This is a genomic window from Sphingomonas sp. DC5200-1 (genome assembly GCF_049897245.1).
GTDB classification, from domain to species: Bacteria; Pseudomonadota; Alphaproteobacteria; order Sphingomonadales; family Sphingomonadaceae; genus Sphingomonas; species Sphingomonas aquatilis.
Window position 1 is genome coordinate 1 of the sequence record NZ_JAFCVW010000006.1, and the last position, 110,766, is coordinate 110,766.

Genomic DNA, 110,766 nt, shown 5'->3' on the forward strand with positions numbered 1-110,766 from the left:
GCGGCGACCCGGACGCTGGTGTCACGCGCCGGCACCAGGCTGGGCATCGAACCCGAGAGCCTCGCGGCTGACAAAGCATATGGCAGCGGCCCGTTGCTCGGCTGGCTAATCGACCGGAAAATCACCCCGTACATCCCGGTCATCGACCGCAGCCGCCAACGCGACGCCTTCTTCACCCGTGATGCTTTTCGCTATGACCGCGAGGCCGATACCTATCACTGCCCGGCCGATAAGCCGCTCGGCTATTGCGGCACCAAACGCGCCAACCAAGTTCGCGTATACCGAAGCCATGTTGCCGATTGTGCTGGCTGCGAACTGAAGCCCCGATGCACCGTCAGCCGGAAACGCAGCATCACCCGCCTCGTCAGCGAGGATGCCCGCGATGCCGCGCGCGCCCTTGCCGGCACCGACGCCTATGTGCACGCGCGGCGTCGAAGAAAGCGGATCGAGCGCGTGTTCGGCCACCTGAAACGCAACTTGGGGCTACGAACGCTCAAGCTGAGAGGCCTCGCCGGAGCAGCTGAGGAGTTCTCCATGGCTGCCGCGGCATACAACCTCCAGCTGCTGGCCCGGCAGGCCGCGCCGGCCTGATACGCGGCGCATCCTCCGGTGCCCGGCGTCACCTGTCATCCACCACGCTGATCCCACGCGATCCTTTTTCAACAGTCTCGCTCAACTGCGACATCACGCTGGATACCACGTTCGGCTGATCGACTGCGCCGCCGGCGCCTGTCGCGAGGATGAACCGACGGTAGTTTTCGGTTCACGCAACTCCTTGCGCGCGCTGGCGGTTCTTTGCCCACATCATCCGAAAGGAGCCAAGACGATGCGTATTGCCCTTCTGACCGCCGCGCTGGCGGCGACTACGCTGAGCGCGATCCCCGCGCAGGCGCAGGACACGCGCCGCGAAGCGGATCGCGAATATCGCAACGAGGTGCGTGACGCGCGCCGCGATTATCGCAACGACCTGCGCGATGCCGATTCGCGTCGCGACGTGCGCGATGCCCGCCGCGAATATGCCGAGCAGGTGCGCGACGCCCGCCGCGATCGCCGCGAGGATCTGCGCGATATCCGCCAGGATCGCCGCGACGATTGGCGCCGCTATCGCAACTACGACTATAACCGCCTGCCGCCGGGCCAGCGCGCCTATTATGCGGAAAACTATTATCGCGATGGCCGCTATTACCAGCCGCGCCGGCTGACCCGGAACGACCGCATCTATCGCGGCGGCAACGGGCGCTATTACTGCCGTCGCAACGACGGGACGACCGGCCTGGTGGTCGGTGGTCTGGCCGGCGGTGCGCTGGGCAATGTGATCGCCGGCGGCGGATCGCGCCTGCTCGGCACGCTGATCGGCGCGGGCGGCGGTGCGCTGCTCGGCCAGTCGATCGATCGCGGTCAGGTGACCTGCCGCTGATCGTCCAGCGACGCTGACGATGCGGGCCCGGTCGAAAGACCGGGCCGGTTGTCGTTTAGAAGATGCCGCCGCCGAGGCTGAGGCGGATCGCGAAGATGATGATCAGCACGAGGTTGAGGTTGCGCCCGCTGGTCGAGGACGACAGCGCGCCCACCGCGGCGCCGACGATGCCGATCGGGATGACCAGCCAGTTCATCCAGCCGAGCAGCGGCACGAACGCGACCAGACCCAACACCAGGGTGACGAGGCCGATCGCAACGGAAAAGATGTTCAGCATGTCACGAACATGGCCCCTGCCCCATCGCGCGGCAAGATGCGGGGGCGATCGGCGAAGCGCGCGTTAACCAAGCCCGCGGATGGCGACTTAACGGCCGATGCGCCATGGTCGCCTGCGATGCACGCGAATCGCCTTCTTGCCGCCGCTGCGCTGTTGCTCGCCGGATGTGCCAAGCCGGCCGCGACGCAGCAGGACCTCGACAGCCTGGACAAGGAACTGACCGCGGGCGCGGCCGGGAACGAGCGCGACCCGGCGCTGACCGCGGCGCTGCGCGACCAGATCATGGTCGATCCCGCGTTGACCCGGACCGCTAATACCGACGCCGTGCGCCCCCCGAGCCGGCCGGACCCGCTGTCGATCCCCGCCGACCCCACCGCCGGCCGGCCGGATGGCGTCACCGCCGCCGACCTGAAGCCGACGCCGCCCGCCAAGGGGGACTGCCCGTCGTGCAAGGCGGCGGCGGGGGCGCTGACGCTGGCCGAGCTGGCGGCACGGCAGCGGCCGGCGGATGCGGGCTGTGCGCAGCGCGTCTCTTATTCGGCGACCTGGGCGGCGCGCCTGCCCGCCGCGGTGCCGCTCTACCCCGACGCGCGCGTGCAGGAGGCGGCGGGCAATGACGCGTGCGGGCTGCGCGTCGTCAGCTTCGCGAGCAGTGCGCCGGCTGCGCGCATTCTCGACTGGTACAATGCGCGGGTGACGCGGGCGGGCTATAGCGCGGAGCATCAGGCCGAGGGCGACGAGCATGTGCTGGGCGGCACCCGTGGCGATGCGGCTTATGTGGTGCACGTGACGCCGGGACCGGGCGGCGGCAGCCGGGTGGACCTGCTGGTCCGGTAGCGCACGTACCGGCCACGGGACCGATCGGCGCTTGCCTTCGGCTCGCCCACGCCCATATTGTGCGATGCAGCAAGACGGGTTCGCCGATGATCCCGCCCGGTCGGAGACCCCAACATGCCCCGCTTGTCGGACACGATCGGTCGCCTCGTCGGCCAGCGCATGGCCGATGCCATGACGACCGCCCATGGCGAAGACCGCTTGAGCGACTTGACCGATTTTGGTTCCAATCCGGGCAACCTGCGCGCGCGCGTTTACGTGCCCGCACAGCTGCAACCCCGGCCCGCGCTGGTGGTGGTGCTGCATGGCTGTACGCAGACCGCGGCGGGTTATGACAGCGGCGCGGGCTGGTCGCAGCTCGCCGACGAGGCGGGGTTCGTGCTGCTGTTCCCCGAGCAGCGGCGCGCCAACAATCCCAATCTGTGCTTCAACTGGTTCGCGCCCGAGGACATGGCCGGCGGCCATGGCGAGGTGGCGTCGATCCGCGCAATGATCGCGGCGATGGTCGCGGCGCATGGCATCGATCCGTCGCGCGTGTTCGTCACCGGTCTGTCGGCGGGCGGCGCGATGGCGGCGGCGATGCTGGCCAATTACCCCGAGGTGTTCGCGGGCGGCGCGATTATCGGCGGCCTGCCCTATGGCACCGCCCAGGGCGTCAGCCAGGCGCTGGAACGGATGCGCGGGCGCGACCTGCCCGATGCCGCAGCGCTGACCGCCGCCGTGCGGGGCGCCAGCCGCCACGACGGGCCGTGGCCGACACTGTCCGTCTGGCATGGCGGCACCGACGCCACCGTTCATCCCGCCAATGCCGAAGCGCTGCTGAGCCAATGGCGCGGGCTGTTCGGGATCGGTGAGACGCCCGCCGAGGAGGCGCTGGTCGGCGGCAATCCGCATCGCGTGTGGCGCGACCGGCATGGCCGCGCGGTGATCGAGGATCATCGTATCCTCGCCATGGGCCATGGGACGCCGATCGCGACGCAGGGTGCCGAGGCCGCCGGTCAGGCGGGGCCGTTCATGCTGGATGTCGGCCTGTCGTCGACCCGGCGGATCGCCGCCTTCTGGGGCATCGCGCGGGCGGTCGGCGCGGCACAGGCGCGCGCGGCCGATGCGGGCGGCGTGCGGGATGGCGGCGTGGCGGGGATCGTGAACGACGCGCTGAGGGCGGCGGGGTTGTTGCGGTAGAGCCCTTCGTCACCCCGGACTTGTTCCGGGGTCCACTCTGCGGCGAGGGGGATGGTTCGAGGCTCCAGCCATCCCCCTGCGGCCCGGTGGACCCCGGAACGAGTCCGGGGTGACGGGGTGGAGGGGGCAGCGTTAGCCACCCCCCTCACCCACGCATTTCCTCTTTGCGCGAACTTGCTCTAGGGCAGCGATCATGCCTCCTCTTCTTCTCGTCATGGCCGGCGGTGCGCTGGGTTCGGCGGCGCGGTATCTGACCGGCCGGATCGCCCTCACCGCGCTCGGCCCCCATTTTCCTTACGGTACGCTGGCCGTGAACCTGATCGGCGGGCTGCTGATGGGCCTGCTGGCGGGTGTGCTCGCGCGGATCGGGGGCAGCGAGAACTGGCGCCTGTTTCTGGGCATCGGCGTGCTGGGCGGGTTCACGACCTTTTCGTCGTTCAGCCTCGACGTCGTGACGCTGGTGGAACGTGGCGCGGTCGCCACGGCGGCGCTGTACGTCTTCGTGTCGGTCGCGGGCGCGATCGGCGCGCTGTTTGCCGGGCTGATGCTGGCCCGCGGCCTGTTCGGGAGTGCGGTGGCATGAGCGGCGACGAGGGCGGCATTCGCCAGTTCAACGTCGGCTATGACGACGACGGCATCCGGCTGGATCGCTGGTTCAAGCGGCATCTGCCCGACACGAGCTTCACCACCGTCGCGAAATGGGCGCGAACGGGCCAGCTGCGCGTCGACGGCGCGCGCGCGACGCCGGGCGACCGGATCAAGGCGGGCCAGACGCTGCGCGTGCCGCCGCCCGAACCCGAGGTGAAGGACGAGACCGGCGCCATCGTCGCCAAGCCGAAGCGTGAACGGCCGCCGCTGAGCGACGACCAGATCGCCTTCGCGCGCGAGATGGTGATCCACAAGGATCTGCAGGCGCTGGTCCTCAACAAGCCGCCGGGCCTCGCAACGCAGGGCGGCACCAAGACCGCCGAGCATGTCGACGGGCTGCTGGATGCACTGCAATATGATGCCGAGGGACGGCCGAAGCTGGTTCACCGGCTCGACAAGGACACGTCGGGCGCGCTGCTGATCGCACGCACCAGCCGTGCCGCCGCCTTCTTCGCCAAGGCGTTCTCGGGGCGGACCGCGCGAAAGGTCTATTGGGCGCTGGTCGTCGGCGTACCGTCGATCGAGGACGGCATGGTCGATCTGCCGATCGCCAAGCAGCCGGGCACCGGCGGCGAGAAGATGCACGTCGACGAGGAGAACGGCCAGGCCGCGCGCAGCCGCTATCGCGTGATCGAACGCGCGGGCAACCGCTGCGCCTGGGTGGAGCTGCAACCCTTTACGGGCCGCACGCACCAGCTGCGCGTTCACATGGCGGCGATCGGCCATCCAATCGTCGGCGACGGCAAGTACGGCGGCGCGGCGGCGTTCCTGACCGGCGGGATCAGCCGCAAGATGCACCTGCACGCCCGGCGCATCCGCGTCGACCATCCCGATGGCGGCAGCATCGACGAGACGGCGAGCCTGCCGACGCACTTCGCCGAAAGCCTGAAGAGCCTGGGCTTCGAAGAGGCGCAGGGCGATGCGCTGCCGCTGGAGGAGCCCAAGAAGGGCCCGCCGCCGAAGGACGTGCTGAAGCAGCGCGCCAAGGCGCATGCCAAGACGGTGCGCAAGGAAAACCGCGGCGAGCGGCGGCGGCGTGGCGCGGCCCCGACCGGCAAGGATGGCGGCAAAGGCAGCGGTCCGAAGGCGGGTAAGCCGAAGACGGGTGGCCCGAAAAGCAGTGGTCCGGGCGGCCGCCGGGACTGATGCACCCCAATCCGCTCTTCCGGCCGGAGGCGGCGGCATTGCTGGCGGAGGCCGAGCGGATTGGCTTCGCGCATATCTTCGCCGCGACCGCCGATGGCCCGATGGTGGTGCATGCACCGGTGACGCTGCATGACGACGGTTTGCGCTTTCACGTCTCGCGCGCGAATCGGATCGTCCGCCATCTGGAGGGCGCGGCGGTGGTAGCGAGCGTGGCGGGGCCGCACGGCTATGTCAGCGCGAACTGGTATGCGGTGCCGGGCGATCAGGTGCCGACGTGGAATTACCAGACGATCGAGATCGACGGCGTGGCGCATGAGGTGGATGCCGCGGGCCTGACCGAACAGCTGGACCGGCTGGCGGCGCTCCACGAGCCGCGCGACAATCCCTGGGATCGCGGCAAGGTGGCACCCGATGCCTTTGCGAAGCAACTGTCGGGGATTCGCGGGTTTACCATGACCGTCAGCGCGGTGCGCGGCACGACCAAGCTCAGCCAGAACAAGACCGCCGCCGACCGGGCGGGGGTGATCGCAGGCTTCGACCGGCAGGGCAAGGACGACATCGCTGCGCTGATGCGATGGGCGGCCGAGAAGGACTAAAGTCGGGGTTTGGTTAGGCGGAGCGTTTTCGGACGAAGCGGGACCCCGACTCAAGGCCAGGGTGACGGTGGTTACATGGGGGGCGAGCGATTTGCGCTTTGCGCGCCCGCCCTCGCCCGGTAGGCGTCGGGGGATGACCAAACTTGCCGTGTTCGACTGCGACGGCACGCTCGTCGATAGCCAAGCCAATATCTGCCAGGCGATGGAGGATGCGTTCCGGATCGCTGCTCTGCCTGCGCCGCCGCGCAGCGCGATCCGTCGGATCGTCGGCCTGAGCCTAGTCGAGGCGATCGCGACCTTGCTACCGCAAGCGGAGGACGCGCTGCACCGGCAGATGGCGGCGGATTACAAGGCCGCCTTTTTCCGCCTGCGGACGACCGGCGCGATGGCGGAGGAGCCGTTGTTCGACGGGATTGCCGCGGTCTTGCAAGGCCTCGCGGACGATGGCTGGCTGCTGGGCGTGGCGACGGGCAAGTCGGACCGCGGCCTTGCGCATATTCTGGCGCATCATGGCCTGACCGACCATTTCGTCACGCTGCAAACCGCGGACCGGCACCCATCGAAGCCCGACCCCGCGATGCTGATCGCCGCGATGGACGAAGCGGGCGCGACGGCGCAGGAGACGGCGATGATCGGCGACACGAGTTTCGACATGGCGATGGCCAAGGCCGCGGGCGCGCGGGCGGTGGGCGTCGCCTGGGGTTATCACGACGTCCGCGACCTGGCAGATGCGGGCGCGGACGTGGTGGCGGAGCGCGTGGCCGCGCTGCCCGGACTGCTCGCGTGAGCGGCGATGCCCTCGCACGGCGCCGCTGGCTGGCGATGGTCGGCAGCCGCATCGCCGGCAGCCTGGGCGCGGTGTTCGGCCTGATGCTGGCCGTGCGCGCGCCCGATATGGTCACCAAGGTGCTGGGTGTCGCGATCACGCTGTCGGCGCTGGTCGTCATCGCCACGGTGCCCGCCGCCCTCGCCCACCGCTGGCGGACGCCGCCGAAGGCATGAAGCGCTTCTGGACAGAGGTGGCGATCGACGCCGATCGGGTGGTGACGCTCGACGGGCGGCCGGTGCGCACGCCCGGCCGCGTGCCGCTGGCGCTGCCGACCAACGCGCTGGCAGAGGCGGTCGCGGGCGAATGGCGCGCGGTGCCCGAGGTGCTGGACCCGCGCGCGATGCCGCTGACCGGCCTGGCCAATGCGGCGATCGACCGGATCGCGGCCGACCCCGCGTCCTTCGCCGCCGGGCTGGCCGCCTATGGCGCGAGCGACCTGCTTTATTATCGGGCCGAGTCGCCCGACGATCTGATCGCGCTGCAGCAGGCGGCGTGGGATCCCTGGCTCGACTGGGCCCGGACTCGCTACGATGTCCATTTCGAGCCGACCGCGGGAATCATTCACCGCGCGCAACCACCCTCGACGCTCACGCGCCTTGGCGAGGCGGTGGCGACGCTCGACGCCTTCCACCTTGCGGGCCTGTCACCGGTGGTCACGATTACCGGGTCGCTGGTGCTGGCGCTCGCGTTGATCGAGCGGGCGGGCGATCCCGATACGCTATGGGCCGCCGCGCATGTCGACGAGGATTGGCAGGCGGAATTGTGGGGCAGCGATCTGCTGGCGGAACAGGCGCGGGCGAACAAGCGGCGCGACTATGACGCCGCCGTCGCGTTTCTGGCCGCGCTCGACTGACCGGCGTCAGGCGGTGACCGCCTTGGGCATCACCGCCGCCTCATAATCGCTCTCGGCCAGGCGGATCAGGTCCCGGTCATCGTGCTTCCACGGGTGGAAGCCGGGCAGGAAATAGGCCGCCCAGACGCCCGCCACCTTGCGCGCCATGCCGGGATTACCGAACGCATACCAGGCGAGCCGCGCCCAGACCCGCGGACCGGTGAGGCCGTCCTGCCGCAACAGCTCCAGCATGCCGCGCGTCCGACCGACGAAGAAGTGCTTGGTCGTCATCAGCATGACGAACGACTTGACCCACCAGCGGCGGAAGCGCGGCCAGTCGCGCGTCGCGTGCAGCCACGTGTCATAGGCGACGCCCTTGTGTTCGATCTCCTCGGCCGCGTGCCACAGCCACAGAGCGCGCGCCTGTTCCTCGCCGCCCGCAAGATGGCGGGGGTTGGCGATCAGCTCATGCGCCAGCATCGCGGTGAAATGTTCGAGCGCGGTGGTCGCAGCGAGGCTTGCGATCGGCGGGCGGCCCTTGGTCAATGCCAGCGCCGCGTCCACGTCGCGGTCGAGCAGTGTCACGTCATAGCCCTGGTCGGTGACATGGCGGTTGAACGCGACATGTTCGCGCGTGTGCAGCACCTCCTGCTTGATGAAGGCGTTGATCTCGCGCGTCAGGCGCGGCGACGTGCCCTCGCGAAAGCGGCGCACGCTGTCGACGAAGAAGCCCTCCCCCTTGGGGAAGGTGACGGACAAGGCGTTGTAGAAGGCGGTCGCGATCGGATCGTCGTTCAGCCACCAGCGGCCCATCCGGGCGCCACGACCGAAGCGGCGATCGCGCGCGGTGATGACGAGATTGTGCGGCGTGGTTGCTTTCGCCATGATTTCCTCCGTACTAGGACGATATCCGCATTTGCTTACATCAATGTAAATAGGCCATCGTCCTGAGCGCTTCAACCCCCGTCCCGACGCCTTTGCGCCGCCGCCTGTCCCCCACCGAAAGCCGGGAAGCGGCGCTGATCGCCGCCCAGCAATTGCTGGTCGAAAGCGGCCCGCAAGCGGTGACGCTGAAGGCGGTCGGCGCGCGGATCGGCCGCACGCATGCCAATCTGCTGCATCACTTCGGCTCGGCGGAAGGGCTGCAACAGGCGCTGATCGCGCGGATGGCCGCTCAGATCACGGCGGTGATTCGCGATGCGGTGCTGGGCAACCGCGGCGGGGAGCCCGATCCGCGGCGCATCGTCGACCTCGTCTTCGATGCCTTCGACAGCGGCGGCGCGGGTGCGCTGGCCAGCTGGATGATCCTGTCGGGCAATCGCGATGCGCTCGATCCGATCCTGTCCGCCGTCCACGATCTGGTCGACGAACTCGCCGATGGCGTGCAACCGCCCGAGCGGCCGATCCAGGAAGAAACGCTGCACCTGATGCTGATGGCGCTGGGCGACGCGCTGCTCGGCGCGGCAATGGCGCGCGCGCTCGACCTGCCGCGCAGCAAGGCGCGGGATCTGGCGGTTGGGATGCTGTTGCGCAACGAAGCACCCGGCGAGACGCCCGCGTGAGACGCGATCAATAGCGTCTGCAACACCGACAATGGCCAAGCCCCTGATGCGGCACGCTCTCTTTCCCTAAAGAGGCCGCATCGAGTGGATGACCTGACATGAAACGCGTTTTAGCTCCCATCTGTCTGGTCATCGGCCACAAGCGTTCGCGTCGTCGGGTCTGGTCGGACGGATCACGGTGGCGGTGTACGTGCAGCCGCTGCGGCACCGAATTGGTCAAATCCCACAGCGGTGGAACGTGGGGCGTACTCGATCGGTCCGAACGCGATCCCGCCTGATGGCGCCGATCGTGGGATGGATGCGCGTTGCTGCCGAACCGCTTGTCGCGGCCTAGGGAGTGACGATGCGGCCGGCCGGCATTGCGATGGGGGTCGCGATGCCGGTCGGTGGCAGGCCGCTCGCGTGCATCGCGTGATAGTCGCCCGGCGTCATGCCATAGGTTTCGCGAAACGCGCGCCCCAGATAGGCGGCGTCGCAAAAGCCCCATCGGTCGGCGAGCGTCGCGATCGTCTGGCGGTCGCCGCGTCGCTGCAAGGCCTCTGCCACCTTCGCCAGCCGGCGCGCCCGGATATAGGCCTGTACGCCGCCCTCATCCTGCAACAGCCGATACAGGGTCGAACGCGACACACCGAGCGTGCGGCTGAGGCGCGCCACGCTGAGCGAGGGCGAGCCGAGGTTGCGTTCGATTTCGTCGCGCAACTGGACGCGCAGCGCGCGGTCATGCTGTTCCTTGTCGCAGGGACGCTCGCCGAGGCTGGCATGGACCACCAGCGCGAGCAGGTCGACGACGGTCTGCGCGACCGCGGGGCCGCTGCTTGCAGGCAGGTGACGGGCGTGGTGCCGCAGCGCCGTGAGGTGGCTGGTCAGCAAGGCCGCCTGCTCCGCGGGCACGACATGGCCGTGCAGGCTGCGGACCGAGGGCAGGACACGTTCGGCGAGCGCGCGCGGCAGTACGAAGCTGGTCGAGACCGAGGCTTCGGACACATGCGTATTGCCCAGCGCCATGTCGGTCAGCACCACCGCGCCATCCCGCGCGCAGACGTCGCGATCACCCATCCGGCCCCAAGCGCCGCCGGCGTGTCGCACGTTGACGACGAGCCCGTCGGCCTGATCGCGCAAATGCGCCGCGCCGCGGTGCCAGTCCTGGGCAGAGATATGGACGTGATTGAGCAACATCGTGCCGAGATCGAGCCCTTCGACCCGCGCCTGGAACGGCTGGGTCGGCCGGGTTTCGAAATGCTGTGAAAGATTGCGGATGTCGGAATCGCGCCACGCGCTGAACCGGTCCTGCTGCGGCAGCGCCGCCGTGTCGAAATAGGGGATCCAGCCCAGCCGGGAGGATGAAGGCGCCGAAGGGAAGCGTTCGTTCTCAGGGACCTGCGACATGGTGCTGACGATAGAGTTTGGTCCGGAACCGGTCCATAGGCATGACGGCCTACATCGTGCCGCCGGAGCGCGTCAGAGCAGCGAATGGGCGGCGTGCATCGCGTGATAGTCGCCCGGCGTCATGCCATAGGTCTCGCGAAACGCGCGCCCCAGATAGGCGGCATCGCAAAAGCCCCAGCGTTCGGCCAGCGCCGAGATCGTCCCCCGCCCGCCTTCGCGGCGCAACGCCTCCGCGACCTTTTCCAGACGGCGCGTGCGGATATAGGCCTGCACGCCGCCTTCGTCCTGCAACAACCGGTACAAGGTGGAGCGCGAGACGCCGAGCGAACGGCTGAGGCGCGCCACGGTGAGCGAGGGGGAGCCGAGGTTGCGTTCGATCTCGTCGCGCAACTGCACGCGCAACGCGCGCTCATGCCGGTCGCGGTCCACCGGCCGCTCGGCGAAGCTCGCCGCGACCGATACCGACAGGAGATCGAGGATCGTCTGCGCCAGCATCGGCCCGCTGGCCGCTGGCATATGCTCCGCCTGTCCACGCAGCAGCGCCAAATGCGACACGAGCAGCGCGGCATGTTCCGGCGCGACGACGTGGCCGTGCAGCGCGGGTCGATGGGAACAGACGCTCCACATCCGCCCGCTTCAACGCCATGCCGGTGCTGATCGAGGCTTCCGAGAAATGGTGCTTCGGACGCGCCATGTCGGCGATGACGATCGATCCGGTCGGCGCGATGGCCTCCCGCCCGTCCATCTCGAAGATCGCGGCGCCGGCATGGCGCACGCTGATCACGAAATCGTCATTGTCGTCGCGTGCCGCTTTCTGGCGCGTGCGCTCCCACTGCTGCGACGTGAACACCGCGTGGCCGATCCCGAACGTGCCGAGATCGAGCCAGTCCATCGCCGCCGCAAAGGGTTCTTCCGGCGTCGTTTCGTAGCGGGTCGACAGATTGGCGACGTCGTCATCGCGCCAGACCTCATAGCGCTCGTTTGCCGGCAAGGCGGCGGTATCGAAAGCGCGCACCCACCCCAGCCGAGCGGGGGGTGGCAACGGGGCTTGGGGATCGGACGCCGACTTCACTGCGCCCCTCATAGCGCTACTCATTATGGCGGTACAACCTCGTCGCCATGCGGGGCGTGGGGATGCGCCGCCAGGGGTGGCCGTTCGCGCGCCTTTCGCTAAAGAGGCGGCATGCATTTCCTCGACCAAGCCAAGATCTTCGTCCGTTCGGGTACCGGCGGCCCCGGTGCCGTCAGCTTCCGGCGCGAAAAGTTCATCGAATATGGCGGCCCCGATGGCGGCAACGGCGGCAAGGGCGGCGACATCGTCTTCGAAGCGGTGGCCGGCCTGAATACGCTGATCGACTTCCGCTACACGCAGCACTTCCGCGCGCAACGCGGCCATGGCGGATCGGGCAGCAACCGCACCGGCGGCGGTGGCGACGATCTAGTCATCAAGGTGCCGGTCGGCACGCAGGTGCTGTCCGAAGACAAGGAAGAGGTGCTGCTGGATTTCACCAAGGTCGGCCAGCGCGAGGTGTTCCTGCGCGGCGGCGACGGCGGGCGCGGCAATGCGAGCTACAAAACCTCGACCAACCGCACGCCGCGCCAGCATGGCACAGGCTGGCCGTGCGAGGAGGCGTGGGTGTGGCTGCGCCTGAAGCTGCTTGCCGATGCCGGGCTGGTGGGCCTGCCCAATGCCGGCAAGTCCACCTTCATCAACGCCGTCACCAATGCGCAGGCCAAGGTCGGCGCCTATGCCTTCACCACGACCCGCCCGCAGCTGGGCGTTGTGCGCCACCGCAACCGCGAATTCGTCATCGCCGACATCCCCGGCCTGATCGAGGGCGCAGCGGACGGCGCCGGCATCGGCGACCGCTTCCTGGGGCATATCGAACGCTGCCGCGTGTTGCTGCATCTGGTCGATGCCAACGACGCCGACGTCGCCGAAAGCTATCGCATCGTCCGCGACGAGCTGGAGGCCTATGGCGGCGGTCTGATCGACAAGCCGCACGTCATTGCGCTCAACAAGATCGACATGCTGGACGACGAACTGATCGAGGCGCTGTCCGCCGAACTCGCCGAGGCGAGCGGCGCGGACGTCATCCCGCTGTCCGGCGCGGCCGGCACGGGTGTCGACTGGGTGCTCGACCGCCTGCTCGACAGCATCGGGCCCGGCCCCGAAGCCGTGCCCGACAGCGACGAGGGCGAAGACGAGATCAGCTGGTCGCCGCTCTGATCCCATGCAGGACGCGCTCTTCCCGCCGACCGCCTGCTCTCGCCTGATCGTCAAGGTCGGGTCGGCATTGCTCGTGGCGCCGGATGGGGCGGTGCGGCGTGCGTGGCTGGCAACGCTGGTGGCGGATATCGCCGGGCGTGTCGCGGCAGGGCAGCAGGTGGCGGTGGTATCGTCCGGAGCGATCGCGCTGGGTGCGCGGCGGCTGGGCCTTGCCAAGGGCGGGCGCGCCAGTCTGGAAGATGCGCAGGCGGCGGCGGCGACCGGGCAGATCGCGCTCAGCCAGACATGGGCGGAACTGCTCGGCGCGCACGGGCTGACGGCGGCGCAGATGCTGGTGACGCTGGACGACCTCGAGGATCGGCGGCGCTATCTGAATGCCGCGGCGACGCTCGGGCGGCTGCTGGGCCTGGGCGTCGTGCCGATCATCAACGAGAATGACAGCGTCGCGACCGAGGAAATCCGCTTCGGCGACAACGACCGGCTGGCGGCACGCGTCGCGCAGGCAGCGGGCGCGCAGGGCGTGGTGCTGCTGTCGGACGTCGATGGCCTGTACGACGCCAACCCGCATACAAACCCCGACGCGCGCCACGTCGCCCGGGTCGAGCGGATCGACGCGGTCGCGGGCATGGCGGACGGTGGATCGGCGTCGGGCATGGGATCGGGCGGCATGGTGTCGAAGATCGCCGCCGCGCGGATCGCGACCGGGGCGGGCGCGCACCTCGCCATCGCGAGCGGGCGGATGGAGCATCCGTTGGCCGGCGATCCCCGCCATACGCTGTTCGTGGCGGAGCGGGCGGCGTCGGCGCGCAAGGCGTGGCTGGCGGGCGGGCTGACGGCGCGCGGGCGCGTGCATGTCGACGCTGGGGCAGCGCGTGCTTTGGCCGCGGGTGGCAGTCTGCTGGCGGCGGGCGTGACGCAGATCGAAGGTGCGTTCGGGCGCGGTGACCTGGTGTCGATCGAGGGGCCGGACGGGACGGTCGCGCGGGGGCTGTCCGAATATGACGCCGCCGAGGCGGTGCGGCTGGTGGGCACGCGATCGGAGGAGCAGGCGGCGATCCTGGGTTATGCGCCGCGCGCGGCTCTGGTGCATCGCAACCATCTGGCGTTGGTGTGATGGTATCGTTTGACGCGCTCCGTCACCCCGGACTTGTTCCGGGGTCCACTGTGCGGCGAGGGGGATGGCTGGAGGCTCAGGCGCTTCCCGTGCGGACGAGTGGACCCCGGAACAAGTCCGGGGTGACGGAATGGGTGAGGCAGGCGTGACCACCCTCGCCATCACCGGGGCGACGGGCTTCGTCGGTGGGGCGCTCGTGGAGCGGGCCCTGTCCGCCGGGCATAGCGTGCGGGCGCTCACCCGCCGGCCGCAACGGGCGCGGGACGGCGTGACGTGGATCGAGGGGGCGCTCGATCGGCCCGACAGCCTGGCGGCATTGGTCGATGGGGCCGACGCGGTCGTGCATGTCGCGGGCGTCGTGAGCACGCCGACGAAAGCCGGCTTCGTCGCCGGCAATATCGACGGTACGCGAGCGATGATCGCTGCCGCGCAGGCCGCAGGCGTCCGGCGGTTCGTCCATGTCTCGTCGCTCTCGGCACGCGAGCCGGATCTGTCGATCTACGGCTGGTCGAAGGCCGAGGCCGAGGCGCTGGTCGAAGCGAGCGGGCTCGACTGGAGCATCGTGCGGCCGAGCGGCGTCTACGGCCCCGGCGACATGGAGATGCGCGACCTGTTCCGCGCCGCGCGGATGGGCCTTGCCCTGCTGCCGCCGCGGGGGCGCGTGTCGCTGATCGCAGTGGACGATCTGGCGCGGCTGCTGCTCGCGCTTGCTACGACACAGGTGTCGCCGGCGGTATACGAGGTCGATGACGGCCATGTGCTCACTCACGCCGCGATGGCGCAGGCGATCGCGCGCGCGGTGGGGCGGAAGCGGGTGCTGACACTGCATTTGCCCAAGGCGGCGCTGATGCTGGGCGCCAAGCTGGATCGCGCGGTCCGCCGCGAGGGTGCGAAGCTCACCCCCGATCGCGTCGGCTATCTTGCGCACCCGGACTGGACCGCCCGCCCCGCGATGCGACCGCCCGCCGACCTGTGGACGCCGGAGATCGCACCCGAGCATGGCCTCGCCGCAACGGCACGATGGTATCGCGCCCGCGGGCTGCTATAGCGCCGCAACACCGCCGCATTTGGCCGCCATTCGGATGACCATCATGACCGACCGCACCCAGATCCTCGATACGATCAAGAGCCAGATCGAACCGTTCAACAAGAAGGGCGTGACGCTCACCGAAGCGACGACCTTCCAGGGCGACCTCGAATGGGACAGCCTGACCGTGATGGACTTCGTCGCGGCGATCGAGGACGAATTCGACATCATCATCACGATGAACATGCAGGCGGAAATCGAGAATATCGGCCAGCTGACCGATGCGGTCGCCAAGCTGAAGGCCGAGGCATGACCGAGACCGGCCTGCAGCCCGAGGCGCTGGACCTCGACCCCGCCCCGGTCGCGCCGGAACGCGATCTGATGTCGAAGTTCGACGGCCTGATCGCCGAGCGGCAGGCGCTGATCGATACCGGCGTCACCGATCCGTTCGCGATCGTGATGGAGCAGGTGAAGAGCCCGACCGAGGCGGTGATCGCCGGTCGTGATACGATCCTGCTCGGCACCTACAATTACATGGGCATGACGTTCGACCCCGACGTCATCGCCGCCGGCCATGCCGCGCTCGACCAGTTCGGATCGGGCACCAACGGCAGCCGCATGCTCAACGGCACCTTCCGCGACCATATGGAAGCCGAGGCGGCGCTGCGTGACTTCTATGGCGTCAGCGGTGCCATCGTCTTTTCGACGGGCTACATGGCCAATCTGGGCATGATCTCGACGCTGGTCGGCAAGGGCGAATATGTCATCCTCGATGCCGACAGCCACGCCTCGATCTACGATGGCTGCAAGCAGGGCGTCGCCGAGATCGTCCGCTTCCGCCACAACAGCGTCGAGGATCTCGACAAGCGGCTCGGCCGCCTGCCCAAGGACGCCGGCAAGCTCGTCGTGCTGGAGGGCGTCTATTCGATGCTCGGCGACGTCGCGCCCCTGAAGGAGATGGTCGCGGTCGCCAAGAAGCATGGCGCGATGGTGCTGTCCGACGAGGCGCATTCGATGGGCTTCTACGGCCCCAACGGCCGCGGCGTGTACGAGGCGCAGGGGCTGGAGGGCGAGGTCGACTTCGTCGTCGGCACCTTCTCCAAATCGGTCGGCACGGTCGGCGGCTTCTGCATTTCGAACCACCCCAAGTTCGAGGCGATCCGCCTCGCCTGCCGCGCGTATATCTTCACGGCCAGCCTGCCGCCGAGCGTCGTCGCGACCGCGACCGCATCGATCCGCAAGCTGATGACCGCGACCGCCAAGCGCGAGCAATTGTGGTCGAACGCGCGCCAGTTGCATGGCGGGCTGAAGGCACTGGGCTTCCGCCTCGGCACCGAACAGCCGGACAGCGCGATCGTCGCGGTGATCCTGGATGACCAGACGCAGGCGGTCGCGATGTGGCAGGGGCTGCTGGAAGCGGGCGTCTACGTCAACATGGCGCGCCCGCCTGCCACGCCGGCCGGCACCTTCCTGCTGCGCTGTTCGCTCTGCGCGGAGCATACGGCGGCGCAGCTGGATACGGTGATCGAACGATTCCGGGCGGCGGGCCAGGCCGTGGGCGCGATCGGCTGAAGCCGGTCGCGCTCACCTTTCCTTGACCGGACAAACGCGTTAGCGTCGCTGCCGTGATGCGGGACGGCGCCGAGATGGCCCCGGGGGGGGATTCCGAACGCAATGCGGCGTGGCGGACCGTCACGCTAGTCGTAATGGGTCTGCTCGGCGCAGCGGTGCTCGTCGCACTGATCGTGACGCTGGGCGAGGCGAACCGCCAGCGCGACCGCGCGCTTGCGGCGCAGGCGCACAGCTATGACGTGATGATCCTGGCCCGCACTCTGTCGGGCACGATCGCCCGATCGGAGGCCTCGCTGGGCCGCTACGTCATCAGCGGCAAGGCGGAGCAGGAGCTGGGCCAGCTCTATTACGACCAGTGGCGGCTGGCGGGTACGCAGCTCAACAAGCTGGAAGGGCTGACGCGCGAGACCGGCGAGCAGAGCGCGCGCGTGGCGCGGCTGCGCGATGCGTACCAGCAGCGCGGCGAGGAGCTGTCGCTGACCGCGCTCAGCACCACTTATGGCAAGAACGCCCAGGCGCTCGCCCGCTATTACAAAGCGCGCCAATCGCCGACGCTGGCGGCGATCGACCGGACGCTCGACGAGATCATCGAGGGCGAGCGCGCATTGCTCGATGCGCGCACCGCCGACGCGATGCGCACCGTCGACCGATCGAGCCGGATCGCGGGCGTGCTCGCGGTGTTCGGCGGGCTGATCGTGATCGGCGCGGTCGTGCTCGGCTGGCTGACGGTGCGGGCGATCGGCGAGCGGGCGCTGGCGCGGGCCGACGCCGATGCCGCGCGCGAACGGGCCGAGGCGCTGGCGAATGCGGTGCGACAGGCGACCGACGAATTGCGCGTGCAGGAGGCCAAGCTGCGGCAGGCGCAGAAGATGGACGCGGTCGGGCAGCTGACCGGCGGCATCGCGCATGACTTCAACAATATGCTCGCGGTGGTTCTGGGCGGACTCGAGTTGGCGCGACGGTCGCTGGTGGGGGATCCCGACGCGGCGGCGCGACACCTCGACAATGCAGCCGACGGCGCCAATCGTGCGGCGGCGCTGACCCGGCGGCTACTCGCCTTCAGCCGTGAGGAATCGCTGAAGCCCGAACCCATCGCGGTGGCCCAATTGGTGTCGGGCATGTCGGAGCTGATCGACCGCACGCTGGGCGACGGCATCACCGTGACGACGCGCGACAGTGCCGGGGGATGGCAGGTACGCGCCGACCGCGTGCAGCTGGAAAATGCGATCCTGAACCTCGCGGTCAATGCGCGCGATGCGATGCATGGCCGAGGCGAGCTGGCCATTGCGACCGGCGCGGTGACGCTGGACGAGCATCAGGTCGATCATTGCGCGGCGGGCGATTACGTGACGATCGCGGTGACCGACACCGGCGAGGGCATGACGCCCGAGGTGGTCGAGCGGGTCTACGAACCCTTCTTCACCACCAAGGCCGCCGGCAAGGGCACGGGGCTGGGCCTCAGCCAGATCTTCGCGCTGGTGCAGCAGCTGGGCGGCGCGATCGCGATCGACACCGCGCCGGGCGAAGGCACCACCGTGACGCTGTACCTGCCGCGCGACCGGCAGCAGCCGCAGGCCGAGACGACCGTCGTGGCCGCGACCCCGCCGGCACCGGCCGTCGCGCCGGAGGGCCTCCACGTGCTGGTCGTCGAGGACGATCCGCGCGTGCTGATGGCGACGATGGGCGCGCTCGACGAGCTGGGCCACCATGCCATCGCCTGCGACGCGCCGACCAAGGCGGCGGGGCTGCTGGCGAGCCATGCGGGGATCGACCTCATCATCTCCGACGTGCTGATGCCGGGGCAGACGGGGCCCGAGCTGATCGCGGAGATCGGGCCTGCCTATCCGCATATCGCCGTGCTGTTCGTCACCGGCTTTGCGGGCGAGGCGAATGCGAGCGAGTTCGGCCACCATCAGGTGCTGCGCAAGCCGTTCACGCTGGGCGGTCTGGAGCGCGCGATCGCGACCGCCATGGCGCAGGGCGACCGCCCCGCCCCGCCGCACCAGATCGCCGCGGAGTGACGGGCGGCGACACAGGCTGTCGCCGGGGGCTGACGTGCCCCGCCATCCCGCTTATAGCCTTGGCTCCTTTCCCTGGCGCGAGCCTTCGTTCAGCATGACTTCCCTCGATCGTTACATGGCCCGGCTGATCGCGTTGCCGTTGTTTTCGACGCTGACGATCGCCGCCATGCTGCTGGTGCTCGACCGCATCCGCCGGCTGTTCGACTTCGTCGCGACCGAGGGCGGGCCGATCAGCGTCGTGTGGCGGATGCTCGCCAACCTGCTGCCCGAATATCTCGGCCTTGGCATTCCGATCGGGCTGTTGCTCGGCATCCTGCTCGCCTTCCGCCGGCTTGCCGCCAATTCGGAGCTGGATGTGCTGCGTGCGGTGGGGGTGAGCTATTCGCGGCTGCTGCGCGTGCCGTTCATGTATGCGCTGATCCTCGCCGCACTCAACATCGCGATCGTCGGCTTCGTCCAGCCCAAGGCGCGATACTATTATGAGCAGCTGCGCTTCGAGCTGCGCACGGGTGCGCTGGGGGCGTCGATCAAGGTCGGCGAATTCACCCATTTCGGCGACCGCATGACGCTGCGCATCGAGCAGAGCCATGACAGCGGGCGCAAGCTGGACGGCATCTTCGTGCGCTACAGCGACAAGGGCACGACCTATTCGGTGACGGCGCAGTCGGGCCAGTTCCTGGCGACCGACGATCCCAACACGATCATCTTCCGCCTGACCAATGGCACGTTGGTGCACAAGGCGCCCAATTTCGCCGTGCCGCGCGTGCTGACCTTCACCAGCCACGATCTGCCTATCCCCCTGCCCCGCTACGAGAATTTCCGCCAGCGCGGGGGACGCAACCTGGAGTTCACGCTGCCCGAACTGGCCAAGCTGGGCCATGCCTCGGCCAGCGAGCAGCAGCGCGACAGCAGCCGGTCGGAGTTCCATTTCCGCCTGGTCGAGGTGGCGACGATGTTCCTGTTGCCACTGCTCGCGGTGGCGCTGGGCGTGCCGCCGAAGCGATCAAGCTCGGGCGTCGGCGTGTTCCTGGCGATCGTGATGATCGTCGCGTACCACAAGGTGAACGAATATGCCGCGTCGATCGGCGAACTGGGGCGGATCGACCCGCTGATCGCGCTCTGGGTGCCGTTCGTGATCTTCGCCGGCCTGATCATCTGGATGTATTATCAGATCGCCTATGTGCCCGGCGGCCAGCCGATCGGCGCGATCGAGCGTGCCTTCGGCAAGATCGGGAAGGCGATCACCCGCTACCTGCCCGGCCGGGGTCGCAAGAAGGGAGTGGCGGCATGAGCAGCTTCTTCCCGTCGCGTACCGTCGCCATCTACATGGGGCGGATGTTCCTGGTGCGCACCTTCGGGCTGCTCGCCGCGCTGCTGCTGATCCTGCAGACGCTCGATCTGCTCAGCGAATCGGGTTCGATCCTGGCGCATCCCGGCAACACGCAAGCGCAGGTGTGGACCTATGTGACGCTGCGCGCGCCGCAGATCATCGCGTTCCTGCTGCCATTCTCCGTCCTGCTCGGCACGATCCTGACGCTGATCACGATGAACCAGAACAGCGAGGTCATCGCGCTGAAGGCCGCCGGCCTGTCGGCGCATCAGGTGCTGGCGCCGCTGCTGGTCGCGAGCCTGGGGGTCGCGGCGGTGAGCTTCGTGTTCAACGAGCGGATCGTGACGCGCGCGACCGCGACCCTCGACCAGTGGAAGGACGTCGATTACGGCGCGCTGCCGATCGACCGGGGCGAGCGCACCAATGTGTGGGTGCGGGATGGCGACGACCTGATCGCGGTGCAACAGGTGCGCGGGCGGGGCAATGCCACGCGCCTGGGCAACATTACCGTCTACGACCGGACCGCCGGGCGGCTGGAGGCGATCATCACCGCGCCGCACGGCCACCGGGTGGCCAACGGCTGGGACATCGAGCCGGCGACGCGCTTCGACGTGGCGAGCGGCAAGCTCCAGTCGCTGGGCCGGGTGACGATCGCCGGCGACGTGCGCCCCGACCAGTTCACGCTGGGCAACGTCAATCCCGACGGGCTGGACTTCACGCAGCTCAATGCCGCGATCGGCGACCTGCGCGATGCGGGGCGGCCGACCAAGTCGCTGGAGGGTACGCTGTGGCACAAATTCTCCGGGCCGCTCTCCGCAGTGCTGATGCCGTTGCTGGGCGCGGTGGCGGCGTTCGGCATCGCGCGATCGGGGCAGCTGTTCGTGCGCGCGGTGATCGGCATGGCGCTGGGCTTCGCCTATTTCGTCGCGGACAATTTCGCGCTGGCGATGGGCAATCTGGGCGCTTACCCGCCCTTCCTCGCTGCCTGGGCGCCGTTCCTGCTGTTCCTGCTGATCGGCGAGGCGGTGCTGATCCGCACCGAGGAATAGGGTCACGCGGAAAGTCACAAAAGTCTCACCCGCGCAGGTGTTTTCCGAATCCCGCGTCGGGGAGTGAAAGAGCGGTGGCGCATGACCGACACACGGGTGGCACATCCCGTTGCGTGTAGGACAGCGGCATATCTGCCGATCCTATGATGAGCTGGCGGCCCAAGGACTTAGAGCATGATATTCGGGTCTGTTCACGACCCGCGATCCAACAGCGCCCGGTCCTGACGCTTCGTTAACCATGGAGACCTATCCTCCTCCGGCGTCGTGCGCTGTGTCGCACGGCGGCAGGGGATATCGGGCGATGGCCAATCTGACCGGAACGGGTGCTGCGGCACTGATGCAGGCGCAACTGGCATCACGCTATGGCGTGACGGCCCGCACGTCGACCGCTGCCGTCACCGCGACCGGCACCGCGCCGGCGGCACAGCCGGCCAAGGCCGCGACGAGCGCGAGCAAGGGGGACGTGGCGACGATCTCCCCCGCCGCCAGGCGCGCGTCCGCCCAGATCGCCGACGCGAAGAAGGATTTCACCGCACTGTCCAAGGAGCTGTGCGCGACGCTGGACGCGCAGTATAAGAGCGCGGGCAAGACGGCGACGCCCAAGCTGGACGAGCTGTCGGGCCGGGCGCTGGCGGCGATCGCGCTCAACCAGGCCGGCGGCTTTTCGCGGACCGAGGTGAGCGCCGCCAAGGCAGCCCTGCAATCGCGCGAGCGGGAGAGTGCGACGGGCGCGATCAAGGGCGGCAGCTTTGCGGCCTACAGCCAGACGCTGGTGACACAATACGATGCGATGAGCAGCGAGGAGCGTCAGGCGCGGGGGTGGAGTGAGCGCACGCGCGATGCGGCCGCGACGCTGGCCGCGCAGACGAATGGAGCGATGCCGAGCCTGTTCGATCAGATGGGGTGATCCGCCGGTCAGGGGATCGACAACGCACCATCCAGAATGGCGGGCATGCGCACGACGAGCGCGTCGGCGAGCTTCGTGCCGAGCGCGTGCGGATCGTCGGCGGGCGTGCCTCCGACCTGCGTCGTCACCGCGGTGCCGGTCCATAGGGTGCGATCGCTGCGCACGTCGACAAGGGTCAGCGTCATCCGCGTCACGACCAGGGGCCGCAAATCCTGTTTGCGGGTCGGCAGACTGATCCGGACACCGCTCCCCCAATTGCCGACGCTGACGTCGGGGCCCGCCACGGGAGCGGGTGCCGTGACGAGGCCGCAGACATCGCGGTCGATCGTGACGCGGGCCTGGTAGCGGCTCGGCCCGGCCGGCGGGAGGACGAGGAAGTCGGCGGCGGAGAGCGACGATCCGACCGTTTCGGCAAAGGCCGCCGCCTGATCGTCGTCAGCGCGTATCGCGACCGTGACAGTGCCCTTGGGCAGCGGGTTTGGCGTTGCGGTGACCGCTTCGGCGAGCAGGGCCATGGCCAACACGATGCTCATGCGGCCATTCCCCCTCGACATGCCCCAATCGGGCGATCCTACGCCGGTTTAGCGAGCGACGAAAGTGCTCCGCACGATCTTGTTCACTAGGCCCGGCAGGCCGGCATAGCTCGCCTTGTGATAGGGCGAATCCTGCTCCAGCGCGGCGGTGATGCGGCGGTGCGCCTCGCCCAGCGAATGATAGGGAAGGCTGGGTAGCAGGTGGTGCAACGCGTGGTAGCGCAGGCCGACGGGCGCCCACAAAGCCGGCAACAGCGCGGGCGGGGGCACGTTGACCGAGTCGAGATATTGCGCGGTGACGCTCATCGGCTCGCCGTCATTTTCCCACAGATGCGCGACCAGCGTGCGCACCTGATTGACCACCGCGACGCCCGATCCGATTCCCAGCGCGATCAGCACGCCACGCAGCGAGAAGACGCCGGTCGCGGTCAGCACGACGATCGCGATCGCCCAGAGGCTGGCAGCGGTTTCGACGCGGTTCCACAGCAGCTTCGCCTCGCCTTCCGGCGCGCGGCGGCGGAAGGACGGGTTGATCGCCAGCGCCGAATAGCGTTCGACGATCGTCGTGCGCAGCTTGGGCGACAGAAGCGAGATCGGCGACAGGATCGCATAGCGGATCAGCAGACCGATCGGCGCCAGCGCGGAGATGACGACGAAGGCGGGCAGCGTCCACGGCTTCATCAGCGCGAGCGGCAGATATTCGGGATCCTCCGACGTGCCGTAGCGCGTCTTGGCATGGTGCAGGTTATGCACGCCTTCGTACATGAAGCTGGGGGTGAGCATCGGCACGCCGACCAGCGCGTTCCAGCCGCCACGGAAGCGCGGCAGCGCGCTGTGCTTCATATGACTGACTTCGTGGATGAAGCTGAGCGCGCGGTACAGCGCCAGCGCCGACACCACCGCGGCCAGCACGACCCATCCGGTTCCCTGCACCGTCACCGCGACCGCCAGCGCGCCATAGCCGATCACCGCCGAGGCGATCAGATCGGCCCAGTAGATGCCGGGGCGCGGCGCGATGAGGTCGCGCGTCAGTTCGGCAGCGGCGCGCAGCATCGCCTTGTCGTCGGCGATCCGCGGGCGCGGGGTCCGCGCGGCGGCTGCCGCCGGAGCGGGGCTGCGCGAGAGGGTCAGCGAGCTTTCCATGGCGTGGTCCATTGCCCGTAGATAGTGGCGACAGCGTGGCATTTACAGGCGTGCGTCGGTGCATCCTCTCGATCACAGATGACGGAATCGTCACTCGACCCCGTTGCCCGACGTGCTAGAGCCGACCGATGTTCGGCGCCGCAGCTTAGTCCTCCCCCGCCAGGGGGAGGTGGCGCCGCCGAAGGCGGTGACGGAGGGGGCGGACAGGAATGTCCTCGGTTACGAGGCGCTTCCCTAACCTCCCCTCCGTCATGCCTCACGGCATGCCACCTCCCCCTGGCGGGGGAGGACTGAATGGAGTGCATGGTCCGACATGGGAGGGAAATGTTGAGCGACCTGACGATTACGCCCGTCACCAGCAAGAGCGACCGCAAGGCGTTCGTCGACCTGCCGTTCCGGCTGTACAAGGATGATCCCAATTGGGTGCCGCCGCTGAAGGGCGAGGCATTGGGCCTGATCACGCCTGAAAAGAACGGCTGGTACAGCCACGCCAAGGCGCAGCTGTTCCTGGCGCGCGAGGGCGGCCGCGTGGTCGGGCGCATCTCGGCGCATATCGATACGCTGGCGCTGACCATGCCGGCGGTGCAGGGCTTCGGCCCCGGCGTCGGCCAATGGGGCCTGATGGATGCCGAGCGCGAGGATATCTTCGTCGCGCTGCTCGCCAAGGCCGAGGACTGGCTGCGCGCGCAGGGCATCACGCGCGCGCTGGGGCCGATCTCGCAGTCGATCTGGGAAGAGCCGGGTCTGCTGGTGCAGGGTTTCGACCATGCGCCGACGATCATGATGGGCCATGCCAAGCCAGAATATCAGGGTTGGATCGAGCGTGCGGGCTATACGGCGGCCAAGCAGCTCTTCACCTATGAGCTGGATATCACCCAGGAATTCCCGCCGATCGTCAAGCGCATCATCAAATCGGGCGAGAACAATCCGCGCATCGTCGTGCGCGAGGTCGACAAGCGTAAGTTCGAGGAAGAGGCGGCGATCATCCTCGCCATCCTGAACGATGCGTGGAGCGACAATTGGGGGTTCGTCCCCCTCACCCCGCCCGAGATCAAGGACGTCGGCGTCAAGCTGAAGCCGATCGTGTTCAACGACCTGATCCGCATCGCCGAGCTGGACGGCAAGCCGGTGGCGTTCATGATCACGCTTCCCGACCTGAACGAGGCAATCAAGCCGCTGAACGGGTCGCTGCTGCCGTTCGGCTGGGCGAAGCTGTTGCTGTGGCTGCGCCATCCCAAGGTGCGCACGATGCGCGTGCCGCTGATGGGCGTGGTGAAGGAGCTGCAGTCGTCGCGGATGGCGAGCCAGCTCGCCTTCATGATGATCGAATATATCCGTCGCGCCTCGGTGGAGCGCTATGGCGCGAGCCGCGGCGAGATCGGGTGGATCCTGGAGGACAATCAGGGGATGCGGTCGATCGCCGAGACGATCCAGAGCCGGGTCAACAAGACCTACACCGTCTACGAAAAGACGCTGTAGGTGGTAGCGTCAGGCCGCGTTGCGCGGTGCGGCCTGACGGGCGGCCTCTCGGTGGCGCCGCCGCTTGGCGGCATAGAGGGCGGCATCCGCATCGGCGAGCAGTCGTGCGGCGCCATCGACCGCGAGCGAGCCGCTGGCGCAGCCGAGGCTGACGCCGACGCTGACCAGGGCGCCGTGTTCGCGCAGATGGATCGGGCGGGTGATGGCTTCGCGTACGGCGGCGGCCATGACCTCCGCCATCTGGGCGCCGGCATCGGGCAGGACGATCACGAATTCGTCGCCGCCTAGCCGCGCCACCACCTGTTCCCCTGCCACCGCGCGCAGGCGTGCGCCGATCTCCACCAGCAACCGGTCGCCGGCGGCATGGCCGTAGCGATCGTTGATGCCCTTGAACCCGTCGAGGTCGAGGAACAGCAGCGATACGGATCGGGTGCTGGTGCCAGCCAGGCGTTCGAGCTCGATATCGAGGCCGGCGCGGTTGACGAGCTGCGTCAGCACGTCGGTACGCGCGAGTTGCTGCGCCTGGCGCTTGGCGGCGAGGACCGCCAGCAGCGTGCGATTGTTCTGGACGGTCAGCACGATCGACCCGATCGCGAGCACCGCGAACAGCAGGAGCACGAACGCGCCGATCCCGGCGAGCGCGCAGGCCATCGGCGCGCCCACGACGACGTGCATCGCGATGCTAAGCCGCGGCAGGGCGGCCCAGCGGATCGCGAGGCCGGTGAACAACGCCATGACCGCCATCGTCGCGGCCAGCTGCAATTCCTGGATTCCGGTCGCGAAGCTGAACGCACAGCCGACGCCGAAGGTCGCGAACATCAGACTGGCGAGCAGGAGGATGATGCGGGCGATGCGATAGGGCACGCGGCTGTTCGTCCGCCACGCGATCCACGCCGGCACGATGCGCGCCGCGAGCAGGACAAGATCCGTGACGAGCCAGGCGACGGCCCAGCCGGTCCGTGCGAACCAGCAGGCCGACGCGCTCATCAGCAGAAAGCCGAGGCTTGCGGTCAAGACGCCGACGGGGCGCAGCATCATCGTGTCGATCAGATCGGCGCGCAACGCTATATCATCACGTGGAACACCCAGCGCGCGATCGAACGCCCGCTCCGCCCTGCGCAGGAATGTCCCGATGACCGACACAATCAACTCCGTTCCGGCGAGACTCATATCCGGCGCGTATTAACATTTTGTGCAAAACGGACCAATCACGCGTGGCCGCGATCGCGACGACGCAGAGGCGGCGTCACACCGTGACGCTGCGCGCCGGCCGGCCCTCGTCGCCGAAGATGCGACGATAGCGGGCGATTTCAGCAGGATCGCCGGTCGCCTTGGCGGGATTGTCCGAGAGTTTCACCGCCGGGCGGCCGTTGGCGGCGATGACCTTCGCGACCAGCGAAATGGGTTCGAGCGCATGGCCGCCCTCAGGATCGCAGCCCCGGAAGTCGTTGGTGAGGTTCGTGCCCCAACCGAAGCTGGTCCGCACCCGGCCGCGGAAATGGCGCGCGGTCGCCTCGATGCTGTCGACGTCCATCCCGTCCGAAAAGATCAGCAGCCGCTGGCGCGGGTCGACGCCATGCGCCTGCCACCAGGCCATGATCTGTTCGCCACCCTCGATCGGCGGCATCGAATCGGGGCGGAAGCCGGTCCAGTCGGCCAGCCAGTCGGGGGCGTGCCGCAGGAAGGCCGCGGTGCCGAAGGCGTCGGGCAGCGCGATCAGCATATTGCCGTCGTAATGCGCGCGCCACTCCTCCAGCACGCGATAGGGCGCAGCGGCGACCCCGGCATCGTCGCCCGCCAGAGCCGCCAGCACCATCGGCAGTTCGTGCGCGTTGGTGCCGATCGCCTCCAGGTCGTTGTCCATCGCGAGCAGGACGTTGGAGGTGCCGATGAAGCGGCTGCCCAGCCCTTCCTTCACCGCCTCGACGCACCAGCGCTGCCAAAGGAAGCCGTGGCGCCGGCGCGTCCCGAAGTCCGACAGGACGAGATCGGGGATGGCGCGCAACCGCTCCACCTTGTCCCACAATTTCGCCTTGGCGCGGGCGTAGAGGATGTCGAGCTCGAACCGCCCCCTGCCCTTCAGCGCGGCGCGCGAGCGCAGTTCGTTGACGATGGCGAGCGCCGGGATTTCCCACATCGTCGTGTGCGTCCAGGGCCCGTCGAAATGGAGTTCGAACTGGCCGTCGATGGTGCGCAGCTCGTAGTCGGGCAGGCGGAAGTCGGCGAGCCAGGCGAGGAAATCGGGGGCGAACATGCGCTGCTTGCCGTAGAAGCTGTTGCCGGCGAGCCAGATCAGCTCGCGCTTCGAGAAGCGCAGCGACCGGGCGTGGTCGAGCTGTTCACGCAGCTCGCGTTCGTCGATCACCGCGCCGAGGCGCACCGACGTGGTGCGGTTGATCAGCGCGAAGGTCGCCTGCACGTCGGCATGCCGCTGCCAGATGAGCTGCAACATCAGCAGTTTGTAGAAATCGGTGTCGAGCAGGCTGCGCACCACCGGGTCCAGCCGCCAGCCGTGATTGTAGACGCGCGTGGCGATGTCGGTGACGGGCATGAGAAATCCTGAGGCGCGAAGAATGTTTAGCGACCGGGTGTAGCCGATCGCCGGGCGAGGTCACACACGCGGCGACGCGGCCTCGACGCCAAGCTCGGGCTCGCGCATCGGGGCGGCGAACACCTTGGGGCCTGCCAGCGCCGCGGCGAGATCGGCCTCGCGGAACGGCTTGGGGAGATGGGCGAGATCGGGCGAGAGGGTCTCGACATCGGCATAGCCCGAGACGATCAGCACCCCCAGATCGGGCTGGTCGGCGCGCAGGCGGCGCGCCAATTCGGTGCCGGTCATGCCGGGCATCAGATGATCCGACACGAGCAGGTCGGGCGACAGGCCGTCGCGCATCAGGCGCAGCGCCGCGTCCGCACTGTTCGCCTCGACCACGCGATAGCCGATATCGTGCAGCATCTGCGCCGCCGCGGCCCGTACCGCGCCCTCGTCATCGACCAGCAAGACGCAGCCAGCGCCATGGACCGGCGCCGCACCGGTCGCGTCGGGAACGGGCGTGACGGACACAAGGCTCGCCGGCAGCCACAATTCGGCGACCGTCCCCGCCCCCGGCGTGCTGGCGAGCCGGAACGTGCCGCCGAGCTGGCTGGCGAGACCATGGACCATCGACAGGCCAAGCCCGGTGCCGCGGCCGACGCCCTTGGTGGAGAAGAACGGCTCGATCGCGCGGGCGAGCGTAGCGGCGTCCATGCCGTGGCCCGTGTCGCTGACACTGAGACAGACATAGTCGCCGGGTGCGAGCGGCTCTTCCGCCTCCGTTAGGTGCTTGTGCCCCAAAGCGACGCGCATGACGCCGCCCGTGGGCATGGCGTCGCGCGCGTTCACGGCGAGGTTGAGGAGCGCCATTTCGATCTGGTTGCGATCGGCGATCGCGGGCAGCAGCCGTTCGGGTGCGTCGATGACCAGCTGGATCTGCGGGCCGACCGTCGTCGTGAGCAGCGCCGCCATGTCGCGCGTCAGGGCGACCAGATCGACCGCATCGGGCTGCAACGGCTGGCGCCGCGCGAAGGCGAGCAGGCGCTGCACCAGGGTGCTGGCGCGCTCGGCGGACTGGATCGCGCCGTCCAGCAGGCGGAGGCTGCGGTCGCCATCGGGGAGCTTGCGGCGGAGGAAATCGAGACCGCCGAGGATCGGGGTCAGGAGATTGTTGAAATCGTGCGCGACGCCCCCGGTCAGCTGGCCGATCGCCTCCATCTTCTGGCTTTGCCGCAGCGCCTCTTCGGTGCGTTGCAGAGCCTCGTCCTTCCGCCGCGCCTCGGTCACGTCGCGGCCCGAACCGTAGATCAGCCCGCCTTCGGTCGAGGTCAGCCAGGAGATCCAACGTAGCGATCCGTCGTGGGCGAGATAGCGGTTTTCGACGACCGGTACGTCCGCGCCGGACGCCGCCGCCGCGAGTGCTGCCTGGGTCATGGCGATATCGTCGGGGTGGACGAAATCCGTCACGGGCCGCCCCGCGACATCGTGCTGCGAATGGCCGAACACCGCGGTCCAAGCGGGGTTGACCGAGCGGAACCGGCCATCTGGTTCGACCACCACGAGAAGGTCGCGCGAAAGGTTCCAGACGCGATCGCGCTCGGCGGTGCGTTCCTCGACCCGCCGTTCGAGCCGTTCGTTGGCGGACTGGACCGCGGCGAGCAGGCGCGCATTCTCGATCGCCACCGCCGCCTGCGCAGCTAGGCCGAGGATCAGGTCCTCGTGACGCTGCGAAAAGCGATCGGCATGGGGGTGGCCGAACAGCAGGCCGCCCAACACCTGCCCGTGCCGCGACACCACCGGTACGGCGAGGTAGCTCGTCACCTCGGGATGGCCCGGCGGCATGCCGGCAAAGGGCGCGTTGGCGCCGTAGCGGGGGTCGCGGGTGATGTTGCCCGACCGGATCACCTCGTTGCGGAAGATCGGGCCCAGCACGTTGGTGCCACGCGGGCGACCCAGCCGGATGAAGTCGCCGCGTTCGCCGCCCGACAGCGTGAACAGGTGCAGCCGTTCGCCGCTGTCATCCATGACGTTATGAAAGAACGCGCCGACCGACGCGCCGGTCAGCTCGACCCCGGCATCGGTGACCATCTGTACGAGCCGTTCGAGATCGTGTTCGGCCGCGAGCGCGGTATTGATCCGGTTGAGCGTGGCGATGGCGCGTTCGGCGCGACGTTCCTCCGTCACATCCTGCACCGACACGCCGATGCCGGTGAGCTGGCCGGCGTCGTCACGGATCGGCAGCCAGTTTTGCCGCCACATACTGGTGCCGTCGGGGCCGGTCATCTCCAGCCCCTTGACCGTTTCGCCCGCCAGCACCCGGGCGGCAAGCGCTATGGCAGGGTCGGCGCGATCCGGTGTGACCTCGCCCACCGTGCGCCCGATATGATCGGCGACCGATACGCCGCTGAGCCGCGCGAAGCGATCGTCCACCCAGACGTAGCGCAGATCGGGATCGAGGATGGCGAGCCCGACCGACGATGCCGCATACATCGCCGCCAGCTGTTCGGCCGGCTGCGCCTTAGACCCCGAATGCCTCACTCGACCCTCAATCCTCGAAGGCGCCTGCCTTCCGAACCGCACGCACAACGCCGTTGCGCCGCGGAAGTTCTGAGGGTCTGCTTTAACGCGTTGAAGGGCAAGCGCTATCCGTCATTCGGCCAGCGTGACCGATCGCCGACGCGGTCGATGTCGGCCCGTTCCAGCGTCACTGTCGCGCAAAGGCCATGACCGTTCGCCCCGGTCGACAGATGGAGCGCGCCGTCGTGCGCCGCCGCGACCCGCGCGACGATCGAGAGGCCCAGGCCGCTGCCGCCACTGCGCGTCGCGCTGCCGCGCCAGAAGCGCCGCGTCATCTGCGCCAGCGTGGCCGGGTCGATCGGCGGGCCGTCGTCGGTGACGCGCACCTGCGCACCCGGCCCAACCGCGACGGTAATGCCGGTGCCCGGCGGGGTGTGGCGCAGGACGTTCTCGATGAGGTTTTCGACCGCAAGCTGGATGGCGTGGGCGTAGCCGCGCACCGGCGTTGGTCCGCGATCTTCCAGCGCGATGCGATAGCCCGCATCGATGACGATCGGTGCGCGGTCGGCGACGACCTGTTCGGCGAGGGCGAGCAGGTCGACCGGCGTGCCAGCGTCCTCTGGCGGGCGTTCGAGGTCGGCGAGCGCGAGCAACTGGGCGATGACGTGCGCGGCGCGATCCACCTCGGCAAGCAGCGCGGTGCGCACCGCGGGATCGGTGACGCCGTCGGCGCGCAGGCGGATGACCGACAGCGGCGTGCGCAGCTCATGCGCGACGTCGGCGGCGAAGGCGGCCTGGGTGACGAACGACTGTTCGAGGCGATCGAGCGCGGCGTTGGTGGCGATCGCCAGCGGCTCGACCTCGGCGGGCAATGTGCCCTGCGGCAGGCGGCGATCGAGCGTGCGCGGGCCGATGTCGGCCGCGATCGCCGAAACCGCGCTCATCCGCCGGGTCAGCCGCCGGGCCATCCACGCGCCGACCAGCGGCACGATGAGCGTCACCGGCAGCAGCAGCCACACGAAGCGCGACAGGAAGGTGCGGACGATATCGTCGGTCACCACCTCCGGCGCGGCGGCATCCTGCGACACCACGACCCAGCGACCGCCAACCGGCCGGCTGACCGCGGCCAGCGCGCCGCGGCGGACATGCCGGGTGCGCGAATCGAGCGCGATTCCCGTCACCAGTTCGGGCCGCGCGGGCCCGCGTTCGGCGAGCACGTGGCGCGAGCGATCGACGACGGCGAGCGTCAATCCGCCCGCCAGCAGGTCCACCGCGCGCACCGCGCGATGCGGCCGGTCACCGGGCAGCAGCATCGCCACCGCATCCGCCTGCCGTTCCAGCATCACGCGCTGATATTGGCCCGCGATCTGGTGGAGCAGCATCGCCGTGCCGAAGGGCAACAGGATCGCCGCGGCGAGCGCCGTCGCGCCGTAGAGCAGCGCCACCTGCCCGAACAGCGAGCGCGGCAGGCGCAGGCGCCAGCCCTTGCTCATGTCGCCGGACGGAGCAGGTAGCCGACGCCGCGCACCGTCTCGATCCGCACGCCGCTGCCCGCATCGTCCAGTCGCTTGCGCAGGCGGTGGACATAGACCTCGACCGCGTTCGAGCCGAGATCGCCGCCGACGCCGAACAGATGATCTTCGACCAGGCGCTTGGGCACCACCTTGCCGAGGCGGCGCAGCAGCAGGTCGAGCAATTCGGTCTCGCGCGCCGACAGCGTCAACCGCTGCTCTCCCACCCAGGCGACGCGCGTGTCGACGTCGAAGCGCAACGCCCCGCACGCCAGCGCATTGCCGAGGTAGCCGCCCTGCCGGCGCAACACCGCGAGGATGCGCGCGTGCAATTCGTCCGGGTCGAACGGCTTGACCAGGATATCGTCGGCGCCGTCGTTCAGGCCGCGGATGCGCACGTCGACACCGCCGCGCGCGGTGAGCACCAGCACAGGACAGGTGTTGCCGCGCGCGCGCATGCGGCGCAGCACCGCGAGGCCGTCATCGTCGGGCAGGCCCAGATCGAGCAGCACGGCGGCATGGCCAGCGGTCGCCAGATAGGCCTCCGCCTCCTCGGCATCGGTGGCGAGATCGACCGTCAGCCCGCGCTGCACCATCGCCGCCGTCAGGGCGTCGGCCAGCCCGCGATCGTCCTCTACCAACAAAATCCGCATCGGACCCTTTCGCGCCGCAGCATTTGTCAGCATTCTGTAAGCGAGCCGGCCTACCGGCTCCACCCTCATTGCCTGCGAGACGCATCATGCACGCCACCGATACCCCGGAGACGCTACCCCCCGCCACGACCCTGGGTCGGTCGGCGCAATGGCGGTGGCTGGGGATCGCCGCGGCGGTGTTGATCGGGATCGGCCTGCTCGTCTCGCTGATCGGCAAATTGACGCACCATGAGGAGGCGCCGCCGCCAGCGTCGCCGCCGGGCACCTTCCGCCCCAGCGCCGAACAGATGGCCGCGCTGACGACGATGCGCGTCGGCGATTCGCTGTCGGACGCGGCGACGCTGGCGAGCGGTGCGATCACCGTGGACGGCGATCGCAGCACGCCGGTCGTCATGCCCTATTCGGGCCAGGTCGTGCGCGTGCTGGTCGATGCGGGCCAGCGCGTCAGCCGGGGTCAGGCGCTGATGCTGGTGCGGACCACCGATTTCGTCGATGCGCGCAGCGGCCTGTTCGCGGCGCGCGCAGCGTATCAGAATGCGCAGGCACAACTCGCAACGGCGCAGCGGACCGCGGAACGGCAGAAGCAGATCTACGAAACCGCCGGCGGCGCGCTGAAGGATTACCAGCAGGCGCAGGCCGACCTCGCCGCCGCACAGGCGACCGCGCGCACCAACGCCGCAGCCCTGGGCGCGGCGCGTGACAAGCTAGCGGTGCTGGGCAAGTCGCCGGGCGAGATCAACCGGCTGGAGGGCGTCGGCGAAGTCACCGGCATCCATGACGTCACCACGCTGCACGCGCCGATCAGCGGCCTCGTCGCCTCGCGCGACGTGGCGCCCGGTCAATATGTCACGCAGGGCGGCGACAAGCCGGTGATGACGATCACCGACCCCTCGCGCGTCTGGCTGGTCGCGCAGGTGCCCGAAACGCAGGCCGCGTCGATCCATGTCGGCGATGCCGCGACCGTCACCACCCCCGCCCTGCCCGGCCGCCAATTCACCGCGCGCATCGATCTGGTCGGCGCCGCGCTCGATCCCGTGACGCACCGCCTGCCGGTGCGCGCCGCGATCGCCAATCCCGACGGCGCGCTGAAGCCGCAGATGTTCGCGAGCTTCGCGATCCACCGCGCCACCTCGACCAAGGCCATCGTCGTGCCCGCGGTCGCGGTGATCCACGAAGGCGACAATGCGCGCGTCTGGGTCGTGCGCCCCGACGGCCTGCTCGTCTCGCGCAATGTCACCACCGGCGATGCGCAGGACGGCAAGGTCACGATCACGTCCGGCCTGCAACCGGGCGAGCGCATCGTCACGGCGGGCGCGCTGTTCGTCAACGAAGCGGGCCTGGGCGAATGAACCGGATCGTCGCCTTCGCGCTGCGCCAGCGGCTGCTCATCGTCGGCGTCTTCGTCACGATGCTGCTCGCCGGCGTCATCGGCTTCATCAACCTGAATATCGAGGCCTATCCAGACCCCGTCCCGCCGATGGTCGAGGTCATCACGCAGACGCAAGGCCTGTCCGCGGAGGAGATGGAGCGCAACGTCACCATCCCGATCGAGGTGCAGATGGCGGGCATTCCGCACCTGACCGCGATCCGCGCGATCAGCCTGTTCGGCCTGTCCGACATCAAGATCCAGTTCAGCTACGATTACACCAACGAACAGGCCAAGCAGCAGGTCATCAACCGCCTGTCGCAGCTGCCGCCGCTGACCGGCGGGGCGCAGCCGACGCTGTCGCCGACGAGTCCCGTGGGCGAGATCTTCCGCTACAAGCTCACCGCGCCCAAGGGCTATTCGGTGATGGACCTCAAGACGTTGCAGGACTGGGTGCTGCAACGTCGCTTCAAGCGCATTCCGGGCGTGATCGACGTGACCGGCTGGGGTGGCAAGCTGCGCGCGTACGACGTGGTGATCGACAACGATCGGCTCGCCGCGCACAACGTCACCGTCAGCCAGGTCTTGCAGGCGATCGCCAAGAGCGACGGCAACGTCGGCGGCCAGACGATCAACTTCGGCAGCCAGGCCGCGATCGTCCGCGGCGTCGGCCTGATCCAGTCGGTCAGCGGTATCGAGAACGTGCTGGTCGGCAGCGCCAACGGCCAGCCGATCCTGCTGAAGGACGTGGCGCACGTCACGATCGGCAACAGCCCGCGGCTCGGCATCGCCGGCTATAATGATCAGGATGATATCGTGCAGGGCATCGTGCTGATGCAGCGCGGCGCCCAGTCGATGCCGACGATCAAAGCGGTGCAGAAGGAGGTCGCGGATATCAACGCCTCCGGCATCCTGCCGCCGGGCGTGCAGTTGCAGCGCATCTACGACCGCTCGGACCTCATCAACCTCACCATCCACACCGTGCTCGAAAACATGGTGGTCGGCATCCTGCTGATCTTCGCGCTGCAATGGCTGTTCCTGGGCAATCTGCGCAGCGCGATCATCGTCGCCGCTACCATCCCCTTCGCGCTCGCCTTCGCGATCCTGATCCTGGTGTTGCAGGGGGAAAGCGCGAACCTGTTGTCGGTCGGTGCGCTCGACTTCGGCCTGGTGGTCGATGCCAGCGTCATCATGGTCGAGAACATCTTCCGCCACATGGTGGAACGATCGGCGCATGTGGAAGGCGGCAAGGGGCATTTCACGCTCGCCAACCGCTTCTCGGCGGTGCTGGGCGCGTCGAGCGAGGTCAGCCGCGGCATCTTCTTCGCCGCCGCGATCATCATCGCCAGCTTCCTGCCGCTGTTCACGCTGACCGGCGTCGAGGGCCATATCTTCGGCCCGATGGCCAAGACCTATGCCTATGCCATCACCGGCGGCCTGATCGCGACCTTCACCGTCGCGCCTGTGCTGGCGACGCTGCTGCTGCCGGACAAGCTGTCCGAGGTGGAGACGTGGATCGTCGGCAAGCTGCGCCGCGTCTACGAACCCGCCGCCGCCTTTGCGCTGGGCAACCGGGTGATCGCGCTGGGCGGTGCGGTGCTGATGCTGCTGGTCGCCGTCGTCGGCGTGCGCTCGCTCGGCATCGAGTTCCTGCCGCACCTCGAAGAGGGCAATATGTACATCCGCGCGACGCTCCCCGCGTCTATCAGCCTCGAAGGCGGCCAGCCGGTCGTCAACGAAGTGCGGCGGATCATCATGAAATATCCGGAGGTCCAGTCGGTCCTGTCGGCGCAGGGCCGCCCTGACGACGGCACCGATTCGACCGGCTTCTTCAACGCCGAATTCTTCGTGCCGTTGAAGCCCTTCGACAGCTGGCCCAGCGGGGTGACCAAGGAAACGTTGACCGAGGAATTGTCGAAGAAGCTGCAACAGCGCTTCCCCGGCGTCGATTTCTCCTTCTCGCAATATATCGAGGATAACGTCGAAGAAGCGGCGTCGGGCGTGAAGGGTGCCAATTCGATCAAGCTGTTCGGCCCCGACCTGCCGACGCTGGAAAAATACGCCGACCAGATCAAGGACCAGATGAGCAAGGTCCGCGGCATCGAGGATCTGGGCGTCTTCCAGTCGCTGGGCCAGCCGACCGTGCGCGTCGACGTCGACCGCGCCAAGGCCGCGCGCTACGGCCTGACGCCCGACGACGTGAACCAGACGGTCGCCGCGGCGATCGGCGGCAGCTCGACCGCCGACCTGTACGAGGCCGGCACCGACCGCCACTTCCCGATCATCGTCCGGCTGAAATCGGAACAACGCGATTCGATCGAGGCGATCCGCCGCATCACGATCGGCGCGCCGGCCACTGACGGGAGCAATACCACGATCCAGGTGCCGCTGTCCGAAGTCGCCAACGTCCACCTGACCAGCGGCGCCTCGTTCATCTATCGCGAGCATCAGGAACGCTACATCCCGATCAAATTCTCGGTGCGCGGCCGCGACCTGGGCGGCGCGGTGGACGAAGCGCGCGCACGCATCCAGCGGACCGTGCATCTGCCGTCGGGCTATCACCTGGAATGGGCGGGCGAGCTGGACAATCTCAACAACGCCATCGCGCGTCTCGAGATCGTCGTGCCGATCAGCCTGCTGCTGATGCTGCTGCTGCTCTACGCCAATTTCGGGTCGATCCGCGACAGCCTGCTCGCCTTTGCGGCGATCCCGCTGGCTGTCGTGGGGGGCGTGTTGGCGCTCGCCTTGACCGGCACCGCGTTCAGCATCTCGTCCGCGATCGGCTTCGTCGCGCTGTTCGGCATCGCGGTGATGGACGGGATCCTCGTCGTGACGACGTACAATAACGCCGTCGACGAAGGGCATGACCGCAAGACGGCGCTCGCCACCACCGTGCGCCACAGCCTGCGCCCGGTCGTGATGACCTGTCTGGTCGCGGCGATCGGCCTGCTGCCCGCGGCGCTGTCGCACGGCATCGGCAGCCAGGTGCAAAAGCCGCTGGCGCTCGTCGTCGTCGGTGGCATGACGCTGGCGCCGGTGCTGATCCTGCTGATCCTGCCGGTGCTGATCGACCGCTTCTCGAAGCGCGTGCCGCCCGAGGATCGCGGTGCGCATGGCCGCGACGTCGGCCACCATCCGCACCCCGACCGCGATGCGTCCGGAGAGGAGGCCCTCGCATGACCCGCACTCTCGTCATCCTGCTCGCCTGCTCGACCGCGGCGTGCGCGAGCACCGTCCACGACCTCGACGCACATGCGCCGCTGCCCGCCGCCGCGACGCCCGCCACGATCGCCCCCGCGACCGGGCCGGCGCAGGGCTTCACCACCGCGCCGGTTGCCGCCGACTGGTGGACGGCGTTCGGCAGCCCGCAGCTCAACGCGCTGGTGGCCGAGGCGCTGGCGCGCAACAATGACATCGCCGTCGCCGACGCTTCGCTGCGGCAGGCGCGCGAGCTGGCGGGCGCGGCGGGAGGACAGGCCCTGCCGCAGATCGACGGCAGCTATCAGGCGGAGCGCACGCGCGTCTCCAATGCCCTGTCGCCCGCGGTCGCCGACCAGAACCAGCAGCTGTACACACTGCACACCGCGCAGGTCGCGGTCAGCTATCCGGTCGATCTGTTCGGCGGGGTGCGATCCAAGATCCGTTCGGCGCGGGCGCAGGCGGAGGTGCAGCGCCACCGGCTCGACGCGGCGCGCGCCAGCGTCGTCGCCAATCTGGTGCAGGCAATCGTCCAGCGCGCGGTGCTCGCCGATCAGGTCGAGGCGGCGCAGATCGCCATCACGGTCAACCGCGACATCCTGAAGAGCCAGTTGCAGCGCCAGCGCCTGGGCGCGATCGGCGCCGCCGACGTGGCGACGCAGCAGACCGCGCTCGCGACTGCGGAGGGTGCGTTGCCGCCGCTGGTGCGGCAGGAGGCACACCAGCGCGTCGTCATCGCGGCGCTGCTCGGCCGGCCGGCGGGTGATCCCCTGCCCGCGCTGCCGACGCTGGCGGCGCTGCAATTGCCGACCAGCCTGCCCGCCGTCCTCCCCTCCGACCTCGTCGCCCGCCGGCCCGACGTGCGGGCGGCGGCGGCACAGCTGGAGGGCGCGGGCGCCGACGTGCGCACCGCGATCGCGGCGCGGCTGCCATCGATCACGCTCAGTGGCACCGCGGGCGGATCGGCGCAGCGCTTCGGCGACATGTTCAAGGACGGCAATCCGTTCTGGACGCTGATCGGCGGCCTGACCCAGCCGATCTTCCACGCCGGCGCGCTGCGCCATCAGCAGCGCGCGGCCGAGGCCGCCCTGGACGGCGCCAAGGCGCAGTACCGCACCGCGGTGCTGACCGCGTTCGGCGACGTGTCCGATGCGCTGACCGGCCTTGCGACCGATGGCGTGGCGCTGGATGCCGCGACGCGGGCGAGCGATGCGTCGAACCGCGCCCTCACCTTCACTCGCCGGCAGCTGGCGCTGGGCGGAGTCGATTCGCTGGTGCTGCTCAACGCCACCGCCGCCGACGCGCAGGCGCGCGCACAGCTGGTGCAGGCGAAGGGCGCGCGGCTGAGCGACACGGTGGCGCTGTTCTTGGCGAGCGGCGGGCCTGTCGCCAGCCGGTGATCGGTCACTGCGAGCGGGAGCGACGCATCAGGACGCTCTGGATTGCTTCGCTCCGCTCGCAATGACGATCGAGGCTCCGTCGAGCGGGTATCGAAGCCAACGAAAAAGGCCGGCGCTGGGGATACCAGCGCCGGCCTTTTCATGTGTCGAAAGCCCGGATCAGCGGCGGGGCTGCGCGCCCGGGGGAACCGCACCCGGGGGCATCGCGCCGGGCATACCGGGCATGCCACCCTGCTGGGCCTGCATCTGCATCTGGCGGACCACCGCTTCTGGCAGGAAGTCGATCAGGTCGATATCGAAGACGAGCGTCGAATTGCCGGGGATCGGGCCCTTGGTCTCGGCGCCATAGCCGAGCGACGGCTTGATCCACACGCGGTACTTCGAGCCCTTGGGCATCAGCTTCAGCGCTTCGGAAAAGCCCGGGACGACGCCGGCGACGGGCATGGGGGTCGGCTGCTGCGACTTGTCGAAGACGGTGCCGTTGAGCAGCTTGCCTTCGTAGTTGATCAGCGCGACGTCCGCGTCGGTCGGCTTGGGCGCACCCGGCGCGCCGGGCTGCAGCACCTTGTACTGAAGGCCGGACGGGGTGGTGACGACGCCGCGGGCGCGGGCGTTGCGGGTCAGGAAGTCGTCGCCCTGTCGCGCGAGCGCGAACGCCGCGATGCAGGCGAGCGCGATGCCGACCCAGAGGTAGACGAGGTAGCTGCGCTTGACGGGCTGCAGCGGAACGGCGGTGACGGTGGACATCAGAGCACCTGGAGCTGTGGTGCCGGGCCGGCCGTCACCGGTTCAAAAGTCGCAAAAGTCACGCCGACGCGCGTGTTTCGCACACGCACGCCGGTGATTTTACAATGACTTACCGTGCGCCGTCGCGCTCAGCGCGCTTGCGCTCGAGCTTGCGGGCGCGACGGACCGCAGCGGCACGCTCGCGCGCACGCTTTTCCGACGGCTTCTCGTAGTGACGGCGCAGCTTCATCTCGCGATACACACCCTCACGCTGCAGCTTCTTCTTGAGCGCGCGAAGAGCCTGGTCGACATTGTTGTCGCGGACGACGATCTGCATAAAACCCAATCACTCCGGTCAATAGCTAATGCGGCCGCAGACAAGGGGTCCGCGCCGTGCGAACGGTGCCCCTAGCAGCGACATGCCGCATTGGCAACCCGTGACGGCACGCGATGCCCGATCCCGCGCGGCCGGCATGGCGGCAAGCGTTGACAGGCTGGCTTAGAACAACGAGTGGTAACGCTAACCGCTAAATTGACAGACAAATAACAGGAGAGTGCCGGCCCATGACTGCCTGTGTGTTCGACCCTGCCGACGCGCTGGGCGCGGAATGGCGCGAAGGCCGCTGGATCGGCCGCATCGATCGCGGCGAAGGCCCCTGCCCCGTGCTGGTGGTGGACGGCATCGTCCATGACATGAGCCGCGTCGCGCCGACAGTCGCCGATCTGGTCGCCGCCGCCGCCTTCGATCCCGCGGCGGGCGAGGCGATCGGTGCGCTGGATGCGATCGGCCTGTCGGTCGACGGCCCGGTCCGCCTGCTCTCCCCCATCGACCTGCAATGCGTGAAGGCGGCGGGCGTGACCTTCGCCGTATCGGCGATGGAGCGCGTGATCGAAGAGCGCGCCCGAGGCGATTCGAGCGCGGCGGCCGAGGTGCGCGGCCGACTCGAGGGGCGGATCGGCGGCAGCATGCGCGCGGTGGTGCCGGGATCACCCGAAGCCGCGGCGCTGAAGCAGGCGCTGATCGACGAGGGCCTGTGGTCGCAATATCTGGAGGTCGCGATCGGCCCGGATGCGGAAATCTTCACCAAATCGCCCGTGCTGTCGACGGTGGGCTGGGGCGCGGACGTCGGCGTGCGGTCCGATTCGACGTGGAACAACCCAGAGCCCGAAGTCGTGCTGCTGGTCGATGCTCAGGGCAAGGCGGTGGGCGCGACATTGGGCAACGACGTCAACCTGCGCGATTTCGAAGGGCGATCCGCGCTGCTGCTGGGCAAGGCGAAGGACAATAACGCGTCCTGCTCGCTCGGCGCGTTCGTGCGCCTGTTCGACGACCAGTTTACGATGGACGACGTCCGGACTGCCGAGATCACACTGCGGATCGAGGGCACCGACGGCTATAGGCTGGATGGCAGCAGCGCGATGAGCCAGATCAGCCGCGATCCCGAAGAACTGAAACGACAGGCGCTGAGCGAGCATCACTATCCCGACGGCTTCGTGCTGTTCCTGGGCACGCTGTTCGCGCCGACGCAGGATCGCGACGTGGCCGGTCAGGGCTTCACCCACAAGGTCGGCGATACGGTGGCGATCGCGACGCCGCGGCTGGGGCGGCTGGTCAATCGCGTCGTCCATTCGAAGGACGCGCCGGCATGGGCGTTCGGGATCGGTGCGCTGATCCGCAATCTGGCGGCACGGGGACTGTTTCAATGACCGACACGATGATGAGCGACACTCGGGCGATCTACCCCTCGCTGCGCGGTCGGCGCGTGATCGTGACCGGTGGCGGATCGGGGATCGGCGCGGGGCTGGTCGAGGCGTTCGTACGGCAGGGTGCGAAGGTCGCCTTCGTCGACGTTGCCGAGGCCGAATCGCTGGCGCTGGTCGAGCGGTTGAGCACAGGCGCGGCGCATGTGCCGCTGTTCCGCCGGCTGGACCTGACCGACCTCGACGCGGTCGCGCGGGTGTTCGCCGACATGCAGGAAGCGCTGGGCGGCGTGGACGTGCTGGTCAACAATGCCGGCAACGACGATCGCCACACGGTCGCCGACATCACGCCCGCCTATTGGGACGAGCGGATGAACGTCAATCTCCGCCACCAGTTCTTCGCCGCCAAGGCGGTGGTGCCGGCGATGCAGGCGGCGGGCGGCGGCGTGATCGTCAACTTCGGGTCGATCAGCTGGCATTTGGGCCTCGAAGACCTGATCGTCTACCAGACCGCCAAGGCCGCGATCGAGGGCCTGACGCGCAGCCTGGCGCGCGATCTAGGCCGTAGCAACATCCGCGTGAATGCGGTGGTGCCGGGCAATGTGAAGACGCCGCGGCAGGAGAAATGGTACACGCCGGAGGGCGAGGCGGAGATCGTCGCGGGCCAGTGCCTGGACGGGCGCATCCTCCCTGAGGACGTGGCGGCGCTGGTGCTGTTCCTGGCATCGGATGATGCGAAGATGTGTACGGCGCATAATTATTGGGTGGATGCCGGCTGGCGGTGACGGGGTTGGGGTGACGGCCAGTTAGGTCCCGTTCGTCACCCCGGACTGGTCCGGGGTCCACTCCGCGGCTAGGGGAACGGCAAGAGGTCAGCCGACCCCCTGCGGCCCGGTGGACCCCGGAACAAGTCCGGGGTGACGGTGTGGGTGGCGTGGCCGTCCTCTCACCCCGCGTGACTTTCCGCCCCCTCTTCGATTAGGCAGCGGGCTTCGCAACGCATGGGAGCTGGCGGCTTGGGCAGGGTGATGAGGGCGGTGGCGCGGGTTTGGGCGATGCTGCTGCTTGCTCTGGCGATGCCGGCGCTGGCGCAACCCTCCCCCGTCGACACCGCGAGCCGCGAACTCGCCGGGGCGGAGACGGATCTTGCCGCGGTCGATTCGGCGCTTGATGGCAAAGTCGATCGGGCCGGCCGTGCCGACCTGCGCACGCGGGCGCTCGCCGCGCAGAGCGATGCGCGCGATGCGGCGGATCAGCTGCGCGGGCAGCTGGCGCTGGTCGATGCCCGGATCGCCGGGCTGGGGCCGCCCGCCGCCGGCGTCACCGAAGCGCCCGACATCCGCGCCGAACGCAAGGCGCTGGCGCAGGCGCGCGATGCGCTGGATTCGAAGGTGAAGCGCGGGCAGCTCATCGCGGTGGAGGCCGGGCAGCTTGTCGCCGAAATCGACGAGGCACAGGCGGCGGAAATCGGCCAGCGTATCTCCGTCCGGTCGCCCTCCCCCGCCTCGCCCGCATTCTGGGAGGAACTGCTCTCCGCAATGCCGCGCGATGCGCGCCGGGTCGCGACGCTGATGCGGCGCGAATGGTCGCAGGGCGATGTCGCGTTGCGCGCGGGAAAGCCGTGGACCGCGCTGCTCGGCGCGGCGCTGGCGCTGCTGCTGCTGTTCCCCGTGCGGCAGCGGCTGCGCGGGATCGGCCAGCGCTATCTGGTCAGCGACGCGCCGGGCCACCGCGTGCGACGATCGGCCAATGCCATGTGGCGGGTGTTGATCGGCACCGCGATGCCGACCGCCGCCGCGTTCGTACTGGTGCAGGGGTTGCGCTGGGCGGCGCTGATCGCCCCCGCCTGGAGCCAGCTGGCCGACGCGCTGATCGGCGCTGCGGGCTTTTCGGGCTTCACCGCCGCGGCGGGCGCTGCCTTCCTGATGGCGCGTCAGCCATCGTGGCGGGTGGTGCCGCTGAGCGATGCGGTCGCGACTGCGCTGCGTCCGACGGTGTGGGTGTTCGCCGCGCTGACCTTCGTCGTCATCCTGCTGGATGCGTTCAACACCGCGATCGGCGCCAGCCCGCCCGTACTGCTGGCGTCGCAAGTGGCGGAGGCGATCGCCAATCTGCTGCTGATCGGCGGCACGCTGCTGGTGATCGGGCGGCTGCGTGCGCGCGCTGCGGCGAATGGCGCGGATGCGCAGGAGGCGGCGACCAGCGTCGGCGTCGGCGCGGCGACGGTGGCGCTGTGGCTGGTCGTGACGGGCGCGGGGCTGGCGCTGCTGGCGGGCTATATCGGGCTGGCGGCGACGGTGTTGCAGTTCGTGCTGTGGGCGACGCTGCTGGGTATCTGCACCTATCTGCTGATGATCGTCATCGACGATGTCGCGACCAGCCTGTTCCAGCGTGACAGCCGCGTCGGCACGACATTGCGCCACGGCGTCGGCGTGGGCGGCAGCGCGGTAGACCAGTTCGGCGTGCTGCTGTCCGCGGCGCTGCGGCTGGCGATCCTCGCCATCGCGCTGGGGCTCGTGCTGTATCCCTTCGGTGCGGGCTTCGGATCGGTTCTCGACCGGCTGAGCGGGCTGGCGCGCGGGGTGCAGATCGGCGGGATCGCGATTTCGCCGGGCAGCATCCTGCGTTTCATCGCCGTGCTCGCGATCGGCCTGTTTCTGGTGCGGCAGTTCATGGGGTGGCTGGACCAGCGCTATCTGCCGACCACCGACCTTGACGGCAGCGTGCGCAATTCGATCCGGCTGGTCGCGCGCTACGTCGGCATCGCGCTGGCGGTCATTTGGTCGCTCGCCTCGCTCGGCATCGGGATGGAGCGGATCGCGCTGCTATTGTCGGCGCTATCGGTCGGTATCGGTTTCGGCTTGCAGGCGATCACGTCCAACTTCGTATCCGGCCTGATCCTGCTCGCCGAGCGGCCGATCAAGATCGGCGACCTGATCCGCGTCGGCACCGACGAGGGCGACGTGAAGCGGATCAACGTCCGCTCGACCGAGATTGAGCTCGCCGATCATTCGACTCTGATCGTCCCCAATTCGGAGCTGATCACGAAATCGGTGCTCAACAAGACGCTGAGCGCGCCGTTGGGGCGAATCCAGGTGCAATTCACCGTGCCGATCGAGGCGGATGCCGATCGCGTGCGCGAACTGGTGCTGGAAACGTTCGCAGCGGAACCCGCGATCCTCGACACACCCGAGGCCAAAGCCTTCATCGACGGGATCGCCGACGGACGCGTGCGCTTCAACTGCTTCGCACACGTCGAAAGCCCGCGGGCGGCATATAGCGCCCGCAGCAACGTGCTGATCGTCCTGCTGCGGCGGATGCGCGAGGCGGGGATCGAGCTCGGCACCGTGCCGCAGAAGCTGGAGCTGGTGTCCGCACTCCCCGCCCCCGAACCGGCCGCGGCCGAGCCCAGCGCGCCCTGACCGGCTTGCCCGGCACTGGCGAAGGGGATAGCGCTCCGCGCCATGACCAGCCTGCCGGACTGCCCGCCCGCCCCGCCGTCGAGCCACGAGCACGTCGTCATCGTCGGCGGCGGCTTTTCGGGGACGCTGTTCGCGATCAACCTGCTGCGCCACGAAGGGCCACGCGCGACGCTGATCGAGCGGCGCCCCCACCAGATGGCGCGCGGCGTCGCCTATAGCGCGGCGCATGCCGAGCATCTGCTGAACGTGCGCGCCGGCAATATGAGCGCGCTGCCCGACGATCCCGGCCATTTCGTGCGCTGGTTGGAGGCGGAGGGACTGGGCGATGCCAAGACCTTCGTCTCGCGGCGCATCTATGGGCGCTATCTGCGCGGGTTGCTCGACGCGGCGATGGCGGCGCATCCGGGGCGGATCGCGCTGGTCGAGGGCGAGGTGTGCGCGATCGACCGCAGCGGCGCGGGCGTGACGCTGTCGCTGCAGAGCGGCGAGGCGATTGCCGCGGATGCGGCGGTGCTGGCGCTGGGCAACCTGCCGCCGCACACGCCGGGCGGGCTCGATCCGGCGGCGCTGCCGGCGGGCTGCTATCTGTCCGATCCCTGGGCGGGCGACATTGCGGCGGAGCTGACCGACACCGACCGCGTGGTGTTGATCGGCAGCGGGCTGACCGCGATCGATGCGGCGCTGACCCTGGAGGCGGCGGGGTTCCGCGGCGAGATCCTCGCGCTGTCGCGGCGCGGGCTGTCGCCGCGGGCGCATGCCGACCTGCCGGGGCAGCCGGGGTTGCGCGAGAAGCCGGCGGGGACGCTGTCGGCGCTCGTCCGCCATGTGCGGACCCGGGCCGAAGCGATCGGCTGGCGCGCCGCGGTGGACGAGCTGCGCCCCGTCACGCAGCTGATGTGGGGCGCGGCGGATGCGGGAACGCGGGCGCGGTTCCTGCGGCATGTGCGGCCGTATTGGGACGTGCATCGGCATCGGCTGGCGCCCTCGATCGCGGCGAAGATCGATGCGCTGGTCACGGAGGGGCGGCTGCGGTTCGGGGCGGGGCGGATCGTCGAGGCCGAGGCGGAGGGGGATGGCGCCTCACTGACCTGGCGGCCGCGGGGCAGCGCGGGAACCGAAACCACGTCAGCGCGGCGGATCGTCAATTGCACCGGGCCGCAGGGCGACCTGTTGCGATCCGAGGAGCCGCTGCTGCGGCAGCTGATCGCTGCGGGGCTGGCCCGCCCCGACAGTTTGCGCATCGGGCTGGACGTCGACCACCAGTCGCAGGTGATCCATGCCGACGGGACGGTCGACGACCGGCTGTTCTGCATCGGGCCGATGACGCGCGGCGACCTGTGGGAGGTCGTGGCGGTGCCCGATATCCGGCAGCAGAACTGGACGCTGGCGCGGCGGTTCGCGCATGCGCAATGGGTGGGAGGCGAGGGACTGTAACGTCCCCCGCCTCTCCCGATTTACCAATTGATGCCGACGCGGGCGTACAGATAGCGGCCGTTGAAGCCGAACGGCGAATAATAAGGGAAGCCCAGCACGCCGGTGGAGTTGTTCGCGGCGATCTGGCGATCGGGATAGACGTCGAACAGGTTGCTGACGCCGAGGCCGATCTGCGCGCCTTTGGGGGCCGAATAGCGCAGTTCGAAGTCGGTGATCGCATGCTGGCCGGTGTGGACGTCGGCGGTTCCGCTCGCCAGCGTGCCCGGCTGGTTGACGTCGCCGTAATAGGTGACGCGGGCGAGCGCGCCGAGCTTGTCGAGCGACCAGTCGATCGTGCCGGTGATCTTCTCGCCCGGCGTGCCCTGTTCCAGCGTCAGGATACGGCTGCGCGCGAACAGCGTCGGTGCGGGGTTGAGCGTCGCGGTCGAGGTGGGGACGCGGGTGACGTCGATCTTGTTGATGTTGCCGGCCAGCGTAAAGTCGAACGCGCCCGCGCTCTCCGTGCGCCAGCGATAGTGGGCGACGGCATCGATGCCCTTCGTCGTCGAGGCGAGGCCGTTGATGAAGAAGCGTGCCGCCGAAAATCGCTGGTCTGTAGTGTTAAGCAGATTTGCAACCTGCGTGCTAAACGTGCCAGGAATATTCTCCGACAGGCCGATCTGGTTGCGGATGCGGATCGAATAGGCGTCGACCGTCAGGTCGAAGCCGCCAGCGCGAATCACCGTGCCGAGCGAGATGTTGGTCGACTTTTCCGCCTGCAACGGCCGCCCGCCGAGCGCGACGCCGACCGGATCGGTCGACGGCACGGTGCCGGTCAGGATCGGCACACCGTTGGTGACGACCGAAGCGACCTGGGTGAAATACTGCTGTTGCAGCGACGGCGCACGGAAGCCGGTGGAGATGGTGCCACGCAGCGCGAACCAGGGCGCGACGTCGTAGCGGGCCGAGAATTTGCCGTTGGCGGTGCTGCCGAAGTCCGAATAATCCTCGGCCCGGCCGGCAAGACCGATCAGCAGCGCGTCAGTCAGCTGCGCTTCGAGGTCGAGGTAGACGCTGCCGCTGCGGCGGTTGCGCTTGGTGGCGTTGCGGGGGGCGAAGCCGCCGAAGCCTTGCGCGCCCGGTGCCGACCCGGCGACCGCATCGGTCGCACCGGCAGGGTAGTCGTAGGAGGCGCGCTCGCCCGGCGTGATCTTATAGCCTTCGCGGCGCCCCTCGATGCCGAAGGCGACGTTCAGCGACTGGAAGACGTCGAACTTGCGGGTGACGTCGAGGCCGGCGACGTACTGGTCGTAGGCGACCGCGCCGTCGTAGAAGTTGCGCGGGGTGCTCGACCCATAGGCGTAGTTCGCCGAATTGAGCGTGCGGAAGTCGACGGTGTTGCGGCCGTAGCTCAGCGACAGGTCGACGTCGAAGTCCGACACGGTGCCGCGCAGGCCGATCGCCGAATTGATGTCCTTCGACTTGGTATTGATGATCGGCAGGAAGCCGTTGGGATAGCCGGCAAGCGTCAGCTGGGTGATCGTCGCGGCGCTGGCATTGTCGGCGCGGACGCGCGGGAAGGCGGCGCCGCGGGTGTCGCGGTCCTGATAGCCGCCGAACGCATACAGCTTCAGGTTGTCGGTCAGTGAGGTGCCGGCGTTGACGAAGCCGGTGAACTGTTCGACCTCCGGGTCGCCATAGCGGCCGGTGACGCGGGTCGGCGTCACGCGCGGATCGAAGTCGGCGCGGTTGGTCGGCTGGCGCTTCAGATATTCGCCCGAGATGGTGACGAAGCCGTCGCTGCCGAAGCCGATGCCCTGCCATGCCGAGGCGGTGACGGTGTGTTCGCCGGTGACGTGGCGGCTGCCGCGCGCCGTATCGACCTGCGTGTCGTAGAAGCCGTAATTGACCTGCGCGCCGCCGCCCGAGCGGGCTTCGCGAAGGCGCAGGTTCACGACGCCGGCGATCGCGTCCGAGCCGTATTGCGCCGAGGCGCCGTCGCGCAGCACCTCGATCCGGTCGAGTGCCACCGTCGGGATGGTGTTGAGGTCGACCGCCGCCGAGCCTCGGCCCACCGTGCCGTTGGTGTTGAGGTTGGCGGAGGTGTGGCCGCGGATACCGTTGATCAGCACCAGCGTCTGGTCGGGCGACAGGCCGCGCAGCGTCGCCGGGCGGATCGCGTCGGTGGCGTCGTTGGCGGATGGCCGCGGGAAGTTGATCGAGGGGGCTACGGTAGCGAGCGCCGTCGCGAGTTCGGTGGTGCCCTGCCGCTGCAGGCTGGCGCCACTCAGCACGTCGACCGGCGCGACGCTGTCGAGGCGGCTGCGACCGGTGGCGCGGGTGCCGGTGACGATGATGTCCTGGCCTTCATCCGCGGTCGAGGCGGCGTCGGCGACGGGGGCCGCCTGAGCGGGTTCGGTCTGCGGCGCGGCTTGCGGCGCGGCCTGGGCAAGCGCTGCGGCGCTGGCGGCGGCGAGGAGTTCGCTGATGATGGTCACGGTTCAGCCCCTTTTGGAATCGTTGCGCTGGGTAGCGGATGGGGCGGGATAGCCCACTAACCTGGGGGATGAACCGCAAGAAAAACTTTGCTGCGGTGCGGTATGGGGTTCTGCTCTTTCTACGTCACCCCGGACTTGTTCCGGGGTCCACCGGGCCGCGAGGGGACGGCAAGAGGCTCCGGCCATCCCCCTCGCCGCAGAGTGGACCCCGGACCAAGTCCGGGGTGACGGGGGGATGAGTTACGCCCCCTTCCGCTTGAGCAGCGCCGTCCGCAGGCATTGGCAGACCGGTTCGTCGCGCTGGTTAAGCAGGATGTGGCGGAAGGTGACGAGGCCGGCGTCGGGGCGGGACTTGCTGTCGCGCAATTCCACCACTTCGGTTTCGGCGCGGAGCGTGTCGCCGATGAACACCGGCTTGGGCATCACCAATTTGTCGTAGCCGAGGTTCGCGACCAAAGTACCGAGCGTCGTGTCGCCGACCGACAGGCCGACCATCAGCGCGAAGGTGAAGGTGCCGTTGACGAGGATTTGGCCGAACTCGCTCGCCTTCGCCGCTTCGGCGTCGAGGTGGAGCGGCTGCGGATTGTGCGTCATGGTGGAGAACAGGAGGTTGTCCGTCTCGGTCACGGTGCGGCGGATGTCGTGCTTCAGGCGGTCGCCGACCTGCCATTCGTCGTAGAAGCGGCCGGCCATTATTGCTCTCCCTGCGGTTCGATGCGGACGAGCAGCGTGCCTTCGGGCACCTGCGCCTCGGGCGTGGCGGTGAGGTCTGCGACCACGCCATCGAAGGGGGCGGTGAGGCTGTGTTCCATCTTCATCGCCTCCAGCGTGACGAGGCGCTGGCCCTTGGTGACGGATTGGCCGGCGGTGACGTCGACCGCGATGATGCGGCCGGGCATCGGCGACAGGATTGCGCCGTCCCCTGCCCCGCCGGCCGCGGCGGCGGCGGCGCGATAGGGGGTGATTTCCCACGTCTGGCCGCCTTCGGTAACGAGGAGTTGGTCGGGAGCCGTACCTCGGTGAGCCGCCCCAACATCCGTTCGGGCTGAGCTTGTCGAAGCCCGGGTGGCCACAAGGGGCTGGTTCGCGTGTGGCACCCCGCCCTTCGACAGGCTCAGGGCGAACGGGAGTTTGGGGTGCCGGGCGAACGGGGGTGAGGCGGGGTGGCTGAAATCGACCTCCACCGGCTCCCCCGCCACCAACAGCATCGCCACCTGGCGCGGCGCGGCGTTGAGGCGGAAGCCCGGAACCGGTTGCGGGCCGGCGAGCGCCTGGGCGGCTTCGACCAGCACCTCTTCGCTGGGCAGCGCGGGCGGCATCAGCGCATCGCCGTCGCGGGCGATGAGGCCGGTGTCGAGGGTCGCGGCGACGAAGGCGGGGTGGTCGAGCGCCTCGACCAGGAAGCCCGCGTTGCTGCGCAGCGGCCAGACGATCGCGGCGTCGAGCGCGTCGGCGAGCGTTTCGCGCGCCTCTTCGCGGGTGTCGCCATGGGCGATGACCTTGGCGATCATCGGATCGTAATAGGGGGTGATCGTCGCGCCCTGCTCCACCCCGGTATCGACGCGGACGGTGTCGCCGAGATCGAAGGCGTCGAGGCGGCCGATGCTGGGGAGGAAGCCCTTGGCGGGATCCTCCGCGTAGAGGCGCGCTTCCATCGCATGGCCGTGAATCGACAATTGGTCCTGACGGCAGGGCAGCGGCTCGCCGCTGGCGACGCGGAGCTGCCATTCGACGAGGTCCTGGCCGGTGATCATCTCGGTAACGGGATGTTCGACCTGGAGCCGGGTGTTCATCTCCATGAACCAGATGCGGTCGGCGTTCAGGCCTTCGCTCGCGTCGGCGATGAATTCGATCGTGCCGGCGCCGACGTAATCGACCGCCTGCGCGGCGCGGACGGCGGCGGCGCAGACCGCCTCACGGGTCGCGGCGTCCATGCCGGGCGCGGGCGCTTCCTCGATCACCTTCTGGTGGCGGCGTTGGAGCGAGCAGTCGCGTTCGAACAGGTGGACGACGTTGCCATGGGCATCGCCGAAGACCTGCACCTCGATATGGCGAGGGCTCAGCACGTATTTTTCGAGCAGGACGCGGTCGTCGCCGAACGAGGCCGCCGCCTCGCGCTGGCAGCTGGCGAGCGCTTCGGCGAAATCGGCGGCATCGTCGACGCGGCGCATGCCCTTGCCGCCGCCGCCCGCCACCGCCTTGATGAGGACGGGATAGCCGATCGCGTCGGCCTCGGACCGGAGGCGGGTCGGCGACTGGTCTTCGCCGAGATAACCGGGTGTGACGGGCACGCCGGCGGCGATCATCCGCGCCTTGGCGGCGTCCTTCAGGCCCATCGCGCGGATGCTGTCGGGATTGGGGCCGACCCAGATCAGGCCGGCGTCCTGCACCGCCTGCGCGAAGTCGGCGTTTTCGCTCAGGAACCCGTAGCCGGGGTGGATCGCCTGCGCCCCGGTGGCTTTTGCTGCGGCGATGATGCGCTCGCCGATCAGATAGCTTTCGGCCGGGCGCGGGCCGCCGATCGCAACGGCTTCGTCGGCCTCGCGGACGTGCAGCGCGGTCGCATCGGCGTCGGAATGGACCGCGATCGTGCGGATGCCGAGGCCGCGCGCGGTGCGGATGATGCGGCAGGCGATCTCGCCGCGATTGGCGATGAGCAGCGATTCGATCACGGGGCGCTCCGGGGGAAATGTTGCTGGAAGTGGACGAAGTGGAGGGTACGTCGTGTCCCGGACACCGGGGGCTGCGGGGGCGAGAAACGTACCGGGGTGTGCGAGGCAGGGGCGAGGAGCGCGGCCATGCACGTTCTCCTTACCATATTTGACGGCGTGTAGGACAGCGTCATTGGGTGTCCCCTTTCCTCCCCGAGCTTGTCTCGGGGAGGGGGACCATGCGAAGCATGGTGGAGGGGCCTGCGCGATGCTCGACAAACCGGGAAGGACGGTGCGCCACGCGCGCCAGTTGCGCCGCACGATGACGGCGCCCGAGGTGGCGTTGTGGGCGGTCTTGCGCGCGCGGCCTTCGGGTTTGAAGTTCAGGCGACAACATCCGGTGGGGCCGTTCGTACTGGATTTCTACTGCGCGGCGGCGCGGCTGGCGGTCGAGGTCGATGGCGAGGTGCATGATCGCGCCGATCGGCCGGAGCGTGACGAGCGGCGGGATGCGATGCTGGCGGTCCATGGGATCGAGACGTTGCGGGTGTCTGCACGCGAGGTGCTGCGCGATCTGGAGGCCGTCGTCCGGCTGGTGGTGGCGGCCGCACAGGTGCGCATGCCCCTCCACCACCGGCCTGCGGCCGGCGGTCCCCCTCCCCAAGCGGCGCTTGGGGAGGAATAGGCGGGTCCCGGCGATCACATCCGGAACACGCCGAAGCTGGGCCGCTCCGGGATGGGGGCGTTGAGGCAGGCGGCGAGGCTGAGGCCGAGGACGTCGCGGGTCTGCGCGGGATCGATGATGCCGTCGTCCCACAGGCGCGCGGTGGCGTACCAGGGGTTGCCCTCGTCTTCGTATTTGGCGCGGACGGGGGCCTTGAAGGCTTCGGTCTGCTCCGGCGTCCAGCTGTCCGCGTCGCGGTGGACGGTGGCGAGGACGCTGGCCGCCTGTTCGCCGCCCATCACGCTGATCCGGCTGTTGGGCCAGGTGAACAGGAAGCGCGGCGAATAGGCGCGGCCGCACATGCCGTAATTGCCCGCGCCGAAGCTGCCGCCAATCAGGATGGTGATCTTCGGCACGCTCGCGGTGGCGACGGCGGTGACGAGCTTTGCGCCATGTTTGGCAATGCCTTCCGCCTCATACTTCCCACCGACCATGAAGCCCGAAATGTTCTGGAGGAACAGCAACGGGATTTTGCGCTGGCAGGCGAGTTCGATGAAGTGCGCGCCCTTTTGCGCGCTTTCGCTGAACAGCACGCCATTGTTGGCGAGGATGGCGACGGGCAGGCCGTGGATGGTGGCGAAGCCACAGACCAGCGACGCGCCGTACAGCGCCTTGAATTCGTGGAATTCTGAGCCGTCGACCAGACGCGCGATCACCTCGTGGACGTCGTACGGCGCGCGGACGTCGTCGGGGATCAGGCCGTAGAGGTCCTCCGCCGGGTAGAGCGGTGCACGCGCCGGGGCGATCTGCGGGCCCGTCTGTTCGGGCAGCGTCGCGACGATGTCGCGGACGATCGACAGCGCGTGATCGTCGTTCTCGGCGACATGGTCGACCACGCCCGAGCGGCGGCCGTGGGTGTCGGCGCCGCCGAGGTCTTCGGCGCTGATGACCTCTCCGGTCGCGGCCTTCACCAGCGGCGGGCCGGCGAGGAAGATCGTGCCCTGCCCGCGGACGATGATCGTCTCGTCGGACATGGCGGGGACATAGGCGCCGCCCGCGGTGCAGCTGCCCATGACACAGGCGATCTGCGGGATGCCGAGCGCCGACATGTTCGCCTGGTTGAAGAAGATGCGGCCGAAGTGATCGCGGTCGGGAAAGACCTCTGCCTGATGCGGCAGGTTGGCGCCGCCGCTGTCGACGAGGTAGATGCACGGCAGGCGGTTTTCCTGCGCGATCTCCTGCGCGCGCAGGTGCTTCTTCACGGTCAACGGGAAGTAGGTGCCGCCCTTCACCGTCGCGTCGTTGCAGACAATCATCACCTGCCGGCCCGAGACGCGGCCGATGCCGGCGATCATGCCCGCGCCGGGGACGTCATCGTCGTAGAGGCCGTAGGCGGCGAGCTGGCCGATTTCGAGGAAGGCGCTGCCGGGATCGAGCAGGCGTTCGACGCGATTGCGGGGGAGCAGCTTGCCGCGGGCCGTATGGCGCTCGCGGGATTTGGCATTGCCGCCGACACCGGCCGCCGCGACGTCGGCGCGCAGGCGGTCGGCGAGCGCGCGGTTGTGCGCGGCGTTGCGGGCGAAGGCCTCGCCGTCGCGGGCGACGGTGGTGGGGAGCGTGGGGCCCATCAGATCCTCCCCAAGCTTGCTTGGGGAGGGGGCGTGTGAGCGAGATCGTGTCCCCCGGACACGATCTTGGCTTGCTGGGAGCAAGCCAAAGCTCCCACGCCGCGTAGCGGTGGTGGAGGGGCGGTGCGAAGCACCGGCTGCGCCGGCCCCTCCACCACCGGTCTGCGACCGGCGGTCCCCCTCCCCGCGCTGCGCGCAGGGAGGAATTGGGAGGCCCTCACTGCGCCACCTTCGGCGCGGCGCCGATGAGTTCGCGGCCGATCAGCATGCGGCGGATTTCGTTGGTGCCGGCGCCGATATCGAGCAGCTTGGCGTCGCGCATGAAGCGTTCGACCGGCCAGTCCTTGGTATAGCCGGCGCCGCCCAAGGCCTGGATCGCCTCCAGCGCGACCTTCACCGCATTTTCGCTCGCCAGCAGGATCGCGCCGGCGGCATCGAAGCGGGTGGTCTTGCCGGCGTCGCAGCTCTTCGCGACCGCATAGACATAGGCGCGGGCGGAGTTCAGCGCGACGTACATGTCGGCGATCTTGCCCTGCATCAGCTGGAACTGGCCGATCGGCTGGCCGAACTGCTTGCGATCGCGCACGAAGGGCACGACGACGTCGAGGCAGGCCTGCATGATGCCGAGCTGGATGCCGGCGAGCACCGCACGCTCATAGTCGAGGCCGCTCATCAGCACGCCGACGCCGCCGTTGAGCGGGCCCATGATCTGTTCGGCGGATACGTAGCAATCGTCGAACACGAGTTCTGCGGTCGGCGAGCCGCGCATGCCCATCTTGTCGATCTTTTGCCCGATGCTGAAGCCGGGCATGTCCTTTTCGATCAGGAAGGCGGTGATGCCGCGCGACCCCTCACCCGTCTTCGCATAGACGACGAGCGTGTCGGCGTAGGCCGCGTTGGTGATCCAGAATTTAGTGCCGTTGAGGACATAGCCGTCTCCTCGCGCCTCGGCGCGCAGCTTCATCGAGACGACGTCGCTGCCCGCACCTGCTTCGGACATGGCGAGGCTGCCGACATGTTCGCCGCTGATCAGCTTGGGGAGGTATTTCGCCTTCTGCTCGGGGCTGGCCCAGCGACGGATCTGGTTGATGCAGAGGTTCGAATGCGCGCCGTAGCTGAGGCCGATCGAGGCCGAGGCGCGGCTGACTTCCTCCACCGCGACGACATGTTCGAGATAGCCGAGGCCCAAGCCGCCGTCGGCTTCCTCGACGGTGATGCCGTGCAGGCCGAGCTCGCCCATCGCGGTCCACAGCTCGTCGCGCGGGAACCAGTCGTCGGCGTCGATCTTGGCGGCGAGCGGCGCGATCCGGTCGGTGGCAAAGCGCTGCGTCGATTCGCGGATCATGTCCGCGGCCTCGCCGAGGGCGAAATCGAAATCGGGTGTCACATCCGCTCCTTATGTCTTTGCGCCCCTGCTACCACAGGCACGGGCGTCAGGGAAAATCGACAGGAGACGCGGCGACGTATAGATGGCATCTATGATCGACCGCTATCTGATCCGCTATTGTCTTGGCGTCGTCGATCAGGGGAGCTTTTCCGCGGCCGCGGCCAGCGCGCGGGTGACGCAGCCGACGCTGTCGGCGGGGATCGCCAAGCTGGAGGCATTGCTCGGCCAGCAACTGTTCGACCGCAGCGGGCGGCGGGTGCGGCTGACCGAAGCGGGGACGCGCTTCGTCGATCATGCCCGGCGGATCGAGGCGGAGTTCGCCGCCGCCGAACGCGCAGTGCAGGCGACGCCGCCGCACCGGCTGATCCGCATCGGCGTGGCGCCGACCGTCTCCACCATCGCGCTGGGCGAGGCGCTCGCCGCCGCGCGGGCCGCGGCGCCGGACGAGCGGATCGAAATCGTCGAGGGGCGGACGAGCGAGTTGCAGGGCAAGCTGGACCATGGCCGCATCGATGCGCTGCTCGGCCCCGGCGTCGCGCGCGACGCGGATGACGTGCGGTTGTTCGAAGAAGGCTATGGCGTGGCGATGGCGACGGCGCACCCCCTCGCTCACCGTGCCAGTGTGACCGCGGAGGATATCGCCGGCGAGACGATGATCGTGCGGCGCCAGTGCGAGGCATTGCCGCTGGTCAGCCGCTTCTTCACGGCGCGCGGCGTCCGCCCGTTCATGGCGGCGCGGACGCTGAGCGACGATCGCGCTGCGGCCTATGTGGCGGCGGGGCTGGGGATCACGGTGATGCCGTACAGCCTGCGCGCGCGGGGCGTGGCAATGCCCGCGCTGGCGGGGTTCGAACTGACGCGCGTGGTGGGCGTGCGCGTGCCGGCGGCCGCGAGGGCGCGGCTGGCGCCGAGCGGGGCATGGCAGGCGTTCGTGGCGGGGATGGGCGGCTGAGTCGACAGCCCGGCCCTCCCCGTTCGTGCTGAGCTTGCCGAAGCACGCGGTTCCGCAAGAAACGCGATCGCTTGAGGCAAAACGCCCTTCGACAGTGAGGAGGTAAAACCATCCCCCGGATGGCTTTAGCCGAGCCTGGGAGGCTCGGCGACCGCCTCACCAGGGCGAACGGGGAAAAACGCGACCGCGGCACACGAAAAAGGGCGCGGGAGTTGCCCCCCCGCGCCCTTCGTGTCTCGCGACGCTGCGGATTACTCCGCGACGGCGGTGCCCTTCGCGGGGCGCGTGTCGCGGCGTTCGGCGATACGCGCCGACTTGCCGGTGCGGCCACGCAGATAATAGAGCTTCGCGCGACGCACGGCGCCCTTGCGGACGACGTCGATCGAATCGATGTTCGGCGAATAGAGCGGGAAGACGCGCTCGACGCCCTCGCCGAAGCTGATCTTGCGGACGGTGAACGACGAGCCCATGCCCTTGTTCGACCGCGCGATGCACACGCCTTCGTAGTTCTGGACGCGGGTACGCTCGCCTTCGACGACCTTCACGCCGACCTTCAGCGTGTCGCCGGGACGGAATTCGGGGATCGCGCGCTTGGCGGTCAGCTTTTCGATCTGCTCGGCTTCGAGCTGCTGAATAAGGTTCATGACTTCAGTCCTTACGTCGCCGCGCACCAGAGGGAGGTTGGACCCGAGCGCCCTCATGGCGCTCCCAAAGGTCCGGCCTCCGTAGCCGTGTATCGACCTCTGCCTGGTGTTTCCGCCAGGCCGCGATCTTCGCATGATCCCCCGATCGCAGCACTTCGGGGATCGTGCGCCCTTCCCATTCATAGGGGCGGGTATATTGCGGATATTCGAGCAGCCCCGTTTCGAAGCTCTCGTCATCCCCGCTGGAAGGCGCGCCCATTACGCCGGGACGCAGCCGAATGCAAGCGTCGAGCAGCACCAGCGCCCCCATCTCGCCGCCCGACAGGATGTAGTCGCCGATCGAGACCTGTTCGATCTCGCGGCCCTCGAACAGGCGTTCGTCGAAGCCTTCAAACCGGCCGCACAGGATGATGACGCCGGGGCCGTTCGCGAGGGCGCGGACGCGGCTCTGGGTGAGCGGCGCGCCGCGCGGCGTCATGGCGAGGATCGGGCGGTCGTCGGCGACGCTGTCGACAGCCGCCGCGAGCACATCGGCGCGCAGCACCATGCCGGCGCCGCCGCCCGCGGGCGTGTCGTCGACCGAGCGGTGCTTGTCGGTGGCGAAGTCGCGGATCTGGACGGGATCGCAGGTCCAGCCCCCTTCCCGCAGCGCGCGCCCGGCGAGCGAGACGCCCAAGGGGCCGGGGAACATCTCCGGGTAGAGCGTGAGGACGGTGGCGGCGAAGGTCATTGGGTCCAGTTTTCGATTTGGAGGCCGGGAATGTCGGCGAAGTCGGCTTCGTTGTTGGTGACGATCGTCAGGCCGGTTGCCAACGCATGGGCCGCGATGAAGCGATCGAGCTTGCCGCGTCGGAACGGCACATCCGGGAAACGCCGGGCTTCCGGCATGCCGAAGGGCAAGGGTTCGATGACGGTCAGCAGCCGATCGAGTGCGACCTTCTGGTCATCGTCTGTAATGCCGTACAGCGCTTCCGCCACGCACAATGTCGACGTCACGATCGTGCCCGGCTCGTGCTGCTGGACGCGATCCCGGAGCAGATCGCGTTCGCCGGCAATGAGATAGACGAGGATATTGGTATCGAGCAGGAAGCGCGGTGCAGTCATCGGCGAAGGAGCTTTCCTTCCCAGTCCAGCTCGCGCGGCGCCATGTCGAGCCGCTCCACCGGCTTGATCCCCGGACACGAGCCGTAGATGCCGGTGAGGTCGATCTTCTTCGGGACGACCGGCGCGGGTTCGACGATGAAACTGCCCCGCTCCTCGCGCAGCAGCATCTCGTCGCCTTCTTTCAGGCCGAGCGCCTTCGGCAGGCGCAGTGCGACCGAATTGCCTGATTTGAACACCTTGGCGCGATATTCGTTACCCATGCCATGCCTCCGTATAGACAGGATGTATATACATGACGGACGTGGGGCAAGGCGACGGTTCAGGGGACGACGGCGTGGACGATTGCATCATCATCGGCGCGGGGCCGGCGGGTCTGACCGCGGCGATCTATCTGGCGCGCTTTCATCTTTCCATTCGACTGTTAGACAGCGGATCGAGCCGCGCGGCGATGATCCCCTGTACGCGCAACCACGCCGGCTACCCCGAGGGGATTGCGGGCAAAGAGCTGCTGCGACTGATGCGCGAGCAGGCCGAGAAATACGGTGCATATCGCGAGGAGAAGAAGGTCACGGCGATTCTGCCGGAGGGCGACGATTTCCGCATCGTCACCGACGATGGCGACTTTCGCGCGCGCACCGTGTTGCTGGCGACGGGGGTGGTCAATCATCGGCCCAATATCCTGCCCGAGGTGCACGACCCTGCGCTGGAGCGCGGGCTGATGCGCTATTGCCCGATCTGCGACGGCTATGAGGTGACCGACAAGCGCGTCGGCGTGATCGGCACCGGCGACCATGGCATGCGCGAGGCGCTGTTCCTGCGCGGCTATACGCGCGACGTGACGCTGATCGCACCGGAGGCGGAGCACGCGCTGGATGCGGCCTGCGCGGCGACGCTGAACGAGGCGGGGATCGTGCGCGTCGACGGCCCGTGTGGCGGCTGGGCGATCGAGGGCGACCGGATCGCGCTGGATACCGCGGGCGGGCGGATGGCGTTCGACAGCGTCTATCCGGCGCTGGGGTCGCGGATTCGGTCGCACCTGGCGATCGCGGCGGGGGCGCGGGCGAGCGACGAGGGGTGCCTGGAGGTGGACGACCATCAGCGCACCAGCGTGGCCGGCCTGTTCGCGGCAGGTGATGTGGTGAAGGGGCTGGACCAGATCAGCCATGCGATGGGCGAGGCCGGCGTGGCGGCGACGACGATCCGGAATTTGCTGGCGGAGCGTGGGCGGTTGTGGCGGTGAGGTAACGGGGGCGGCGGCCACCCTCGCGCCGTCACCCCGGACTTGGTCCGGGGTCCACTCCGCGGCGAGGGGGGCGGCTAGAGGCTCTAACGACCCCCCGTGGCCCGGTGGACCCCGGAACTAGTCCGGGGTGACGGGGGGTTTGGGGAAGCGCTATTCCACGAAGTCGGCGTTCACCGTCAGCGCGTCGGCGCTCCACTCCGGCACGGCGTCGGCGTTCATGGGGATCATGAAGCGCTTGCCGTTGGCGCGTTCGATTTCGAGCACGTCGCCCGCACCGAAATTCTCGACGAGCACGACGCGGCCCAAGTCTTCGCCTGTCGTCGACACGGCGGGCAGGCCGATGAGATCGGCGTGGTAATATTCGCCCTCCCCCAGCGGCGGCAGCGCCGAGCGGGGGACGGTGAGTTCGGTGCCGCGCAAGGCCTCGGCGGCGTTGCGATCGGCGACTTCGGCGAAGCGGGCGATCAGGCCGTTATTGCCGGACTGCGTCGACTTCAGCGTCAAGGCGCCGCCATTGAAGCTCTTATAGGTGCCGAAATCCTCGGCGAAGACCTTGAGCCGCACCTGGCCGTTGACGCCATGCGCGCCGATGACGACCGCCAGAACAACGGGCGCGTCAGCCTTGGTCGGGTGATCCGTCGGTGCCTGCTGGGGCATCGTCATCCCCTTCTGCGGGATCGGTGGCGGAAACGCCCTCGTTGGGCGCGTTCACCGCAGCGTCCTCGAACGTATCGTCGGGCGCGGTGCGGGGATCGGGATCGATGGCCATGGTGCGTGAACCTCCTCGGGTAAGGACGGCTCAACGCACCAGTTTCACCTTCGATGCCTGCGCATCGGAGGATCGGCCTCGAAGCTTACGCCTCGGTGGTCTCTTCGGCCGGAGCCTCTTCCGCCGGGGCGGCGGCAGCGGCGGCGGCCGCTTCTTCCTGCGCCTTCAGCTTCTCGGCCCGCTCTTCGGCGCGCTCGGTGGCCTTTTCGCCCGGCTTGCCCTTGTTCGGGTTGTTGCGCGCCGCGCGCTCACGCACGCCGGCCTGGTCGAGGAAGCGCGCGACGCGGTCGGTCGGCTGCGCGCCGTTCGACAGCCAGTACTTGGCGCGCTCGGCGTCGAGGACGATGCGGTTCTCGGCATCCTTGGCGAGCAGCGGGTTGTAGTTGCCGATCTTCTCGATGAACTTGCCGTCGCGGGGCGAACGGGCGTCGGCGACGACGATGCGGTAGTACGGGCGCTTCTTGGAGCCGCCGCGCGACAGACGAATGCTGAGTGCCATGGTAGTTAGTCCTTCGTTCTAATGCAGTTACGGTGTTCTGTTATTTCTTCTTGAGAAGGTTCTCGAAGCCGGGGGGCAGCTTGGGCATGCCGTCCTGACCGCCGCCGAGGCCGGGCAGGCCCTTGGGGAGGCCGCCGCCCGCCTTGTCCATCATCTCGCCGAGGCCGGCACCGCCGAGCGCGTTGCCGAGGCCGCCCATGCCGCCCTTGCCGAGCATGGCCATCATGCCCTTCAGCCCGCCCATCTTCTTGATCTTCTTCATGGCGGTGGACATTTCCTGGTGCATCTTCAGGAGCTTGTTCACCTCCTGCACCGTCGTGCCCGATCCCTTGGCGATGCGGATCTTGCGCTTGGCATTGATGAGTTCGGGCTTGGAGCGCTCCTTCATGGTCATCGAGCCGATCATCGCGTCCATGTGGATCAGCACCTTGTCGCCGCCCGCCTGCGCGAGCGCGCCCTGCGCCTTTTTCATGCCTGGCATCATGCCGGCGAGCGCGCCGAGGCCGCCCATGCGGCGCATCTGCGCGAGCTGGCCGCGCAGGTCGTTCATGTCGAACTGACCCTTGGCGAGCCGCGCGGTCATCCGCTCGGCGTCTTCCTGCTGGATCGATTCCGCGGCGCGCTCGACCAGGCTGACGACGTCGCCCATGCCGAGGATGCGGCCGGCGACGCGGCTGGGGTGGAACGCCTCCAGCGCATCCATCTTTTCGCCGGTGCCGGCGAACTTGATCGGCTTGCCGGTGACGGCGCGCATCGACAGCGCCGCACCGCCGCGCGCATCGCCGTCCATGCGGGTCAGCACGACGCCGGTCAGCGGCACCTGTTCGGAGAAGTTGGTCGCGACGTTGACCGCGTCCTGGCCGGTCAGCGAGTCGACGACGAGCAGGATTTCCTGTGGGGTCGCGATGTCGGCGACCGCCTTCATCTCGTCCATCAGCGCCTGGTCGACGTGCAGACGGCCGGCGGTGTCGAGCATCAGCACGTCGAAGCCCTGCAGCTTCGCCGACTGGAGCGCGCGGCGGGCGATGTCGACCGGCTGCTGGCCGGCGACGATCGGCAGCGTCGCGACGTCGATCTGCTTGCCCAGTGTCGCCAGCTGTTCCTGCGCCGCCGGGCGATTGACGTCGAGCGACGCCATCAGCACCTTCTTGCGGTCGCGGCCCGACAGGCGTTTAGCGATCTTGGCGGTGCTGGTCGTCTTGCCCGAGCCTTGCAGGCCAACCATCATCACGACCGCGGGCGGCGTGACCGACAGGTTCAGCTCGCTCTCGTCCGCGCCGAGCATCTCGACCAGCGCGTCGTTGACGATCTTGACGACCTGCTGCCCCGGCGTGACCGAGCGCAGGACGTTCTGGCCGACCGCTTCCTCGGTGACCTTGTCGACGAACTGGCGCGCCACCGGCAGCGCGACGTCGGCCTCGAGCAGCGCGACGCGCACTTCGCGCATCGCCGTCCGCACATCGGCCTCGGTCAGCGCGCCACGGCCGCGGAGGCGGTCGAATACGCCGCCAAGCCGGTCGCTCAGACTGTCGAACATCGCCTCAAATCCTCATCATACCACACAACGCAAAAGACGCCGGCGGGCGAAACCTCGCCGGCCAGCGTGCACCCGTGGGCGCGTCCTCGATCGCATTCCGTGGTGGAACGTGGGTGGGCGTTTAGGGGAAAGTGGTTGAGGTGGCAAGAGCCTGCCCTTCGTCACCCCGGACTTGATCCGGGGTGACGGGGGTGGGTGTGGCGGGGTGCCGCTGCCCCACAATCCACGTCATTCCCGCGGAGGCGGGAATTCATAACCCATGCCGTCGGCGATGGAAGCGTGAGGTTTGCCAGTCTGGATTCCCGCCTTCGCGGGAATGACGGGCTTTTTCGGCGGGCGCGCGCCCTCTCCTTCGTCATCCCGGCGCACGCCGGGATCCATGGTTGCGACGCATATCGAGCGCTCGCGCAACGCTGGCCTTGCCGTGTCCATGGATCCCGGCGTGCGCCGGGATGACGAAGAAGGAGGTGCTCCTACCAGCCCGCATCCGGCTGCGCGAGATACGCCTGTTCCGCCTCGGACGACTCCCGCCCCAGCGCGGCGTTGCGGCTGGGGAAGCGGCCGCATTGCGCGATGACGTCGCGGTGGTCCTTGGCGAAGGCGATGTTCTCCGCCAGCCCCAGGTCCTCGAACTTCTCAACCGACAGGTTTTGCAGGCCGAGATTCTCCGCGTGCATCAGCGGCATGTACAGGAACACGCGCCGTTCCGGGGGAAAGCGCCCTTCCCAGCCCTTGGCGATCGCCTCCAGCGTAAGCTCGACGGCGAGGTCGTCAGCCGCGAACGCCTGCGCGGTGTCCCGATGGATGTTGCGGGAGAATTGGTCGAGCAGGATGATCGCGGCGAGCAAGGCGTCGGGGTCGTCGCGCCACCCCTCCGCATCGCCGCGCAGCACGCCGTCGCGCATCGCGCCGAAGCGGTCGGCGATCTGCCGGTCGAGGCCATCGTCCTTGGCGAAATGCTGTTCCTGGGTCAGGCCGAACCAGAAGTCCAATACCGCGGCCGCCATGTCATGGACTTGGGCGCCGTCCCTCACTAGATCGCGCGTCATGTCTGCTCCCGCGCCAGAGGTCATCTCCCTCGGCTGCCGTCTCAACATCGCCGAGAGCGAAACGATCCGTGCCCTGCTGGCGGGGCGCGATACCGTGGTCGTCAATTCCTGCGCGGTGACCAATGCGGCGGTGAAGGCGAGCCGCCAGGCGGTGCGGCGGGCGCGGCGCGACCGGCCGGATGCTGAGATCGTCGTCACCGGCTGCGCGGCACAGATCGACCCCGCCGGCTTCGCCGCAATGGCGGAAGTGGACCGCGTGATCGGCAATGGCGAGAAGCTGAACCCCGCCGCCTGGGCGAGCCTGGAACCCGTCGTCGTCGGCGACATCATGGCGCTGCGTGAGACGGCCCCGCACCTCGCCGCGAGCTTCACCGGCCATGCGCGCGCGTTCGTCGAGGTGCAGAATGGTTGCGACCATCGCTGCACCTTCTGCGCCATCCCCTTCGGCCGGGGTCCCAGCCGATCGGTGCCGGCGGGCGCGGTGGTGGAGCGGATCGCGGGCCTGGTCGATGCGGGCCATCACGAGGTGGTGCTGACCGGCGTCGACCTGACGAGCTATGGCCACGATCTGCCCGGCGCGCCGACGCTGGGCCTGCTGGTCGAGCGTATCCTGCGGCATGTGCCGGCGCTCGCGCGGCTGCGGCTGTCGTCGCTCGATTCGATCGAAATCGACGATCGGCTGTTCGAGCTGGTGACGGGCGAGCCGCGGGTGATGCCGCACCTGCATCTGTCGTTCCAGGCGGGCAACGACATGATCCTGAAGCGGATGAAGCGGCGGCATTCGCGTGCACAGTCCGTGGATATGGTCGCGCGACTGAAGGCGGCACGTCCCGAGATCGCGATCGGCGCGGACCTGATCGCGGGCTTTCCGACCGAAGACGAGACCATGTTCGCCGACACGCTGGCGCTGATCGACGATGCCGACATCGTCCATGGCCATATCTTTCCCTATTCCCCGCGCTCCGGCACCCCCGCCGCGCGCATGCCGCAGGTCGCGCCCGCCGCGATCAAGGACCGCGCCGAACGGCTGCGCGCGAGCGCTGGCCGACGCCGGGCGGCCTGGCTTGCGAGCCTCGCCGGCAGCGTGCAGGACGTGCTGGTCGAGCGGCCGGGAACCCGCGGCCACGCCGGCAATTTCGCCGAGGTGCTGCTGGACGCGCCCGCCGAACCGGGGACGATCGTCTCCGCCCGCATCACCGCTGCAACCGACACCCATCTGCTAGGTACGATTTCATGAGCACCACCCCCTCCTGGCACGAACGCCTGCTCGGCGGTTTCAAGAAGACGTCCGACCGGCTGGTCGGCAACCTCGCCGGCCTCGGCGGCGCGCGGCTGGACGATGCGACGCTGGACGAGGTGGAGGAGGCGCTGATCGCGTCCGACCTCGGCCCCGATACCGCGGGCAAGATCCGCGCGCGGCTGGCCGAGGGCACGTTCGAGCGCAACATGGAGGAGCTGGGCATCCGCCTGGTCGTCGCCGAGGAAGTCGAGAAGGCCCTCGCCAAGGTCGCCAAGCCGATTGAGATCGAAGCCTTTCCGCGGCCGCAGGTGATCCTGGTGATCGGCGTCAACGGATCGGGCAAGACGACGACGATCGCCAAGCTCGCGCACCTGCTGATGGAGCAGGATTATGGCGTGATGCTGGCCGCGGGCGACACGTTCCGTGCCGCCGCGATCGGCCAGCTCGCCACCTGGGCGGAGCGGGTCGGCGTACCGATCGTCACCGGGCCGGAGGGCGGCGATGCCGCGGGCGTGGTGTGGGATGCGGTGAAGAAGGCGACCGAAACGGGCATCGACGTGCTGATCGTCGACACCGCCGGCCGCCTGCAGAACAAGCGCGAACTGATGGACGAGCTGGCGAAAATCCGCCGCGTGCTGGGGCGGATCAACCCGGCTTCGCCGCATGACGTCGTGCTCGTGCTGGATGCGACGACGGGGCAGAATGCGCTGTCGCAGATCGAGGTGTTCAAGGAGGTGGCGGGCGTCACCGGCCTCGTGATGACGAAGCTCGATGGCACCGCGCGCGGCGGCGTGCTGGTCGCGGCGGCGGAGAAATACGGCCTGCCGATCCATGCGATCGGGGTGGGCGAAGGGATGACGGACTTGCGCCCGTTCGACGCGAACGAGGTGGCGCGGATTATTGCCGGTGTCGATGCGGGGGGGCGGAAGTGATGGAGCCTGCCCCAAACCGTCCTTCCTGCGTAGGCGGGAAGCCAGATTGGCGAACTTCTGCGATGGAGCCGAAAGGCCAGCCCATCTGGATTCCCGCCTTCGCGGGAATGACGGCGTGGGGGTCGGGGGCGCTCCCGTCACCTCGTCACCTCGTCACCCCGGCCTTGAGCCGGGGTCCCGCTTTTCCGCGCGAATCGAAGAAGAAGCGGGACCCCGGCTCAAGGCCGGGGTGACGGGTGGGGAGATCGTCGCGTGACCCAGATGACCCAGAAATCCTCCCCCGGCGTGCGGATGGGCGTCGAATACGGGCCGTTGCTCGTCTTCTTCGCGGTCAATTTCCTGTTCCCCGCTGCCCTCGCCATCCGGCTGGTGGGCGCGAGCACCGGCTTCCTGTCCGACCTCGACCGCGCGGGCGCGCTGGTGATCGCCAAGGTGATCGTCGCGACCACCGCCTTCGTCCTCGCGACGATCGCGGCGATGATCGTGTCGAAGCGCAAGCTCGGCCATATCTCGCCGATGCTGTGGATTTCCGGCGGGTTTGTCGTCGTGTTCGGCGGGCTGACCGTCTATTTCCACGACCCCAAGTTCATCCAGATGAAGCCGACCTTCGTCTATGCGATGTTCGCGATCGTGCTGGGCTTCGGCCTGCTGACCGGACGGCCGCTGCTGGAAGGGTTGCTCGGCACCGCCTATCCGGGGCTGACCGCGGAAGGGTGGCGCAAGCTGACGCGCAACTGGGCGCTGTTCTTCATCGTGATGGCCGCGCTGAATGAAGCGGTGTGGCGCAATACCAATTGGGATTTCTGGGTCGGGTTCAAGCTGTGGGGCGCGATCCCGCTGACCCTGTTGTTCGCGTTCGCGAACATTCCGATGCTGCTGCGGCACGGGCTGAATACCGAGGCCAATCCTGAAGCGGATATCCCGCCTCAATAAGTCCTCCCCCGCCAAGGGGAGGTGGCGCCGCCGCAGGCGGTGACGGAGGGGGCGGACAGGGCGAACCTTGCGTTCGCGGAGACGCCCCCTCCACCACCGGCTGCGCGGGCGGTCCCCCTCCCCCGCTAAAGCGAGGGAGGAGTTTGGTTCTTTACGCGGCGTCGAAACGCTTGCCGGCCTCGTCCCAGTTCACGACATCCCACCACGCCGTCAGATAGCCGGGGCGGTCGTTCATGTAGGTGAGGTAATAGGCGTGTTCCCACACGTCGTTACCCAGGATCGGCGTGCCGGGTTCCTTGGCATCGTCCATCAGCGGATTGTCCTGGTTCGGCGTCGACGTCACCTTCAGCGCGCCCGACGAATCCTTGATCACCCACGCCCAGCCCGAACCGAACTGGCCCGCGCCCTTGGTGTTGAAGTCTTCCTTCAGCTTGTCGAGGCCGCCATAGGCGTCGATCGCGTCCTTCAGCGCGCCCGACGGCTGGGTCGAACCCTTCGGCCCCATGATCTTCCAGAAGAAATCGTGGTTCCAGAAGCCGCCGCCGTTGTTGCGGATCAGCGGGGGCAGCGACGAGATCATGCCGAGGATCTCCTCGATCGTCTTGCCTTCGAGCTTCGGATCGGCGGCGACGCCTTCGTTCAGCTTGTTGGTGTAGGCGGCGTGATGCTTGTCGTGGTGGAAGGTCATCGTCTCCTTCGAGATGACCGGCTCCAGCGCATCGTAAGCGTAGGGCAGCGGCGGCAGTTCGAATTCCATGGGAAATGCTCCTTCCAAAAGGTGGGGACGTTGCGTCCCCGCGTTAACGCGGAAGCGGGCCTAACGCTCCCACGCCGTTACGCAAGCGTGATGAGCTTTCCGTCCGTCACCGCCTCCGTCACCCCGGACGTGATCCGCGGTCCCGCTTTGTACGACGGGCGGGGAGGAGAAGAAGCGGGACCCCGGCTCTTCGGCCGGGGTGACGGGGGTGGCGGGGTGCCCCTCCCCCTAGTTCGTCACCCCGGACTTGGTCCGGGGTCCACTCCGCGGCGAGGGGGGCGGCCGGAGGCTCTTGCCAGCCCCTTGCGGCCCGGTGGACCCCGGAACGAGTCCGGGGTGACGGTGTGTGTGGGGTGGGTGGCGCCCTCACCCGTTCGCGTTGATGAGGTCGTGCCTTCGCAACGCGTGGCGCAATTGGTCGTAGCTCAGGCCGAGCGCCTCCGCCGTCGCGCGCTGGTTGAAGCGGTGTTCGGCGAGCGCGCGGGCCAGCAGTTCGCGTTCGAAGCGGGCGACGCGCGACTTGAAGTCCGACGGGCCGGCATCGCAGGCGGCGACGGGGCTGTCCTCCACCTCCGCCGACGGGGAGGATGGCGCGGGAGCCGGCGTCGGCGCACTGCCGCCGCTCGCCCCGCGCCGCGCACCATCCTGCGGGCGATAGGGTGAGGCGAAGGGGTCGATCTCGATGCCGTCGACAGGCCCCTCGCCTTCCCAGCGATAGACCGCGCGTTCGACGACATTGCGCAGCTCGCGCACGTTGCCGGGCCAGCGATGCGTCAGCAGCTGGTCGAGCGCGCGCGGGCCGAAGCCGGGCCAGCGTTCCCAGCCGATCTCCGACGCCATACGCCGCCCGAAATGATCGGCGAGCACGGCAATGTCGCCGGAGCGCGCGCGCAAGGGGGGCAGCGTCACCACCTCGAAGCTCAACCGGTCGAGCAGATCGGCGCGGAACTCATGCGCATCGACCTTGTCGGGCAGATGTTCGTTGGTCGCCGCGACGATACGCACGTCGACACGCATCGGCCGCGACGATCCGATCCGCGTCACCTCGCCATATTCCACCGCGCGCAGCAGCCGGTCCTGCGCCGCCATCGACAGCGTGCCGAGCTCGTCGAGGAACAGGGTGCCGCCATGCGCCTCTTCGAACCGCCCGGCGCGTGCCTTGGTCGCGCCGGTGAAGGCGCCCGCCTCATGCCCGAACAATTCGGCCTCGATCAGCGATTCCGGCAGCGCGGCGCAGTTCATGATGACCAGCGGCTGGTCCCAGCGCGGCGACAGGCGATGGAGGCGTTCCGCCACCAGTTCCTTGCCGGTGCCTCGTTCGCCGATCACCAGCACCGGTCGGTCGAGGGCAGCAGCACGGCTGGCGCGTTCCAGCGCGTCCAGAAAGGCGCCCGATTGACCGATGACCTGTGTCGTCCGCTGCATCGCCAACTTCTGGCGGAAAACACCAAGAATGCGCAAGTGTTCATCGGTGGTTCAGGAAAATAATACACCCCGAAACGACGGAAATCCGCCATTTTCTGAATTGGCACGCCTCCTGCAAAGCTGCTGGCATACCGCCAATGCGGCGGCCCGAAACACGGTTTTTGAGGAGGTTCCCATGTTCAACACCGAGATCGGTCGCAAGTTTGCCGCCATCGTCTGCACCGTCCTGTTCAGCGCGACCTGCGTCGCTGGCGCGGTGGGACCGGCGACGGCACACCAGACCAGCGTGACGACCGCCCGCCAGGTTGCGTAAAGCGGTCCCAAACCGGGGCGGGCCACGGTCCCGGCCCGCCCCGGCCATGATTTTGAGGAGCACCGACACGATGGGCATCTTTTCCCGCACCCGCGACATCGTCGCCGCCAATTTCGCCGACCTGCTGGAAAAGGCGGAAGATCCGGCGAAGATGATCCGCATGATCATCCTCGAAATGGAGGAGACGTTGGTCGAGGTGCGCGCCAGTGCCGCCCGCACGATCGCCGACCAGAAGGAAATGCGCCGCCACATCAACAAGCTCGACCAGTTGCAGGCGAGCTGGCAGGAAAAGGCGGAGCTGGCGCTGTCGAAGGACCGCGAAGACCTGGCCAAGGCGGCGCTCGTCGAGAAGCAGAAGGCCGGCGACATGGCCGAACAGCTGATGATCGAGGTGAAGGTCTTGGACGATGCGCTCCGCGCGTCGGAAGAGGATATCGCCAAGCTGCAGAAGAAGCTGACCGAGGCGCGCGCCAAGCAGTCCAACGTCCAGACGCGACTGGAAAGCGCCAACAACCGCTACCGCCTGCGCGAGATGTACGCCGGCCCCAAGACGCACGAGGCGTTCAGCCGCTTCGACATCCTGGAACGCCGCGTCGACGATGCCGAGGGCCGCGCGGAAGCGCTGGGCCTGGGCGTGCCGAAGACGCTGGAGGAAGAGATCGCCGAGCTGCGCCAGAGCGACAAGGTGGATGCCGAACTCGCCGCGCTGAAGGCGCGCCTCAAGAAGGAGGATTGAGATGGAGGATATCGCCGTCCCGGCCATCCTGTTCGGATCGCTCTTCATCGGCGCGCCCTGGGTGATCCTGCATTATGTCACCAAGTGGAAGCAGGCACCCAAGATCACCGACGAGGACGAGAAGCTGCTGGACGAGATGTATAATCTCGCCCGCCGGCTGGAGGATCGCCTCAACACGGTCGAGCGGATCGTCGCCGCCGACAACCCCGACTTCAAGCCGAGCCTGACCGCTCAGCAAGCCCATTATCAGCTCGACCGGAGGAACTGAGATGTCCGCCCGCACCCAATTCTACCTCGACAAGCCGAACGGCAAGGTATCCGGCGTGTGTTCGGGGATCGCCGACTACACCGGCTTCGACATCACCCTGGTCCGCGTCGCCATGGTCATCCTGACCGTCGCCACCTCCGGCTGGGTCCTGCTGGGCTATATCGCCGCCGCGTGGTTGGCGCCCAAGAAGCCGGTCGACCTGTACGAGAGCCACGAAGACGCCAAATTCTGGCAGGGCGTGCGCACCAACCCGAAGCGGTCGACCACTGAAGTGCGCAGCAAGCTGCGCGATATCGACCGCCGGCTCGCCGACATGGAACTGCACTACACCAGCCGCAACAGCCGGCTGGCCGAGGAAATCGACAGCCTCCGCTGAGCCTTTGCCTCGCGAGCTGAAAGAGGGGATACGACCATGAGTAACTTGGGGATACTCGTACCGATCGCGATCTTCACGATCGGGCCGGCAAGCTGGGTCATCAACAACTGGATCCGCGTTCGCCACGGCTATGAACCCGATCGCTGGCGCAGCCGCCATGAGCGCCGCCACGGGGGTTCGCCCGACGCCGAGCGCACCATCGGCCTGCTGACTCAAGAGAATGACAAGCTGACCGGCCAGGTCAGCCGCCTGGAGGAACGGATCGCCGTCCTCGAACGCATCGCCACCGATCCCGCCGAGCGCACCGCCCGCGAGATCGAAGCGCTCCGCGACCGCTGACGCGAAAGGGAAAACGTCATGTCTCCCGAAGTCTATTCCATCGTCCAGGGTATGTTTCCGCTGACCGCGCTCATCATGGTGATGGCGATGGCCGGCTGGATCATCACCACCTGGCTGCGGGTCAAGAACGGCTATCCGCTCGACGGCGCCTGGGGCCAGGCGGTCTATCCGCAGAAGAACGAGGAGACGGTCGAGCGCGTCAAATTGCTCAGCCAGGAAAACGCGCAGCTGCGCGCCGAACTGGGGTCGATCAAGGACCGCCTCGCCGTCGTCGAACGCATCGCCACCGATCCTGCCGAGCGCACCGCTCGCGAGATCGACGCGCTGCGCAGCCATTAAGAAGGACACGCATCATGGGTCCCGAACATGTCTTCTGCATGGCGCTGGGTGCCGCGATCACGCTGGCGATCCAGTGGTACGGCCAGCGCAAGGTGAAAAAGGCGATCTCCGCCCCCGATCTGGCGGCGCGCCACGATATCGAACTGCTCGACGCCGAGAATGCCCGGCGCATCGGCCAGATCGACCGGTTGCAGGAACGGCTCGCCACCATCGAGAGCATCGTCACCGATCGTTCGCACCGCCTCGACCGCGAGATCGAAGCGCTTCGGCTGGAGGCCAACTGACATGTCCGCCATGCTCATCCCGATCCTCGGCATCTGCTGCGGCCTGCTCGCGATCTTCGGCGGCGTCTTCGTCAAGCCCTGGTTCGCGCTGCAACAGCGCCGGATGGAGATCGAGGCGGACAAGGTCGCCGAGAAAGCGGCGCAATATGCCGCGCAGACCGAACGGCTGGAGGAGCGCGTCCGCGTGCTCGAACGCATCGTCACCGATCGCGGCGCCGACCTGGCGCAGGAAATCGAGCGGCTGCGCGACGAGCCGGCGGTGAAGCGCCTGCCGGTCAACTGATCCCCTCCCCCCAGTTTCTGTCACAGGGAAGGACAGACCCATGAACCCCGCAGAAATGATCGTCGCGATCGTCGCGCTGGTGGTGATCGGCGGCGTGCTCCGCGCCCGCTTCAACGCCTTCGGCCCGCGCCACGCGGACCGGTTTCAGCCCGACATGACCGACGACACCCGCCGCCTCACCCAGGAGGTGCGCGACCTGAAGGAGCGCATCCAGGTGCTGGAGCGCGTGATCACCGACAATCGCAGCACGAGCGATCTCGACCGCGAGATCGAGCGGCTGCGCCACCGCTGAGGAGACGGACGATGACCGATCCCGAACTGTATCTGACGCTGTCGCTGTCGGGCCTCGCCGGTCTGGCCATGGTGACCACCGCGGGCCTGTCCGGCTGGCGCAGCTGGCTGACGCTGAAGCATTCGCAGCTGGATGCGCAGGCCGACGCGCTGCCCCCCGTCCATTCCGCGGGATCGCGGATCGAGATCGCGGACCTGAAGGAACGCATCCGCAAGCTGGAAGCGATCGCGGCGGGCGTCGACCTATAAGGCGGATTCCCATCCGGCCAGATGATAAAGGTCCTCCCCGTGGCGGGGCGCATCGGGATGAACGGCCCCCGGCCGTTCAAGATCATGCCGGGGGCGTGATCGACCCGATGCGGTGAGGGAGGGGGCGGACGGCAACATGCCCTGCGGCCAAGCGCCGCCCTGACCTCCCCCTCCGTCATGCCTGCGGCATGCCACCTCCCCCTGGCGGGGGAGGAGTGAGTTGGCCCTGTGGGATAAGGATCAGCCGCCGGTGGCCGGCTTCAACGTCGCCGAATCGAGATGCCAGCGCAGCTGCGCCGCGCTCGCACCGTCCACGCCGTTGACGCGGCGCACGACATAGCTTCCCGCAAACCGCTGGCGCGCGCCAGCGTCCGTCGTTGCTTCTACCGTGACGGGCACGGTCTGGTAGACGGAGCCGGCCGCGCCCTCCGCCGGGGGCAGTGTGCCGATCGTCACGCGGGTGGCGCGGGTCTTGGCGAACCCCTGTTCGAAGCCCTTGAAGGTCTGGCCCGGCCGGCCATCGTCGCCCCATTGCGACCAGGCGGTAGCATAATCCCGCGCGTTGATCGCGGCATAATAGCGCCGCACCACGTCGGCCGCAGCCTGTCCGCTGGTCGGATCGACGGCACAGCCGGCCATGCGCGATCCCTTCCCGTCGAACAGCGCGCAGGACCGGGCGATCTCGTCCTCGATCATCGCGCAGCTGTTGGCGGCGTTGCACGGCGGGTGCGTCGCGGGCGAGACGTCGCGGCAGATCGCCACCCGCTTCGCTGCGGCCGCCGTTCCGATCTCCGCGGCGCAGGACAGGGGCTGCGATGCGGCGACGCTGGTGCGCGCCGGCTTGGGGGTCGATGGCGCGCGCGGGGTGGCGCTCGCTGCGACCATAGGCGTCGCCTCCGCCTCGCCGGTCGTGGAAGCGGACCCCCCGCCCGACCCGCAGGCGCCGAGTGCCAGCAACGGCAGCGCGATCAGGCAGCGGATGGCGGGCATGGCAGGCTCCTTCACGATTCGGTTCGGCGGCGACAACGTCCGACACCGCCGAAGGTGTCGCGCTGTGCGACGACCTGCTAGGCGCGCAGCCCCGTTCACCAGGATTCGAACACACGTGGTCGACAAGAGCTGGGGCGTCGGCCCCTCCACCGGATTGCGCATCCGCAGCAACGCCAGCCCCGACGCGCGCGCCGCCGAACGCGCCCAGGCCCGCGAGGCCCGCGCCGCGGCGCGCGTCGCCGATACCGAGCGCCGCCTCGAAACCCGCGCCGCCGAGCGCGAGGCGGAGGCCGCGCAGCGCGAACAGGCGCGCACCGCCCGCCGCGAGGCCGAGGAACAGGCCGCCGCCCGCGACTCCCATGCGCGCGAGGCACGCCGCCCGCGCGGCTCCGGTCGCAAGGATGTCGTCCGCGAACAGCGCGACACGCGCGGCTATACGACGCTGGTCGACGCCGACCGCATCCGCGTGCTGGCGAAGCGCGGCGCGTCGGTGACGGGCCTCGCCGGTGCGTTCGGGATTTCGGAAGAGGAGGTGGAGGCGGTGCTGGCGGTGGGGGACTGATACGCCCCCGTCACCCCGGACTTGATCCGGGGTCCCGCTATTGGCCGACCGGTGGAGAAGCGGGACCTTGGCTCAAGGCCGGGGTGACGGGAAGGATGCGCCCCTACCCCCGCGCCACCCACTCGCCCAGCGTCATTGCCGCCGTCGGCTCGGCCAGCGCGTCCATGCTGTTGCGCATGATCTCCAACGCCCAGCGCGTCCGTTCGGGATGGTTGCCCGCGACCGCATCGCCCGGCACCCACAGATCGTACTGCCGCATATGCGCATCCGCCGCGGTGAACAGCACGCAGATGTCGGCGGCGACGCCGGTCAGGATCAGCCGGCTCACCCCCAATTGCGGCAGCAGCACCGGCAGGTTGGTCGCGTAGAAGCCCGAAAACTGCGGCTTGATGATGAAATAATCGTCGTCGCGCGGGCGCAGCGCCTGTGTCACCGCGCGCCCCGGCGTGTCCTTGGCCAGCGTCTCCTCGACCAGCCGCGTGCGTTCCGAATGCCATTGGCCGTTGTTGTCGTTGACGTAGATCACCGGCACGCCCGCCGCATCCGCCGCCGCGCGCAGCGACAGGATCGGCGCGACGATATCCTCGGTCGCGGCGCGCAGATCGTCGCCGCCCTCGAAATCGAGCGCGTTGACCATGTCGATGAGCAGCAGCGCGGTCTTGCCCGGGGCCGGATCGGGTGATGGGTTGGTCATGCTTCGTTCTACCGCAAACGCAACGGCAACGCCTTGATCTGCGATGGGATTGGCGGGATGGCTGCACGATGGCCGACGGCGCGACGCCCCCCATGCGCAAGATCATCCACGTCGACATGGACGCCTTCTACGCCTCGGTCGAACAGCGCGACGATCCGGCGTTGCGGGGCAAGCCGGTGGCGGTCGGCGGCAGCCGCGCGCGCGGCGTGGTGGCGGCGGCGAGTTACGAGGCGCGGGCGTTCGGCGTGCGATCGGCGATGCCCTCGGTCACCGCGATCCGGCGTTGCCCCGACCTCGTCTTCGTCCGCCCGCGGTTCGAGGTCTACAAGGCCGTGTCGAACCAAATCCGCGCGATCTTCGCCGATTACACCGACGCGGTCGAACCGCTGTCGCTCGACGAAGCCTATCTGGACGTCAGCGAAGATCGCCACGGCCTGGGCTCGGCCAAGGCGATCGCCGAACAGATCCGCGCGCGGATCAAGCAGGTTACGGGCCTGACCGCCTCGGCAGGGGTCAGCTACAACAAGTTCATCGCCAAACTGGCATCGGACCAGAACAAGCCCGACGGCCTCTGCGTCATCCCGCCGCACAAGGGCGCCGCCTTCGTCGCCTCGCTGCCGGTCAAGCGCTTCCACGGCGTGGGGCCGGTGACGGCGCGGCGGATGGAGCAATTGGGCATCGTCACCGGCGCCGACCTGCGCGACCGGCCGCTCGCCTTTCTGCAACAGCATTTCGGCTCCTATGCGGATTATCTCTACGGCGCCGCGCGCGGGCAGGATTTCCGTCCGGTCCGCGCGCATCGCGCCGCCAAGTCGATCGGTGCGGAGCGGACGTTCGAGACCAATCTGACCGATCCCGCCGACCTCCACGCCGCGCTCGCCCGCGTCGCCGATGCGGCATGGGAGCGCGTCGAACGTTCGGGCGCACGCGGCAAAACGGTGACGATGAAGCTGCGCCACGCCGATTTCCAGACGATCACCCGCGCCCGCTCGCTCGCAGTGCCGGTGGCGAGCAAGGCGGCGTTCCTCGGCATCGGCATCGACCTGCTGACCGCGCAACTGCCCGTGCCGGGCGGCGTCCGCCTGCTCGGCCTGACGCTGTCGGGCATCCTGCGGCCGGGCGCCGAGCCGGCGGACGACGCGGTGCAGCCGAGTTTGCCGTTGTAGGGTTTGTCGCGGCCCGCCGTCGCGTTGCCTCGGCCCTGAGCCGGGGGTTCGCTTTTGGTGGCGGGTCATGAAGCGGGACCCCGGATCAAGTCCGGGGTGACGGTAGGGGGGTGCGCGAGCCGGGCGGCATGCGGTGGTGCGCGTGTGTGGGATGCCACAACCGGGGCCGGGGCCTTGAGGGCATCAGACCCGGTCCAAGCTTGCCGTTGTAGGTCACGAAACCCCCGCCCCACCCATCCCGTCACCCCGGACTGGTTCCGGGGTCCACTCCGCGGCTTGGGGGACGGCAAGAGGCTCCAGCCGCTCCCTCGCGGCCCGGTGGACCCCGGACCAAGTCCGGGGTGACGGCGGGGGTTGGCGAAGGCCTCGGATGAAACCGGCCATCCGTTCTGCCGCCGACTTCGCGAGACGCCCCGCCCCCTCGACGGATTTACCATCATAGTTTACGCCCTGTTCACCAAGAAGGTGGGGGAATGACGGTCGAGCCTTGGTTCATCGTGGCGATGGTGCTGAGCCTGTCGGGTTATGCCATTTATCTGGCAGGGCTTCGGCGGCATCTGCTTGAGCCGAGCCGCGCGTCCTGGCTGATCTGGACGGTCGCGACGGGGGTCGAGGCCGCCACCTATGTCGCGGTCAATCCGGGTGAGCCGCAGGGCATCGTCTTCATCGTCTCCGCGCTCGCCTGTATCGTCGTGACGCTTGCCATGTGGCGCCGCTCGCGCTGGACGCGGCCGTCCTCGACCGAGACGATCTGCATGGCGGCCAGCCTCGCCGCGATCATCCTGTGGCTGCCGCTGCAGGAAACATTCTGGGCGCATATGCTCGTCGTCGCGGCGGTGCCGCTGGGCTTCTGGCCGACCTGGGCGAGCGTGTGGGAGGATCGCGCGCGCGAACGCTCGCCGGCCTGGGGGCTGTGGACGCTGGGCGATATGGCGACGCTGCTGGTGACGATGCGCAGCCCGGGGTCGGGCGTGGGCGAATATGGCTATGTCGTCGTCGAGCTGCTGTGCCACGCCAGCGTCTGGTTCATGGTCGGCCTGGCGACGCTCAACCCGATCCGTTCGTTCGGGCGGCGCGAGGGCAAGCTGCGCGTGCTCGACGCCTATCTGCCCGCCAACCCGTTCGCGGTCGGCGAGACGCATATCGGCAAGGCGGTGTTCGCCGCACAGGGCTTCGCGCAAGCCGAGACGATCGTGCGCTTCTCCGGCCCGATCGTCCCCGCCGCGCGTCTGCCGCAAGGGTTGAGCGGCGCGTCCGACCGGTATCTGCAGATCGGGCGCGACCGCTACATGGGGCCGTCGGGGCGGATCGACGATCTGATCAACCACAGCTGTTCGCCCAATGCGGGCCTGCGCTTCACCGACGACGGCGTCTTCCTCGTTGCGCTGCGCCCGATCGCGCCGGGCGAGGAGATCGCCTGGGACTATTCCACCACGCTCGCCGACCCCGACTGGTCGATGCAATGCGCGTGCGGCAGCCCCGAATGCCGCGGCGTCATCCGCGCCTTTGCGCTGCTGCCGGCGGAGGTGCAGGACCGCTATCGCGCGATGGGGATCGTGGCGCCGTATCTGGATGAGCGCGACATGGGACGCCGCGTCGCGTAGAGTCCGTGGGGCGTGATGCCCGCCGCGCGAGCCGCCAACCCCGTCACCCCGGACTCGATCCGGGGTCTTGCTTTATCGACGATAGAGGAAAGAAGCGGGATCCCGGCTCGAGGCCGGGATGACGAGGGAAGGATTGGCGAAAGAGAACGACCACCCCTGTCGTAGCCGCCGGGCGGTCCATGTTGCCCCCTTGCCCCCGCGCGCCTTTGCGCGTAAGGGCCCGCGCTTCCACGCGCATGCCTGGAATGCTTGCGGGAGGGGCTTGCCCCGTCTGGACCGCTAAACTTGAAACGAGAGTGACATGGCAAAGAAGATCACAGGTTACATCAACCTGCAGGTTCCTGCAGGCGACGCCAAGCCCGCCCCGCCGATCGGCCCGGCGCTGGGTCAGCGCGGCGTGAACATCATGGAATTCTGCAAGGCGTTCAACGCGCAGACGACCGACATGGACAAGGGCACCCCGCTGCCCACCAAGATCACCGTCTATGCCGACCGTTCGTTCAGCTTCGAGATCAAGACGCCGCCGGCGTCGTTCCTGATCAAGAAGGCCGCCGGCCTGAAGTCGGGTTCGAAGGAGCCGGGCAAGGTCGTCGCGGGCAAGATCGCGCGCAGCAAGCTCGCTGAGATCGCCCAGACCAAGATGAAGGATCTGAACGCCAACGACATCGAGGCTGCGACCAAGATCATCGAAGGCTCCGCCCGCGCGATGGGCCTCGAAGTGACGGAGGGCTGATAGAATGGCCAAGCTGACCAAGAAGCAGAAGGCGAACGCCATCAACCCGGAAACGCTGCACGGCGTCGATCAGGCGATCGCGCTCGCGAAGCAGAACGCCACCGCCAAGTTCGACGAGACGATCGAAGTCGCGCTGAACCTGGGCGTCGATCCGCGCCACGCCGACCAGATGGTCCGCGGCGTCGTGACGCTGCCCGCCGGCACCGGCAAGACCGTCCGCGTCGGCGTCTTCGCCCGCGGCCCGAAGGCTGACGAAGCGCGCGCCGCCGGCGCCGACGTCGTCGGTGCGGAAGACCTGATGGAAACGATCCAGGGCGGCACGATCGACTTCGATCGCTGCATCGCGACCCCGGACATGATGGGCGTCGTCGGCCGCCTCGGTAAGGTGCTGGGCCCCAAGGGCCTGATGCCGAACCCGAAGCTCGGCACCGTGACGATGAACGTCGCCGAAGCGGTGAAGGCCGCCAAGGGCGGTCAGGTTGAATACCGCGTCGAAAAGGCCGGCATCATCCACTCGGGCATCGGCAAGGCGTCGTTCAGCCAGGAAGACCTGCGTCGCAACTTCGACGCGCTGGTCGATGCGGTCGTCAAGGCGAAGCCGTCGGGCGCCAAGGGCAAGTATGTCCGCAAGGTCGCCGTCAGCTCGACGATGGGCCCGGGCATCCGCGTCGACACCGCCGAGGTCGCGGGCGCGTAAGCCTTTCCGCTCGTTCGGAAACACGAAAAGGGCCGGGAGCGATCCCGGCCCTTTTTGCGTGTGGGCGCGATGCGCGAAGGCCCGCCCCACCCACGCCGTCACCCCGGACGTGTTCCGGGGTCCACTCCGCGGTGAGGGGGATGGTCAGAGGCGAGAACGCCCCCCGCGGCCCGGTGGACCCCGGAACTAGTCCGGGGTGACGGGGCGTTTGGACCTGCCCGGCGGGCCCTATTGGCCTCCCGCATGGCGGGCGATCCCGACCCGTCTCGCGTTGGGCGTGGTTCGGAACGCCTGCCTCACCCACCCGTCACCCCGGACTTGGTCCGGGGTCCACTCCGCGGCGGGGGGATGGTCAAAGGCGAGAACGCCCCCCAGCGGCCCGGTGGACCCCGGAACTAGTCCGGGGTGACGGGGCGTTGGGAACGACCCGGCGGCCTTACTTGCCGTCGAGCGCGGCGCTGACGGCGGCGAGCGGGGTGGACAGCACGCCCGAGACATATTGCACCGCGATCAGTCCCGCAGCGCCGATGCCGATCAGCATGACGACGAACTGGAAGCGCGCGGCGAAGCGGCGGCTCTTGGCCTCCCGCTCGGCGACCGAGACGGCCCGGTTGGCGCCGCGCCGGTCTGGGCCGGATGCGCCCGCCTCGGTTCCCGGCTTCTGCGCCGGGGGCTTGGCCGACACGATGCCGTCGATGTCGATCTTGTCCTGCGTGCGGACGCCGAAATACTGGCCTTTCGCCCACACGACGCGGCCGACGATGATGTGATGGATGCGCCGGATCTCGATCACTGTACCCGGGCGGAATTCCTCGTCCGCAGTGGCGAGCAGCCCGCGCGACGACATATTGTGGATCGTGACGTCGCCCCAACCGGTGCCCCGGCGCATACGCGCACGCACCATCACCTTCCGGCGCGGTTCCCGCTGCTTCACGGCCGCTCCTCTGGGCGAACGGGGCCCACGATCGGCGACAGAGGGGTGGCACTCGGGATCATGGAGCCTGCTATGCCGCGCCAGTCTTTAACGGGAGGTTCCCGACGCGGGTCGAAAGCGGACTTTTTTTGAAGGCAGCGACCGCGGGTGGTCGTCACCCGCGGTCGCGCCGGTCCGATTACAGGCCGATGATGCCGCCATCCGTCTTGGTGATGACGATCGTCGCCGAGCGCGGACGACCGGTGCCGGTGCCGGTCGCCTGGCTCTGCGGCCAGTTGCTGGTGATGTTGGTCGGGCCGCCGTTTTCGCCCGGATGCTGGATGTTGACGAACAGCGTCCGGCCATCGGGCGTCGAATCGATGCCGGTGATCTCGCACTGCTTCGGGCCGACCAGGAAGCGTTTCAGCGACGTGCCGGGCGCTTTGCCGATGCGCGTCGTCTGGCTGGCGGTGACGCCGTTCAGGCTGTTGGTAATCGTCCGCGTGCCGCCATCGCCGACGGTGCCGGGGATCGCGGCAAGCATCATGCAATTGGTGACGTCGGTATAGGCGCCGTCGTCGGTCTGGATCCACATCAGCGGCGTCCCCTGCCCCGCGACGTTGCTGGGCCGGGCGAACCACAGGCCGTCCGGCGACGAGAAGTCGTTCGTCGCATCGAGGTTCGACAGGTTGATGTTGGCGGGGTTGAGGTCCGCGCCTGCCCCGAAGGCGTAGATATCCCAGGTGAAGCTCGTCGCCTCACTGGTGTCGCCGGTTTCGCGCAAGCGGATGACGTGGCCGTTGGGATTGCCGTTGGTCTGGCCGCCGGTCGTCTTGGGATCGCTATAGGCGCGCGGATTGGCGGCATCGGTGTTGGCCGCGGTGCGCGACGAATTGTTGGTCAGCGTCAGGTACATTTGGCCGTTGACGGGGTTGACCGCGGTCCATTCGGGACGGTCCATCTTGGTCGCGCCCAGCGCGTCGCCGGCCAGGCGGGCGTGGGTCAGCACGTCGGCCTGATCGGCGAAGGCATAGGCCGCATTGCCCGCGGTCAGCGGCCCCTGCCCGAACACCAGCGGCAGCCACTGGCCGCTGCCGTCCGCGTTGAGCTTGGCGACGTAGAGCGTGCCGCTGTCGAGATATTTGTCGCCGATAGCCAGGCGGTTGCTCGCCGTGGCATCGGCATCCGACCAGGGCGTCGCGGAGACGAATTTGTAGAGATATTCGTTCTGCGCATCGTCGCCCATGTAGAAGGCCGGGCGGACGCCGGCGATGGTGCGGCCGACGACGCAGCCTTCGTGGTTCATGCGGCCGAGCGCGGTGCGCTTGCGTGGGGTCGACGACGGGTCGAACGGGTCGATTTCGACGATCCAGCCGTACTGGTTGGGTTCGTTGCGGAAATCCTGCGTGCCGTCCGACGCCTTGGTCGGATCGATCGTCGCGTTGAACTTGGCGACGCGGGTCGTGTCGCCCGCGGTCGGCGCGTCGGAGAAGGTCCAGCGATAATTGCCCGCGCGTTCGCTGAGGCCGTAGCGCGAGAAGGCAGTGACCGACTTCGCCCCCACCGCAGCGGCGCGGCGCGTGTTGTCGCCCGAATCGCGGCGGAAATAGCCCGCCCAATTCTCTTCCGCGGTCAGATAGGTATTCCACGGCATGCGGCCGTTGGCGCAATTGTTGATCGTGCCGCGGCCGGTGCGGCCGTTGGTCGCATAGGCGGTGTACAGCAACGCGCTGCCCGCGACCGGCCCCGAAAAGCTGGTCGGCGTGAACGGCGTGATGCGGCGGTTGAAGCTGCTGGTGCTGCTGTAGCTCCAAGCGCTGGTGCCGCGCGTGATCTCGATCACGCTGACGCCGTGGCATTCCATCTCCTTCAGCACCTCGGCGGTCGGACGGACGCCCGACGACAGGTTGGTCGGGCCGTTGGGGTGCAGATAGCTTTCGGTGATATTCTCGTGGTTCATCACCAGCAGGCCGCGGCTGCTGTTGCTCGCATCCGGCGTGGTGCCGCTGGCGGCGAGCCCGAAATAGCTCATGCCGTCGTGATGGTCGCCCGCGCGCGCCGAGAAGGTCGTGTCGCTGCCGTCATTGGCATAAGCGCCGACGCTGCCGTTGATCGGATCACCGAGGCGGTAGAGGACGGCCACCTGATAGCCCGAGGGTACGGCGACGACGTCGGCCAGGCTCTTGGACACCGCGGTGAAATCGAGGATCGCAGGCGCGACGGTGACGCTGGTATCGGCGATCGAGCGGATGCCATCCGACGAGGTGCTGGCAAATTGAAAGCCGAGCACGGTGCTCTGCGTCACCGCGGGTGCGGTGAAGGTGGCGGTGCCGGTCGAATTGGTGCTCAGCGCGACCGTCGGGCCGCTCGTCTGCGTCCAGCCGGTGCTGCTCGCCGTGCCGCTGGTGACGGTGCCGACCAGTGTCACCGTCTTGCCGCTGGTGGTGCTGGTGGCGTCGCCTGCGGTCACCGTCGTCGCGCGGCGGGTATCGTCCTTGTCGCAGCCCGCCAGCATCGCGCCGCCGAACACCGCCATGCTCATCGCCGACAGGCCGCCGCGCAGCGTCTGGCGGCGCGAATAGCGGAGCGCGATCAGATCGTTGATATGGCCGTTCGTGCTGACATTGGTATCGATGTCGCCATCGTCATAGCCGATGGCCGGCTGGTCGAGCATGGTCATGATGAAATTCCCCCTTGATCGCGGCCCGTTGGCCGGCGGTGCGATCCCCATTTTGGCGGGGGAAAGCGGCAGGGGGATTGCGATCGGATGACGGCCGGATGAAACGAACGTGACGAATTGAAGACATGTAAATTCTGGAGGAGGTGGCAGCGCGCAACGCTGACGGAGGGGGTGGTCGGCGATGACCTTTGCGACGAGGGATATCGTTTCCCTCCCCCTCCACCACTCGGCTTGCGCCGAGCGGTCCCCCTCCCCCTGGCGGGGGAGGACCTATGCGCATGATTGACTCGGCCCGTATTTCCGCTATGTGCGCGGCCTTGCCGGCGGGTTCGCCCGTCGTGCATCCGTCCAAGACAGCAGGTGCCGCGGAATATGCCGCGGCTTAATGTCCTGCCGAGACGGGGACAGGAATTTGACGGACCGGTCGGGCGCTAGCCTTGCGTCGGTCTGCTACACCTTCACGGGTGCCCTTCCCCATCGATGGACAACCCCGGCCGGGGTTCTCCCCTGCCGGTTTGTAACCGGGAGGGCCGCTTCGCGTGGCCTTCTCAAACGTGGAGAATGGCATGGATCGTGCTCAAAAGGCCGCGGCCGTTGCCGAGTTGAATCGCACCTTTTCCGAGGTCGGCGTGGTGGTTGTCACCCGCAACAACGGAATGACGGTGGCGCAGTCCACGCGACTGCGCAATCTGATGCGTGATGCCGGCGCGACCTACAAGGTCTCGAAGAACAAGCTTGCCAAGATCGCACTCGATGGCACCGACTATGGCGCGCTGGGCGATATGCTCACCGGCCCGGTCGGCCTTGCCTCCTCGGTCGATCCGGTCGCCGCAGCCAAGGTTGCGGTCGAATTCGCGAAGACGAACGACAAGTTCGAAATCGTGGGCGGATCGATGGGCGCGACGGCTCTCGACGTAGCCGGTGTGCAGGCGCTCGCCACCATGCCGTCGCTGGACGAACTGCGTGCGAAGATCGTGGGCCTCATCGTTGCTCCGGCAACGAAGCTCGCGACGATCACCCAGGCTCCCGCGGCGCAGATCGCGCGCGTGCTGTCGGCCTATGCCGAGAAGGAAGCCGCCTGAGCTTTCAGGCGCTTGGCCTCAAGCGATTTTGTGAACGACACTCCGGGGCGATGCCCCGAACTATGAAGGAAGTACCATGGCAGACCTGAACGCGCTCGTTGAGAGCCTGAGCGAACTGACCGTCCTCGAAGCCGCTGAGCTGTCGAAGATGCTCGAAGAGAAGTGGGGCGTTTCGGCCGCTGCGGCTGTTGCCGCTGCTCCGGCTGCTGGCGGTGGCGCTGCCGCTCCGGCCGCTGAAGAGAAGACCGAGTTCGACGTGATCCTGACCGGCGACGGTGGCAAGAAGATCAACGTCATCAAGGAAGTCCGCGCGATCACCGGCCTGGGCCTGACCGAAGCGAAGGCTCTCGTCGAGGGCGCGCCGAAGCCGGTCAAGGAAGGCGTGAACAAGGACGAAGCCGAGAAGATCAAGAAGCAGCTCGAAGAAGCAGGCGCGACCGTCGAGCTGAAGTAAGCTGTAGCGGGAGAGACGGCGGGCCAGCCCGCCGCACTCCCGCACGGCCGGCCGGGCTCGGCACCGCCGAGCTTCGACGTCATGGGGCTTGCCCCCATGACGGCCGACCAAAGCGACAGATCAAGGGCGGCCCCCGCAAGGAGGCCGCCCTTTTTCGTGTCTGTGCAAGACCATCCGCACGGAAAAAGCGCCCCCCTCGCGGCTGCCAACGCTCGCCTTGGCGGGATCCTCGAAAGACCTTTACGTCATGCCGGACGTGTTCCGACATCCGCAGTGTCGCAGGCAACGAAGCGTCCCCTTGCGGCCCGGTGGACCCCGGAACAAGTCCGGGGTGACGGCTTAAGAGTCGCAAGCGAGGCGCCCCCCAAAGAGGTTTCGCATCCCCTGCGATGACAGTTGGCGTGGACCGCATAAGCCCGCTGAGACGAGCCCGGTTGCCCCGCCCCGCCCCCACCTGTACCGCGCGTCGCATGACCAACCTCGCCGACCTTCGCGACGAATATGACTTTCTTGACGCCGACGATCGCTATCGGCTGCTGATCGATCTCGGCCGCGCGCTCGAACCGATGCCGGATGCGCTGAAGACCGAGGCGACGCTGGTGCGCGGCTGTTCGGCGTCGGTGTGGGTGTACCCCACGCGCCGTGACGACGGCACGCTGCATTTCCTGGCGGACAGCAATGCTGCGATCACCAAGGGGATCATCGCGCTGGTTCTGCTGACGGTGCAGGATCGCGCGCCGGGCGATATCCTGGCGACCGATATCGAGGGCGAACTGGCGTCGTTCGACCTGAAGAACCAGCTGAGTTCGAACCGGACGCAGGGCATCCCGAACATGATCGCGCTGATCCGCGAAACGGCGCCGCGGTACGTTTGAGGGATTCGGGGCGCACCCACAACCCACCTCGTCACCCCGGACTTGGTCCGGGGTCCACCGGGCCGCTAGGGGACGGTCACGCCTCCAGCCATCCCCCTCGCCGCGGAGTGGACCCCGGAACGAGTCCGGGGTGACGGGAGGGGTGGGGCGAAGCTCAGCGCGCCTCGGGCTGCGGCGCGAGGCGCGCCGCCAGTTCCGCCACGTCGGCGCCCTGCGGCACCACCAGCCAGCGGTGGGGATCGCGGCCGTCGATCAGCGCCACCGCACCGCGCGGGCACACGCCCAGGCAGCGCGTCTCGACCACGCCGAGCGGCGCCTTGCGGTCCTTCTTCAGCCCCAGGATCTTGCGCAGCACCTTGGCGAGCGGCGTGCGGCCCTTCTTGCCGAAGCCGCCGTCGATCTTCTTCGAACATTTGCCGCAGACCAGGACCGCGCCGGACCATGCGCTGGGGACATGTTTCAGCTGGGGCGCCACTCGCGCCGCTCCTCTGCCGTCCGCAAGACCTCATAGGCTGCCTGTACCGCCTGGAAGCGGACCGCGGCATCGGCATCGCCGGGCCGGACGTCGGGGTGGTTCGCCTTGGCCAGCCGGCGCCACGCCGCCTTCACCGCATCGAAATCGGCGTCGCTGTCCAGCTCCAGCGCCTCCAGCGCGCGCATTTCGTCGCGCGAGCGGCTGCCATCGCCGGGGCCGCCCCAGGCATAATGGCTGGCATTGGCATAGCCCGACGCGGTGCGGCTTTCCGATGCCTCGCGCTGGGCGGCTTCCTCGGCCGACAGACCTTCGAAGTAATTCCAGCCGCGATTGTATTCGGCGGCATGCGCCTCGCAGAAATACCAGCGGTCGGGGCTGTTGGGCGATTTGGGCGCCGGGCAATTGCCCGGCGCGTCGCAGCCATGCCGGTCGCACAGGCGGACCGTGGTCGCCTCGCGCGACGAGCCGTAGCCGCGCCAGCGGGGAAAGCCCCAGTCGTTTGAACGGGTGGGATTACGCGCCATCCCCGCCCACATAAGCGCTGGGCGGCGGCGCGCAACCGCCGCGGCAATCAGTGCCTAGACGGCAGCAGGAACCGGACCTGCCGCGTCGCCGCACCGCAGGCGAGAGCGCCGGCCGGGCGATAGGTCTTCGAAAAGACGAAGCTCTTGGCCGTCGCATTGCCGGCCTGGGTGAAGATGAACGGCGGATAGGACACGATCACGCGCGGCGCGACGACCGCGCCATCGGCCGCGATGTCGAACTGCGTGCGCGTCCAGCCCTCAAAACCCCAGGACATCGCTTCCTCGGGGAAGGTGCCTCCGGCATGGCGAAGTTGCGGCGCATCGCCGACCAGCGCGCATTGATTGGCCGACAGGCCGCTCTGGGCGAAGGCGTCCTTCGCGGCGACCGCATCGCCCCGCGCCTGGGCCAGCGACGCCAGGCGGATCAGCGCGCCGGTCCGCAGCGCGTCCTGCTCGCCGAGCGCCTGATCCTTGACCACCTGATCCAGCAGCGCCGCCCGCCGGTCGCTGCGCGGTTCCTCCTTGTCGGCCAGGAGCAGCCGGATCGCGGCGCGCGCCTGCGGATTGTCGGCATAGGGTGGCTGGTCGAGCAGCGGCGCCACGACGCGACGGTAGGCAGAGGCGCCCCAGATATCCGCGCGGCTGTTGGTGCGTTCCTCGAGCGCGAGGCCAAGCTGACCCGTCACGGGCGCCTTGGCCCCCTGCGCGATCTTTAACGCCTCCTCGGCGAAGGCCTGCTTTTCCTCACGCGGGACCACCGGCGATCGGATTAGCGCCACCAGCGCGACGAGGCGCGGCAAGCCGTCGGGCGCCGCGGCCAGCGCCGCGCGTTCGCCGGCAAGCGCTTGAGCCGGGTTCTCCGGCTCGTCCGGCACCGGCTTTCCCTGGGCGCGGAGCCATTCGGTCAGCGTCGTCATCAGTCCATCACCGATCGACGGCCGCGGAAAGGCGAGGTTGCAGCGCAGTTCGACGCGGACGTTGTAGCGCAGGAACGACGGAATCGCCTTGACCTGCTCGACGCTCCACGACCAGCTCCGCGCGGCCTGGGCGAAGGCGAGCGCGACCGCGCCGCCGCCCTCTGCGTAGATGGGTTCGGCCAGCAGCACCGTTCCGTCGTCGCGGATCGAGAACTGCACGATCGCCATGTCCTGCGGCTTCAATCCGGCCTCGCCACCGCAATCGGGCGGCATCATCGCCGCGCCCGGATCGAAATTACCGTCGGGCACGCGACCGGCGCCGGTCATCGCCATATAGCGGCGGGCCTCGTCCTTGCGGCCCGACAGCAGCAGGGCGAGCGCGGCGGTCGAGCGGGCAGCGGCATCGCGCAGATCGGTCTTGTTGGTCAGGCCGCCCAGGTCCTTCACCGCATCCATCGCCTGCGCCGTCGCGGTCGGCAGGTCGTGGCGGTTCAGCGCCAACACGGCCTTGGCGGAGGCCAAACTCGCCAGCACGTCCTTGTCCGCCTTCACCTGCGCTAGCAGCGCATCGGCGCGCGCCGCCGCCGCCGCGGCTGCCGCCGGATCGGTGAAGGTCGCGGTCCGGATTTGGCCGAGCAGCGCCGCGAGCTTATCGGTAGGGTTCGTCGCCTGCGTTTCCGCCTGCGCGTAGAAGGATGCCGCGCTGGCGTAATCGAGCGTCCGATGCGCGACATGCGCAAGGTTGCTGTAGGCCGAATAGCGATCGTCGCGCAGCGACGCGTCGGTCGCCGGCAGCAGCGCAAGTCCGCGGCGCGCGGCGGCGACCGATTCGTCGCTGCGGTTCATCGCATCCAGGACAACGCTTTTGCGGACCAGCACCAGCCCGAGATTGCGTGGTCGGTCCGCGACCCGCTTTTCCAGAGCCTCCCACGCGGCAAGTGCGGCGGCTCGATCGGTGCCGCTCGACAAGGCCGTCGCGGCTTCGAAATCCTGCTGCACCGTGCGCGGCTCGGCCGGGCGCTGTGGCGCCTGCTGTGCCTGACCGATGCTGCTCACGGCCAATCCCAGCACCGCGATTGCGGCCATCCGTCCCTGCATGTCGTCACTCCCCCACTCGGGGTACATCCTGACCGCAGGGGAAGATAAACGCCAGAGGGTCTGTAAGCCGGGTTCTGTCCATCCCCAAAGGGACTGGGCGACCATTCCTCTAGGACGACGCTTGCGCGCCGCCTCCAGCAACCAACCCGGACGACGAGCTGAAACGAAGCCCCTGTGCCGTCCCTATTCGGTTTTGCTCCCGGTGGGGTTTGCCGTGCCGCTTCCGTTACCGGTCGCGCGGTGCGCTCTTACCGCACCCTTTCACCATGACCGTCCCGAAGGAGTGGCCGTCTGCTCTCTGTGGCACTGTCCCTGGGGTCGCCCCCGCCGGGCGTTACCCGGCACCGTCGTTTCGCGGAGCCCGGACTTTCCTCGCGCATCTTGCGATGCCCGCGGCCGCCCGACCCTCTGACCGTGCCTCTCTACTCATCCCCCTGCGGTTTGGGAAGCAGCAGCGCGAGCAGGATCATGCGACATTCGGCATCGATCTCGCCATCGATCAGCTCGGGGCGGAAACGGCGCTGGAACGCCATGATCGCCGCCATCGGATCGGTGACGTCATAGCCGAAGCGTTCGAGCGCGAGCAGGAAGCCCGCCTGCGTCCACATCGGGTCGAGCAAGTTACGCGTCGGCCGGGGCAGCGCGAGGCGCAGCCGGGCGAGCCGGTGCCAGGGGAAGAGTTCGCCCGGATCGCGCTTGCGCACCGGCGCGACGTCGGAATGGCCGACGATATTGCCGCGGGTGATGCCGTGGCGCTCCTTGATGTCCGCGACCAGCGGCAGCAGCGCCTCGATCTGCGCTTCCGGGAACGGACGATAGCCCCATTCATGCCCCGGATTGACGATCTCGATCCCGATGCTCGCCGAATTGACGTCGGTGATGCCGCGCCAATGCGATGCGCCGGCGTGCCAGGCGCGATGCTCCTCCGCGACGAGGCGGTGGAGCGTACCGTCCTCGTCGAGCAGATAATGCGACGAGACCTTGGCCTCGGGATCGCACAGGCGCGCACGGGCGGAGGCGGCATCCTGCATGCCGGTGTAGTGCAGCACGATCATGCTGATCGGCAGCGTCCGCTCGTCGAAGTTCGGCGAGGGCGTGTCGAGACGGTCCATGGCGATGCACGTTAGCCGAGCCGCACGCGCGAGGTAAGAGGGGCCGGACGATCCGCGGTCAGGCGCCGCCGCGGCCCTGGGCTGCGCCGGCGATGCCGCCGTCGGGCGTCGGCACGGCCGACCGTTCGTAGAAGCCCCGCAGCGTCCGGCTCGGCTGGAACAGCTGCGTCTGGCCGATCACCGTCTCCCCCGCCCCCAGCACCAGCAGGCCATCGGGGCGCAGCGCGTTGGCGAAGGTGCGGAAGACGGCCTGCTTGGTTTCGGGAGACAGATAGAGCAGCACGTTACGGCACAATATGACGTCGAACGCGCCGGCCGGTGGGCGGTCGGCGACCAGATTGTGCTGCCGGAACATGACGCGCCGGGCGAGGTCGGGCTTGATCGTCCATTCCCCGCCCTCGCCATCGAACCAGCGCATCAGCTGGCGGATCGGCAGACCACGCTGGATCTCGAACTGCGTGTAACGGCCGGCGCGGGCGCGGGCGAGCGCCAGGTCGGATACGTCGGTCGCGAGGATTTCGGGCATGGGGGCGCCCGCTTCGGCCCGCTCGGCGAACAGCATTGCCAGCGATTGCGGCTCCTGCCCGGTCGCGCAGCCGGCGCACCAGATGCGCGCACGGTGCCCGCGCCGTTCGGCCGCGGCCACCGCCTCGACGACGAGGTCGAAGATCGGCGCATCGCGGAAGAACGAGGTTTCCTGGTTAAGCAGCGCGTCGACCACCTCGTCGGCGAGCGGGCGATCGCGCCCGTCGCGCAGCAGCGCGACGAGCTGGTCGAGCGTTCCGAGGCCGCGATCGCGCATCAGCGATTTCAGCGCCGTATCGATTCGCCAGGATCGATAGCTGGCGATGCGCTGGCCCGTCCGCGCCTCGAGCAACGCGCTGAACATCTGCAGCGTCGCGGGCGATACGGTGCTGCCGGCCGCAGGCGGGCGCACGGCGGTCGCGCGCGACGGGGCAATCATGGCCGCTGTCCGGCGGCGGCGAACAGGCCGATATCGCGCGGCGACAGGACGACGTCCGCATGGCCCGCCTGCACGATGGTGCCGGGCATGCCCCAGACGACCGAGCTGATCCGGTCCTGCACGATCACGCTCCCTCCCGCCTCATGTACCGATCGCGCGCCATCGGCGCCGTCGCGCCCCATGCCGCTCAGCACGATGGCGAGCACGCGGGGCCCGAAGATGTCGGCGAGCGACGCCAGCATCGGGTCGACCGACGGCATGCAGCCGCTGTCGCTCGGCTGGTCGGTCAGGCGCACCGCGGCCGACCCGTCGGGCAGGCGGACGCAGCGCATATGCGCATCGCCCGGCGCGACGATGATCCGCCCGGGGCGCACCCGCATCCGGTCGCACGCGACCTCGCACGGCCGGCCGCCGATCACCGCGAGCTGCGCCGCGAAATAGGGCATGAAGGCCGCGGGCAGATGCTGCGTGACGAGGATCGGCAGACGGAATTCAGCGGGTATCGCCCGCAGCAATTCGCTGAGCGCATGGATACCGCCGGTCGAGGCGCCGATCGCCACCACGTCGTAATCCGCCGCTGCCGTGGCGAGCGGGACGGTCACGCCCTTCGCATCGCGCACGGGTGCCGGCGTGCGGATCGCCAACGCCGGGGGATGCTCGTCGACCACGGCGGGTGCGGGATCGACGGCCAGCAGCCGATCGATCTTGCCGAGCAGCGATTCGCTGAACTGCGTGATGCGCTGGCCGGCCTCGGGCTTGAACAGCGTGTCGATCGCGCCCGCGTCGAGCGCCTGCTGCGCGACGTCGCTGCCCGTGTTCAGCGCGCCCGAGACGACCAGCACGTGCGCCGCGTTGCTGGCGGCGAGCAGCGCCGGCAGGGCGGTGAGGCCATCGGTGTCGGGCAGGTTGATGTCGAGCAGGATCAGGTCGATCCGTTCCCGCGCCAGCGCCGCCAGGCCCGCCGCGATCGTGCTGACGCTGGCGACGACGACATAGCGGCCGCTGGCGGTGACGATCCGCTCCATCACCGCACGCGTGACGGCCGAATCGTCGACGATCAGGATGCGCGGCAGCGGCCGGGGCGGCGCTGCGGGACTGTCGTCCTCCGCCTGCACGTCGTCACGCAAAGGTTGGGGAAGCGGCGCCATGCACCCGGACCGGCTCAGGCGAGGCCGACGATCTGGAGCTTGGATTCGAGCGTGTCGCGGTCGAACGGCTTCATCACATATTCGTCCGCACCGGCGTCGATCGCCGCGCGGATGTAGGCCATGCCGTTCTCGGTGGTGCAGAATACGACCTTGGGTCGCGAGGGGATCGCCGATTCGCGCAACGCGCGCAGGAAATCCATCCCGCTCATCACGGGCATGTTCCAGTCGAGCAGGATCACGTCAGGGGCAGACGCCAGGCAGGCGTCGAGCGCCTCACGGCCGTCGCAGGCCTCCGTCACGGTAAAGTCCAGCGTTTCCAGAATGTGCCGGGCCACCTTGCGGATCACCTTCGAATCGTCGACGACGAGGCAGGTCTTCACGGATACGCCTTTTCACGAAGGAAGTGTTCGTTCTGACGCCTGTGTGACAGGCAAGGGTAAGCGGGCCGTTAAGCCGCCACGGCCTGTTGCGGAACAATCGCCGCGAGATCGACGATCAGCAGCGCCTCGTCGTCCCGTTCGATCAGCCCGACGCCCACCCGCGCCCAGCCGCGATCGAGGGCGAGGCCGGGAGAGAGCGACTGGCGATCGAACAGCGCAACATCGTCGAGCGAATCGACCAGCACCGCATAATCATGGCCGTCGACCCGCGTGATCACCGCGCGGCGCGCATGGGCGGGCATCGGTGCGAGGCCGAGCGCGGTGCCGGTGTCGATCACCGTCACCACGCGGCTACGCAAGGCGACCAGCCCACGGATCGCGCGCGCGGTCCGCGGCACGGCGACCGTTTCGGCGATATCCACCACCGAATCGATCTGCGACGTGGCGATCGCGACGCCGCGGCCGGCGATCTGGGCGATCAGGAACAGCTCCATCATCCTTCCCCCACCGCGCGCGCCAGCGCATCGAACAAGGCCGACCGGTCGTAGCGATAGATGCCCTCGCCCACCCCCGGATCGCGCCGCAGCCGCACGACATTGCGCGCGACGGCCGGCGCGACGGGTCGATCGTCCATCACCAGCGCGACGTCGACCGGCACGTCGGCCGGCGGCTGGGTGACGCAGCGATAGCCCGCCGCATCCAGCATCGGCCGCAGGAAGGTTTCCATCCAGCCGCTGCCATCCCCCTGCAACAGGCACAGACGCGGCTCGGCCGGTCGCAGCGCTTCGCCCGCGAACAGCGCATGCGCGTCGAGCAATTCCACCTGTTCGCCGCCGATGATCGCGACGCCGGCAACCGGCCCGCAGCCGAAGACGGGGGCGATCTGATCGGGCAGATGGACGATTTCGACCGGTTCATGGATCGCATAGGCGATCTCGGTCGAACCATCTGTCAGGCGCAGCACGGGTACTTCACGTCGGGCGCCGAACGGGGCGACCGCCTGCAAGGGGACGAGCGCCCCGCCGATCGCCAGCCGCAGCTTGCCCGCGGTCAGGCGGATCGCATCGACCGACACCGGCTCGACGCGGTCGATCGCCGCGAGCGGCATCACGCGGCGCTGGCCGTCCAGATCCTCGAACAGCAGGGCCGGAATGGCGTCCGCGCGCGTCTGTTCGACCGGCGCCTCGTCGGCGATCAGCGTCTTGTCGAACCGCAGGCCCGCCATGGTGGCCATGCCCGATCCGTCGAGCAGCAGCATCGGCTGGCCCGAATCGGGCAGCGTCTGGCCTGCGTACAGGCCCGTCGCCATCACGGCGGGAGCCGCCGGCTTGACCACCAGATCCTCGGTATCTATCACCTGATCGATCACCAGCGCATAATCGCCGCCGCGCGTCGACACGATCGCGAGCGTCGCGGCCTGATCCTTCTCGCCGGCAAGGCCCATCAATTCGGCGAGCGATACTATCGGCAGGCGCCGTCCGCGCACGGTCGCGACTGCCGTGTCGCCGATCGTGTCGATCCGCACCGATTCGCCGCGAATGCGCAGAATTTCGTCGACCGACTGGCGCGCGATCGCGAAGCGATGATCGCCGACGCCGACGACGATCGTCGACATGATCGATAATGTCAGCGGCACGAAGATCACGATGCTGAGCCCGCGCCCCGGCTGGCTGGACAGATGGATGCGCCCGCCAAGCTGTTCGATGTTGGCCCGCACCACGTCCATGCCGACGCCGCGACCGGAAATAGCGGTCACCGTATCGCGGCTCGACAGGCCGGGGTGGAAGATGAGGTCGAGCTTGGCGGCATGATCCATCGCGGCGGCCTGGCTGGTGGTCAGGATCTTCTGCGCCTTGGCCTTTTCGACCAGCCGATCGACGTCGATACCGCGGCCGTCGTCGGTGATTTCGACGAGGATCTGATTACCCGACTGACGCGCGGCGACGATCAGGCGGCCGGTGTCGCGCTTGCCCGCCGCGCGGCGATCCGCCGGCGCCTCGATACCATGGTCGACCGCATTGCGGATGATGTGGAGCAAGGGATCGCGCATCAGCTCGATCATCTCGCGATCCAGCTCGACGTCGGCGCCCTCAATGGTCAGCGCCACCAGCTTGCCGAGCTCGCCGGCGGTATCGCGGACCATGCGCGGCAAGGCGGAGAATAGAGCGTCGATCCGCTGCATGCGGGTGCGGGTGACGGTATCGCGCATGTCGGCAACGGTCAGCGACAGACGCTCCAGTGCCGCTTCGACCAGCGGATCGCTATCGGTATCGCGCAGCCGTCGTGCCAGTTCGTTGCGGGCGAGCACCATGTCGGACATGCCGCTCATCATCCGGTCGAGCAGGTCGACGTTCAGCCGGACGGAGCGAGAGCCGACGCGCGGCAGGTGCGCTGCCTGCACTGATGCGACCGGCTGCGCATCCTCCGCCAGCGCCGCGATCAGCAGGTCCTCGCCCGTATCGTCCAGCGCTTCGCCGCCATCGATCGCCTCGACGATGTCACCGATCCGGTCGACGATCGCGAGGACGGCATCGACCAGCGCGGTATCCGGCGTCCGGCGGCCGTCGCGCACCGTCGCCAGCGCATCTTCGGCGGCATGGCTCAGCCGGGCGAGGCGCGGCAGATCGAGGAAGCCGCAGCTGCCCTTCACCGTGTGGACGAAGCGGAAGATCGCATCTAACCGCGCGCGATCGGCCGGATCCGCCTCCCACGCGACGATCTCGCCCGACAAAGCGTCGAGCGTCTCGCGGGTTTCAGCGATGAATTCCTGCAGCAGGTCGTCCATGGGTCCCCGGGCGATAGTCGCGTGGGGTCATGGCGGATGAGGGGTTAAGAGCGCGTTTACTGCGGCGCCCGACGCCGATCAGCCGTTCGGAAAGGCGACGCCGAAGATCATGACATTCTCGGCCGGTTCGCTGACCAGCACCGTGCCGCCGGCCTGGGCGGCGAGCGTGTGGACCAGATAGGCGGCGGCGGCGCGCGGGGTAACGCCTTCGGCCCCCTCGCCGTCGGTCAGCGTGCGGCGCAGTTCGGGGTCGAGGATGATCCGCGGCCCCTCGATCTTGACCACGATCTCCAGTTGCCCGCCATTGTCTTCGCCGCCGACATCCAGCGTGCCACCGCGCACCAGCGCCTCGCTGGCGATCAGGGCGAGGTTGAGCATCACCTTCAGCGCGGACTTGGGCAGCGTCTCCGTTTCCACCCACCAGTTGAACTGCGTGCGCTTATTGTCCGCGAGCAGCCCCTCGATCGCGGTCTTCGCCTCGCGCGCGTCGACCTGTTCGCCGAACCCGCCGGCGGCACCGAAGGCGAGGCGGAAGAATTTGAGCTTGTTGGCGGATACGCGCGCGCTCTCGCTGAGCAGCTGAAAGACGCGGGTGCGCATCTCGGGATCGTTCTCGTCGCCGAGCAGCTCCAGCCCGTTGTTGAGCGCGCCGACCGGCGACAGCAGGTCATGGCACAGGCGCGAGCAGAGCAGGCTCGCAAAATCGATCGGGCTGACGGACATGGGTATCCCCTGAAGTATCGCTCTGATGTGGCGGGGATGAGTCACGGGTGCAAGCGCAGCGAGGCATGCGAGCCACTTTCGTCATTCCCGCGTAGGCGGGAATCCAGACGCGCCAGCGTGGCGGATCGAGCCGAAAGGGTAGAGGTTATGGATCCCCGCCTCCGCTGGGATGACGGCAGTTCTTATACTACCCCGAGCGCCACCGCCTCGAACCGCCCCTCGACCGGCCCATCCTCCACCGCCCGCCACGCGCGCAGTGCGCCGCCCGCCGCGATCAGCCACAGCATGCCGTCCGGCGCGGCGCTCGCAGCGTCGCGAGGGGACGGCATCGCCAGCCCGTTCGGGTGCGAATGATACCAGCCGACGATCGCAGGCGCGCCGTTCCGTGCCGCTCGGTGCGCCGCCAGCAGAGCGGCGGGATCGATCTCGAACCAGCGCGACGGATCGGCGGCGACGTTGCGGCACGGCTGCACCGCCGCGATCGCGTCGGCCGTGCCGAATAGCAGGCCGCACACCTCTTCGTCCGGCGACGCTGCCGCAGCGCGCAGGATTTGGCGGGCAAGGTCGCTTGCAATCGTCACCATCGTTCCCACATCGTTACGGTATGGACCGGGGGGTTTCCATCCTTGAAGCGACGATCGCGCCTGCCGCCGATGGCTGGCGGCTCGACCGTGCGCTCGCCGATGCGGTGCCGACGCTGTCACGCGAGCGGCTGAAGGTGCTGATTGCCAGCGGCGCGGTGACGCGCGACGGCGTGATGGTGCGCGATCCCGCCAAGCGTGCGAGCGCGGGGGATCGGCTAAACGTCGCGGTGCCCAATCCGACGCTGCCGCACAACGAGGCGCAGGATATCCCCCTCGTCATCGCTTACGAAGACGAACATCTGATCGTGATCGACAAGCCGGCCGGCCTCGTCGTCCACCCAGCGGCGGGCAATCTCGACGGCACATTGGTCAACGCGTTGCTCCACCATTGCCAGGGCAGCCTGTCGGGCATCGGCGGCGTCGCGCGGCCGGGGATCGTCCACCGGATCGACAAGGATACCAGCGGGCTGATGGTCGCCGCCAAGACCGATCGCGCGCATGAGGGTCTGGCCCGCCAGTTCCACGACCACAGTATCGATCGGCGCTATCGCGCGATCGTCGGCGGACGGCCGCGACCGGCGGAGGGCAAGGTCGACGCCCCCCTCGCCCGCTCGGCGACCAACCGCAAGAAGATCGCGATCGTTCAGGGCGGCAAGCGCGCCGTGACGCATTATCGCACGATGGAGCTGCTGCGCGACGCGGCTCTGGTCGAATGCCGGCTTGAGACGGGGCGCACGCATCAGGTCCGCGTTCACATGGCTTCGATCGGGCACGCCTTGCTGGGCGACCCGGTCTATGGTAGAACAAAGGGTGCTCAAAAAGCGCTTCTCGAAACCCTCGGTTTCCGCCGCCAGGCCTTGCATGCGGCGCATCTGGGGTTCATCCATCCGGTGAAAAGCACCGCTTTGGCGTTCGATAGCGATATGCCTGCAGACATGCAGGAACTGTTCACCGAGCTTCACGTATAGGTCCGGACCGTTCGTTGCCGCGACAGGGACGACACGCCTCCGCAAGATAAGGGAGATCAGATCATGGCAGCCCGCAGCAACGTCCCCGCGACGATACCTGCCCTCGGCGGCGAGCAGAGCCTCAACCGCTACCTCGCCGAGATCAAGAAATTCCCCATCCTGCAACCCGAGCAGGAATATATGCTCGCCAAGCGCTTCCAGGAGCATGGCGATACCGAGGCGGCGGCGCAGCTCGTCACCAGCCACCTGCGCCTCGTCGCCAAGATCGCAATGGGCTATCGCGGTTATGGCCTGCCGACGTCGGAGCTGATCAGCGAAGGCAATATCGGCCTGATGCAGGGCGTGAAGAAGTTCGAGCCCGATCGGGGCTTCCGCCTCGCCACCTATGCGATGTGGTGGATCCGCGCGTCGATCCAGGAATATATCCTGCGGTCGTGGAGCCTCGTGAAGATGGGCACCACTGCGGCACAGAAGAAGCTGTTCTTCAACCTGCGACGCATGAAGTCGAAGCTCGATGCGTTCGAGGACGGCGACCTGCGTCCCGAACACATCACCAAGATCGCGACCGATCTGGGCGTCGCCGAAAGCGATGTCGTCAGCATGAACCGTCGCATGGCGATGGGCGGCGACACGTCGCTCAACGTCTCGATGCGCGAAGATGGCGAGGGTCAGTGGCAGGACTGGTTGCAGGACGATGCGCCCTTGCAGGACGCGGTCGTCGCCGACGCGCAGGAGGCGGACGTCCGCCACGACATGCTGGTCAGCGCGATGGACGACCTGAACGACCGCGAAAAGCACATCCTGACCGAGCGGCGCCTGACCGACGATCCCAAGACGTTGGAAGAGCTGAGCCAGGTGTACGGCGTGTCGCGTGAGCGCGTGCGCCAGATCGAGGTGCGGGCGTTCGAGAAGCTGCAAAAGGCGATGATGCGCATCGCCGGCGAAAAGCGCCTGATCGCGGCCTGAGGTGAGCGTGCCGGCCGGCCTGACCGTCGTCGTCGGCGGCGGCGCGGCCGGCATCGCCGCGGCGCGGGCGCTGCACGATGCGGGTGCCGAGGTATTGCTGGTCGAGGCGGGCGACCGCCTTGGTGGGCGGGCGCGCAGTCTGCGGTTGCCGCTCGATGGGAGCGCGGCCTTCGCCCCACTTACCCCGTCACCCCGAACTCGTTCCGGGGTCCACCCGGCCACTGGGGGATCGTTCGAGCCTCAGGCCGCGCCCCTCGCCACAGAGTGGCCCCCGGAGCACGTCGGGGGTGATGGAGAATTCGTCACCGTCGACGCCGGCTGCGGCTGGCTCCACTCCGCCAAGCGCAACCCCTGGACCCGGATCGCCGAGGCCGCCGGCGTCACCATCGACCGATCGTCCCCCAATTGGGGCGTGCAATGGCGCGACCTGGACTTCCCTCCGCACGAACATCGCGCATTCGGCGAAGCCTACGACCGGTTCGAGACCGCCGCGCATGCCGCGCTCAACGGCCCTGACCGCCCGCTGTCGGACTTCGTCGCGACGGACGACCCGTGGCGGCCGATGGTCGACGCCATCTCCGGCTATGCCAATGGCGCGCCGCTGAGCCGCGTGTCGCTCCACGACTGGGCGGCGTACGAAGATGCAGCGACCGAGGACAATTGGGCGCTGCCCGCAGGATATGGCACGCTGATCGTTGGCCATGCGCGGGGCGTGCCGGTAAGGCTCGACACACCCGTCACGCGGATCGATCATCGCGGGACGAGGATTCGGCTCGACACGCCTGCGGGGACGATCGAAGCGGCGCGGGTCATTCTCGCGCTACCCACGACGGCGTACCACGGACTCGTCTTCGACCCGCCGCTGCCCGACAAGCAGCAGGCCGCGGCGAACCTGCCGCTCGGCCTCGCCGACAAGGTCTTCCTAGCCGTCGATACGCCCGAATGGCCGGCGCATGCCCACCTCACCGGCAACCCGCACAGCGCCTGCACCGCCAGCCACCGGCTATCGCCGTTCGGGCTGCCGATTATCGAAAGCTTCTTCGGCGGCGCCTGCGCGGAAGCGATGGCGGACGAGCGGGCCGCGATCGACTTTGCGATTCGTGAACTGGTCGCTTTGCTGGGCAGCGACTGGCAGCGGCGGCTGCATCCGCTCGGTGCGACGCGATGGCGGGACGCGACGCATATCCACGGCAGCTACAGCCATGCTGCGGTCGGCCATGCGGGGGCGCGGGCAGCGCTGGCGGCGCCCGTCGACGATCGGCTGTTCTTCGTCGGCGAGGCGTGTTCGGCGCACGACTTTTCGACCGCACATGGCGCGTACCAGACCGGCGTAGACGCCGCGGCCGCGATCCTGGGCTTGATGCCGGAGCGCCCCGCCCCGTAAAGCGCGGCCATGAGCCGCGTCCTCCGTATCCTGCTGAAAGCCGTGCTGGCGTTCGTCATCGTGTCGGTGCTGATGGTCGGCATCTTCCGCTTCGTGCCGGTGCCCTTCACCTGGACGATGATGGGCGACCTGCTCGGCGGCCGCAGCGTCACGAAGCAATGGATGCCGCTATCCGAGATGGACCCCGACATGGCCCGCGCCGCGATCGCAGGCGAGGATGCTCGCTTCTGTTCGCACCATGGCTTCGACTGGAAGGGGATCGCCAGCGCCGCCTACAGCAATGCGCAGGGCAAGCGCCTGCGCGGCGGATCGACGATCAGCCAGCAGACCGCCAAGAACGTCTTCCTATTCCAGGGCGGCGGTTATGCGCGCAAAGTGCTGGAGGCCTATTTCACCGTCCTGATCGAGACCCTGTGGGGCAAAAGGCGGATCATGGAGGTGTACCTCAACGTCGCCGAGACGGGGATCGGCACCTATGGCGCGGATGCCGCCGCGCTCCGCTATTTCGATCACGACGCCACCCACTTGTCGCCGACCGAGGCCGGCCGGATCGCCGCGGTGCTGCCGCTCCCCAAGAAACGCGCCGCGATCGATCCCCGCGGCTTCGTGCGGCGGCACGGCAATGCGCTGGCGCGCTACGTCGGCGTGGTGAAGCGCAACGGGTTGGATAGCTGTCTCGGCAAGGGGTTCTGAACCCCACGTCCTCGTCATCCCGGCGCACGCCGGGATCCATGGAGACGCGACGCTGATGGCGGCACGCTGACGCACGTTTACCGTTACCATGGATCCCGGCGTGCGCCGGGATGACGAAGAAGGGTGCTACCCCGCAATCGCCCGCGCATAAGCGTCGATGTCGACGTTGCCGCCCGACAGGATCACCAGCAGCCCCGGCTCCATCGCCACCTTGCCCGCCAGCACCGCGGCCAGCCCCACCGCGCCGCCCGGCTCGACCACCAGCCGCAAATGCTCCGCAGCCCAACGTTGCGCGGCCGCGGTCTCCGCCTCGCTGACCGCAACGCCGGTCGCATCGCGGCGGGCCAGCACGTCGAAGGTCAGCGGCGATACGCGCGGCGTCTGCAACGAATCGCAGGCAGTGGGCGGCGGGTTGGGGCCGACCGGCTCGATCCATGACGCCTCCAGGCTGCGGCGCATGTCGTCCCAACCCTCGGGCTCCACGACGGTGATCGCCGCATCCTTCAGAGCGAGCGCCAGCCCCGCGGACAAGCCGCCGCCACCGCACGGCACCACGACGCGGCGCGGCGCGCCCAGGCCAAGCGCCGCCATCTGCGCCTCCGCCTCGATCCCCGCACTCCCCTGCCCCTCGATCACCCAGGGATCGTCGAAGCTCGGCACCAGAGTCGCGCCGCGCGCCTCCGCCAGCCGTGCGGCGATGGCCTCGCGGCTTTCGGTCGCCCGGTCGTAGCGGACCACCTCCGCCCCCAGCGCCAATGTGCCCTCCAGCTTTGCGCGCGGCGCGTCGGCGGGCATCACGATCGTCGCCGGCATGCCCAGCCTCTTCGCAGCCCAGGCGATTCCCTGCGCATGGTTGCCGCTGGAGAAGGCAACGACGCCGCGGGCGCGCGATTCCGCGTCCAAGGCGGTCAATCGGTGCCAGGCGCCGCGGATTTTGAACGCACCGATCGGCTGCAGGGATTCCGCCTTGAAGGCGACCTTCATCCCCTTGATTTCATGCACATAAAGTGGCGTCGGCGGCAGGATGCGCGCGATCTTTTCGGCCGCGTCCCGTACCCCTGCCCGCGTCGGCTGTCGCAAAATCGTCACTTTTCGTCCTTTCGTGCGATCAGCCACTTTACATGCAGGCCAAGCAACCATAGATCGCGCCTCCGCTGCCCCATGGGACTTCCAACCGCAAGGCAGCTTTTGTCACCGTATGCCGTAAGGCAATTGGAGGTCCCTTGAATTGGCCAAGCACCATAGCGCGCTGGGGTTAGCGCCCCTCTCGACCGCCCGTTCCTCCGTTCTCGGTGGGGGCATCGACATCGCCCAGAGTCGCCCGGTCGATCCGGTGACGCTCGTCCGTCCGCACGCCGCTGCGCGGGCCGCCCGATTCTTCGTCGAGAAGTTTCCGGGGCGTCCGATGTATGCGGTGAAGGCGAACCCGACGCCCGCGTTGCTCCAGATCCTGTGGGACAACGGCATCACGCATTACGACACCGCGTCGATCGCGGAAGTGCGTCTGGTGAAGGCGACGCTGCCGGACGCCACCTGCTGCTTCATGCACCCGGTGAAGTCGGAAGAGGCGATCGCCGAGGCGTATTTCGTCCACGGCGTGAAGACCTTCTCGCTCGATTGCCTGGAGGAACTGGCGAAGATCGTGCGTGCCACGCAGGGTGCGACCGACCTGACGCTGTGCGTGCGCCTGCGCGTCTCGTCCGAATATGCCAAGCTGAGCCTCGGTTCGAAGTTCGGCGTCGGCCAGTCGGAGGCGAAGGAGCTGTTGATCGCGACCCGTCAGGTGGCGGACGCTTTGGGCATCTGCTTCCACGTCGGCAGCCAGACGATGTCGCCGGACGCCTATTCGAACGCGATGGAGCGGGTGCGCGCGGCGATCGTCGACGCGGCGGTGACGGTTGACGTCATCGACGTCGGCGGCGGCTTCCCCTCGGCCTATCCCGGCATGACCCCGCCGCCGCTGGAGCGTTTCTTCGAGACGATCCATCGCGCGTTCGAAAGCCTGCCGGTCAGCTATTCGGCCGAATTGTGGGCCGAGCCGGGCCGCGCGCTGTGCGCCGAATATGCGTCGGTCGTGGTGCGCGTCGAGCGCCGCCGCGGGCATGAGCTGTACATCAACGACGGCGCCTATGGCACGCTGTTCGATGCGGCGCATATCGGCTGGAAGTATCCGGTGCAGCTGCTGCGCGAGCCGGAATCGGACGCGCGCGACATGGACTTCGCCTTCTGGGGTCCGACCTGCGACGATCTCGACTATATGGCCGGCCCGTTCCCGCTGCCCGCGGACACGAACACCGGCGATTATTTCGAGATCGGCATGCTCGGCGCTTATGGCCAGGCGATGCGCACCGGCTTCAACGGCTTCGGCACCGGCGACACCGTCGTCGTGACCGACGAACCGATGCTGTCGGTCTACGCCGAAGACCGCCTCGTCGCGGAGCAGCGTGCGGGCAACGTCGTCAAGCTGTAACGCCCCTACCTTAATCGATCCTTTCCCTCCCCTCGCGCGCCTGCGCGGGGGGAGATCATTGGGTTTCCGCGTCCCCAACAGTGAATGACGACGGGTATTGGATAGCCAAAGGCGAACCATGACCGACACCCTCACCAAGACCGCAGGCGCCAATGCGCCGATCAACGACACCCGCAAGGCCGAGCTGCTGTCGAAGCAGGTCAAGCATATCGACATCAAGAGCTTCGACGCGCGCCCGATCGTCGAGGCGATGGCGGACATGAGCTTCACCAGCCGCGACCTCGGCCGTGCGACCAACATCTACAACCAGATGCTGGCCGACAAGGACTGCTCGATCTTCCTCGTCATCGCGGGTTCGACCTCGGCCGGCGGCTGCATGGACCTGTATGCCGAGCTGGTGAAGAACAACATGGTCGACGGCATCGTCGCCACCGGCGCGACCATCGTCGACATGGATTTCTTCGAGGGTCTCGGCCACAAGCACTATCAGGCGCTGGAAATCCCCGACGACGACACGCTGCGCTCGCTCTACATCGACCGCATCTACGACACGTACATCGACGAGGAAGCGCTCCAGCACGTCGACCACACGATCTTCGAGATCGCGGAATCGCTGCCGGCCGGCCCGTATTCGTCGCGCGCGTTCATCCGCGAGATGGGCAAGTATCTCGTCGAGCACGGCAAGAAGGAGAACAGCCTCGTCAAGCTCGCCTACGAGCATGACGTGCCGATCTTCTGCCCGGCGTTCGTCGACAGCTCGGCCGGCTTCGGCCTCGTCAAGCATCAGGTCGATGCCGCCAAGGCGGGCAAGCCCTATGTCATGATCGACGCGGTCGCCGACTTCCGCGAACTGACGGAGATCAAGATCGAGGCCGGCACCACCGGCCTGCTGATGATCGGCGGCGGCGTGCCGAAGAACTTCATCCAGGACACCGTCGTCTGCGCGGAAATCCTGGGTCACGACGACGTGCAGGTCCACAAATATGCCGTGCAGATCACCGTCGCCGACGTGCGCGACGGCGCCTGCTCGTCCTCGACGCTGCAGGAAGCGGCGAGCTGGGGCAAGGTGAACACCGGCATCGAGCAGATGGTCTTCGCCGAAGCGGGCAGCGTGATGCCGCTGCTGGCGTCCGACGCCTATCACCGCGGCCTGTGGAAGGACCGTCCGGTTCACCGCTGGGGCAAGCTGTTCGACAAGTAAGTCGGGCCTGCGGGCTGCATGATGAGGGCGCCCCGGTTCGATCCGGGACGCCCTTTTTTTGTTATTGGGAGCCCCCAAAACTCCGTTCGCCCTGAGCTTGTCGAAGGGTGGGTCGCCGCACGCGCTGTCTCTCGTGCGGAAAGCCGTGCTTCGACACGCTCAGCACGAGCGGGTGTGGGATTATGCAGAGGCGTTCCCCTCCTCCCGCGCTTTCCGCGCGAAATCGTTGAGCTGCTTCATCGTGGCGTCGAAATTGCCGTCACGTTCGGCGTTGCGGAAGCCACGGACGCGCTCGACCAGAATCTCCTTCGGCGTCGGCTGCTCGCCAAACAGCCGCATCACCTCGTCGGCGAAATCGTCGAGCGGCTGGTACATCGACCGCTTCTCCTGCCCCGGCGTCAGCGTCGTCTGCACGCCCGGCGGTGCCAGTTCGATGACCTCCACCTTGCCTTCCAGCGCGTTGCGCAGCGACAGCGTGTAGCTGTGGATCGCCGCCTTGGTCGCGCAATAGGTCGGCGCATCGACCAGCGGCACGAAGGCAAGCCCCGAGGTGACCGTGACGATCACCGCATCGTCCTTGCCCTTCAGGTGATCGATCAGCGCATTGGTCAGGCGGATCGGCCCCAGCAGGTTGGTCGTCACCGTCTCTTCGGCATCCGACAGGTCGCGCTGCGTTTCCAGCGTCTCGAAGCGCATGATGCCGGCATTGTTGATCAGCACGTTGAGGTCGGGATGCGCCTCGATCACGCGCTTGGCGAAGTCGGTGACGCCCTCCGCGCTGTCGACGTCGATCGTCATCGTATGGATATTGTCGCGCCCGTTCGCGACCTCGTCCAGCGCCTCCTGCCGGCGGCCTGCGATGATGACGGTATTGCCCGCATCGTGCCAGCGCTGTGCCAGCGCCGCACCGATGCCGGAACCGCCGCCGGTGATCAGGATCGTATTGCCGGTCTGCTTCATCGTGCCTCGTCCTTGGCTTGGGAGCCCCGAGTGATCCGGAGCCGCCGATATGAAAGGTTGCGGGACGAAACGCTGTGCGTCAGGTTCCGCTCCCAACGGAGGGGACAACATGCACAGCGACATCCTGCGCCCGATGGTGGCTCTCATCGCCTGGACACTTGTCATGTTCGTCTGGATGCTGGCGACGCGTATGCCTGCGATGAAGGCGGCGGGCGTCGATATGGGCAAACTGGTCGGATCGACCGCCGCCGATGCGGATCGGGCGCTGCCGCGGCACATCCAGTGGAAGGCACACAATTACAATCACCTGATGGAACAGCCGACGCTGTTCTACGCCGTCTGCACCGTCATCGCGCTGAGCGGCACGGGCGATGGCCCGAATGCGGCGATCGCCTGGGCCTATGTCGGCCTGCGGATCGCGCATTCGCTGGTGCAGGCGACGGTCAATCGCGTATTGCCCCGCTTCATGCTGTTCCTCGCTTCCACGCTCGCGCTCGTCGCGCTGACCCTCCACGCCGCCCTGGCGGTGTTCTGATGGCCAAGGGAGAGACGTTCGAACGCCATCGCCAGCCCTGGACCGCGGACGAGATCCAGAAGCTGCACACGCTCGCCAAGAAGGGCATGGCGCTGAAAGCGATCGCCAAGGCGCTGAAACGCAGCGAGGAATCGACCAAGGATCGCGCGAAGGCCGATGGCCTGTCGATCGCCAAGCTGCGCTGAGGCCTACAACGACGCGGTGAGCTGCACGAAGCTGCGCGCGCGCGACTGAAGACGGCCGGTGGATTCGGCCAGCGTCCGCGACACCGCCTCCAGCCCGGACACGTCGTCACCGATCGCCGCCGACTGATCGCTGATCGCACGCGCGCGATCGTCGATGGCATGGCCGGCCTCTGCCGATTGCTCGACATGGCTGGCGATACGCCGCGTCGCGCCCTGCTGCGCGGCGACCGCTTGTTCGATCGCGACACCCGTATCGGCGATGGCGGCCATGGTCGCCTCCAGCGTGCGGTGGCCGCCGACGACGTCGCCGAGCAGGCCGTGCATGTCCGCCACGCGCGCCGCAATGTCCTTGGCCGCCGTGCCCGTCTGTTGCGCCAGCATCTTCACCTCGCTCGCCACCACCGCAAAGCCACGCCCCGCCTCTCCCACGCGCGCCGCCTCAATCGCGGCATTGAGGGCGAGCAGGTTGGTCTGGCTAGCGATCGTCTGGATCAGGCGCAGCATGTCGTCGACCGCGGTCGCCTTCTCCACCAGTCGCGTCACGCGATCGCCGGCGGCGATCACCGCGACGCGCGCGTCGCTGCGCAAGGCCGCGGCGCGGGCCGTCTGCCCGCCGATGCCGTCCAGCGTCGTCGCCAGGGTCCGGCCGAGTTCCGCGATGTCGGTCAGCGCGGTGACCATCTGCCCAGTCGCACCCGCCACCGACGCCGCATCCCGGCGCGAGGCCCCCGCGCGCGTGACGACCAGTCCGGCCATTGCGGCGATCCGCTCCGCCGCCTCGGCCAGTTCCGCTGCCAGATGTGCGACATCGGCGGTGAAGGCCTTGCCCGCCGCATCGATCCGCGCCGCCCGCGCCTCGCGATCGGTCATCACCTGCGTACGACGCTGGATGGAGAGCCGCTCGAATGCGGTCGCATCGACCACCGAATCAAAGACGCCATCACGGGTCAGCACCAGTCCGTCCCCGCCCGCGTCGAGATAGGCGAGCACGAGCGCGTCGGCATCCAGCCCCGCATCGGCGGTCCCACAGGGCCGAATCAGCGTCGTCAGCGATCCGCCGATGCTGGGATTCTGCATCAGCGCGTGGCCGAAGGGGTTGAACAGGATGGTCCGGACATCGCGTTCCCGGATGACGCCCACCGGACGGCGCTGCGCATCGACGATCGCGAGCAGCCGAAGATCGGGCGATTGCCGGAACATATCCACCGCCTGCGCCAGCGAGGCGGTGTGGATCAGGCAAACACCCTCTCCCTTCACCGACGCCTGCACGCCACCGAAAGCGCCGTTGCGCAGCAGATCGATGTCGAACAACATGGCCGCGACACTAGGGGGCGAGCGGTAAATGGCGGGTTAGGATTTGATGACAGTGCGGTGACACCGCCCCCGAAACGATCAGCTGAACAGGCGGCGTCCGGCGCGTTCCAGCATCATCAATTGCCACAGCGTGCGACCGTGGTCGGCGCGCCCGCTGCGATGCGCCTCGACCAGCCGCGCGACCGTCGGCATCGCCAGCCAGCCACTGTCGGCGAGGAAGCGCGACCGGGTCAGTGCCTCCGCCTCGTCGGCCAGCGCGCCGCGGAACCAGTCGCTGATCGGCGTGACGAAGCCCATCTTGGGCCGGTAGAGGATGTCGCGCGGCAGATAGCGTTCCAGGCTGCGCTTCATCAGCCATTTGCCCGTCCCCCGGTGCAGCCGCATCGACGCGGGCAGTCGCGCACCCAACTCGACCAGCCGATGATCGAGCAACGGCTCGCGCGCCTCCAGACCCACCGCCATGCTGGTGCGGTCGACCTTGGTCAGGATATCGCCGGGCAGCCAGATCTTCAGATCGGCGTATTGCGCGCGATCGATCGCGTCGCGCGCCGGGGCCGCACGCATCGCGGCAATGTAGCGATCCTCCGCGCGATGGCCCTGCAGCGCGGCGCGCACGTCCGCGCCAAGCAACGTGCCCCGCAGCTCGGGCGAGGTGACACCGACGGCCCGCGCATAAGCCTCGTCGCCATCGCTCGCGAGCGCGAGCAACGTCGTCTTCGCGCGCAAGGGCCGCGGTGCCCAATCGGCTTTGGGATAATAGCGCCCCAGCGTCCCGAAGGCCGCGCTGCGCCATGCGGGCGGCAGCAGGCCCCGCACGCGCTCTTCGGCTGCCTGGAAGCGGTAGCGGCGATAGCCGGCGAAGATCTCATCCGCGCCATCGCCCGACAGTGCCACCGTCACCCGCGCCCTTGCCAATGCCGCGACCTGATATGTCGCAAGCGCGCTGCCATCGGCAAAGGGTTCGTCAAAATGATGCACCAGCGTGTCGATCAGCGCGAAATCGTCGGGGCGCACGACCTGCGCATGGTGATCTGTGGCGAAGCGCTGCGCGACCGCCGCGGCATGCGCGCGCTCGTCATGGCCCGCCTCGTCGAAGCCGATCGTACAGGTGCGCACCGCCGCCTTGCTCGCCTCCGCCATCAGCGCGACGACCGCCGAGCTGTCGACCCCGCCCGACAGGAAGGCGCCGAGCGGCACGTCGGCGACCATACGGCTGCGCACGCCCTCGCGCATGTGCGCCAGCAGCTCCTCGCCGAGCGAACGCGCAGAGCCGGTCGCGCGGTTGGCGAAGCTGACGTCCCACCAGCGGCGCGGCGCCGGTACGCTTTGCCCGCGCCGCACCAACAGGCAATGGCCGGCGGGCAGCTTGCGCACGCCGGCGATCAGACAGGCGTCGTCGGGGACGTAGCCGAATGCCAGATAATCCTCGATCGCGGTCGCATCGGGCACGCGGCGCAGTAGCGGGTGCGCGAGCAGGCCCTTCAGTTCGGACGCGAAGGCGAGGCTGCCGTCGGACAGCTCGACATAATGGAGCGGTTTCACGCCCAACCGGTCGCGAGCGAGGAACAGCGTCCCCGCCTCCGCATCGTGGATCGCGAAGGCGAACATCCCGTTCAGCCGGTCGAGCAGCCCCGGCCCCCAGGCGCGCCAGCCGTGCAGCAGCACCTCGGTATCGCCATCGGTGACGAAGCGTGCGCCGCCCCGCTCCAGCTGCGCGCGCAGCTCGGCGAAATTGTAGATTTCGCCATTGTAGGTGACGCTGAGCGCGCCCGCATGCATTGGTTGCGGCGAGCCTTCCAGGTCGATGATCGACAGCCGGCGATGGCCAAGGCCAACCCCCGGCGCGGTCCATATGCCTTCGCCGTCAGGGCCGCGATGCGCCTGTACCGCGATCATCGCGGCAATGCGGGCGGGATCGACGGGCTTGGGGGTGCCGGGGTGAAACAGCCCCGCAATGCCGCACATCAGCGCGCGCCCGTCAGGCGATCCGCCACGCCATCGATCGGGCCCAAGGCCGCGGCGAAGGCGGCGATGTCCGCGCGCGCGTCGCGGCCCGGCGTCACTTCGGCCGACAGATGGATCGCCACCGCTCGCTGCGGGCCGCCGAGCAATTTTGCCGTCATCGTCTCGATCTTCACCACGCGCTCGTCCGCCGTAACCCTGTTGCCGACGACGTACCATGTCGTGACGATGCGCTCCACCGCATGGCCGTCGCTCCCCGGCACGGTCATGCGCAGCGTAGAGCCGCCATCGATCGGCGCGGCGTCGGCGATGCGGACCCAGCGGTCCTCCTCGCGGATCGGGCCGGTGCCAAACGCACCGATCTTATGCCCCTCGCCCTGCGATGCGAACACCGCGACGGCCAGGTCGACCGCGGCGCCATCGCGGGCGTAGCGGCCGAACAGGACGTGGTCGGCGCCGGGGTAGTAAGGCTGCCACGCCGCGCGCTGGCTGATCGGCGCGCGGGTCCAGCCGGCGACCACCGGAAGGTCGATCTGCGCTGGCAGCGGCATGGCGCGATGCGCGATGGCCTTGCTCCACATCGGCCAGATCCCGGCGGTGGCGACGGTCAGCAGCACGCCGAGCGGCAACGCGATCCGCCCCCTCCGCACGGGCGGCAGGCGTGCAGGATCGAAGGCCGGTGCATCGGGTGCGCGGTCGAACCAGCGCCAGCCGATCGCCAGCACCGCCGCCATCACCAGCCCGAAGAACAGCCAGCCATAGACGATATGGTCGAACCCCGTCGCCGCCTCCACGCTGGTCAGGTTCGCGGCGTAGATCGTCCCGAAGGCCCGCAGGCCGTTGGCGATCACCGGCACCACCAGCGCGGCGATCATGAACCCGATCCGCCGCCGCCACGACACGAAACAGACGTTGGCGACGAGCACGCCGAACGCGAGCATCGCGATGACGAACTTCGCGCCCGAACACGCCTCCGCCACCTCGAAATAATAGCGGCCGGCGTGGATCAGCACGCCGTTCGACGTGGCAGGAACACCGACCAAGTGCAGCAGCGGCATGACGATCCGCACCGTCACCGCCTGCAACGGCGGCTCCAGCGCCTCGCCGAAGGGGACGAGGAACAATGCATAGGCCAGCGGGAACAGCAGTCCGCGCGCGACCTGCGCACCGAGCAATGTCACCACCGCGCCTTGCAGCATCAGCACCACACCCAATTGCCGCGCGAAGCTGACCGAACCCGCATCGCCCATCAGCCAGCCGGCGCCCCCCGCCGCGACGAGCAGCAGCCCCGGCCACCAGGCCGTCGGCGTCAAGGCGGCAAGCTCGCGCCGCCGCTGCCAGACCAGCCAGCCGATCACTGGCCCGATGAACAGGCAATGCCCGAAGGTCGTGCTGGTCCACCAGATCGTGACGAGGCGCACGACATCGGCGCGGAAGATCAGCAGGATGAGTGCAACAGCCAGCGCCAGCGCGATCCCATGCCGCCGCCAGCCGCTCATGCGCTGAGCCCCAGCAGGGCGTCGAGCGGCGCCAGCCGCGCCGCCCAATCGTATCGCGCCAACACCCGTGCCCGCGCCGCATCGCCCAGCGCGGATGCCGCGTCCGGATCGTCCAACAGCGCGCCGATCGCCCGTGCCTGCTCGGCCGCGCTCCCCGCCACCCGCAACGTGCCGGCATGGTCGATGCCCTCGGCGGCGGCGGGCGAGGCGACGACGGGCCGCGCCATCGCCATCGCCTCCAGCACCTTGTTCTGGATGCCGCGCGCCAGATGCAGCGGCGCGACGCACACGTTCGCCGCCGCCAGCCAGGGGCGGACGTCGTCGACCGCACCGGTGACGATCACGTCGGGCGCGGCGAGCGCCTGCACCGCCGCGGTCGGCGCACGCCCGACGATCGCGAAGCGGACGCCGGGGTGCGTCTGCCGCAGCCGCGGCAGCACCTCGGCGGCGAACCACGCCACCGCCTCCACGTTCGGGCGGTAATCCATCTGGCCGGTGAAGACGAGCAACGGGCCTTGCGTCACGGGGACGATGCCGACGGGATCGAACGCTGCCGCGTCGATGCCATTCTCCACCGCAACGACCTCCCCTGCCCCGCCGCCTTTGCGAAACAGAGCCGCCTCCGCGTCGCTGACGAACAGGCTGGCGCGGACGCTTGCCGACACCTGCCGCTCGAACGCGCCGAGCAGCCGTGCCTCCCGCCGCATCATCCAGCGCATCGGCACGCTACCGGCATCGGCGAATTGCGCGAATTTGGCGGAATCAACGTCGACGAAGTCCATCACCGCCGGCACGCCCGCGGACAGATATTGCGCCATCTGCCCCGAAAAACAGTAGATGGCATCGACCCGCCGCGCCGCGACCGCCCGCCGCATCGCAGCGGCATTGAAGGCGGTCAGCGACACGGGGCGCCCCGTTGCGAGCGCCTCGACCGCCGCCAGCGCCTGCGGCTTGGTGCGGCGGACCAGCGTGATGCTCTCCAGGCCCTCCGCGAGCGGCGCCGGGACGTCGAAATCCGCGTCGCCTTCCCCGAACGCGACCAGATGAACGCGCGCGCGTGCCATCAGATGGCGGAGGACGTGATAGCTCCGGATCTTGTCGCCGCGATCGGGCGGAAAGGGCGCGCGGTGCGCGAGGAACAGCAGGTCCATCAGCCCAGGCCGCGGGCGATCCACGGTCCCATCAGATTGGCGAGCGGCAGCGGCAGCCGCTTCCATGTCGCCACCATCATCGCATATTTGGGATTCAGCGGATTCACTTCGCGCGCCGGCCCGTCGTTGCGCGTCGCGTAGCAGCGCGGCACGCCGGTAAAGCCCCAGTTCTTCTTGAACGCCGCCGCGCCCGTACCCGTCTTCGACCGGCCGAAGTCGAACCGCGTGCAGCCGCGATTCCGCGCATGGCTCATCAGCGCGAAATACATGCGATCGTTGGCGCGCAGCCCCCGCGCCGCCGCCGTTCCGCCACCCCAATAAGGAAAGACGGTGCCACGGAAATACAGGCTCAGCACGCTCGCCACGGCTTTGCCCTGATGCCGCACGGTCAGCACATCGCTGTCGAGCGCCCCCGCAACGTGGCGGAACAGATTGGCCGGAAACACCGGCGTGCCCAGGTTGCGCACCGATTCGGCGTAGACGCCATAATGCTCGCGCAGCAGCGCCTCGCCACCGGTGACGACCTCCAGGTCCAGCCCCAGCGCGCGGCGCACTTCAGCACGCTGCTTGCGCGGCACGGCAAGCAATTCCGCATCGTCATCCGCCGCCAGATCCCGGACGAAGCCGAGATAGGCGGTATCGTTGGTCGCCCAGCCCCGCGGCGCCGGCCCGCCCCGCAATTCGACGCCGGGGCAGCCCAATCGCTGCGTCAATGCCCAAGCCGCCCCCGCCAACGCCTCCACGCCATCGCCCAATATGCCGCCATCGACACCGAAGCCGGTCGACACCAGCGCCCGGCCGAACAGCGGCGATCGCATTTCGGTCAGTGGCAGCACGCCGGCGATATCGCCGTCAGGATAGCTCGCGACCAGATAGCGGGCACGCTGGCCGCAACCGCGCTCGACCGCGCGGCTCCAGCCAGTCAGGTGGAACGGCGTCGCCTCCGCCGCCACGCGGACGAAGGCGTCGATCGCGCCGCTCTCCCGGACATCGCCCAGGTTCGCTTCGCGCACGTCCAGCCGCGGCTCGATCGGCGCGTGCATCACGCGAGCAGCGCCGCCTCGCGCGCGACGACGGCGTCGACGCGGCCCCAGTCGTGTCGTGCGATCAGGCCGCGCAGCTTACCCGCCATTGCGCCGAGCCGGCTGTAGTGTCGCACCTTCGACCGCAGCGGCGCATTCGCGACGCGCGGCTGGTCCGGATCGACCTCCCAGGGATGGAAGTAGAAGATGCCCGCATGGCCCTCCGCATTGACCTGCCGCACCGCGAAATCGGTCAGCGCGCCGGGCAGCATGCGGAAGAAACCACCACCGGTCGCGATATGCCGCCCCGCCACCCGCGCGACCGTCACCGGCAGTTCGACCAAGGCCGAGT

At 68.4% G+C, this 110,766-nt stretch carries 113 protein-coding genes and 1 other RNA gene (1 of these 114 only partly in view); 61 read left to right on the forward strand and 53 right to left on the reverse strand.

Annotated elements, in window-relative coordinates:
• Nucleotides 1-591 (forward strand): transposase (locus tag ACP7A3_RS14135; RefSeq protein ID WP_426256441.1); only part of this gene is annotated, 591 nt, incomplete at its 5' end.
• 235 nt (nt 592-826) lie between these two features.
• Nucleotides 827-1,417, forward strand: coding sequence for a glycine zipper 2TM domain-containing protein (locus ACP7A3_RS14140; protein WP_017978305.1), 591 nt, complete (start codon nt 827-829; stop codon nt 1,415-1,417).
• A gap of 55 nt (nt 1,418-1,472) precedes the next feature.
• Here ACP7A3_RS14140 and ACP7A3_RS14145 read toward each other — a convergent pair whose 3' ends face one another.
• A complete protein-coding gene (locus tag ACP7A3_RS14145; RefSeq protein WP_426256440.1) occupies nt 1,473-1,694 on the reverse strand; it encodes a hypothetical protein in 222 nt (73 codons plus the stop codon).
• A gap of 117 nt (nt 1,695-1,811) precedes the next feature.
• On the opposite strand from ACP7A3_RS14145, the gene ACP7A3_RS14150 reads away from it, so the two are divergent.
• The 8 genes from ACP7A3_RS14150 to ACP7A3_RS14185 all read left to right on the forward strand — a co-directional run bounded on the left by ACP7A3_RS14150 (nt 1,812) and on the right by ACP7A3_RS14185 (nt 7,782).
• Entirely contained in the window at nt 1,812-2,531 is a 720-nt protein-coding gene (locus tag ACP7A3_RS14150; RefSeq protein WP_295563296.1) for a hypothetical protein, read from the forward strand.
• Nucleotides 2,532-2,645: 114 nt separating this feature from the next.
• Entirely contained in the window at nt 2,646-3,710 is a 1,065-nt protein-coding gene (locus tag ACP7A3_RS14155; RefSeq protein WP_426256439.1) for an extracellular catalytic domain type 1 short-chain-length polyhydroxyalkanoate depolymerase, read from the forward strand.
• A 193-nt stretch (nt 3,711-3,903) separates the two neighbouring features.
• Complete coding sequence (crcB, locus tag ACP7A3_RS14160; RefSeq protein ID WP_192929976.1) at nt 3,904-4,293, forward strand: fluoride efflux transporter CrcB; 390 nt, start codon at nt 3,904-3,906, stop codon at nt 4,291-4,293.
• A complete protein-coding gene (locus ACP7A3_RS14165; protein WP_426256438.1) occupies nt 4,290-5,504 on the forward strand; it encodes an RluA family pseudouridine synthase in 1,215 nt (404 codons plus the stop codon). Before crcB ends, ACP7A3_RS14165 begins: the two co-directional genes overlap by 4 nt.
• Nucleotides 5,504-6,100 carry an FMN-binding negative transcriptional regulator gene (locus tag ACP7A3_RS14170; protein ID WP_426256437.1) on the forward strand — a complete coding sequence of 199 codons (597 nt, stop codon included), beginning with the start codon at nt 5,504-5,506 and terminating at the stop codon, nt 6,098-6,100. The genes ACP7A3_RS14165 and ACP7A3_RS14170 overlap by 1 nt, the downstream gene beginning before the upstream one ends.
• Nucleotides 6,101-6,233: 133 nt before the next feature.
• Nucleotides 6,234-6,887, forward strand: coding sequence for an HAD-IA family hydrolase (locus ACP7A3_RS14175; RefSeq protein ID WP_426256436.1), 654 nt, complete (start codon nt 6,234-6,236; stop codon nt 6,885-6,887).
• Nucleotides 6,884-7,102 carry a hypothetical protein gene (locus ACP7A3_RS14180; protein ID WP_426256435.1) on the forward strand — a complete coding sequence of 73 codons (219 nt, stop codon included), beginning with the start codon at nt 6,884-6,886 and terminating at the stop codon, nt 7,100-7,102. Before ACP7A3_RS14175 ends, ACP7A3_RS14180 begins: the two co-directional genes overlap by 4 nt.
• A complete protein-coding gene (locus ACP7A3_RS14185) occupies nt 7,099-7,782 on the forward strand; it encodes an ATP12 family chaperone protein (protein WP_426256434.1) in 684 nt (227 codons plus the stop codon). The genes ACP7A3_RS14180 and ACP7A3_RS14185 overlap by 4 nt, the downstream gene beginning before the upstream one ends.
• A gap of 6 nt (nt 7,783-7,788) precedes the next feature.
• Here ACP7A3_RS14185 and ACP7A3_RS14190 read toward each other — a convergent pair whose 3' ends face one another.
• The gene (locus tag ACP7A3_RS14190; protein ID WP_426256433.1) at nt 7,789-8,646 is read right to left on the reverse strand and encodes a metal-dependent hydrolase; all 858 of its coding nucleotides are present in this window, start codon (nt 8,644-8,646) and stop codon (nt 7,789-7,791) included.
• A 92-nt stretch (nt 8,647-8,738) separates the two neighbouring features.
• On the opposite strand from ACP7A3_RS14190, the gene ACP7A3_RS14195 reads away from it, so the two are divergent.
• Nucleotides 8,739-9,323: a TetR/AcrR family transcriptional regulator gene (locus ACP7A3_RS14195; protein ID WP_426256432.1), complete on the forward strand. Its 585-nt coding sequence runs from the start codon at nt 8,739-8,741 to the stop codon at nt 9,321-9,323.
• Nucleotides 9,324-9,653: 330 nt separating this feature from the next.
• Here ACP7A3_RS14195 and ACP7A3_RS14200 read toward each other — a convergent pair whose 3' ends face one another.
• Both ACP7A3_RS14200 and ACP7A3_RS14205 read right to left on the reverse strand, forming a co-directional pair.
• Entirely contained in the window at nt 9,654-10,709 is a 1,056-nt protein-coding gene (locus ACP7A3_RS14200) for a helix-turn-helix domain-containing protein (RefSeq protein WP_426256431.1), read from the reverse strand.
• 72 nt (nt 10,710-10,781) lie between these two features.
• The gene (locus ACP7A3_RS14205; protein WP_426256430.1) at nt 10,782-11,336 is read right to left on the reverse strand and encodes a helix-turn-helix domain-containing protein; all 555 of its coding nucleotides are present in this window, start codon (nt 11,334-11,336) and stop codon (nt 10,782-10,784) included.
• A 17-nt stretch (nt 11,337-11,353) separates the two neighbouring features.
• Between ACP7A3_RS14205 and ACP7A3_RS14210 the strand changes: the two genes are divergently transcribed.
• The 10 genes from ACP7A3_RS14210 to ACP7A3_RS14255 all read left to right on the forward strand — a co-directional run bounded on the left by ACP7A3_RS14210 (nt 11,354) and on the right by ACP7A3_RS14255 (nt 21,959).
• On the forward strand, nt 11,354-11,638 hold the full coding sequence (locus ACP7A3_RS14210) for a hypothetical protein (RefSeq protein WP_426256429.1): 285 nt from the start codon (nt 11,354-11,356) through the stop codon (nt 11,636-11,638).
• Nucleotides 11,639-11,892: 254 nt separating this feature from the next.
• Nucleotides 11,893-12,939 carry a GTPase ObgE gene (gene obgE, locus ACP7A3_RS14215; RefSeq protein WP_426256428.1) on the forward strand — a complete coding sequence of 349 codons (1,047 nt, stop codon included), beginning with the start codon at nt 11,893-11,895 and terminating at the stop codon, nt 12,937-12,939.
• A 4-nt stretch (nt 12,940-12,943) separates the two neighbouring features.
• Nucleotides 12,944-14,053: a glutamate 5-kinase gene (gene proB, locus ACP7A3_RS14220; protein WP_426256427.1), complete on the forward strand. Its 1,110-nt coding sequence runs from the start codon at nt 12,944-12,946 to the stop codon at nt 14,051-14,053.
• Nucleotides 14,054-14,183: 130 nt separating this feature from the next.
• Nucleotides 14,184-15,101 carry an SDR family oxidoreductase gene (locus ACP7A3_RS14225; RefSeq protein ID WP_426256426.1) on the forward strand — a complete coding sequence of 306 codons (918 nt, stop codon included), beginning with the start codon at nt 14,184-14,186 and terminating at the stop codon, nt 15,099-15,101.
• A gap of 43 nt (nt 15,102-15,144) precedes the next feature.
• Complete coding sequence (locus ACP7A3_RS14230; RefSeq protein WP_043060150.1) at nt 15,145-15,393, forward strand: acyl carrier protein; 249 nt, start codon at nt 15,145-15,147, stop codon at nt 15,391-15,393.
• Entirely contained in the window at nt 15,390-16,652 is a 1,263-nt protein-coding gene (gene spt, locus ACP7A3_RS14235; RefSeq protein ID WP_017978287.1) for a serine palmitoyltransferase, read from the forward strand. The genes ACP7A3_RS14230 and spt overlap by 4 nt, the downstream gene beginning before the upstream one ends.
• 56 nt (nt 16,653-16,708) lie before the next feature.
• A complete protein-coding gene (locus tag ACP7A3_RS14240) occupies nt 16,709-18,673 on the forward strand; it encodes an ATP-binding protein (protein ID WP_426256454.1) in 1,965 nt (654 codons plus the stop codon).
• 115 nt (nt 18,674-18,788) lie between these two features.
• Nucleotides 18,789-19,964: an LPS export ABC transporter permease LptF gene (gene lptF, locus ACP7A3_RS14245; RefSeq protein ID WP_017978285.1), complete on the forward strand. Its 1,176-nt coding sequence runs from the start codon at nt 18,789-18,791 to the stop codon at nt 19,962-19,964.
• Nucleotides 19,961-21,052, forward strand: a complete 1,092-nt coding sequence (lptG, locus tag ACP7A3_RS14250; protein ID WP_017978284.1) for an LPS export ABC transporter permease LptG — start codon at nt 19,961-19,963, stop codon at nt 21,050-21,052. The genes lptF and lptG overlap by 4 nt, the downstream gene beginning before the upstream one ends.
• Nucleotides 21,053-21,353: 301 nt before the next feature.
• On the forward strand, nt 21,354-21,959 hold the full coding sequence (locus ACP7A3_RS14255) for a hypothetical protein (protein ID WP_426256425.1): 606 nt from the start codon (nt 21,354-21,356) through the stop codon (nt 21,957-21,959).
• Between the two features lie 8 nt (nt 21,960-21,967).
• Here ACP7A3_RS14255 and ACP7A3_RS14260 read toward each other — a convergent pair whose 3' ends face one another.
• Together ACP7A3_RS14260 and ACP7A3_RS14265 are read right to left on the reverse strand one after the other, a co-directional pair.
• Nucleotides 21,968-22,492, reverse strand: a complete 525-nt coding sequence (locus ACP7A3_RS14260; protein WP_426256424.1) for a hypothetical protein — start codon at nt 22,490-22,492, stop codon at nt 21,968-21,970.
• A 48-nt stretch (nt 22,493-22,540) separates the two neighbouring features.
• On the reverse strand, nt 22,541-23,635 hold the full coding sequence (locus tag ACP7A3_RS14265; RefSeq protein ID WP_426256423.1) for a fatty acid desaturase family protein: 1,095 nt from the start codon (nt 23,633-23,635) through the stop codon (nt 22,541-22,543).
• Nucleotides 23,636-23,959: 324 nt separating this feature from the next.
• Here ACP7A3_RS14265 and ACP7A3_RS14270 point away from each other — a divergent pair, with 324 nt between their 5' ends.
• The gene (locus ACP7A3_RS14270) at nt 23,960-25,114 is read left to right on the forward strand and encodes a hypothetical protein (RefSeq protein WP_017978279.1); all 1,155 of its coding nucleotides are present in this window, start codon (nt 23,960-23,962) and stop codon (nt 25,112-25,114) included.
• A 9-nt stretch (nt 25,115-25,123) separates the two neighbouring features.
• On the opposite strand, the gene ACP7A3_RS14275 is transcribed toward ACP7A3_RS14270, so the two are convergent.
• From ACP7A3_RS14275 to ACP7A3_RS14295, 5 genes are all read right to left on the reverse strand, one after another.
• Nucleotides 25,124-26,176 carry a diguanylate cyclase domain-containing protein gene (locus ACP7A3_RS14275; protein ID WP_426256422.1) on the reverse strand — a complete coding sequence of 351 codons (1,053 nt, stop codon included), beginning with the start codon at nt 26,174-26,176 and terminating at the stop codon, nt 25,124-25,126.
• Between the two features lie 184 nt (nt 26,177-26,360).
• Nucleotides 26,361-27,665, reverse strand: a complete 1,305-nt coding sequence (gene pncB / locus ACP7A3_RS14280; protein WP_426256421.1) for a nicotinate phosphoribosyltransferase — start codon at nt 27,663-27,665, stop codon at nt 26,361-26,363.
• A 60-nt stretch (nt 27,666-27,725) separates the two neighbouring features.
• Complete coding sequence (locus ACP7A3_RS14285) at nt 27,726-30,185, reverse strand: PAS domain-containing protein (protein ID WP_426256420.1); 2,460 nt, start codon at nt 30,183-30,185, stop codon at nt 27,726-27,728.
• Nucleotides 30,186-30,289: 104 nt separating this feature from the next.
• Nucleotides 30,290-31,657, reverse strand: coding sequence for a sensor histidine kinase (locus ACP7A3_RS14290; protein WP_426256419.1), 1,368 nt, complete (start codon nt 31,655-31,657; stop codon nt 30,290-30,292).
• Nucleotides 31,654-32,328 carry a response regulator gene (locus ACP7A3_RS14295; protein WP_018251091.1) on the reverse strand — a complete coding sequence of 225 codons (675 nt, stop codon included), beginning with the start codon at nt 32,326-32,328 and terminating at the stop codon, nt 31,654-31,656. The genes ACP7A3_RS14290 and ACP7A3_RS14295 overlap by 4 nt, the downstream gene beginning before the upstream one ends.
• A gap of 86 nt (nt 32,329-32,414) precedes the next feature.
• Between ACP7A3_RS14295 and ACP7A3_RS14300 the strand changes: the two genes are divergently transcribed.
• Genes ACP7A3_RS14300 through ACP7A3_RS14310 form a run of 3 tightly spaced genes read left to right on the forward strand, consistent with a single transcriptional unit; the run spans nt 32,415 to nt 38,292 of the window.
• Nucleotides 32,415-33,677: an efflux RND transporter periplasmic adaptor subunit gene (locus ACP7A3_RS14300; RefSeq protein ID WP_426256418.1), complete on the forward strand. Its 1,263-nt coding sequence runs from the start codon at nt 32,415-32,417 to the stop codon at nt 33,675-33,677.
• On the forward strand, nt 33,674-36,874 hold the full coding sequence (locus ACP7A3_RS14305; protein ID WP_426256417.1) for an efflux RND transporter permease subunit: 3,201 nt from the start codon (nt 33,674-33,676) through the stop codon (nt 36,872-36,874). Before ACP7A3_RS14300 ends, ACP7A3_RS14305 begins: the two co-directional genes overlap by 4 nt.
• Complete coding sequence (locus tag ACP7A3_RS14310; protein WP_426256416.1) at nt 36,871-38,292, forward strand: efflux transporter outer membrane subunit; 1,422 nt, start codon at nt 36,871-36,873, stop codon at nt 38,290-38,292. Before ACP7A3_RS14305 ends, ACP7A3_RS14310 begins: the two co-directional genes overlap by 4 nt.
• 159 nt (nt 38,293-38,451) lie before the next feature.
• Here ACP7A3_RS14310 and ACP7A3_RS14315 read toward each other — a convergent pair whose 3' ends face one another.
• Together ACP7A3_RS14315 and rpsU are read right to left on the reverse strand one after the other, a co-directional pair.
• On the reverse strand, nt 38,452-39,039 hold the full coding sequence (locus ACP7A3_RS14315) for an FKBP-type peptidyl-prolyl cis-trans isomerase (protein ID WP_017978270.1): 588 nt from the start codon (nt 39,037-39,039) through the stop codon (nt 38,452-38,454).
• 109 nt (nt 39,040-39,148) lie between these two features.
• On the reverse strand, nt 39,149-39,355 hold the full coding sequence (gene rpsU, locus ACP7A3_RS14320) for a 30S ribosomal protein S21 (RefSeq protein ID WP_017978269.1): 207 nt from the start codon (nt 39,353-39,355) through the stop codon (nt 39,149-39,151).
• Nucleotides 39,356-39,582: 227 nt separating this feature from the next.
• Here rpsU and ACP7A3_RS14325 point away from each other — a divergent pair, with 227 nt between their 5' ends.
• From ACP7A3_RS14325 to ACP7A3_RS14340, 4 genes are all read left to right on the forward strand, one after another.
• Nucleotides 39,583-40,725: a fumarylacetoacetate hydrolase family protein gene (locus tag ACP7A3_RS14325; protein ID WP_426256415.1), complete on the forward strand. Its 1,143-nt coding sequence runs from the start codon at nt 39,583-39,585 to the stop codon at nt 40,723-40,725.
• Complete coding sequence (locus ACP7A3_RS14330) at nt 40,722-41,504, forward strand: SDR family NAD(P)-dependent oxidoreductase (RefSeq protein ID WP_426256414.1); 783 nt, start codon at nt 40,722-40,724, stop codon at nt 41,502-41,504. The genes ACP7A3_RS14325 and ACP7A3_RS14330 overlap by 4 nt, the downstream gene beginning before the upstream one ends.
• A gap of 270 nt (nt 41,505-41,774) precedes the next feature.
• Nucleotides 41,775-44,141 carry a DUF3772 domain-containing protein gene (locus ACP7A3_RS14335; RefSeq protein ID WP_426256413.1) on the forward strand — a complete coding sequence of 789 codons (2,367 nt, stop codon included), beginning with the start codon at nt 41,775-41,777 and terminating at the stop codon, nt 44,139-44,141.
• A gap of 42 nt (nt 44,142-44,183) precedes the next feature.
• Nucleotides 44,184-45,575, forward strand: coding sequence for an FAD/NAD(P)-binding protein (locus ACP7A3_RS14340; RefSeq protein WP_426256412.1), 1,392 nt, complete (start codon nt 44,184-44,186; stop codon nt 45,573-45,575).
• A 20-nt stretch (nt 45,576-45,595) separates the two neighbouring features.
• Here ACP7A3_RS14340 and ACP7A3_RS14345 read toward each other — a convergent pair whose 3' ends face one another.
• The 3 genes from ACP7A3_RS14345 to ACP7A3_RS14355 all read right to left on the reverse strand — a co-directional run bounded on the left by ACP7A3_RS14345 (nt 45,596) and on the right by ACP7A3_RS14355 (nt 50,724).
• Nucleotides 45,596-48,052: a TonB-dependent receptor plug domain-containing protein gene (locus ACP7A3_RS14345; protein WP_426256411.1), complete on the reverse strand. Its 2,457-nt coding sequence runs from the start codon at nt 48,050-48,052 to the stop codon at nt 45,596-45,598.
• A 240-nt stretch (nt 48,053-48,292) separates the two neighbouring features.
• Nucleotides 48,293-48,745 (reverse strand): MaoC family dehydratase, encoded by a 453-nt coding sequence (locus ACP7A3_RS14350; protein ID WP_426256410.1) that lies wholly within the window; start codon nt 48,743-48,745, stop codon nt 48,293-48,295.
• On the reverse strand, nt 48,745-50,724 hold the full coding sequence (locus ACP7A3_RS14355) for an acetyl/propionyl/methylcrotonyl-CoA carboxylase subunit alpha (protein WP_426290044.1): 1,980 nt from the start codon (nt 50,722-50,724) through the stop codon (nt 48,745-48,747). The genes ACP7A3_RS14350 and ACP7A3_RS14355 overlap by 1 nt, the downstream gene beginning before the upstream one ends.
• A gap of 247 nt (nt 50,725-50,971) precedes the next feature.
• On the opposite strand from ACP7A3_RS14355, the gene ACP7A3_RS14360 reads away from it, so the two are divergent.
• Complete coding sequence (locus tag ACP7A3_RS14360) at nt 50,972-51,388, forward strand: endonuclease domain-containing protein (RefSeq protein ID WP_426256408.1); 417 nt, start codon at nt 50,972-50,974, stop codon at nt 51,386-51,388.
• Between the two features lie 14 nt (nt 51,389-51,402).
• Here the strand turns inward: ACP7A3_RS14360 and ACP7A3_RS14365 are convergent, their stop codons facing one another.
• The gene (locus tag ACP7A3_RS14365) at nt 51,403-52,995 is read right to left on the reverse strand and encodes a carboxyl transferase domain-containing protein (RefSeq protein ID WP_426256407.1); all 1,593 of its coding nucleotides are present in this window, start codon (nt 52,993-52,995) and stop codon (nt 51,403-51,405) included.
• 217 nt (nt 52,996-53,212) lie between these two features.
• On the reverse strand, nt 53,213-54,340 hold the full coding sequence (locus ACP7A3_RS14370; protein ID WP_426256453.1) for an isovaleryl-CoA dehydrogenase: 1,128 nt from the start codon (nt 54,338-54,340) through the stop codon (nt 53,213-53,215).
• A gap of 133 nt (nt 54,341-54,473) precedes the next feature.
• On the opposite strand from ACP7A3_RS14370, the gene ACP7A3_RS14375 reads away from it, so the two are divergent.
• Nucleotides 54,474-55,334 carry a LysR family transcriptional regulator gene (locus ACP7A3_RS14375; RefSeq protein WP_426256406.1) on the forward strand — a complete coding sequence of 287 codons (861 nt, stop codon included), beginning with the start codon at nt 54,474-54,476 and terminating at the stop codon, nt 55,332-55,334.
• Nucleotides 55,335-55,585: 251 nt separating this feature from the next.
• On the opposite strand, the gene rplS is transcribed toward ACP7A3_RS14375, so the two are convergent.
• Genes rplS through ACP7A3_RS14395 form a run of 4 tightly spaced genes read right to left on the reverse strand, consistent with a single transcriptional unit; the run spans nt 55,586 to nt 57,342 of the window.
• A complete protein-coding gene (gene rplS, locus ACP7A3_RS14380) occupies nt 55,586-55,978 on the reverse strand; it encodes a 50S ribosomal protein L19 (protein WP_426256405.1) in 393 nt (130 codons plus the stop codon).
• Nucleotides 55,979-55,982: 4 nt separating this feature from the next.
• Complete coding sequence (trmD, locus tag ACP7A3_RS14385) at nt 55,983-56,708, reverse strand: tRNA (guanosine(37)-N1)-methyltransferase TrmD (RefSeq protein ID WP_295563869.1); 726 nt, start codon at nt 56,706-56,708, stop codon at nt 55,983-55,985.
• Nucleotides 56,705-57,082 (reverse strand): type II toxin-antitoxin system VapC family toxin, encoded by a 378-nt coding sequence (locus tag ACP7A3_RS14390; protein ID WP_294315382.1) that lies wholly within the window; start codon nt 57,080-57,082, stop codon nt 56,705-56,707. The genes trmD and ACP7A3_RS14390 overlap by 4 nt, the downstream gene beginning before the upstream one ends.
• On the reverse strand, nt 57,079-57,342 hold the full coding sequence (locus tag ACP7A3_RS14395) for an AbrB/MazE/SpoVT family DNA-binding domain-containing protein (protein WP_241892115.1): 264 nt from the start codon (nt 57,340-57,342) through the stop codon (nt 57,079-57,081). Before ACP7A3_RS14395 ends, ACP7A3_RS14390 begins: the two co-directional genes overlap by 4 nt.
• A 32-nt stretch (nt 57,343-57,374) precedes the next feature.
• Between ACP7A3_RS14395 and ACP7A3_RS14400 the strand changes: the two genes are divergently transcribed.
• Nucleotides 57,375-58,322 carry an NAD(P)/FAD-dependent oxidoreductase gene (locus ACP7A3_RS14400; protein ID WP_426256404.1) on the forward strand — a complete coding sequence of 316 codons (948 nt, stop codon included), beginning with the start codon at nt 57,375-57,377 and terminating at the stop codon, nt 58,320-58,322.
• A 153-nt stretch (nt 58,323-58,475) separates the two neighbouring features.
• Here the strand turns inward: ACP7A3_RS14400 and rimM are convergent, their stop codons facing one another.
• The 5 genes from rimM to ACP7A3_RS14425 form a co-directional block, all read right to left on the reverse strand.
• Nucleotides 58,476-58,988: a ribosome maturation factor RimM gene (gene rimM / locus ACP7A3_RS14405; protein ID WP_426256403.1), complete on the reverse strand. Its 513-nt coding sequence runs from the start codon at nt 58,986-58,988 to the stop codon at nt 58,476-58,478.
• Nucleotides 58,942-59,094 (reverse strand): hypothetical protein, encoded by a 153-nt coding sequence (locus ACP7A3_RS14410; RefSeq protein ID WP_426256402.1) that lies wholly within the window; start codon nt 59,092-59,094, stop codon nt 58,942-58,944. The genes rimM and ACP7A3_RS14410 overlap by 47 nt, the downstream gene beginning before the upstream one ends.
• A gap of 85 nt (nt 59,095-59,179) precedes the next feature.
• Nucleotides 59,180-59,593 (reverse strand): 30S ribosomal protein S16, encoded by a 414-nt coding sequence (gene rpsP, locus ACP7A3_RS14415; protein WP_017978250.1) that lies wholly within the window; start codon nt 59,591-59,593, stop codon nt 59,180-59,182.
• A 40-nt stretch (nt 59,594-59,633) separates the two neighbouring features.
• Nucleotides 59,634-61,130 (reverse strand): signal recognition particle protein, encoded by a 1,497-nt coding sequence (gene ffh / locus ACP7A3_RS14420; RefSeq protein WP_426256401.1) that lies wholly within the window; start codon nt 61,128-61,130, stop codon nt 59,634-59,636.
• A gap of 473 nt (nt 61,131-61,603) precedes the next feature.
• Nucleotides 61,604-62,179: a DUF924 family protein gene (locus ACP7A3_RS14425; RefSeq protein WP_426256400.1), complete on the reverse strand. Its 576-nt coding sequence runs from the start codon at nt 62,177-62,179 to the stop codon at nt 61,604-61,606.
• Here ACP7A3_RS14425 and mtaB point away from each other — a divergent pair.
• From mtaB to ACP7A3_RS14440, 3 genes are all read left to right on the forward strand, one after another.
• Entirely contained in the window at nt 62,178-63,416 is a 1,239-nt protein-coding gene (gene mtaB / locus ACP7A3_RS14430) for a tRNA (N(6)-L-threonylcarbamoyladenosine(37)-C(2))-methylthiotransferase MtaB (RefSeq protein WP_426256399.1), read from the forward strand. The two genes, ACP7A3_RS14425 and mtaB, sit on opposite strands and share 2 nt — an antisense overlap.
• A complete protein-coding gene (gene ftsY / locus ACP7A3_RS14435) occupies nt 63,413-64,351 on the forward strand; it encodes a signal recognition particle-docking protein FtsY (RefSeq protein WP_147037452.1) in 939 nt (312 codons plus the stop codon). The genes mtaB and ftsY overlap by 4 nt, the downstream gene beginning before the upstream one ends.
• 261 nt (nt 64,352-64,612) lie before the next feature.
• The gene (locus ACP7A3_RS14440; protein ID WP_426256452.1) at nt 64,613-65,284 is read left to right on the forward strand and encodes a septation protein A; all 672 of its coding nucleotides are present in this window, start codon (nt 64,613-64,615) and stop codon (nt 65,282-65,284) included.
• Nucleotides 65,285-65,435: 151 nt separating this feature from the next.
• Here ACP7A3_RS14440 and ACP7A3_RS14445 read toward each other — a convergent pair whose 3' ends face one another.
• Nucleotides 65,436-66,041, reverse strand: coding sequence for a superoxide dismutase (locus ACP7A3_RS14445; protein ID WP_426256398.1), 606 nt, complete (start codon nt 66,039-66,041; stop codon nt 65,436-65,438).
• 366 nt (nt 66,042-66,407) lie between these two features.
• Entirely contained in the window at nt 66,408-67,466 is a 1,059-nt protein-coding gene (gene pspF, locus ACP7A3_RS14450) for a phage shock protein operon transcriptional activator (RefSeq protein WP_426256397.1), read from the reverse strand.
• A gap of 175 nt (nt 67,467-67,641) precedes the next feature.
• Between pspF and ACP7A3_RS14455 the strand changes: the two genes are divergently transcribed.
• From ACP7A3_RS14455 to ACP7A3_RS14500, 10 genes are all read left to right on the forward strand, one after another.
• Nucleotides 67,642-67,779, forward strand: coding sequence for a hypothetical protein (locus ACP7A3_RS14455; RefSeq protein WP_017978242.1), 138 nt, complete (start codon nt 67,642-67,644; stop codon nt 67,777-67,779).
• A gap of 70 nt (nt 67,780-67,849) precedes the next feature.
• A complete protein-coding gene (pspA, locus tag ACP7A3_RS14460; RefSeq protein ID WP_017978241.1) occupies nt 67,850-68,515 on the forward strand; it encodes a phage shock protein PspA in 666 nt (221 codons plus the stop codon).
• A gap of 1 nt (nt 68,516) precedes the next feature.
• Nucleotides 68,517-68,783 carry an envelope stress response membrane protein PspB gene (pspB, locus tag ACP7A3_RS14465; protein WP_017978240.1) on the forward strand — a complete coding sequence of 89 codons (267 nt, stop codon included), beginning with the start codon at nt 68,517-68,519 and terminating at the stop codon, nt 68,781-68,783.
• A gap of 1 nt (nt 68,784) precedes the next feature.
• Nucleotides 68,785-69,159, forward strand: a complete 375-nt coding sequence (gene pspC, locus ACP7A3_RS14470) for an envelope stress response membrane protein PspC (protein WP_017978239.1) — start codon at nt 68,785-68,787, stop codon at nt 69,157-69,159.
• Nucleotides 69,160-69,204: 45 nt separating this feature from the next.
• Nucleotides 69,205-69,498, forward strand: coding sequence for a hypothetical protein (locus ACP7A3_RS14475; protein ID WP_017978238.1), 294 nt, complete (start codon nt 69,205-69,207; stop codon nt 69,496-69,498).
• 18 nt (nt 69,499-69,516) lie between these two features.
• Nucleotides 69,517-69,837, forward strand: a complete 321-nt coding sequence (locus tag ACP7A3_RS14480) for a hypothetical protein (RefSeq protein ID WP_426256396.1) — start codon at nt 69,517-69,519, stop codon at nt 69,835-69,837.
• A gap of 14 nt (nt 69,838-69,851) precedes the next feature.
• Nucleotides 69,852-70,121 carry a hypothetical protein gene (locus tag ACP7A3_RS14485; protein ID WP_426256395.1) on the forward strand — a complete coding sequence of 90 codons (270 nt, stop codon included), beginning with the start codon at nt 69,852-69,854 and terminating at the stop codon, nt 70,119-70,121.
• Nucleotide 70,122: 1 nt separating this feature from the next.
• On the forward strand, nt 70,123-70,404 hold the full coding sequence (locus tag ACP7A3_RS14490) for a hypothetical protein (RefSeq protein ID WP_017978235.1): 282 nt from the start codon (nt 70,123-70,125) through the stop codon (nt 70,402-70,404).
• A 40-nt stretch (nt 70,405-70,444) separates the two neighbouring features.
• A complete protein-coding gene (locus tag ACP7A3_RS14495) occupies nt 70,445-70,696 on the forward strand; it encodes a hypothetical protein (RefSeq protein ID WP_063688309.1) in 252 nt (83 codons plus the stop codon).
• Nucleotides 70,697-70,707: 11 nt separating this feature from the next.
• Nucleotides 70,708-70,944, forward strand: coding sequence for a hypothetical protein (locus ACP7A3_RS14500; protein ID WP_017978233.1), 237 nt, complete (start codon nt 70,708-70,710; stop codon nt 70,942-70,944).
• A gap of 240 nt (nt 70,945-71,184) precedes the next feature.
• On the opposite strand, the gene ACP7A3_RS14505 is transcribed toward ACP7A3_RS14500, so the two are convergent.
• Nucleotides 71,185-71,934, reverse strand: coding sequence for a hypothetical protein (locus tag ACP7A3_RS14505; RefSeq protein WP_426256394.1), 750 nt, complete (start codon nt 71,932-71,934; stop codon nt 71,185-71,187).
• 115 nt (nt 71,935-72,049) lie between these two features.
• Between ACP7A3_RS14505 and ACP7A3_RS14510 the strand changes: the two genes are divergently transcribed.
• Nucleotides 72,050-72,496, forward strand: a complete 447-nt coding sequence (locus ACP7A3_RS14510) for a hypothetical protein (protein WP_426256393.1) — start codon at nt 72,050-72,052, stop codon at nt 72,494-72,496.
• A 103-nt stretch (nt 72,497-72,599) separates the two neighbouring features.
• Here the strand turns inward: ACP7A3_RS14510 and ACP7A3_RS14515 are convergent, their stop codons facing one another.
• Entirely contained in the window at nt 72,600-73,190 is a 591-nt protein-coding gene (locus ACP7A3_RS14515) for an isochorismatase family cysteine hydrolase (RefSeq protein ID WP_426256392.1), read from the reverse strand.
• Between the two features lie 68 nt (nt 73,191-73,258).
• On the opposite strand from ACP7A3_RS14515, the gene dinB reads away from it, so the two are divergent.
• From dinB to rplA, 4 genes are all read left to right on the forward strand, one after another.
• Complete coding sequence (gene dinB / locus ACP7A3_RS14520) at nt 73,259-74,356, forward strand: DNA polymerase IV (RefSeq protein WP_426256391.1); 1,098 nt, start codon at nt 73,259-73,261, stop codon at nt 74,354-74,356.
• A gap of 473 nt (nt 74,357-74,829) precedes the next feature.
• Nucleotides 74,830-75,960, forward strand: a complete 1,131-nt coding sequence (locus ACP7A3_RS14525) for an SET domain-containing protein (RefSeq protein ID WP_017978228.1) — start codon at nt 74,830-74,832, stop codon at nt 75,958-75,960.
• A 301-nt stretch (nt 75,961-76,261) separates the two neighbouring features.
• The gene (gene rplK / locus ACP7A3_RS14530; RefSeq protein ID WP_017978227.1) at nt 76,262-76,693 is read left to right on the forward strand and encodes a 50S ribosomal protein L11; all 432 of its coding nucleotides are present in this window, start codon (nt 76,262-76,264) and stop codon (nt 76,691-76,693) included.
• 4 nt (nt 76,694-76,697) lie between these two features.
• The gene (gene rplA, locus ACP7A3_RS14535) at nt 76,698-77,390 is read left to right on the forward strand and encodes a 50S ribosomal protein L1 (RefSeq protein ID WP_017978226.1); all 693 of its coding nucleotides are present in this window, start codon (nt 76,698-76,700) and stop codon (nt 77,388-77,390) included.
• Between the two features lie 436 nt (nt 77,391-77,826).
• Here rplA and ACP7A3_RS14540 read toward each other — a convergent pair whose 3' ends face one another.
• Together ACP7A3_RS14540 and ACP7A3_RS14545 are read right to left on the reverse strand one after the other, a co-directional pair.
• A complete protein-coding gene (locus ACP7A3_RS14540; protein ID WP_017978225.1) occupies nt 77,827-78,324 on the reverse strand; it encodes a PilZ domain-containing protein in 498 nt (165 codons plus the stop codon).
• Nucleotides 78,325-78,502: 178 nt separating this feature from the next.
• Complete coding sequence (locus ACP7A3_RS14545) at nt 78,503-80,977, reverse strand: alkaline phosphatase PhoX (protein WP_426256451.1); 2,475 nt, start codon at nt 80,975-80,977, stop codon at nt 78,503-78,505.
• 572 nt (nt 80,978-81,549) lie between these two features.
• On the opposite strand from ACP7A3_RS14545, the gene rplJ reads away from it, so the two are divergent.
• The 3 genes from rplJ (at nt 81,550) to ACP7A3_RS14560 (ending at nt 83,394) form a co-directional block, all read left to right on the forward strand.
• The gene (gene rplJ, locus ACP7A3_RS14550; protein ID WP_017978222.1) at nt 81,550-82,065 is read left to right on the forward strand and encodes a 50S ribosomal protein L10; all 516 of its coding nucleotides are present in this window, start codon (nt 81,550-81,552) and stop codon (nt 82,063-82,065) included.
• Nucleotides 82,066-82,141: 76 nt separating this feature from the next.
• Nucleotides 82,142-82,519, forward strand: coding sequence for a 50S ribosomal protein L7/L12 (gene rplL, locus ACP7A3_RS14555; protein WP_017978221.1), 378 nt, complete (start codon nt 82,142-82,144; stop codon nt 82,517-82,519).
• 470 nt (nt 82,520-82,989) lie between these two features.
• Nucleotides 82,990-83,394 carry a SufE family protein gene (locus ACP7A3_RS14560; protein ID WP_426256390.1) on the forward strand — a complete coding sequence of 135 codons (405 nt, stop codon included), beginning with the start codon at nt 82,990-82,992 and terminating at the stop codon, nt 83,392-83,394.
• Between the two features lie 154 nt (nt 83,395-83,548).
• Here ACP7A3_RS14560 and ACP7A3_RS14565 read toward each other — a convergent pair whose 3' ends face one another.
• The 12 genes from ACP7A3_RS14565 to ACP7A3_RS14620 form a co-directional block, all read right to left on the reverse strand.
• On the reverse strand, nt 83,549-83,869 hold the full coding sequence (locus ACP7A3_RS14565; RefSeq protein ID WP_426256389.1) for a (2Fe-2S) ferredoxin domain-containing protein: 321 nt from the start codon (nt 83,867-83,869) through the stop codon (nt 83,549-83,551).
• A complete protein-coding gene (locus ACP7A3_RS14570; RefSeq protein WP_017978218.1) occupies nt 83,854-84,393 on the reverse strand; it encodes a J domain-containing protein in 540 nt (179 codons plus the stop codon). Before ACP7A3_RS14570 ends, ACP7A3_RS14565 begins: the two co-directional genes overlap by 16 nt.
• Nucleotides 84,394-84,440: 47 nt before the next feature.
• Nucleotides 84,441-86,408, reverse strand: a complete 1,968-nt coding sequence (locus ACP7A3_RS14575) for a hypothetical protein (RefSeq protein ID WP_426256388.1) — start codon at nt 86,406-86,408, stop codon at nt 84,441-84,443.
• Between the two features lie 47 nt (nt 86,409-86,455).
• Nucleotides 86,456-86,820: RNase P RNA component class A (rnpB, locus tag ACP7A3_RS14580), an RNA gene on the reverse strand.
• 10 nt (nt 86,821-86,830) lie between these two features.
• Nucleotides 86,831-87,520 carry an N-acetylmuramoyl-L-alanine amidase gene (locus tag ACP7A3_RS14585; protein ID WP_426256387.1) on the reverse strand — a complete coding sequence of 230 codons (690 nt, stop codon included), beginning with the start codon at nt 87,518-87,520 and terminating at the stop codon, nt 86,831-86,833.
• A gap of 58 nt (nt 87,521-87,578) precedes the next feature.
• Nucleotides 87,579-88,484 carry a CheR family methyltransferase gene (locus tag ACP7A3_RS14590; protein WP_426256386.1) on the reverse strand — a complete coding sequence of 302 codons (906 nt, stop codon included), beginning with the start codon at nt 88,482-88,484 and terminating at the stop codon, nt 87,579-87,581.
• Entirely contained in the window at nt 88,481-89,599 is a 1,119-nt protein-coding gene (locus tag ACP7A3_RS14595) for a chemotaxis protein CheB (protein ID WP_426256450.1), read from the reverse strand. Before ACP7A3_RS14595 ends, ACP7A3_RS14590 begins: the two co-directional genes overlap by 4 nt.
• Before the next feature lie 47 nt (nt 89,600-89,646).
• Nucleotides 89,647-90,012 carry a response regulator gene (locus ACP7A3_RS14600; RefSeq protein WP_017978214.1) on the reverse strand — a complete coding sequence of 122 codons (366 nt, stop codon included), beginning with the start codon at nt 90,010-90,012 and terminating at the stop codon, nt 89,647-89,649.
• 68 nt (nt 90,013-90,080) lie between these two features.
• Nucleotides 90,081-90,506, reverse strand: coding sequence for a chemotaxis protein CheW (locus ACP7A3_RS14605; protein WP_294253783.1), 426 nt, complete (start codon nt 90,504-90,506; stop codon nt 90,081-90,083).
• Nucleotides 90,506-92,797 carry a chemotaxis protein CheA gene (locus ACP7A3_RS14610; protein ID WP_426256385.1) on the reverse strand — a complete coding sequence of 764 codons (2,292 nt, stop codon included), beginning with the start codon at nt 92,795-92,797 and terminating at the stop codon, nt 90,506-90,508. Before ACP7A3_RS14610 ends, ACP7A3_RS14605 begins: the two co-directional genes overlap by 1 nt.
• A gap of 78 nt (nt 92,798-92,875) precedes the next feature.
• On the reverse strand, nt 92,876-93,520 hold the full coding sequence (locus tag ACP7A3_RS14615) for a histidine phosphotransferase family protein (RefSeq protein ID WP_053111633.1): 645 nt from the start codon (nt 93,518-93,520) through the stop codon (nt 92,876-92,878).
• A 182-nt stretch (nt 93,521-93,702) separates the two neighbouring features.
• Nucleotides 93,703-94,104, reverse strand: a complete 402-nt coding sequence (locus ACP7A3_RS14620; RefSeq protein WP_426256384.1) for a Mov34/MPN/PAD-1 family protein — start codon at nt 94,102-94,104, stop codon at nt 93,703-93,705.
• A gap of 20 nt (nt 94,105-94,124) precedes the next feature.
• On the opposite strand from ACP7A3_RS14620, the gene ACP7A3_RS14625 reads away from it, so the two are divergent.
• The 4 genes from ACP7A3_RS14625 (at nt 94,125) to mtgA (ending at nt 98,115) form a co-directional block, all read left to right on the forward strand.
• A complete protein-coding gene (locus tag ACP7A3_RS14625; protein ID WP_017978209.1) occupies nt 94,125-95,072 on the forward strand; it encodes an RluA family pseudouridine synthase in 948 nt (315 codons plus the stop codon).
• 63 nt (nt 95,073-95,135) lie between these two features.
• Nucleotides 95,136-96,038 (forward strand): RNA polymerase sigma factor RpoH, encoded by a 903-nt coding sequence (gene rpoH, locus ACP7A3_RS14630; protein ID WP_017978208.1) that lies wholly within the window; start codon nt 95,136-95,138, stop codon nt 96,036-96,038.
• Nucleotide 96,039: 1 nt separating this feature from the next.
• Nucleotides 96,040-97,422 (forward strand): flavin monoamine oxidase family protein, encoded by a 1,383-nt coding sequence (locus ACP7A3_RS14635; protein WP_426256383.1) that lies wholly within the window; start codon nt 96,040-96,042, stop codon nt 97,420-97,422.
• 9 nt (nt 97,423-97,431) lie between these two features.
• Entirely contained in the window at nt 97,432-98,115 is a 684-nt protein-coding gene (gene mtgA / locus ACP7A3_RS14640) for a monofunctional biosynthetic peptidoglycan transglycosylase (RefSeq protein WP_426256382.1), read from the forward strand.
• A 126-nt stretch (nt 98,116-98,241) separates the two neighbouring features.
• On the opposite strand, the gene ACP7A3_RS14645 is transcribed toward mtgA, so the two are convergent.
• Nucleotides 98,242-99,204, reverse strand: a complete 963-nt coding sequence (locus ACP7A3_RS14645) for a threonine ammonia-lyase (RefSeq protein ID WP_426256381.1) — start codon at nt 99,202-99,204, stop codon at nt 98,242-98,244.
• Between the two features lie 139 nt (nt 99,205-99,343).
• On the opposite strand from ACP7A3_RS14645, the gene ACP7A3_RS14650 reads away from it, so the two are divergent.
• Nucleotides 99,344-100,585, forward strand: coding sequence for a type III PLP-dependent enzyme (locus ACP7A3_RS14650; RefSeq protein ID WP_183949437.1), 1,242 nt, complete (start codon nt 99,344-99,346; stop codon nt 100,583-100,585).
• A gap of 118 nt (nt 100,586-100,703) precedes the next feature.
• On the forward strand, nt 100,704-101,786 hold the full coding sequence (locus ACP7A3_RS14655) for a 1,9-bis(guanidino)-5-aza-nonane synthase (protein WP_053111627.1): 1,083 nt from the start codon (nt 100,704-100,706) through the stop codon (nt 101,784-101,786).
• A 180-nt stretch (nt 101,787-101,966) separates the two neighbouring features.
• On the opposite strand, the gene ACP7A3_RS14660 is transcribed toward ACP7A3_RS14655, so the two are convergent.
• Nucleotides 101,967-102,746: an SDR family oxidoreductase gene (locus tag ACP7A3_RS14660; RefSeq protein WP_426256380.1), complete on the reverse strand. Its 780-nt coding sequence runs from the start codon at nt 102,744-102,746 to the stop codon at nt 101,967-101,969.
• Nucleotides 102,747-102,855: 109 nt separating this feature from the next.
• Between ACP7A3_RS14660 and ACP7A3_RS14665 the strand changes: the two genes are divergently transcribed.
• Nucleotides 102,856-103,281, forward strand: a complete 426-nt coding sequence (locus ACP7A3_RS14665) for an MAPEG family protein (protein WP_053111625.1) — start codon at nt 102,856-102,858, stop codon at nt 103,279-103,281.
• Nucleotides 103,281-103,466: a hypothetical protein gene (locus ACP7A3_RS14670; RefSeq protein ID WP_017978200.1), complete on the forward strand. Its 186-nt coding sequence runs from the start codon at nt 103,281-103,283 to the stop codon at nt 103,464-103,466. The genes ACP7A3_RS14665 and ACP7A3_RS14670 overlap by 1 nt, the downstream gene beginning before the upstream one ends.
• A 3-nt stretch (nt 103,467-103,469) precedes the next feature.
• Here ACP7A3_RS14670 and ACP7A3_RS14675 read toward each other — a convergent pair whose 3' ends face one another.
• The 6 genes from ACP7A3_RS14675 to ACP7A3_RS14700 all read right to left on the reverse strand — a co-directional run.
• Nucleotides 103,470-104,780: a methyl-accepting chemotaxis protein gene (locus ACP7A3_RS14675; RefSeq protein WP_017978199.1), complete on the reverse strand. Its 1,311-nt coding sequence runs from the start codon at nt 104,778-104,780 to the stop codon at nt 103,470-103,472.
• Nucleotides 104,781-104,858: 78 nt separating this feature from the next.
• Entirely contained in the window at nt 104,859-106,745 is a 1,887-nt protein-coding gene (locus ACP7A3_RS14680) for an XrtA/PEP-CTERM system amidotransferase (RefSeq protein ID WP_426256379.1), read from the reverse strand.
• Entirely contained in the window at nt 106,745-108,241 is a 1,497-nt protein-coding gene (gene xrtA / locus ACP7A3_RS14685) for an exosortase A (protein WP_426256378.1), read from the reverse strand. Before xrtA ends, ACP7A3_RS14680 begins: the two co-directional genes overlap by 1 nt.
• Entirely contained in the window at nt 108,238-109,392 is a 1,155-nt protein-coding gene (locus ACP7A3_RS14690) for a TIGR03087 family PEP-CTERM/XrtA system glycosyltransferase (RefSeq protein ID WP_426256377.1), read from the reverse strand. Before ACP7A3_RS14690 ends, xrtA begins: the two co-directional genes overlap by 4 nt.
• Nucleotides 109,392-110,435 carry a FemAB family XrtA/PEP-CTERM system-associated protein gene (locus tag ACP7A3_RS14695; RefSeq protein WP_426256449.1) on the reverse strand — a complete coding sequence of 348 codons (1,044 nt, stop codon included), beginning with the start codon at nt 110,433-110,435 and terminating at the stop codon, nt 109,392-109,394. Before ACP7A3_RS14695 ends, ACP7A3_RS14690 begins: the two co-directional genes overlap by 1 nt.
• Nucleotides 110,435-110,766: the end of an XrtA system polysaccharide deacetylase gene (locus ACP7A3_RS14700; RefSeq protein WP_426256376.1), read on the reverse strand. It continues 523 nt past the right edge of the window; the window shows 332 of its 855 coding nt (coding positions 524-855); its start codon lies beyond the right edge, outside the window; its stop codon occupies nt 110,435-110,437. The genes ACP7A3_RS14695 and ACP7A3_RS14700 overlap by 1 nt, the downstream gene beginning before the upstream one ends.

Coding starts and splice junctions, on each gene's coding strand:
- ACP7A3_RS14140 (WP_017978305.1), top strand. CDS start 827: ATGCGTATTGCCCTTCTGACCGCCGCGCTGGCGGCGACTACGCTGAGC.
- ACP7A3_RS14145 (WP_426256440.1), bottom strand. CDS start 1,694: ATGCTGAACATCTTTTCCGTTGCGATCGGCCTCGTCACCCTGGTGTTG.
- ACP7A3_RS14150 (WP_295563296.1), top strand. CDS start 1,812: ATGCACGCGAATCGCCTTCTTGCCGCCGCTGCGCTGTTGCTCGCCGGA.
- ACP7A3_RS14155 (WP_426256439.1), top strand. CDS start 2,646: ATGCCCCGCTTGTCGGACACGATCGGTCGCCTCGTCGGCCAGCGCATG.
- crcB (WP_192929976.1), top strand. CDS start 3,904: ATGCCTCCTCTTCTTCTCGTCATGGCCGGCGGTGCGCTGGGTTCGGCG.
- ACP7A3_RS14165 (WP_426256438.1), top strand. CDS start 4,290: ATGAGCGGCGACGAGGGCGGCATTCGCCAGTTCAACGTCGGCTATGAC.
- ACP7A3_RS14170 (WP_426256437.1), top strand. CDS start 5,504: ATGCACCCCAATCCGCTCTTCCGGCCGGAGGCGGCGGCATTGCTGGCG.
- ACP7A3_RS14175 (WP_426256436.1), top strand. CDS start 6,234: ATGACCAAACTTGCCGTGTTCGACTGCGACGGCACGCTCGTCGATAGC.
- ACP7A3_RS14185 (WP_426256434.1), top strand. CDS start 7,099: ATGAAGCGCTTCTGGACAGAGGTGGCGATCGACGCCGATCGGGTGGTG.
- ACP7A3_RS14190 (WP_426256433.1), bottom strand. CDS start 8,646: ATGGCGAAAGCAACCACGCCGCACAATCTCGTCATCACCGCGCGCGAT.
- ACP7A3_RS14200 (WP_426256431.1), bottom strand. CDS start 10,709: ATGTCGCAGGTCCCTGAGAACGAACGCTTCCCTTCGGCGCCTTCATCC.
- ACP7A3_RS14205 (WP_426256430.1), bottom strand. CDS start 11,336: ATGTGGAGCGTCTGTTCCCATCGACCCGCGCTGCACGGCCACGTCGTC.
- ACP7A3_RS14210 (WP_426256429.1), top strand. CDS start 11,354: ATGCCGGTGCTGATCGAGGCTTCCGAGAAATGGTGCTTCGGACGCGCC.
- obgE (WP_426256428.1), top strand. CDS start 11,893: ATGCATTTCCTCGACCAAGCCAAGATCTTCGTCCGTTCGGGTACCGGC.
- proB (WP_426256427.1), top strand. CDS start 12,944: ATGCAGGACGCGCTCTTCCCGCCGACCGCCTGCTCTCGCCTGATCGTC.
- ACP7A3_RS14225 (WP_426256426.1), top strand. CDS start 14,184: ATGGGTGAGGCAGGCGTGACCACCCTCGCCATCACCGGGGCGACGGGC.
- ACP7A3_RS14230 (WP_043060150.1), top strand. CDS start 15,145: ATGACCGACCGCACCCAGATCCTCGATACGATCAAGAGCCAGATCGAA.
- spt (WP_017978287.1), top strand. CDS start 15,390: ATGACCGAGACCGGCCTGCAGCCCGAGGCGCTGGACCTCGACCCCGCC.
- ACP7A3_RS14240 (WP_426256454.1), top strand. CDS start 16,709: ATGCGGGACGGCGCCGAGATGGCCCCGGGGGGGGATTCCGAACGCAAT.
- lptF (WP_017978285.1), top strand. CDS start 18,789: ATGGCCCGGCTGATCGCGTTGCCGTTGTTTTCGACGCTGACGATCGCC.
- lptG (WP_017978284.1), top strand. CDS start 19,961: ATGAGCAGCTTCTTCCCGTCGCGTACCGTCGCCATCTACATGGGGCGG.
- ACP7A3_RS14255 (WP_426256425.1), top strand. CDS start 21,354: ATGGCCAATCTGACCGGAACGGGTGCTGCGGCACTGATGCAGGCGCAA.
- ACP7A3_RS14260 (WP_426256424.1), bottom strand. CDS start 22,492: ATGAGCATCGTGTTGGCCATGGCCCTGCTCGCCGAAGCGGTCACCGCA.
- ACP7A3_RS14265 (WP_426256423.1), bottom strand. CDS start 23,635: ATGGAAAGCTCGCTGACCCTCTCGCGCAGCCCCGCTCCGGCGGCAGCC.
- ACP7A3_RS14270 (WP_017978279.1), top strand. CDS start 23,960: ATGTTGAGCGACCTGACGATTACGCCCGTCACCAGCAAGAGCGACCGC.
- pncB (WP_426256421.1), bottom strand. CDS start 27,665: ATGCCCGTCACCGACATCGCCACGCGCGTCTACAATCACGGCTGGCGG.
- ACP7A3_RS14290 (WP_426256419.1), bottom strand. CDS start 31,657: ATGAGCAAGGGCTGGCGCCTGCGCCTGCCGCGCTCGCTGTTCGGGCAG.
- ACP7A3_RS14295 (WP_018251091.1), bottom strand. CDS start 32,328: ATGCGGATTTTGTTGGTAGAGGACGATCGCGGGCTGGCCGACGCCCTG.
- ACP7A3_RS14300 (WP_426256418.1), top strand. CDS start 32,415: ATGCACGCCACCGATACCCCGGAGACGCTACCCCCCGCCACGACCCTG.
- ACP7A3_RS14305 (WP_426256417.1), top strand. CDS start 33,674: ATGAACCGGATCGTCGCCTTCGCGCTGCGCCAGCGGCTGCTCATCGTC.
- ACP7A3_RS14310 (WP_426256416.1), top strand. CDS start 36,871: ATGACCCGCACTCTCGTCATCCTGCTCGCCTGCTCGACCGCGGCGTGC.
- ACP7A3_RS14315 (WP_017978270.1), bottom strand. CDS start 39,039: ATGTCCACCGTCACCGCCGTTCCGCTGCAGCCCGTCAAGCGCAGCTAC.
- rpsU (WP_017978269.1), bottom strand. CDS start 39,355: ATGCAGATCGTCGTCCGCGACAACAATGTCGACCAGGCTCTTCGCGCG.
- ACP7A3_RS14325 (WP_426256415.1), top strand. CDS start 39,583: ATGACTGCCTGTGTGTTCGACCCTGCCGACGCGCTGGGCGCGGAATGG.
- ACP7A3_RS14330 (WP_426256414.1), top strand. CDS start 40,722: ATGACCGACACGATGATGAGCGACACTCGGGCGATCTACCCCTCGCTG.
- ACP7A3_RS14335 (WP_426256413.1), top strand. CDS start 41,775: ATGCTGCTGCTTGCTCTGGCGATGCCGGCGCTGGCGCAACCCTCCCCC.
- ACP7A3_RS14340 (WP_426256412.1), top strand. CDS start 44,184: ATGACCAGCCTGCCGGACTGCCCGCCCGCCCCGCCGTCGAGCCACGAG.
- ACP7A3_RS14350 (WP_426256410.1), bottom strand. CDS start 48,745: ATGGCCGGCCGCTTCTACGACGAATGGCAGGTCGGCGACCGCCTGAAG.
- ACP7A3_RS14360 (WP_426256408.1), top strand. CDS start 50,972: ATGCTCGACAAACCGGGAAGGACGGTGCGCCACGCGCGCCAGTTGCGC.
- ACP7A3_RS14365 (WP_426256407.1), bottom strand. CDS start 52,995: ATGGGCCCCACGCTCCCCACCACCGTCGCCCGCGACGGCGAGGCCTTC.
- ACP7A3_RS14370 (WP_426256453.1), bottom strand. CDS start 54,340: ATGATCCGCGAATCGACGCAGCGCTTTGCCACCGACCGGATCGCGCCG.
- ACP7A3_RS14375 (WP_426256406.1), top strand. CDS start 54,474: ATGATCGACCGCTATCTGATCCGCTATTGTCTTGGCGTCGTCGATCAG.
- rplS (WP_426256405.1), bottom strand. CDS start 55,978: ATGAACCTTATTCAGCAGCTCGAAGCCGAGCAGATCGAAAAGCTGACC.
- trmD (WP_295563869.1), bottom strand. CDS start 56,708: ATGACCTTCGCCGCCACCGTCCTCACGCTCTACCCGGAGATGTTCCCC.
- ACP7A3_RS14390 (WP_294315382.1), bottom strand. CDS start 57,082: ATGACTGCACCGCGCTTCCTGCTCGATACCAATATCCTCGTCTATCTC.
- ACP7A3_RS14395 (WP_241892115.1), bottom strand. CDS start 57,342: ATGGGTAACGAATATCGCGCCAAGGTGTTCAAATCAGGCAATTCGGTC.
- ACP7A3_RS14400 (WP_426256404.1), top strand. CDS start 57,375: ATGACGGACGTGGGGCAAGGCGACGGTTCAGGGGACGACGGCGTGGAC.
- rimM (WP_426256403.1), bottom strand. CDS start 58,988: ATGACGATGCCCCAGCAGGCACCGACGGATCACCCGACCAAGGCTGAC.
- ACP7A3_RS14410 (WP_426256402.1), bottom strand. CDS start 59,094: ATGGCCATCGATCCCGATCCCCGCACCGCGCCCGACGATACGTTCGAG.
- rpsP (WP_017978250.1), bottom strand. CDS start 59,593: ATGGCACTCAGCATTCGTCTGTCGCGCGGCGGCTCCAAGAAGCGCCCG.
- ffh (WP_426256401.1), bottom strand. CDS start 61,130: ATGTTCGACAGTCTGAGCGACCGGCTTGGCGGCGTATTCGACCGCCTC.
- mtaB (WP_426256399.1), top strand. CDS start 62,178: ATGTCTGCTCCCGCGCCAGAGGTCATCTCCCTCGGCTGCCGTCTCAAC.
- ACP7A3_RS14425 (WP_426256400.1), bottom strand. CDS start 62,179: ATGACGCGCGATCTAGTGAGGGACGGCGCCCAAGTCCATGACATGGCG.
- ftsY (WP_147037452.1), top strand. CDS start 63,413: ATGAGCACCACCCCCTCCTGGCACGAACGCCTGCTCGGCGGTTTCAAG.
- ACP7A3_RS14440 (WP_426256452.1), top strand. CDS start 64,613: ATGACCCAGAAATCCTCCCCCGGCGTGCGGATGGGCGTCGAATACGGG.
- ACP7A3_RS14445 (WP_426256398.1), bottom strand. CDS start 66,041: ATGGAATTCGAACTGCCGCCGCTGCCCTACGCTTACGATGCGCTGGAG.
- pspF (WP_426256397.1), bottom strand. CDS start 67,466: ATGCAGCGGACGACACAGGTCATCGGTCAATCGGGCGCCTTTCTGGAC.
- ACP7A3_RS14455 (WP_017978242.1), top strand. CDS start 67,642: ATGTTCAACACCGAGATCGGTCGCAAGTTTGCCGCCATCGTCTGCACC.
- pspA (WP_017978241.1), top strand. CDS start 67,850: ATGGGCATCTTTTCCCGCACCCGCGACATCGTCGCCGCCAATTTCGCC.
- pspB (WP_017978240.1), top strand. CDS start 68,517: ATGGAGGATATCGCCGTCCCGGCCATCCTGTTCGGATCGCTCTTCATC.
- pspC (WP_017978239.1), top strand. CDS start 68,785: ATGTCCGCCCGCACCCAATTCTACCTCGACAAGCCGAACGGCAAGGTA.
- ACP7A3_RS14480 (WP_426256396.1), top strand. CDS start 69,517: ATGTCTCCCGAAGTCTATTCCATCGTCCAGGGTATGTTTCCGCTGACC.
- ACP7A3_RS14485 (WP_426256395.1), top strand. CDS start 69,852: ATGGGTCCCGAACATGTCTTCTGCATGGCGCTGGGTGCCGCGATCACG.
- ACP7A3_RS14490 (WP_017978235.1), top strand. CDS start 70,123: ATGTCCGCCATGCTCATCCCGATCCTCGGCATCTGCTGCGGCCTGCTC.
- ACP7A3_RS14495 (WP_063688309.1), top strand. CDS start 70,445: ATGAACCCCGCAGAAATGATCGTCGCGATCGTCGCGCTGGTGGTGATC.
- ACP7A3_RS14500 (WP_017978233.1), top strand. CDS start 70,708: ATGACCGATCCCGAACTGTATCTGACGCTGTCGCTGTCGGGCCTCGCC.
- ACP7A3_RS14505 (WP_426256394.1), bottom strand. CDS start 71,934: ATGCCCGCCATCCGCTGCCTGATCGCGCTGCCGTTGCTGGCACTCGGC.
- ACP7A3_RS14515 (WP_426256392.1), bottom strand. CDS start 73,190: ATGACCAACCCATCACCCGATCCGGCCCCGGGCAAGACCGCGCTGCTG.
- dinB (WP_426256391.1), top strand. CDS start 73,259: ATGGCCGACGGCGCGACGCCCCCCATGCGCAAGATCATCCACGTCGAC.
- ACP7A3_RS14525 (WP_017978228.1), top strand. CDS start 74,830: ATGACGGTCGAGCCTTGGTTCATCGTGGCGATGGTGCTGAGCCTGTCG.
- rplK (WP_017978227.1), top strand. CDS start 76,262: ATGGCAAAGAAGATCACAGGTTACATCAACCTGCAGGTTCCTGCAGGC.
- rplA (WP_017978226.1), top strand. CDS start 76,698: ATGGCCAAGCTGACCAAGAAGCAGAAGGCGAACGCCATCAACCCGGAA.
- ACP7A3_RS14545 (WP_426256451.1), bottom strand. CDS start 80,977: ATGCTCGACCAGCCGGCCATCGGCTATGACGATGGCGACATCGATACC.
- rplJ (WP_017978222.1), top strand. CDS start 81,550: ATGGATCGTGCTCAAAAGGCCGCGGCCGTTGCCGAGTTGAATCGCACC.
- rplL (WP_017978221.1), top strand. CDS start 82,142: ATGGCAGACCTGAACGCGCTCGTTGAGAGCCTGAGCGAACTGACCGTC.
- ACP7A3_RS14560 (WP_426256390.1), top strand. CDS start 82,990: ATGACCAACCTCGCCGACCTTCGCGACGAATATGACTTTCTTGACGCC.
- ACP7A3_RS14570 (WP_017978218.1), bottom strand. CDS start 84,393: ATGGCGCGTAATCCCACCCGTTCAAACGACTGGGGCTTTCCCCGCTGG.
- ACP7A3_RS14575 (WP_426256388.1), bottom strand. CDS start 86,408: ATGCAGGGACGGATGGCCGCAATCGCGGTGCTGGGATTGGCCGTGAGC.
- ACP7A3_RS14585 (WP_426256387.1), bottom strand. CDS start 87,520: ATGGACCGTCTCGACACGCCCTCGCCGAACTTCGACGAGCGGACGCTG.
- ACP7A3_RS14590 (WP_426256386.1), bottom strand. CDS start 88,484: ATGATTGCCCCGTCGCGCGCGACCGCCGTGCGCCCGCCTGCGGCCGGC.
- ACP7A3_RS14605 (WP_294253783.1), bottom strand. CDS start 90,506: ATGGAGCTGTTCCTGATCGCCCAGATCGCCGGCCGCGGCGTCGCGATC.
- ACP7A3_RS14610 (WP_426256385.1), bottom strand. CDS start 92,797: ATGGACGACCTGCTGCAGGAATTCATCGCTGAAACCCGCGAGACGCTC.
- ACP7A3_RS14615 (WP_053111633.1), bottom strand. CDS start 93,520: ATGTCCGTCAGCCCGATCGATTTTGCGAGCCTGCTCTGCTCGCGCCTG.
- ACP7A3_RS14620 (WP_426256384.1), bottom strand. CDS start 94,104: ATGGTGACGATTGCAAGCGACCTTGCCCGCCAAATCCTGCGCGCTGCG.
- ACP7A3_RS14625 (WP_017978209.1), top strand. CDS start 94,125: ATGGACCGGGGGGTTTCCATCCTTGAAGCGACGATCGCGCCTGCCGCC.
- rpoH (WP_017978208.1), top strand. CDS start 95,136: ATGGCAGCCCGCAGCAACGTCCCCGCGACGATACCTGCCCTCGGCGGC.
- mtgA (WP_426256382.1), top strand. CDS start 97,432: ATGAGCCGCGTCCTCCGTATCCTGCTGAAAGCCGTGCTGGCGTTCGTC.
- ACP7A3_RS14655 (WP_053111627.1), top strand. CDS start 100,704: ATGACCGACACCCTCACCAAGACCGCAGGCGCCAATGCGCCGATCAAC.
- ACP7A3_RS14660 (WP_426256380.1), bottom strand. CDS start 102,746: ATGAAGCAGACCGGCAATACGATCCTGATCACCGGCGGCGGTTCCGGC.
- ACP7A3_RS14665 (WP_053111625.1), top strand. CDS start 102,856: ATGCACAGCGACATCCTGCGCCCGATGGTGGCTCTCATCGCCTGGACA.
- ACP7A3_RS14670 (WP_017978200.1), top strand. CDS start 103,281: ATGGCCAAGGGAGAGACGTTCGAACGCCATCGCCAGCCCTGGACCGCG.
- ACP7A3_RS14675 (WP_017978199.1), bottom strand. CDS start 104,780: ATGTTGTTCGACATCGATCTGCTGCGCAACGGCGCTTTCGGTGGCGTG.
- ACP7A3_RS14680 (WP_426256379.1), bottom strand. CDS start 106,745: ATGTGCGGCATTGCGGGGCTGTTTCACCCCGGCACCCCCAAGCCCGTC.
- xrtA (WP_426256378.1), bottom strand. CDS start 108,241: ATGAGCGGCTGGCGGCGGCATGGGATCGCGCTGGCGCTGGCTGTTGCA.
- ACP7A3_RS14690 (WP_426256377.1), bottom strand. CDS start 109,392: ATGGACCTGCTGTTCCTCGCGCACCGCGCGCCCTTTCCGCCCGATCGC.
- ACP7A3_RS14695 (WP_426256449.1), bottom strand. CDS start 110,435: ATGCACGCGCCGATCGAGCCGCGGCTGGACGTGCGCGAAGCGAACCTG.